Below are 112973 nucleotides of genomic sequence, written 5' to 3'. Positions count from 1 at the left end.
GCACGTCTTCGCCCCCTACTTCGAGGCGTGGACCGGGGAGAGCCCCGCCGCCCTCAGCGCCCAGTCGGGCGCCAAGCACCTGACGATGGCGTTCCTCCAGACCGCCGCGAAGGGCTCCTGCACCGCGTACTGGAACGGCGACACCTCCACCCCCGTCGCCGCGTCCTCCTTCGGCGCCGACATCAAGACCATCCAGTCGCGCGGCGGCGACGTCATCCCGTCCTTCGGCGGGTACACGGCCGACACCACCGGCACCGAGATCGCCGACAGCTGCACCGACGTCGACCAGATCGCCGCCGTCTACCAGAAGGTGATCACCACCTACGACGTCACCCGGCTGGACATGGACATCGAGGTCGACTCCCTCGACAACGCCGCCGGTGTCGACCGCCGCAACAAGGCCATCAAGGTCCTCCAGGACTGGGCCGCCGCCAACGGGCGCCGGATCGAGATCTCGTACACCCTGCCGACGACCACCCGGGGCCTCGCCGCGAGCGGACTCGCCGTGCTCAAGAACGCCGTCGCCAACGGCGCCCGCGTCGACGTCGTCAACATGATGACCTTCGACTACTACGACAACGCCGCCCACGACATGGCCGCCGACACCAAGACGGCCGCGCAGGGCCTGTACGACCAGCTCGCCAAGCTCTACCCGGGCAGGACGCCCGCCCAGCTCTGGGGCATGGTCGGCATCACCGAGATGATCGGCGTGGACGACTTCGGCCCGGCCGAGACGTTCACCCTCGCCAACGCCCGCACGGTCTACGACTGGGCCGTCTCCAAGGGCATCAACACCCTCTCGTTCTGGGCGCTCCAGCGCGACAACGGCGGCTGCCCCGGCGGCGCGGCCGCCGACAACTGCTCGGGCATCCAGCAGAACACCTGGGACTTCTCCCGGATCTTCGCGCCCTTCACCAGCGGGACGACCGCCCCGGCCGACGACTTCTCGGTGACCGCCACCCCGGCCTCCGCCACCGTCGCCGCCGGCTCCTCCACCAGCACCACGGTGAAGACCGCCGTCACCGCCGGCACGGCGCAGACGGTGAACCTCTCGGTGAGCGGGCTGCCCGCCGGCGTCACCGCCACCCTCAGCCCCGCCTCCGTGACGGCCGGCGGCTCCTCGACGCTCACCCTGAGCACCACGACGGCCGCGGTCTCCGGCACGTACCGGATCGCGGTCGACGGGGCGAGCCCGTCGGCCGGTCACTCGGCGGTCTTCTCCCTGACCGTCACCGGCGGCGCCACCCCGTGCACGGCCGCCCCGTGGGCCGGGGCCACCGTCTACACCGGCGGCCGGCAGGTCTCCCACAAGGGCCACACCTGGAAGGCCAAGTGGTGGACGACCGGCGAGGAGCCCGGCACCACCGGCGAGTGGGGGGTGTGGCAGGACCTCGGCGCCTGCTGATCCGTACCCGCGTCAGCTCGGCGCCTGCTGATCCGTACCCGCGTCAGCTCGGCGCCTGCTGATCCGTACCCGCGTCAGCTCGGCGCCTGCTGATCCGTACCCGGGCCGTCCCGGCTCCGCGGATCCGTATCCGGGCCGCCCCGGCGCCCGCCGCTCCGTGGCCGCGTGCGCCACGGGCCGGGGCCCGTCCGGCGTCGGACGGGCCCCGGCCCCGTTTCCCGCGTGCGCCGCCTCAGGCGTCGGCCGCCCTGAAGCCCCGCAGCCGCAGGCTGTTGCCGACCACGAAGACCGAGGAGAAGGCCATGGCGGCGCCCGCGATCATCGGGTTGAGCAGACCGGCCGCGGCGAGCGGCAGGGCCGCCACGTTGTAGGCGAAGGCCCAGAAGAGGTTCGAGCGGATCGTGCCGAGCGTCCTGCGGGAGAGCCGGATGGCGTCGGCCGCCGTCCGCAGGTCGCCCCGGACCAGGGTCAGGTCGCCGGCCTCGATCGCGGCGTCCGTGCCGGTGCCCATCGCCAGGCCCAGATCGGCCTGGGCGAGCGCGGCGGCGTCGTTCACGCCGTCGCCGACCATGGCGACCGAACGGCCCTCTCCCTGGAGGCGCTTGACGACGTCGACCTTGTCCTGCGGCATGACCTCCGCGATCACCTCGTCGATGCCGACCTCGGCGGCGACGGCCTCCGCGACCGCCCGGTTGTCGCCGGTGAGCAGGATCGGGGTGAGGCCGAGCCCGCGCAGTCGCCGGATCGCCTCGGCGCTGGTCTCCTTCACGGCGTCGGCGACCTCCAGGACCGCGCGGGCCTTGCCGTCCCAGGCGACCGCGATGGCCGTCTTGCCGGCCTTCTCGGCCTCGTCCTTGGCGGACTTGAGGCCGGCGGGCAGCTCCATCGCCCACTCCTCGAGCAGCTTCTCGCGGCCGACGAGGACGGCGTGGCCCTCGACGACGCCCTGGACGCCGAGGCCGGGGACGTTGGCGAAGTCCTCGGGGGCGGGCAGGGTGCCGACCCTGGCGGCGGCGCCGGTGGCGACGGCCCGTGCGATGGGGTGCTCGGAGGAGTGCTCCAGGGCGCCGGCCAGGCGCAGGACGTCGGTCTCGTCGGTGTCCCCGGCGGTGTGGACCTTGATGAGGGTCATGCGGCCGGTGGTGACGGTGCCGGTCTTGTCGAGAACGATCGTGTCGACCTTGCGGGTGGTCTCCAGGACCTCGGGGCCCTTGATGAGGATGCCGAGCTGGGCGCCGCGGCCGGTGCCGACCATGAGGGCGGTCGGGGTGGCCAGGCCGAGGGCGCAGGGGCAGGCGATGATCAGGACGGCGACGGCGGCGGTGAACGCGGCGGTGAGGCCCTGTCCGGTGCCGAGCCAGAAGCCGAGGGTGCCGAGGGCGAGCGCGATGACGACCGGCACGAAGACGGCCGAGATCCGGTCCGCGAGGCGCTGGGCGGCGGCCTTGCCGTTCTGCGCGTCCTCGACCAGCTTCGCCATCCGGGCGAGCTGGGTGTCGGCGCCGACGCGGGTGGCCTCGACGACGAGCCGGCCGCCGGCGTTCAGGGTGGCGCCGGTGACGGCGTCCCCGACGTTGACCTCGACCGGGACGGACTCGCCGGTGAGCATGGAGGCGTCCACGGCGGACGAGCCCTCGACCACGGTGCCGTCGGTGGCGATCTTCTCGCCGGGGCGGACCAGGAAGCGGTCCCCGACGCGGAGCCCGGCGGTCGGTACGGTGACCTCCCGGCCGTCCTTCAGGACGGTGACCTCCTTGGCCCCGAGCTGCATCAGGGCCTTGAGCGCGGCGCCCGCCTTCCGCTTGGAGCGGGCCTCGAAGTACCGGCCCGCCAGGATGAAGGCGGTGACGCCGGCGGCGGCCTCCAGGTAGATGTTCCCGGCGCCGTCGGAGCGGGCGATCGTGAACTCGAAGGGGTGCGTCATGCCGGGCGTGCCGGCGGTGCCGAAGAACAGCGCCCACAGCGACCACAGGAACGCGGCGGTCGTACCGACCGAGATCAGGGTGTCCATGGTGGCCGCGCCGTGCTTCGCGTTGGTCCAGGCGGCCTTGTGGAAGGGCCAGGCGGCGTAGACGACGACCGGCGCGGCGAGCGTGAGGCTCAGCCACTGCCAGTACGTGAACTGGAGGGCCGGGACCATCGCCATGGCGATGACGGGAACGGCGAGCACGACGGCGGTCACGAGCCGCTGTCTGAGGGGCCGCAGCTCCTCGTCGGCCCTCTCCTCGTCGGAGGGGCCCGCGCCGGCGGTCTCGTCCTCCGGGGGTTCGGGCTCGGCGGCGGTGTAACCGGTGGCCTCGACGGTGGCGATGAGGTCGGCGACGCCGATGCCCGCGTCCGCGTCGAAGGTGACCTTCGCCTTCTCGGTGGCGTAGTTGACGGTGGCCTCGACCCCGTCCATGCGGTTGAGCTTCTTCTCGATGCGGGCCGCGCAGGAGGCGCAGGTCATGCCGCCGATGGCGAGCTCGACCCGGGCCGTGCCGGAGGTCGTCGTGGTCATGAGGTCTGCTCCTCGTGGGGTACGGGGCCGGAGGCCGGGGTCCGTCCGGTGCGGTACGGGCGGGCCCCGGTGGCCGGGGGTGGTGCGGTGGGCCCGCCGGGCCCACCGCCGGACCGGTCCCGCCGGAGGACCGGGTCCGGCGGCCCGGTCCGGTGGTGGGCCGGTGACGGATCAGGCCCGTCCGGTCAGTTCGTAGCCCGCCTCGTCGACGGCCGCCGCGACCGCGGCGTCGTCGGGCGCGCCGCCGGTGGTCACGGTCACCCGGCCGCCGGTGACGTCCACGTCCACGGAGAGGACGCCGGGCAGGGCGCCGACGGCCGCCGTGATCGCGGACCCGCAGTGGCCGCAGGTCATGCCGGAGACGGCGTAGACGGTGGTGGCGGTGTCGGCGGTCGCGACGGCGGCCGCCCCGTCCGCGCCGGTCGAGCAGCTGTGGTCGGGGGTGCAGCAGGAGCCCATGGCTTTCTCCTCGGTCGATTCTACGTCCTCGCATACCCTTGGGGGGTATCCGCTCACGACTCCATGTATACCCCCCTGCCGTATGAGGAGCAAGGGGGAGCGCCGACTTGACTTGGTACCCCCCGGGGGTATCGTGACGTGCATGGAAGGGGCCACCGCACGGCGGCCCGCGCCGCCCACGTACGGGAGAGCAGTCATGAACACCGGTGTGAGGATCACTGCCTATGCCGCCGCGCTCGCCGCGACCTTCGGGGCCGCGTACGGGGTCGGCAGGGGCGTCGGCCCCCTCGGCGGGCCGGAACGGGCGGAGCACGGCGCGCACGCGACCGCCCCGGCCCCCTCGAAGGACCCGGCGGCCGGCGGGCACGCGGGCCACGAGGAGGGTGCCGCCGCGGACGCGCCCGGCGGGCTCCAGATCTCGGACGGCGGCTACACCCTCGCCCTGGAGACCCCGACGCCCGCCCCCGGCAGGAGCGTCCTGAGGTTCTCCGTCAGGGACGCGTCCGGCGGGAGGGTCACCGCCTTCGCCACCGAGCACGAGAAGGAGATGCACTTCGTCGTCGCCTCGCGCGACCTCACCGTCTTCCGCCACCTGCACCCGGTGAAGGCCGCCGACGGCACCTGGACCGTGGAGGCCGACCTGCCCGCCCCCGGCGCCTACCGGGCCTTCGCGGACTTCAAGCCCGCCGCGCCGGGCGCCAGGGCCCTCACGCTCGGCGCCGACCTCTCCGTACCGGGCGAGTACGCCCCGAAGCCGCTGCCCGCCGCCGCGCCCACCGCGTCCGTGGACGGCTACCGGGTCCGGCTCGGCGGCACCCTGGACCCGGGAAAGCCAGGCGGGCTGCGGTTCACCGTCACCAGGGCCGGGAAGCCGGTCACCGACCTGGAGCCCTACCTCGGGGCGTACGGACACCTCGTCGCCCTGCGCGACGGCGACCTCGCCTACCTCCACGTCCACCCGAACGAGGGCGGACCCGGCCCGGACGTCTCCTTCACGGCGACGGCGCCCAGCGCGGGCGCGTACCGCCTGTTCCTCGACTTCCGGCACGGGGGCGAGGTGCGGACGGCGGCCTTCACGGTACGGGCGGGCGCGTCCGGAGCGGTTGTTTCCCCGGAGGGTGGCGACGGGCACGATGCGGGGGGCCACCCGCACGGATAGGGTGGACATTGGACTAGACCTGTAGCCGTCATTCATGGAGGAATGGGCTCGATGAGCAACCGTGCAGTCCTTGAGGTGATCGCCCTCGACGAGGAAGACGCGGTCGCCGCCCAGTCCGGCGGCGCCGACCGGCTCGAACTCGTCACCGACATGGCGGCGGACGGGCTCACCCCGTCCGGGGCCGGCTTCGCCGCGATCCGCGCCGCCGTCGACATCCCGCTGCGCGTGATGCTCCGCCTCGCCGACGGGTTCTCGTCCGGCGGCCCGGAGGGCGTCGAGGCCCTCGTGACGCGCGCCGCCGACCTCCGGGAAGCCGGCGCGGACGAGTTCGTCCTCGGCTTCCTCACCCCCGACGGCGAGCCGGACCTGGTGGCCGTCGAGCGGCTGGTCGCCGTCCTCGACGGCTGCCGCTGGACCTTCCACCGGGCGATCGACCGCGCCGCCGACCGCGACCGGCTGCGCAAGGAGCTCGCCGGCCTGCCCGGCCTCGACACCTACCTCACGGCCGGCGCCCCCACCGGCGTGGACGACGGCCTCGCCACCCTCGCGGCCGAGGCCGCCCGCACGGGCGAGCCCGGCTACGAGGCCCGGATCCTCGTCGGCGGCGGCCTGCGCCTCGACCACCTCCCCGGGCTCCGCGCGGCGGGCCTGGACGCCTTCCACATCGGCGGCGCGGCCCGCCCCGGGGGCTGGACGGCCCCCGTGTCGGCGGACGCGGTCCGCACGTGGCGCGAGGCGGTGGACGCGACCCCGGAGCCCTGAGGGACCGGGTAGCGGCGCTTCGCGGTCCCGCCGGACGCGCGCGGGCCGACGGGTCGACGGACCGGCGCGCGGCGCACGGCGCCGCCGCGCGGGACGACCGGCGGAGGGCCGCGAAAACGTGTCGCCGCCTCCCGCGCGGACGGCTAGCCTCGCCCGCGTGACCGCTCCCCGCACCCCTGACGCCGCCCTCGTCGAGCGCCTGATCGCCGCGCAGTTCCCCGCGTGGGCGCACCTGCCCGTGCGGGCCGTGGACTCGGCGGGGACGGACAACGCCATGTTCCGGCTCGGGGACGACCTCGCCGTACGCCTGCCGAAGGCCGAGTGGTCCGGGGAACACGCCGAAAAGGAGCGGTACTGGCTGCCGCGCCTCGCCCCGCACCTGACGCTGCCCGTCCCCGTGCCCGTCGGACACGGCGTGCCGGGGGAGGGGTTCGACCGGCCCTGGTCGGTGTACGGATGGCTCGACGGGGACGACGCGTACCGCGCCCCGGTCACCGATCTCGCCCACGCCGCCGTCGCGTTGGGCCGCTTCGGCGTCTCCCTGCGCGCGGTGGACGCGACCGGCGGCCCGGCGTCCTTCCGGGGCGGCCCGGTCACCGACTGGGAACGGGGCGCCATGAAGCCGGCGACCGAGGCCCTCGGCGCGGACGGCACGCTCGACGCCGCCGCCGTCACGGAGGCGTGGGAGTCGGTCCTGCGCCTCCCGCCGTGGCGGGGCGCCCCCGTCTGGGTCCACGCCGACCTGCTCCCCGGCAACCTCCTCACCAGGAACGGCCGTCTGCACGCCGTCATCGACTTCGGCGGCCTCGGCACGGGGGACCCGGCCTGCGACATGATGGCCGCCTGGAGCCTCCTCACCCCCGGGACCCGCCCCCTCTTCCGGGAGGCGTCCGGGGTCGACGACGCCACCTGGGCGCGCGGCCGGGGCTGGGCCCTGTGCTGGGGCGTGGTGACCGAGTACCACTACGGCGGCGCGCCCGGGCCCGGCACCGCCCCGGTCCCGAACCCCGTCCTGGCCGCCGTCGCCCGCAGGACCTGGACCCAGGCCCTGGCCGAATACGCGTAGCGGGCCGGGGAGGGCGGCTCCGGACCGCCGCCGCCCTCCTCTCGGGGCCGGACCCGTGTCACACCTCCGTGGTACTCCTGTCCCATGAGCCAGTTCCGCGACTTCAACCTCAAGCTGCTCGTCATCGAGGAGCTCATGTACGGCCCCGAGCCGCTCCTCCCGGTCTACGACCTGTTCGCGCGGCTGGCCGCGCGGGGGATCGGCGACCCGGCGTCCCACGTCCTGGAGAACGGCCTCCACGAGGAGGTGCTGCCGGAGTCCCGGGCCCACTTCGAGGCCCTGGAGATCCCGGCCGAGCTGCTCGCCCGCGTCGAGGAGCTGTGCTTCGACGCCGGGGCGGAGGTCTTCCGGCACTGCGCCCCCGCCTGGGACGGCGAGGACGACCTGTTCGACGTCCGCTCGCTCGACGACCTCGCCCTGCTGCCCCACCTGCGGGAGGTCACCTTCGTGGAGGACGGCGTCCTGGCCGTGCCGGACGCGGCCGGGATCTTCGCCGCGCGCGGCATCGAGACCGACTGAGCCCCGGCGCCGGGGCTTGCCGCCTCCGGACCACCCGGGAACCCCTCTTCCCCGCCTCGGACCAGGACGTTTCCCCCGGGCCTCTTCGGTCGGCCCCCCACGGCAGGGTGCCCGGCCGACAGCACGGAACAGCGGCCTTCGTTGCCGGTTCGGGGCAATGACCTCACGCCCTTTCCCCTGTCGGCCTGCGGTCCATGAACGAGGTGGAGCCGGCAAGGGGAAAGAAATGGGCCGCACGGGCGCTGGTTCTCCTGGTCGGAGCGCTCGCCACGCTCTTCACCGCCTTCCTGCCCGTCGGAACCGTGCTGGTGGCACGACGCATCGGACCTTGACCCGAGCTGCCCGGCCACGACCTGAAAGAGGGCCCGACCCGCCACGAACAACACGAAGGGCTGGACCGACAGGTCCAGCCCTTCGTCATGCCGGGGCGGGGCCCCCGGCCGCGACTCGTCGGAGGGACGACGGCGCCGCCGTGTCCCCCACGCCCCTCATCCCGGGTGGTGTCCGGGCGTCAGAGGCATTTTCCGCTCAGCCAGGACTTCAGCTCCTTGGGCCACGTGGTGACCATCGCCTGCGAGGAGACGGGCGTGGCGAACTGGTCCAGCTTCTCCTGCCACGTGGCGTACTGGGCGGAGGCCGGCGGAGCGGGCTCCTCCCAGCCGACCGCCGCCGAGTCGACCCAGCGGGGGTGGCCGGTGGGCGTGGCGCCGAGCCCCGCGGCCGTGAGGCGCTTCGTGAGTTCGGCCTTCAGGTCGGTGTTGTCGGCACCCGTGTAGATCATGATCTTCTGCTTCGCGACGCGCTCGCTGATGGGGGCGATGACCTCGTTCCACGCGGTCTCACGGATGGACGCGTTGGTGTTGAGCAGCGACTGCCCGGCCTCGCCCTTGAGCTCCACGAAGGCGGCCATGTTCTGGGCCCTGGCGCTGTCGAGCCATTCGCGGAAGGTGTACACGGTCTCGCCGGCGTACGGTCCCCGGTCGATCGTGCGGCCCTTCAGCTGGTCGGAGCCGGTGGCCCACCAGATGTCCGTGATCTTGGCATTCGGTCCCGTGAGGCCCCTGGTCGTGCTGTTGTGCCACATCACGCCCTTGGTGCCGTCCTTGGTGAGCTGGAGGTCGGCCTCCACGCCGCCCGCTCCCCAGCTCTTCTGCTCCGCGAGGCCCTTCGGGTGGTTCGGCTGACGGATCTGGTCGCGCTGCCAGGCGTTCTCCCCGGTGGGGTAGCCGCCGTGCCCGTAGACGACCGGGCAGACGGGCAGGGGCGGGGGGGCTGCTGTAGCGCTCGAACATGTGGACCCGGGCGAGGGACCAGCCCTTGGGCTCCGACCAGCTGTGCAGGGCGTCGCCGAGCGTGCCGTCGGCCTTGGCGACGAAGGTGATGGCCTTCGCCCGGGTGTCGCTGTAGCCGTAGAACGTGGCGAGGTCGTCGCGCCCGTCACCGTTGTAGTCGCCGGTGACGGGGCGCATCTGGGACCGCTCGTACCACCCCGGCACGGCGTTCAGGAGCTCACGCCGGTTGCCGAGCTTCCCGGTGGCGTCGAGGGAGAAGCCGATGAGGGCGTCGTGGCCGTCGGCGTAGTCGTACCAGGCGGCGATGTCGTCGCGGCCGTCACCGTTGAAGTCGCCGGCCTCGGCGGTGATGGCGTCGAACGTCCAGTTGCCGGGGGCCACGGCCCAGGAGGCGAAGTGGGCGGCGAAGGTGCCGTCGCCGGTGCCGAGCCAGGTGAGGAGGGAGACCCGTCCGTCGTCGTAACCGTAGAAGGCGGCGACGTCGCCCTTCCCGTCCCCGTTGAAGTCACCGGTGACGCGCTTCATGTGCTCGGCCCAGAAGTTCCCCGCGGGGGACTGCCACGCCCTGTTGGGCGCGGCGAAACCGCCGTCCGCACCGGCGAGGAAGGCACGCATGCCGTCGTCGCCCCCGGCGTAGTCGTACCAGGCGGCCATGTCGCTCCGGCCGTCGCCGTTGTAGTCGTGGCGGGGGCCCCGGGGAACCGCCCGCACGGTGGACACCCCCGTTCCGTCCCGCTGGGCGGCGGCGGATCCGACGTACGGGAAACCGGTCGGTCCGCCGGAGGTGCCGGTGGTGGACGGGGCAGCCGCCGGCACCTCCCCGCCCGCCATCTCGCTCGCGCTGCCGCTGCCCGTCTGCAGGCCGAGCAGGGCGCACAGGGCAGCGGTGCCCACGACGCCAAAACGTTTCTTCATTCGGATGTTCATCACCCACATTCGCCGTGACTTCTCGTCACTGGGCGGGAACGCGTCCGCGGTTCACGGGCGCGCGTCGCTCGGCCGCCCGGAGAAGACGACCCCGGCCGCCGGAGGACCCCCCTCGGCCGGGCAAAGTCGTCGCCGATTAAATCACCGGCACCTCGCCGTGGACAGGCGCCCGCCGTACATGAACGGGGCGGTGAACGACCTCCTCCGTCGCCGTCCCTTCACCCCGGGGCCGTCCGGCGTTCTCCGCAGCGGATGGGCGCCCCGGGGCCCTCACGCCCCCCGGGACGGGGGATCGGCCACCAGTTCCACCTCGAAACCGTCGGCGTTCTCCAGGTACGCCGCGTAGTGCCCCTCGCCGCCCGCGTACGGATGCCGGTCCGCGAAGAGCAACCGCCAGCCGTGCGCGGGGGCCTCGGCGGCCAGGGCGTCGACGGCGGCCCGGTCGCCCGCGTGGAAGGCCAGGTGGTTCAGGCCCGGCCGGAGCCGGTCGTGCACGTCCGACGTCCGGGCCGGGGACGCCTCGACCACCAGGTAGAAGGAGCCGAGCGCCCAGCTCCGGCCGCCCTCCCACCGCTGGAAGGGCACGTACCCGAGCGCGCCGAGCAGCCACCCGAAGTCCGCCTCGGCGCGTTCCAGGTCGCCCACCCACACCTCGACGTGGTGCGGGGCGCCCGCGCTCACAGCTCGCCCAACTGCTCGGGCAGCGGCGCCGCGTGCACCACCGTCAGCCCCGACACCGCACGCGTCAGCGCCACGTACAGCCGCCGCAGGCCCGTGCGTTCGTCGGGTTCGCCGTCCACGACCGCCGCCGGTTCGTCCAGGACCACGTAGTCGTACTCCAGGCCCTTCGCGAGCGACGCCGGCACCAGGGTCAGCCGGGACTCGGCCGTCGTCTCCTCGCCGGGGGAGAGGTGCGGGAGCCCGGCCGCCGTCAGCGCCTCCGCGAGCGGCGCGATCCGCGCGTCGGCGGCGATCAGGCCGGTCGAGCCCTCGTGGCCCAGCGCCTCGGCGCAGGCCGCGACCACGTCCGCGTCCAGGTCCTCCGTGCGCCGGACCACCAGCGAACCCGGGTTGTCCCGGACCGACTCCACCGCCGCGAGCCCCGGCGACATGTGCGGAAGCAGCCGCGAGGCGTACGCGATCACCTCGCGCGGCACGCGGAAACCGGCCGTCAGCTCCTCCACCACCGCCTCCGGCTTCCCCAGGTGCCCGAGCGCCTGCGCCCAGCTCTCCGTCGCCCACGGCGTCGTCCCCTGCGCCAGGTCGCCCAGGACCGTCGCCGAACCGGTCGTGCAGCGGCGGCCCACCGCCCGGTACTGCATGGGGGACAGGTCCTGCGCCTCGTCCAGGACCACGTGCCCGAGCGAGTGCGTCCGCTCCACCAGGTCCTTCACCTCGTCCACGAGCACCGCGTCCGCCGCCGACCACTTCGCCGTCCGCACGCTCCGGGCCGGCTTCTCCCACAGCAGCAGCTTCCGCTCGTCCTCCGTGAGCAGCCCCTCCGCGTGCGCGGCCAGGAACTCCGCGTCGCCAAGGAGCCGCAGCACCAGTTTCGCCGGGTCCACCGGCGGCCAGCACGCCTTCACGAACGCCTTCACCGCCGGATTCCGCGCGACCGCGTTCTGCACCCGGTCGTCCGGCGCCTCGCCCGCCTGCTCCATCCGTACGAGCACGGCGTGCGCGACCCGCTGCGGAAGGGCCTCGCGGGCCGCTCCGTACCGGATGTCGCGGTCCAGCAACTCCCTTACGATCTCCTGCAGTTCGTACGCGGGGACCCGCCAGCGGCGCGAGCCGCGCACCACCGTCAGGGGCTCCTCCGGCAGCGTCACGTGCGAGCGGACCGCCCGCCGCAGCACCTGCGCCATCCGGGCGTCGCCCTTCACGACCGCCGTCGCCGCCGTGTCCGTCCCCCGTACCTCCACGTGCGCCACGAGGTCGTCCACCGTCGCCTGCTTCACCTCCAGCTCGCCCAGCGCGGGGAGCACCTGCTCGATGTAGTGGAGGAAGGAACGGTTCGGCCCGACGACCAGGGTGCCGGTGCGGGCGAGCCGCTCCCGGTGCGCGTAGAGGAGGTACGCGACGCGGTGCAGGCCCACGGCCGTCTTGCCGGTCCCGGGTCCCCCCTGCACGCACACCGAACCCGAGAGGCCGGACCGGACGATCTCGTCCTGCTCGGGCTGGATCGTCGCCACGATGTCCCGCATGGGGCCCACGCGCGGCCGCTCGATCTCCGCCTGGAGCAGCCGGCTCGTCCGCTCCAGCTCCTCCGGGTCGGACAGGTGCTCGTCCTCGTACGCGGTCAGCTCGCCGCCCGTGTACCCGAAGCGGCGCCGCAGCCCCACGTCCTGCGGGTCCTTCCGGGACGCCCGGTAGAACGGCTGCGACACCGGGGCGCGCCAGTCGATCACCATCGGGTCGCCGGCGGCGTCGTGGACGTGCCGCCGCCCGATGTAGACGGTGCCGATCGGGTCGTCTCCGGCGACGGGCTGCCCCTCCCGCGTGGTGTGCAGGTAGTCGAGGCGCCCGAAGAAGAGCGGGGTCCCGGAGAGGTCGGCGAGCGCCTTGATCCGGTCCTCGATCTGCCGCTCCAGGACGGCCGCGTTGACCCAGTTCGCGGTGACGTCCTTGATGTCCAGCGCCTGCACGTCCTCGCGCATCGCGCGCAGGGCGGCGCGGGAGGCGGCCAGATGGGCGCGTTCGCGCGCGAGCGGATCGCCGGCGGACGACTGCTGATCGGGATCGGGATCGAGGTCGGGTGCGGACACGGTGGAGCCTCCGGGGCGGACGCGCGGACACGGCGAAGTGGCCGCCGGTTTCCGACCGGACGGCGGCGCTCCACGGAGGGAGGCGGGGAAGCTGGCGAGTGTAGACCCTGGGGAGGGCCGGGGGCGAACGGCTTTTCCGCCGGTACGGGCGTCCCGTACGGGTTCCGGGTACGGCCCGCGCGAGGTCCGGCGTGTGTCCCTTACGGGTTCCGCGCACGGTTCCGGGCGAGGCCCGGCGCGCGCGTCCCGTAAGGGTCCGGCGTACGGCCCCGCGAGACCTGGCGCACGCGTCCCGTAAGGGCCCGGCGTACATCCCGTAGGGGACGGCGTAGCTCTCACGTCCGACCCCGACCCCTCCCCGGTTCACCCCTCAGGGCGACGTGCGCGGCATGCCCGGATTCCACCATGGAGACATGTCCGCGACCGCCTTCCCCCTCGTGACCGCCGCTTTCCGCACCCGCCGCCCCGGCCTCGCCCTGCGCGCCCTGCGTGCCTTCGGCGGCGCGGCGGCCGGGGTCGTCCTCCTCGGCGACTACGGCCCGCCGGAGGCGGGGGTGCGCGACCCCCGTCCGAGGTACGTGCCCGAACGCGCTTCCGCCTGAGTACGCGCACCGCCCGGCTGAGTACCGCGACGCCTGCCACCGCCCCCGCCCGCCCTGGTGGGATCGGGGCATGACGACGCCGACCCACCCCACCGGCCCGACCGACCCCATCGGCCCGACCGACCCCATCGGCCCGACCGTGCAGACCGGCCCCACCGCGCCCATCGGCCCGACCGCGCCCACCGCGCCCGGCACCCGCGCCCTGCGCGTCCTCGCGCTCTGCGGGTTCCTCCTCCTCGCCGGGTGCCTGGTGCTCACCGCCGCCTTCGGACTCGTCGACGCCGTCGACGGCGACGGCGTGGGCGGCGGGTTCCTCACGGCCGGCTTCTGGGCCCTGGCCCTCGGCTGCCTCGCGGGCGCGGCGGCCCTCGCCGCACCCCGCCGCGCCCTCGTCGCCGCCCAGTACGCCCTGGCACTCGCCGGCCCGGTCCTCGCGGCTCTGGACTAGAACGCGGTCCGGCGGGCCTCCGCCGCCGCCGGCGGGCTCGTACGCGTGCGGTTCGTCGGAGAGCGGCCCTCCGGCGGCGCCGTCGAGGAGCGCGCGCCTGGCACCCCCGTGCGCCCCGCCGGCCCCCGCGCCCCTTCCGGGACGCTACGGCGCCAGCAGCTCGTCCGCGTCCACGATCCGGTACGCGTAGCCCTGCTCCGCCAGGAACCGCTGCCGGTGCGCCGCGAAGTCCTGGTCGATGGTGTCCCGGGCGACCACCGAGTAGAAGTGCGCCTGGTGGCCGTCGGCCTTCGGCCGCAGCACCCGGCCGAGGCGCTGCGCCTCCTCCTGCCGGGACCCGAAGGTGCCCGACACCTGGATGGCGACCGTCGCCTCCGGCAGGTCGATCGAGAAGTTCGCGACCTTCGACACCACGAGCACGCTGATCTCGCCGGTGCGGAACGCGTCGAAGAGCCGCTCCCGCTCCTTGTTCGGCGTCTCGCCCTTGATGACCGGCGCGTCGAGGTGCTCGCCCAGCTCGTCGAGCTGGTCGATGTACTGGCCGATGACGAGGATCTGCTGCCCGGCGAACTTCCGCACCAGCGCCTCCGTCACCTTCCGCTTCGTCGCCGTCGTCGCGCAGAAGCGGTACTTCTCCTCCGGTTCGGCCGTCGCGTACGCGAGCCGTTCCGAGTCGGTCAGGTTCACCCGGACCTCGACGCAGTCGGCGGGCGCGATGTACCCCTGCGCCTCGATCTCCTTCCACGGCGCGTCGAACCGCTTCGGCCCGATCAGCGAGAACACGTCCGACTCGCGCCCGTCCTCGCGCACGAGGGTCGCGGTCAGCCCGAGCCGCCGCCGGGCCTGGAGGTCGGCGGTGAACTTGAAGACGGGCGCGGGCAGCAGGTGCACCTCGTCGTAGACGATGAGGCCCCAGTCCCGCGAGTCGAACAGCTCCAGGTGCGGGTAGACGCCCTTCCGGCGGGTCGTGAGCACCTGGTACGTGGCGATGGTGACCGGCCGGATCTCCTTCCTCGTACCGGAGTACTCGCCGATCTCGTCCTCGGTCAGCGAGGTCCGCTTCACCAGCTCGTGCTTCCACTGGCGGGCGGAGACGGTGTTCGTCACCAGGATCAGCGTCGTGGCCTTCGCCTCCGCCATCGCCCCGGCGCCGACCAGCGTCTTGCCCGCGCCGCACGGCAGCACGACGACCCCGGAACCGCCGTGCCAGAAGCCCTCCACGGCCTGCTTCTGGTACGGGCGCAGGCTCCAGCCGTCCTCGGCGAGGTCGATCCGGTGCGCCTCCCCGTCCACGTACCCGGCGAGGTCCTCGGCCGGCCAGCCCAGCTTCAGGAGGGTCTGCTTGATCTGCCCGCGCTCGGAGGGGTGCACGGCCACGGTGTCCGGGTCGATCCGCTCCCCGACCAGCGGCTGCACCTTCTTGGACCGGAGGATCTCCTCCAGGACGGGCCGGTCGGTGGTGGTCAGCACCAGCCCGTGGGTGGGGTGCTTGGAGAGGGTGAGCCGCCCGTACCGGTCCATGGTCTCGGCCACGTCCACCAGCAGGGCGTGCGGCACGGGGTAGCGCGAGTACTCCACGAGCGCGTCCACGACCTGCTCGGCGTCGTGCCCGGCGGCCCGCGCGTTCCACAGCCCGAGCGGCGTCACCCGGTACGTGTGGATGTGCTCGGGCGCCCGCTCCAGCTCCGCGAAGGGCGCGATGGCCCGGCGGCAGGCGTCGGCCAGCTCGTGGTCGACCTCCAGGAGCAGCGTCTTGTCACTCTGGACGATGAGCGGTCCGTTCACGCGTGATCAGGTCCTTCCCGGGCCGCTCCGGCGACGGCCAATCCTCCAGTCTGCCTGATGCGGGGCCTTTGCCGGCAGGGGCTGCCGCACCGGGGGCACCGGTTTCCGCGCGAGGGAGGTGACGGGAGACGAGCGTGGCCCACGATCCGCATTACGGGCCCCGGACGGTAGAAGAGGTACTGGCTCTGGGGGAGGACCGTGGTGGGCGTCGCGAATCGACGGGGGAAGCACCCTTGACGTCACCGGCTCCGGGATTCACGCACCAGCGGGCGTCGTCCCGGCTGTGGAGTCTGCTCGACTCCGCCGTCCAGGCGGCCGGCGTCTCCGCCGAGGTGCCGGAATCCGTCAACGCCGTCCTGCCCGACGGGCTCTTCATCCCCGACCTCGTCGTCGTGGAGGCCGCGGCCGCCGCCGAGAACCCGGTGACGTGCGACGCCGACGCCGTGTTCCTCGTCGTCGAGATCGTCTCGCCGTCGTCCTCAGGCCGCCGCACGGACCGGTTGCCCAAGCCGCCGTACTACGCGGAGGACGGCATCGAGCACCCGTGGCGCCTCGAACGGGAGCCCGTGCCCGCCCTCGTCGTCCCCGAGCCGCGGGACGGTCACTACGTGGAGCGCCTCGTCGCCGAGGCCGGGCGCGAGACGGCCGTGGAGGGGCCTTTCCCGCTGAAGCTCGACCCCGGCGCGCTGGTGGCCCCGCGCCGCTGACGCCCGCCCCGCTCGCCCCGGGGCCGGGCCGCCCCGGTCCCGTCCGCCCCGGCCCGGGCCGCCCCCGGCCCCGCTCACACCTGGTCGTCCGCCAGTTCCGCCACGCCCGTGATCCGGTGCAGGGGGTACGTGCGCACCTCGTCGGCCGTGTGGTCGTAGCCCGTCACGAAACCGCCCTCCACGCGGACCGGGGCGATCACGCGCTGGCTCGCCGCGCCGTCCGCGTTGACGTAGCCGATCCAGACCGCCGAGCCGGTCATCACGGCGGCCTGGACGGTCGCCAGGGTCTCGGCGGCGGAGGTGCGGGGGAGGGACCCGGCGGGCGCCGGGGCCGCCGGACCCCCGCGCACCGCCGTCGCCGCCCGGTCACCGGCCCGGATCGCGCGCACCGCCGCGCCCAGGAGCGCGTCGTCGGGGGCGGGCGGGCCGTCCGGCACGGGCACGGGGGCCGTCCGGGCGGGCGTGCGGTAGGCGTCGGCGCGGGTCACCAGGACGTCGCCCTCGGCGGACTCGGCCGCCGGGGCGTACCCCATCGACCGCAGCCCGTCGAGCAGCGTCGCCGGGTCCGTCCGCGCGGCGAGCACGGTCGGCGCGAGGCGCCGCAGGCCCAGGGCGGCGGAGCGCCGGTCGGCCAGGATCTCGCCCAGCACGGTGTCGTCGTCGCAGCGCACGTACGCGGTCGCCGCCCCCACCCGCAGGTGCCCGTGGCGCCGGGCCACGTCGTCCACCAGGTACGCGAGCGGCTGCGGCACCGGCGTGCGGGAGTGCGCGGCGAGGAAGGCGTGCAGGTCGGACGCGGTCTGCCCGGCGTCGAGCGCCCGCCGTACGGAACCGGGGGTGAACCGGTAGACCGTCGCGCCGCCCTTCGACTCCACGTCCGCGAGGACCGCGAGCGCCTCGGCCAGCGGCCGCCGCAGCGGGCCGGGCGCGACGGCCGTCAGGTCGGCCTGGAGCAGGACGTGGTCGACGGCCTCGGGCAGCAGCGGCGCGAGCAGCTCCGCCGCCCGCTCGGCGGCCACCGCCTCCTCGACCCCGCCGCCCGGGGCGGTGGGCGACGCGGCCCCGGTCAGCGGCAGGTTGAGCAGGGCGCGGGCCGGTCCCGCCAGGGCTCCCCGGCCGGTGATCCCGAGGAGTTCGGCCTCGGCGAGCGTCCAGCGCGCGAGCCGGGACCGCAGGTCGCCGGGGAGGCCGGCCTCCGGCCCGGTCGCGGGCCCCCGCGCTCCCGACCGCGCCGCCCCGCCCCGGGACGGGTGCTCCCAGCGGAGCCGGGCGAACAGCGTCTCCGGGTCGGCGGCGGCCCCCGGCGGAAGCGTCGCCAGGAGGTGGAGGACCCGGTGCCGCACCTCGGGCGCGGCCGTCCGGTCCAGGTCCGGGCCGAGCGCGGCGAGCGTACGGCCCTTGGCGTCCTGCCCGCCCACCAGCCCCGGTGTGCGGGTCGCGGCGAGCCAGGGCGTGACGAGCCGGGTCCAGCGCTCGGCGGGCGGCAGGTCCAGCCAGTGGTCGTAGGCGGGCGTCGGCGCGTACCGCTCGTCCGCCTCGCCGTCCGACGCGAGCAGCCCCGCCCCGTGGGCGAGCTCCAGCCAGAACGCCGCGGCCTGCTCCGTCACGTCCAGGGCGGCGGCCGTCCGCCGCAGGTCCCGCACCGAGAGGCCGCCCGCCCGCAGCACCTGCGGGCCGCCCCCGTCCCAGGACTTCAGCAGCTCCTCGACGGTCGCGAGCGCCGCGTGCGCCTGTCCGGCGGCCGCGCCGTCCACCGCCTCGGGGCGGTGCTCGCGCAGGACGCGCACCTCGGGCGCCACCGGCTCCGGGGTCCGGTGCGCCCGCCCGCCCCGCAGGTGCAGCGCCACCTCGCGCGGCAGCACCAGCGTCCGCTCCGACACCGGGAGCAGCAGGCCCCGGTCGCGCAGCCAGCGCACCGGGGGGGTCGGGTTCGCCGTCACCTCGCCGTACGGCGGGCCCCACACGAGCCGGTCCAGGACGGCCAGCGCCTCCGGCGACGCCTCGTCGAGGAGCGCGCCCATCCGGTCCCGGTCGGTGAAGAGCCCGGTCAGCGCCGCCACCGCCGACACCGGGTCGTGCGTCGGGGCGAGCCCGGCCGCCGTCAGGATCTCCTGCACCCGGCCCGGCGACATCCCGGCCGTCGCCTCGCCCACCGTGGGCCCGAGCCCGGTCGGCGACGGGTGCTGCGGCGACGGCGCCAGCAGCTCCCGCGCGGTCCGTACGAGCCGCAGCCGGTCGTCCTCGCCCCACACCAGGGCCTGTTCGCGCAGCAGCGCCACCGCGTCCGGCAGCGCCGCCTCGATCACCGGGTCGCCCTCGTCGCCGGTGAGCAGGGCCAGGAGCACGGGGTACGGGGCCGGGTCCGGTGCGACGGCGAGCGCCTCGGCGGTCTGGAGGGCGAACCGGTCGAGCCGCTCCAGGGCCCGCACCACCGACCCCCGCGTCCCGGCCCGGGTCGCCAGCTGCGTCAGGTCGTTCGGTACGGGATTCAGCAGGTCGGGGCGGGCGCGCAGCAGTGCGGCGAGCCCTTCGTCGCCCCGCGCGCGCAGCGCCTCCGCGAGCGTGCGGGGCGCCGTGACGGCACCAGTTCCCTCGGGCACGTGCGCCTCCCGGTCGTGCTCACCGATCCCCATCCGCCCCACGTTAGCCGCTGTTCAGGCGCTAACGTCGGGCCGTACCGGGCGAACCGGCCGTGGAGGGACACCGTGGGGATCGAGAGCGACCGGTTGGTCGACGACTATCTGAGCCGGGTCGGCGATCTGGCACAGCGACGGCAACTGCCGGCGGGCGACCGCGCGCGGCTGGTGTCGACGCTCCGGAACGAGATCGACCGGCGGCGCGCCACCCGCGGCGAGGAGGACCCGGCGGCGGTGCGCGGCATCCTCGGCGACCTGGGCAGCCCGGACGAGGTGGTGGACCGGGCGGCCCCGGAGCGGGGAGGCGTCCGGGGAAGCGGGGGGAACCCGGGGGCGGCGCGGGACCCGGAGGACGTACGGGGGCCGGCGCCGGGGCCCCGTACGGGGAAGCCGTCCCGCAGGGGGGAGAGGGGCCGTGGGGGAAGCTCCGGCGGTGCCCCGCCCGGCACCGGCGCCCGGGACGGCTCCGGGGCGGGCGGCCCGGCCGGGTCCGGTCCCGGAAGGCCCGGAATCCCGGCACCGCGCCCCGGCGCGTCGGACCCCGGCGGCCCCCTGTTCCACGGGGGCGTGGCCGGAGCCGCCTTCGACGGGCCGGGGGAGCCCGACTGGTGGCGGGCGGAGGAGGAGGCCGCGGGCGTCCCCGGCTTCGTCGGCGGGGTCGAGCGTCCGGACCTCTTCAGGCCGCCCGAGCCCCCGGAGGACGAGGACGAGGAGGAGGCCGGGGACCCGGCCCCGGGGAAGCGCCGCCCGTTCGCCCGGCTGCTCCGCCGGCGCCGGGCCGGGACCCCGGAACCCGCCCCGGCGGCGGAGCCGGCGGCCCCGTCCCGCCCCCGCTTCGCCGGCTCTTTCGTGCTGCTGGCCGCGCTGCTCCTCCTCGGGGGCGCCGTCTTCGGCTCGCTCGTCGCCCTGGCCGCGGGCTGGCTCCTCGCCCACGCCTCCCGCCGGCTGACCCCCGGCGAGGCGAAGGCGGCCGTCCTGGTGATCCCCGGTCTCTCCGCCGCGTCCGGGATCGTCTGGCTGTGGGGCCGCGTCGAGGGGCGCTGGGGAGCCCCGGTGGGCGCGGGCGGAGAGGCGATGGGCGCGGCGGTCTCCGAGACCTGGCCGTGGGTCCTGAGGGGCGCGGCGGTCGCCTCGGCCCTGTTCCTGCTGTGGCGCGCCCGCAGACCCCGCAGGCACTGAGCCCGCCCCCGAGGCGCCCGCCCGACCCGTACGGACGATCCCGACCCGCTCCGGCCCGTACGGGTACGGGCGACCCCGACCCGCCCGACCCGTGCGCTCCGGGAACCCCGGCCCGGCGCGCGGTCCCGTCCACCCGACCCGTCCGCCCGCTCGCGCACCCGCCGAGAATGGGGACATGACCTCCCCGAACACCGCCCGTACCCCCGGCGGCCCCGACGCGCCCCTCACCGTCGGGTTCGACCTCGACCTGACCCTCCTCGACACCCGGCCCGGCATCAAGGCCACCTACGAGGCGTTCGCGGCCGAGGTCGGCGTCGCGATCGACGCCGACCTCGCCGTGACCCGCCTCGGGCCGCCGCTCGAACACGAGCTGGCGTACTGGTTCCCCCAGGAGCGCGTCCCGGAGATGGCGGCCCGCTACCGGTCGCTCTACCCGCGCCACGCGATCGGGCCCACGGTCCCGATGCCGGGCGCCAGGGACGCGCTCCGGGCCGTCCACGAGACGGGCGGCCGGACGCTCGTCGTCACCGCGAAGAACGGCCCGCACGCCGCGCTGCACATGAAGCACCTCGGCATGGAGCCCGACGAGCTCGTCGGCGGTCTGTGGGCCGAGGGCAAGGCGGAGGCCCTGCGCGCCCACGGCGCCCGCGTGTACGTGGGGGACCACACCGGCGACGTCCGGGGCGCCGCGGCGGCGGGCGCCCTCTCGGTGGCCGTGGCGACCGGACCCTGCTCCGCCGAGGAGCTGCGGGAGGCCGGCGCGGACGTGGTCCTGACGGACCTGACGGACTTCCGTGCCTGGTGGGAGGGCTACCGGGCCTGAGCGGGGGCGTCCGCGCCGGCCCTGTCACGGCGGCGCTGGGCCGCGATCGACCGCATCAGTCCGGCGCCCGCGACGAGGAAACCGACCCCCATCAGCATGGAGACGGTGTACGCGACGGTGGGGAACGGGTCCGTCCCGAGGAACAGCGGGGCCACGGTGACCAGCGTCGCGACCGCGCCGATCGCGAAGAGGATCACACCGGCCTTGACGAGACCGTCACCGGGAACGCTGTCGTCCACCGGCGCGGCGGGGGTTTCACTGCGCATCCGGCCAGGGTAGTTCCCGGGCCGGAGGAACACACCGGCGACGTCTTGTCACCGGCCCCCGGAGCATTAGCCTTGGTGGCGGCGGGTCGGTCGGCCCGCCGTTTGCCATCCCCATCGACGAGGACGAGGACGGACGTGCCTACCGGCAAGGTGAAATGGTTCAACAGCGAGAAGGGCTTCGGCTTCCTCTCCCGCGACGACGGCGGTGACGTCTTCGTCCACTCGTCGGTGCTCCCTGCCGGGACCGAGGAGCTGAAGCCGGGGCAGCGGGTCGAGTTCGGCGTCGTCGCGGGCCAGCGCGGCGACCAGGCGCTGTCCGTCGTGGTCCTCGACCCCACCCCGTCCGTCGCCGCCGCGCAGCGCCGCAAGCCCGACGAACTCGCGTCCATCGTGCAGGACCTGACGACGCTCCTGGAGAACATCACGCCGATGCTGGAGCGGGGCCGCTACCCGGAGAAGACCCAGGGCAAGAAGATCGCCGGGCTGCTGCGGGCGGTCGCGGACCAGCTCGACGTGTAGCCGGACCGGACGCGCGGCCCCGGATCAGGGGAACGACAGCGCGTCCGGGCCGAGGGGCGGTACGAGCCCCTCGGCCGCGGCGCGGGTGAGCAGCCCGCGGACCGCCGCGTAACCGTGCTCGCCGAGGTCGGCGGTGAACTCGTTCACGTAGAGCCCGATGTGCTGGTCCGCCACCTTCGGGTCCATCTCCTGCGCGTGCTCCAGGACGTACGGCCGGGACGCCTCCGGGTCGTCCCAGGCCATCCGCACGGACGCGCGGGCCGCGTCGGCGATCCGCCGGAGGGCGTCCGCGCCGAGCGAGCGGCGGGCGACGATCGCGCCGAGCGGGATCGGGAGCCCGGTCGTGGCCTCCCAGTGCTCGCCCATGTCCGCGAGGCGGTACAGCCCGTACTCCTGGTACGTGAAGCGGGCCTCGTGGATGACGAGCCCCGCGTCCACCCGGCCGTCGCGGACGGCGGGCATGATCTCGTGGAACGGCATGACGACGATCTCACCGACCCCGCCGGGCACGGCCTCCGCCGCCCACAGCCGGAACAGCAGGTACGCGGTCGACCGCTCGCTCGGCACCGCGACCCGCTTCCCCGCCAGGTCGGCCCCGGTGGCCGCCGACCGGGTCAGGACGAGCGGCCCGCAGCCCCGGCCGAGGGCGCCGCCGCAGGGCAGCAGGGCGTACTCGTCGAGGATCCAGGGCAGCACGGCGTACGACACCTTCAGGACGTCGTGCGCGTCGGTGCCGCTCTCGGCCCAGCCGTTGGTGACGTCGATGTCCGCGAAGGTCACGTCGAGCCGGGGGGCGTCCGGGACGCGGCCGTGGGCCCAGGCGTCGAAGACGAAGGTGTCGTTCGGGCAGGGCGAGTAGGCGATCTTCAGTTTCACGGCGCCTCCACGAAGACGGTGCGGCTGAGGAGCTGGGCGGTGTGCCGGAGCGCCTCCAGGGCGTCTCCGATGCGCCAGGCGGCGCGGTCGCGCGGGCCGACGGCGTTCGACACGGTCCGGAGTTCGACGACGGGCACCCCGTACGCGGCGGCGGCCTCGGCGACCCCGAAGCCCTCCATCGCCTCGGCGGCGGCCCCGGGGTGCCGTTCCGCAAGCTCGGCGGCGCGCCGGGCGGTGCCGGTGACGGTGGAGACGGTGAGGACGGGCGCGACGGCGCACGGCAGGCCCCCGGCGGCCAGGACGCCGGCGATGCGGCCGGTCAGCGCCGCGGGTACGGGGTGCGCGGAGCGCCCGAAGCCGAGCTCCTCGACGGAGAGGTACCCGTCGGGGGTCTCCGCCCCGAGGTCGGCGGCGACGATCGCGGACGAGACGACGACGGAACCGGGCGGGGCCGACGGCTGGAACCCGCCGGCGATCCCGGCGGAGACGACGAGATCGTACGGGCGGTCGCGGTCGCGGTCGCGACCACCGGCCGCCGGGTCCGTGAGCGAGGCGTGGGCCAGGGCCGTTCCCGTCGCGGCGGCGACGGCCGCGGGGCCGACCCCGCCGACGAGGACGTCGACGCGCGCGCCGGTCCCGTCCGCGTGACGGCGCAGGACGAGGCCCCCCGGCAGCGGAACGGGCCGCGGGGCGGCGGATCCGAGGCCGGCGGTGACGGAGTCCGCCTCCGCCGCCACGGCCGTCACGATCAGGATCCGGTGGACCACCGGCGGATCAGGAGTCCTTCTTCAGCTGGAAGTGCCAGACACCGGTGAGCTTCTTGCCGGTGTTCTCGACGATGGTCACCTGGGCGTTGTCGGTGGCCTCGCCGGTCTGGCTGGTGAAGAAGGCGCTGGCCGGGATGGTCCGGTACGTCTTCTTGTAGGGCTCGGGCTCGGCCTGCTGGCCGCCGAGGAAGATCGTCCAGCCGTGGTCCGCGACCTCCGGGTCCACGCCGAAGCGGATCTTGTCGTCCATCGCCACGGCGATGGACTTGTCGGCCTTCTTGTTGAGGCACTGCTGGATCTGCGACTCCTTGAGGGCGTCGCCGTTGTTGTAGCAGGCGGCCTCGGAGTGGACCGAGTCGGTCCCGACCGTCAGGGTCGCGAGCGGAGTCGGCTTGTCGCAGGCGGAGAGGACGAGGAGCCCGGCGGAGACGGCCCCGAGGGCGACGGCGGCCCGGCGGCGCGAGCCGGAGAAGAACGCAACGGTCATGAGCCGAAGGCTATCGGGCCGCCGCTTCCGTGCCACGCGGGGGTACGGCGTGCCGCCTTCCGGCGGGCGGCGGGCTGGGCCATCCGTACCCCTGGGGCCGTGCCCGGAGACCCGGGGGGACCGTGTCCGGAGCACCGGAGGGCCCCTGCCCGGAGCCCCCGAGGGGCCTGCCCCGAGCCTTTGAGGGACCCGGCCCCGAGCACCTGAGGGATCCTGCCCCGAGCCCTTGAGGGACCTTGCCCCGCGCACCTGAGGGACCTTGCTTCGATCCCCCTGAGGAATGTGGATCGGGCCCTGGGGGCCCTGCCCGGGCCCCGGAGGGAGCCCCGCCGCCCTGGACGCCGGTCCGTACCGCCGGGTCGCCGGTCCGTACCGCCGGGCTATGCCACCCGGGTCTTCGGGCGCTTCTCGGGGTTCGGCCGCCGACGGGCCTCCGTGAGGAGGCCGCGGACGGCGAGGAGGGCGCCCAGGGCCAGGATCGCGGCCGCCACGGACATGCCGAGGGTGCCGTTCAGGGGGAGCGCGATGCCGATCGCGCCGCCCACCACCCATGCCATCTGGAGGGCCGTCTCGGAGCGCGCGAACGCCGAGGTCCGCACCGCTTCGGGCACGTCCCGCTGGATCAGCGCGTCCAGGGACAGCTTGGACAGGGCCTGGGTGGTGCCCGCGACCGCGCCCAGGACGGCGACCATCACGCCGCCGAAGAAGACCGCCGTGCAGATCGCGGTGCCGAGCACCGCGCTGATCATCGTGGCGATGATCACCTCGGGGCCGTGGCCCCGGTCCCGGAGCAGCGAGCCGGCCGCCGTGCCGCACGCGTTGCCCACGCCGGCCGCCACGCCCACGATGCCGAGGGAGACGGCGGCGCTCTGTCCCGAGAGCGGGTGCTCGCGCAGCAGGAACGCCAGGAAGAAGATGAGGAAGCCCGACAGCATGCGCTGGGCCGCGTTCGCCGCCAGGCCGTGCAGGACGGACGGCCCGACCGTCCGCAGGCCCGGCTTCCGCGCGCCGCGCGTCCTCCCGCGCCCCCCGCCGGACGCGCGACCGCGGGCGCGGGGCTCCTCCGGGGGTTCGTCGTGCGCCAGCAGATGGGCCCGCCGCTCGCCCTTCGCGGAGTCCACCTTGGGCGGCATGCGCAGCGCCCAGAACACCCCGAGCAGGAACAGCGCGCACGCCCCGTACAGCGGCCAGCCCGGCCCGATCGTCTGGAGCCCCGCCCCGACGGGCGCGGCGATCCCGGTGGCCAGGAGCCCGGCCAGGGTGACTCGGGAGTTCGCCTTCACGAGCGAGAAGTCCGGTGGCAGCAGCCGGGGCACGACCGCGCTGCGCACCACCCCGTACGCCTTCGAGGCCACGAGCACGCCGAGCGCGGCCGGGTACAGCTCGATGCCGCCGGTGGCGACCGCCCCGGACATCATGATCGCCAGGACCGCGCGGGTCCCCATCGCGCCCGCCATCGCCGCCCGCCTGCCGTGCGGGACGCGGTCCAGGAGCGGACCGATCACGGGGGCGAGCAGGGTGAACGGGGCCATGGTGATGGCGAGGTAGAGGGCGACGCGGCCGCGCGCCTCGTCGGTCGGCACGGAGAAGAAGACGGTGGAGGCGAGGGCGACGGTGATCATGACGTCCCCGGCGCCGTTCACGGCGTGCAGCTCGATCAGCTTGCCGAGCCCCGACTCGCCCGCCCCGTGCGCGTGGGTGGCCTTCCGGATGCCCCTCGCGGTGCCGGTGAACGGCAGGTGCAGGGCACGGCCGACCGCCCGGCCCGCTCTCCGGAGCGGCCCGGCGTGATCCTCGGATCGTACGGGGGACCGTGCGGCTGCCACCCCGTCATAGTGCCCCAAGGCCGGGATGTGAATCGTGGCGTGACGCGGAAGACGATCAGGGACGTCCGCGGCCCGGCCCGTACGGGCAGGTCCCGGAGGGGTGCCGGCGCACGGCCCGGGCGACCGCCCGCCCCGGGCGTGTCGCCCGCCGGGAGGGTGGCGGGGCCGGGGTCGGGTCCGGGTCCGGGGTCCGGGTTCGGGGTTCGGGGTGTCAAGTTCGGGGTCCGGGTTCGGGTCCGGGACGGATGCCGGAGCGGGTCGGCGGGCGCGTCCCCGGAGCCGGTGGACGGGCCTCTTGGGACCGGCAGGTGGGCGGAGGGGCGCGGACGGGGTAGCGTGCGTAGCGCGTCACCGGCGGAAGCTCTCGGCCGCGCGCCTCTTCGGCATCCCGCAGAATGGATGGCGGTAGGTGTGCCCGAGACGCGCGAGACACGTCGGGCGCGGACGTCGATGCGGCCCCCCGGTCCGCTCCGCCCGCCGCCCGTTGCTTCGCTCCCGCCTCCCGGCCGGCGCACCTGTGAGACGGCGTAGGAGAGAAGCGATACCTGTGAGTGCTGCGACGACGCGAAGCGGTACCCCGCGTGCCCCGCGAGCCACGCGTACCCCCGACCGCCTGTGCGCCGAGGCGGTGGACCTCGCGCGGGAGGCCGCCGAGGAGGCGGCCGCCCCGGGGATCGTGGGCGCGCACGTCGAGGTCGTCGCGGAGGGCGACCGCGTCGTCACGCACCTCTTCGAGTCCAAGGAGCCCGGCTACCGGGGCTGGCGCTGGGCGGTGACCGTCACGCGGGCCTCCCGCGCCAAGAACGTCACGCTCGACGAAACCGTCCTGCTGCCCGGCCCCGACTCCCTCCTCGCCCCCGAGTGGGTGCCGTGGAGCGAGCGGCTGCGCCCCGGCGACATGGGCCCGGGGGACCTGCTGCCGACCGAGCAGGACGACCCGCGCCTCGAACCGGGGTACACGGGCGAGGACGTGCCGCCGCCGAACTCCGCCGTCTCGGAGGAGCTGGCGGACCACCTCGACGTCGAGGACGCCGAGATCGTGGCCCGCATCCCCTCGCGGGGTTCGATCGCCTCGGTCGCGGAGGAGCTGGGCCTGCGGCGGGCCCGGGTCCTCTCCCGCTACGGCCTGCGCGTGGCCGCGGACCGCTGGGACGACGCCTTCGGCGCCAACACGCCCATGGCGCAGGCGGCCCCGGCGACCTGCGCGTCCTGCGCCTTCCTGATGCCGCTCTCCGGCTCCCTGAAGCAGGCGTTCGGCGTGTGCGCCAACGAGTTCTCCCCGGCGGACGGCCGGGTCGTCTCCCTCGCGTACGGCTGCGGGGGGCACTCGGAGGCCGCCGTCATGCCGAAGCCGCCCCGCCCCGCGCTCCCGGTCTTCGACTCGACGGCCGTCGACGCCTTCCCCCTCCGCCCGGCCGGGGACTCCGGCTCCACGACGGAACCGGACGCGGCGTCGGAGGACCTGGGGCACTCCTAGGGCACTCCCCGGGCGCGTCCCGGGGCCACCCGGACGCCGGTCGCGTGCCGCCCCGCGCGGGCGGGCCCGGGGGTACGGGGGGCCGTTCGCGCTCCGTCGGCCGGGGGTCTCCGGGCGCGGTACCTTCGGGCCCCGGGGTCACCGGCCCCGGGACGTGACGCCGCCGCGCGGTGCCACGCCGCGGCAACCGCCCCGCGCGGAACCGCTCCCCGCAGAACCGCCCTCAGAACCGCAGAGTGGAGTCAGACGTGAGCGTCAGCGTCCGGACGACGACCGACGGAACCGACCCCTTCGGCACCGCACGGCTGCGGCGCGGGGTGCTCGACGCCTGGGGCGCCTCCCCCGCCCGCTTCCGCGAGGACGCCAACGCCGAGGAGGACCTCGCCCTCGGCGGCTACCGCGACCGGCTCGTGGTCGAGCTGGCCCAGAACGCCGCCGACGCCGCCCGCCGCGCCGGCGTCACCGGCCGCCTCCGCCTGACCCTGCACCCGGCGGACCGCGAGGGTCCCGCCGTCCTGGCCGCCGCCAACACCGGTGCCCCGCTGGACGCCGCCGGCGCCGAGTCGCTGTCCACCCTCCGCGCCTCCGCCAAGCGCGAGCAGGGCGGCGGCCCGCACGGACCGGGCGCGGTCGGCCGGTTCGGCGTCGGTTTCGCCGCCGTCCTCGCCGTCACCGACGAGCCCGCCGTCCTGAGCCGCCACGGGGGCGTCCGCTGGTCCCTCGCGGAGGCCCGCGACCTGGCCGCCGAGGCCGCCCGGTACAGCCCGGGCCTCGGCGACGAGCTGCGCCGCCGCGACGGCCACGTCCCCCTCCTGCGCCTCCCGCTGCCCGCCGAGGGCACCGCCCCCGAGGGCTACGACACCGTCGTGGTCCTGCCGCTGCGCGACGCCGCCGCCCGGGACCTCACCGAACGGCTCCTCTCCTCGGTCGACGACGCCCTGCTCCTCACCCTGCCCGGCCTCGCCGAGGTCGTGGTCGAGACGCCCGAGGGGGTACGGACCCTCCGCCGCTCCGAGGAGGGCGGCCACGTCCGCGTCGAGGACAGCGCCACCGGCTCCCACCGCTGGCGGACCGTCACCCACGGCGGCCCGATCGAACCCGAGCTCCTCAAGGACCGTCCGGTCGAGGAGCGCCTCCGCCCCCACTGGTCCGTCACCTGGGCCGTGCCCGTGGACGACGCGGGCGCCCCGCGCTACCCGCGCACCACCCCCGTCGTGCACGCCCCCACCCCCACGGACGAGCCCCTGGGGATCCCCGCCCTCCTCATCGCGACCCTGCCGCTCGACACCGCCCGCCGCCACCCGGCGCCCGGTCCGCTCACCGACTTCCTGGTGCGGCGGGCGGCCGACGCGTACGCGGAACTCCTCGCCGACTGGCGGCCGGTGACGCCCTCCGCGCTCGACCTCGTCCCCGGGCCGCTCGGCAAGGGCCCGCTCGACGGGGCGCTGCGCGAGGCGATCCTCGACCGGCTGCCGCGCGTCGCGTTCCTGGCGCCCGCCGTCCCCACCGAGGAGCTGCCCGCGCTCCGCCCCGTCGAGGCGGAGGTCGTGGAGGGCGCGGGCGCGGACACCGTGAACGTGCTCGCGGAGGTCTTCCCGACGCTCCTCCCGGCGGGCCTGGAGCGCCGGCCGGAGCTGCGCACGCTCGGCGTCGGCCGCGTGCCCCTGACCGAGGCGATCGACCGCCTGGCCGGGGTGGACCGGGACCCCTCCTGGTGGTGGCGGCTCTACGACTCGCTGGCCGGGGTGGACCCGGACCGGCTGACGGGGCTCCCGGTGCCGTTGACGGAGGAGGTCGAGGGCGCCCGGGGCCGTACGGCGATCGGCCCCCGCCAGGTCCTCCTCCCGCAGGAGGAGACCCCCGCCGAACTGGCCCGGCTCGGTCTGAAGGTGGCCCACCCGGAGGCGGCCCACCCGCTCCTGGAGAAGCTGGGCGCCCTGCCCGCCACGCCCCGGGCGATCCTGCGGACCCACCAGGTGCGGCTCGCGGTCGCGGCCTCCCTGGACGTGGGCGACATCTGGGACGAGGACGTGAACGCCCTGGACGCCGAGGAGCTGGCCGAGACGGTCCTCGGCCTGGTCAGGGACGCGGGCCTCGAACCGGGCGAGGAGCCGTGGCTGGGCGCGCTCGCCCTCCCCGACGAGGACGGCGAACTCTCCCCCGCGGGCGAACTCGTCATGCCCGGGTCGCCCTTCGCCGCCGTCATGCGGGAGGGTGAACTCGCCTTCGTCGACGCCGACCTCGCCGCTCGTTGGGGTGAACGTCCGCTCGCCGCCTGCGGGGTGCTCGCCACGTTCGGGTTGGTCCGTACGAGTGATCTCGTCCTCGACCCGGACGAGGTCGAGCCCCGCGACGGCGACTACCCCGAGCCGGACGACGCCGGACTCCTCGACGCGATCGACGTGTGGTGCGAGGACGTCCTCGACCGGCTGCCGCCGTCGCCGGTGCCGCCGGTGGCGACGGAGATCGTGGCCGTACGGGACCTGGACCTGGTGGACGACGACGCCTGGCCCCGGGCGCTCGCCCTGCTGGCCGTCCCGCCCCTGAGGGACGCCCTGATCCAGCCCGTACGGGTCCTCCTCCCGGACGGCACCACCGAGACGGTCCGCTCGTACACGGCCTGGTGGCTCCGGGACCACCCCGTACTGGACGGCCGCCGCCCGGCCGGACTGCGCGCGGCGGGCACCGACCCCCTCCTGATCGGCCTGTACGACCCCGCCGACGCGACCGGCTTCGAGGACGAGCAGGTCCTGCGCGCCCTCGGCGTCCGCACCTCGGTCGCGGCGCTCCTGGACGAGCCGGGCGGCGCGGCGGAGCTGCTGGCCCGGCTGGCCGACCCGGACCGCGAGGTGACGGCCGACCGGCTCCACGCCCTCTACACGGCCCTCGCGGACCTGGACCCGGAGCAGGTGACCCTCCCGGAGGAGCTGCGGGCGGTCGTGGACGGCACCCCGACGGTGGTGGACGCGGCGGAGGCCGTGGTGGCGGACGCCCCCGACCTCCTCCCGCTGACGGCGGGCCTGCCCCTCCTCCCCGTGTCCCCGTCCCGCGCGGCGGACCTGGCGGAGCTGCTCCAGGTGCGGCGCCTGAGCGAGACGGTGGAGGCGGAGGTCACGACGGCCGGCGAGGAGCACGAGGTCCCGGCCGCCGTGGCCGCCCTCCTCGGCCCCTCGGCCCCGGCCACGTACGTCGAGCACGAGGAGCTGCGCGCGGGCGGCGTCGAACTCGACTGGCGCCGCACCCCCGACGGCACCGTCCACGCCGCGACCCTGGAGGGCGTGGCCGCCGGCCTGGCCTGGGCCGCCGGCCAGTGGCCCCGCCGCTTCGAGGTCGCGGCCCTCCTGGAGGACCCGACCCGCACGGAGGAGCTGGCGCGGGACCGCTGGTTCGACTGACACCCACCGGTACTCACCGGCGCCCACCGGCGCCCGGGACGCCGCCGGGGCCCCGCGCCCCGGCGGGCCCCTGCGCCGGGAACCTCCTCCCCACCCACCGCCACGCGCATTCGAGCAGCGCCGCCCCCGCCGCCGCGATCACGACCGCCGCCCACGGCATCGTCGTGCCGACCAGCCGCAGGGCGAAGAAGTCCTGGAGCCAGGGCACGGCGAGGACCAGGAGGAACGCGGCGGCCATGGCGGCGACCAGGGCGAGCCGCCACCAGGTGTAGGGGCGGGCGACGATCGCGAGGACCCAGAGGGAGACCAGGAAGAGGGTCAGGGTCGCCGCGCTGGTCTCGGCCCCCAGGGCGTCCGCGCCGCTGTAGTGGTGGCGGGCCAGGAGGTACGTGGTGAAGGTGGCCGCCGCCGCGACGACGCCGCCGGGGATCGCGTACCGCATGACCCGGCGGACGAAGTGCGGTGCGGCCCGTTCCCTGTTCGGGGCCAGGGCCAGGAAGAAGGCCGGGACGCCGATGGTCAGGGTGGAGAGCAGGGTCAGGTGGCGGGGGAGGAAGGGGTACTCGACCTGGGAGCAGACCACCAGGACCGCCAGGAGCACGGAGTAGACCGTCTTCGTCAGGAAGAGCGTCGCCACGCGCGTGATGTTGCCGATGACCCGGCGGCCCTCCGCGACCACCGACGGCAGCGTCGCGAAGGAGTCGTTCAGGAGGACGATCTGCGCGACCGCCCGGGTCGCCTCCGAGCCCGAGCCCATCGACACGCCGATGTCGGCGTCCTTGAGGGCCAGCACGTCGTTCACCCCGTCGCCGGTCATGGCGACCGTGTGGCCGCGCGACTGGAGCGCGGCCACCATGTCCCGTTTCTGCCGGGGGGAGACCCGGCCGAAGACCGTGTTCTCGTCGAGGACCCGGCCCATCTTCTCCCGGTCGTCGGGGAGCGTGCGGGCGTCCACCGCGTGCTCCGCGCCGGCCAGGTCCAGCTTTCCGGCCACCGCGCCCACCGAGACCGCGTTGTCGCCGGAGATGACCTTGGTGGCGACGTTCTGGTCGGCGAAGTACGCGAGGGTGTCGGACGCGTCCGGGCGCAGCCGCTGCTCCAGGACCACCAGGGCGGCCGGGCGGGCGGCCTCCGCCGCCCCGGGGGAGCCGGGCTCCCCGTCCGTACGGGCGAGGAGGAGGACCCGGAGGCCCCGCTCGTTGAGGCGGTCCGTCTCGGCCAGGGCCGGGTCCCCGTCCCCCAGGAGGACGTCGGGGGCGCCGAGCAGCCACGACGTGGTCCCGCCGGAATCCTCCTCGAATACCGCGCCGCTGTACTTGCGGGCCGAGGAGAACGGCAGCGTCCCCGTGCACGTCCACCCCTCCGGGGCCGGGTACGCGTCGACGACCGCCCGGAGGGAGGCGTTCGGATGCGGGTCGGACGCGCCGAACGCCCCCAGGACCTTCCGCGCGTACGCCTCGTCGCAGCCGTTCAGCGGGCGCAGCCCGGTCACGTCCATGCCGCCCTCGGTGAGCGTGCCGGTCTTGTCGAGGCAGACGACGTCGACCCGCGCCAGGCCCTCGATGGCCGGCAGCTCCTGCACGAGGCACTGCTTCCGGCCCAGGCGGACCACGCCGATCGCGAAGGCCACGGAGGTCAGCAGGACGAGGCCCTCGGGGATCATCGGGACGATGCCGCCGACGGTGCGGGCGATCGATTCCTTGAGATCGGTGTTCTTGACGACCAGCTGGCTGATGATCAGGCCGATCGCGGTCGGGACCATCATCCACGTCACGTACGTGAGGATGGTCGAGATGCCGCTGCGCAGCTCGGAGTGGACCAGCGTGAAGCGGGACGCCTCCTCCGCGAGCTGCGCCGCGTACGCCTCGCGGCCGACCTTCGTGGCGGTGAAGGCGCCGCCGCCCGCGACCACGAAGGAGCCCGACATCACCGGGTCGCCGGGCTTCTTCACCACCGGGTCGGCCTCGCCGGTGAGCAGCGATTCGTCGACCTCCAGGCTGTCGGCCTCCGCGACCACCCCGTCCACCACGACCTTGTCCCCGGGTCTCAGCTCGATCAGGTCGCCGAGGACGATCTCGGAGGTGGACAGCGGGGTGGCGGTCCCGTCGCGCCGGACGGCCGGTTTCGCCTCTCCGACGACCGCGAGCCCGTCGAGGGTCTTCTTGGCGCGCAGCTCCTGCACGATGCCGATCCCGGTGTTCGCGATGATCACGAAGCCGAACAGGCCGTCCTGGACCGGCGCGACGAAGAGCATGATCACCCACAGCACGCCGATGATCGCGTTGAAGCGGGTGAAGACGTTGGCGCGGACGATGTCGGCGAGCGAGCGGGAACTGCGTACGGGGACGTCGTTGACCTCGCCGCGCGCGACCCGCTCCGCGACCTCGGCGGACGTGAGCCCGGCCGGGCGGTGCTCGACGGGCGGCCCGTCCTCCGCCGCCCCGCCGTCGTCCGTGTCGATCTTCGCCCGCTGCGTCATGCTTTCGACGGTACGACCGGAACGGACCGTTCACCTGCCGGGAGGGCGGTGCGGGGACGGGGCGGCCCCGCTCGGGCGCGGCACCCGCGCCGGGGAGGCCGGCGCCGTCCTTCCGGCCGTACGGGTCAGGGCCGGGGCCCGGGAGCGGAGTCCCGCGCGTTCTCCGCCGCGTGCCGCTTGAGCGCCGCGTCCCGCTTCCGCACGTACCAGATGCCGATCAGTCCGAGGCCCGCGCCGGCCAGGCAGGTCCACACCCACCAGGTCAGGTCCCGGTCGTCGAACCAGCCGTAGAAGGGGAGCTGGACGAGGAAGAGGACGAACCAGAGGACCGTTCCGCCGGTGATGGTGGCGACGACGGGCCCCTCCAGGGGCTCGGGTGCCTCGTGTTTCGGTGTCCACTTCGCCATGGGGCCAGTCTAGGCGGCCGGATTTCTTGTCTACGCGCGGAGATGGACGCTCGCTCGTTCATGTGTTCATACTGAAACGGTTTGCCTGTGGCGGGTTTCCTTCGTACGAACCGCCAAACGGATACCGCTTACGAGGACTCCCATGAGCACCACGGCCGCCGCCAAGGCCCCGTCCCCCGAGCCGTCCGGTTCCCCCGAACCGGTCTCCGGACTCGACCGTTTCTTCAAGATCTCCGAGCGCGGCTCGACCGTCGCCCGCGAGGTCCGCGGTGGCTTCGCCACCTTCTTCGCGATGGCCTACATCATCGTGCTGAACCCGATCATCCTCGGCAGCGCCAAGGACATGTACGGGCACCAGCTCGACGGCGGCCAGCTCGTCACCGCCACCGTCCTGACGGCGGCGTTCTCGACCCTCCTCATGGGCGTCATCGGCAACGTGCCGATCGCCCTCGCCGCCGGTCTCGGCGTCAACACGGTCGTCGCGCTCCAGCTCGCGCCGAAGATGTCCTGGCCGGACGCCATGGGCATGGTCGTCCTCGCCGGCGTCGTCGTGATGCTGCTCGTCGCGACCGGTCTGCGCGAGCGCGTGATGAACGCCGTCCCGGTCGGCCTCCGCAAGGGCATCGCGATCGGCATCGGCCTCTTCATCATGCTGATCGGCCTGGTCGACTCGGGCTTCGTCTCCCGCGTCCCCGACGCCGCGCACACCACCGTCCCGCTCCAGCTCGGCACCGGCGGGCACCTCACCGGCTGGCCGGTCCTCGTCTTCGCCCTCGGCGCGCTGCTCACCCTCGCGCTGATGGTCCGCAAGGTGCCCGGCGCCATCCTCATCTCGATCGTCGTCATGACGGTCGTGGCCATGGTGATCAACGCGGTGGCGGACGTCCCGTCCTGGGGCCTGACCACCCCGGAGTGGCCGGGCAACCCGGTCGCGTCGCCCGACTTCGGCCTGATCGGGCAGGTCAGCCTCTTCGGCGGCTTCCAGAAGGTCGGCGTCCTGACCGGCGTCCTCTTCGTCTTCACCGTGCTGCTGTCCTGCTTCTTCGACGCCATGGGCACGATCCTCGGCGTCGGCGACGAGGCCGAGCTGATGGACGAGGACGGCAACTTCCCCGGCATCAACAAGGTCCTCCTGGTCGACGGCCTGGCCGTCGCCGCCGGCGGCGCGTCCTCCTCCTCGGCCACCACCTGCTTCGTGGAGTCCACGGCGGGCGTCGGCGAGGGGGCCCGCACCGGTCTCGCCTCGGTGGTGACCGGCGGCCTCTTCTCGGTGGCGCTGTTCCTCACGCCGCTCGCGACCATGGTTCCGTCGCAGGCGGCCACCCCCGCGCTGCTCGCGGTCGGCTTCCTGATCCTGGCCGGTTCGGTCAGGGACATCGACTGGAGCGACTTCACCATCGCGGTGCCGGCGTTCCTGGCCATGCTGATGATGCCGTTCACGTACTCGATCACGAACGGCATCGGCATCGGCTTCATCGCCTTCAGCGTGCTGCGGCTCGCGGCCGGCCGGGGGCGTGAGGTCCCCGCCGCCATGTACGCGGTGTCGGCCGTGTTCGTCTTCTACTACGCGATGCCGGCGCTCGGCCTCACGTGATCCCGGGGCGGGCCGGGTGCCCCCGGTTCCGCCCCGGGCCCCGGCCCCTCCCCGTCCCCGTAGAACTTCTCCGTCTCGTCGACGGCGGTCTTGAACCGCTCGTCGAAATCCTCGCGAATGAGCGTCCGGACCACGTAGTCCTGGACGCTCATTCCCCTTTTCGCGGCGTGGCTCCTGAGCCGGTCGAGCAGCTCACCGTCGATGCGCAGGCTGAGCACTGTCGATCCCATGCCGTCAGGTTCGGGGGCGCCGGGGCTCCTTTGCGTCACTTTCCGGATCCGACTCACTCGTTCGGGTGATACATGGATGCGGGAGCGTGATCCGGGGCCGTACGTGTTGTCGCGGGCGGGCGCGGGTACGCGCGCGCGTGGGACGGCGTGCCGGACGGAACGCGCGAGGACGCGGCGCGGTGCGCGAGGACGCGGCGCGGCGCGTGCGGCGGCGCGGGAGGCGCCCGGCCGGGCTCCGGTGTGATCCGTGCGACGCGGGGTCGTTCCCGTTGGTATTTAGACAGAGTAATGAGTTAGGCTAAGGAACATGCCTGACCTGTCCCACGGCGCCGTAGACGACGTCGCGGCCGTGAACGCGCTCCGCTCCTCCGTCATGCGGCTGGGCCGACGCCTCAAGCACCAGCGCGTCGACGAGTCGCTGAGCCCCACCGAGATGTCGGTGCTCGGCACCCTGTCGCTCTGCGGCTCCGCGACCCCCGGCGAGCTGGCCCGCAAGGAGCACGTCCAGCCGCCCTCGATGACCCGCATCGTCGCGCTGCTCGAAGCCAAGGGACTGGTCCGGCTGGAGCCGCACCCCGACGACCGCCGGCAGAAGGTGGTCAGCCAGACCGAGCAGGCCGAGGCCATGCTCGAGGAGTCCCGCCGCAAGCGGAACGCCTGGCTGGCCGCGCTCGCCGAGGGACTGGACGAGGACGAATGGGCCAAGCTGCGCGCGGCCGCCCCCGTCCTGGAGAAGCTCGCCCATCTGTAGACCCGAGCCGAGGAGGCGACGCACTTTGAGTACGGGAACCGGAGCAGACTCCGCCCCCGTCCATCATTCCGATACCCACACCCGCCGCGGGGGGACCTTCTCCTCGCTCTCGATCCGGAACTACCGGCTGTTCTTCACCGGAGCGATCGTCTCCAACACCGGTACGTGGATGGCCCGGATCACCCAGGACTGGCTGGTCCTGAGCCTCACCGGCTCGGCCGCCGCCGTCGGCGTCACGACGGCCCTCCAGTTCCTGCCGATGCTGCTCTTCGGCCTGTACGGCGGAGTGATCGCCGACCGCTACCCGAAGCGGCGGCTGCTGCTCTTCAGCCAGGCCGCCCTCGGCCTGTGCGGCCTCGCGCTCGCCGTCCTCACCCTCTCCGGGCAGGTCCAGGTCTGGCACGTCTACCTGATCGCCTTCCTGCTCGGCATGGTGACGGTGGTCGACAACCCGGCCCGGCAGACCTTCGTCTCCGAGATGGTCGGCCCCGACCGGCTGCGCAACGCCGTCTCCCTGAACTCGGCGAACTTCCAGACCGCGCGGCTCGTCGGCCCCGCCGTCGCCGGCGTCCTCATCGCCGGGGTGGGCAGCGGCTGGGCCTTCCTGCTCAACGGCCTCTCCTTCCTGGCGCCCCTCGTGAGCCTCCTGCTCATGCGGACGGGCGAACTCCACAAGGTGGAGCGCGCCCCGCGCGGCAAGGGACAGCTCAGGGAGGGCCTGCGGTACGTGGCCGGACGGCCCGACCTGATCTGGCCGATCGTGCTGGTCGGCTTCATCGGCACCTTCGGGTTCAACTTCCCGATCTGGCTCACCGCCTTCTCCGACGGGGTCTTCCACGTCGGCGCCGGCACGTACGGCTTCCTCAACACCCTGATGGCGGCCGGTTCGCTCGCGGGCGCCCTCGCGGCGGCCCGGCGCGGCTCGACCCGGCTGCGGATGCTGGTGGTCGCCGCCGGCGTCTTCGGCGCCCTGGAGATCGCGGCGGCCCTGTCGCCGGCGTTCTGGCTGTTCGCCCTGCTGCTCGTGCCGATCGGCATGATCGGCCTCACGGTCAACATCACCGCGAACTCGGCCGTCCAGATGGCCACCGACCCCGCGATGCGGGGCCGGGTGATGAGCCTCTACATGATGGTCTTCGCCGGGGGCACGCCGATCGGCGCGCCGCTCCTCGGCTGGGTCACCGACGCCTACGGCGCCCGGGTCGGGTTCGCCACGGGCGGTGTGATCTCGCTGCTCGCGGCCGTCGTGGTCGGCCTGGTCCTGGCCCGGATCGGCGGACTCAGGGTCGCCCTGGGATGGGGACGGGGGCACCCGCGGGTGCGCTTCGTGCCGCGTACGGCACCGGAGCGCCTGACCACGGCGGCGTAGCCCCGGAACGACGGCCGGAGGGGGCCGGGGGCCGACCCCGGCCCCCTCCGGCCGTCGCCGTCAGAAGCGCCGTTCCAGGATCTGGCCCGGCCAGTCGCCCACCGCGAAGGTGCCGGCCCGGGTGAAGCCCTGACCCTCGTAGTACGCGATCAGGCGGCCCCCGCCGCCCGCGTAGCAGTCCACCCGGAGGAGCGAGACGTTCCGGCGCCGGGTCTCCGCCGCCGCGTGCGCCAGGAGCGCCGCCCCCACCCCGTGGCCGTGGAAACGGGCGTCGGTCGCCAGGAGGCGCACGTACACCTCCGGCTCCGCCGCGCGCGGCACGTGCTTGCCGGGATGCGGAGTCAGGGTCATCGTGCCCGCCGGTACGCCGTCGACCTCCGCGATCCACACGTCGCCCTCGGCGGCCGTCTCCTCGACCTGCCGCACGGCGGCGGGGCGCGCCGTGAACGGTTCGGTGCCCCACTGGGCGGTGATTCCCCTGCCGTTGAGCCACACCACGGCGCTGTCCAGGACGGCGAGCATCACGGGCACGTCGTCGGCCCCACCCCTGCGGATCTTCATGCGCACGAGGCTAGTCGCACAACTTTCCGGTGAACACGCGAGTCAGTAAGGGTGTTTGCAGGAATAGGGGAGGGAACGCACCGTGCGTACTGCTTTGTCTCGTTGCCGTGCAGTGGTCTCGACGGGGGTCGTCCTGGCGGTGGTGGGGACCGTGCCCCTCCTCGCTCCGGCGGCCACGGCGGCACCCGCGAACACCACGGCCACGGCGGCGCCCGCCGCCACGACCGCCGCTCCGATCCCGGTGCCGTTCCTGAGGGCGGGCGGTTCCCTGGCCGGCGCCGGGACCACCGGATTCCTGTCCAGGGACGAAGACTGGGTCTTCCGCTGGACGCGGTACGCGGACGGCGTCTCCACCGTGATCGAGAAGGGTGACTACGAGTACGCCGCCGGTTCCGCCTCGGACGTCGTGGCCGTCGTCGAAACGACGTTCAGCCGGCCCTACGACAGGAAGGTGAAGTTCTACGACATGGCCACCGGCGCGGCCCCCGCCACCATCGACCTGCTGACGGCGGAGACGGGCGGAAAGGTCGAGGAGATCGAGGGGTCCACCCTCGTGGTGAACGACGCGCTCTACGGCGGCTCGGGTTCCGCCAAGCTGGTCTCCCTGCAGGGCACCGAACCCGTCGTGCGCAGGGTGGCGGACCCACGCGGCGGCGACACCAGCTCCTTCGAGGCCGGTGACACCCTCCCGGGCATCGCCTTCGGCGGCCACTACTCCACCGGCTTCACCGTGCCGGAGCGGAAGGACAAAGTGGTCCTCGACCTCGCGACCGGTCACACCGTCGAGCGGTACGAGGCCGCTCTGAAGAAGGACACCTCCGTCGACCTCGCGCTCATCTCGCCGAAGCGCGTCGCCTGGACCGAGCGGGTCGACGGGAAGGTCCTGCTGGCGTCCGCCGTACGGGGCGAGAAGCAGGTCACGAGGGTTCCGCTGGGCTACGACGTCAAGGCGAACCTCGCCGGCGGCATGCTCGGCGACTGGTTCATGTCGAACGCCACCTCGGCCGGCGCCACCGCCCAGGACCAGACGTTCACGGCCCGCTCGCTGGCGGACGGCACCACCTTCCCCCTCCTCACCCACGCCCGCAGCGTCACGAAGGCGGCCGACGGCACCCTGCTGGCCCTCGGGACCACCGCGGGCGGCGGAAACGGTGTCTACCGGATCGCGCTCGGAACCGGCGGAAGGCCCGAGGCCACGCTGATCGCGTCCGCCGAGTCACCGGACGGGAACACCACGCCCCTCCGGTACGTCGGCACCACCGTCCCGGCCGTCGTCTCCCTGGACGGCGGCGCCAAGGCCCGCCTGGCCTGGAAGTTCTCCACGACCAAGGTGGACCTCGCCATCGAGTTCCGGTACAAGGAATCGTCGAGGTACTTCCGGCAGACCGTCCGTCCCGGCTCGGCGGGCGCCGTGGTCCTCCCGGACGGCTCGATCGGCATCGACTGGGCCGGGGTGTTCGGTCCGTATCCGCACCCGACCCAGGAGAACGCTCCCAACGGCGCCTATGAATGGCGGGTGACGGCCAAGCCCTGGAACGGCATGTCGCCGGTCACCGTTTCCGGCGAGTTCAAGCTGGCTCGTACGCCGAAGATGCACGACTACACCGACGACGGTTCGCCCGATCTTCTGCTGCGCGAGCAGAACGGTTTCCTCGACAAGGACGTCACCTTCTGGGACGACGAGACCAAGCGGCTCCTTCCCAGCGCTTCCGTCTGGGGCGGACGGGTGGACCTGGGGAACTGGAACCTCTACGACCGCACCGAGTCCGTCGGCGACGTGGCGGGTTCCCACGCCCCCGACATCATCAGCCGGGACAAGGACGGCGTGCTGTGGGCACACCTGGGGGACGGGCGGGGAGAGATCGGCAACCCCCTGCGGGTCGGCGGCGGCTGGGGCGTCTACGACCTCCTCGCGGGCGGCAGCGACCTGACCGGTGACGGGCGGGCCGACCTGACCGCGATCGACAAGGCGGGCGACCTGTACCTGTACCAGGGCACCGGCGACGTGGCCGCGCCGTACAAGGCGCGGAAGAAGATCGGGGTCGGCTGGGGCATCTACAACGACCTGGTCGCCGTGGGCAACGTCGCGGGCGCTCCCGCGGGCGACCTCGTGGCCCGGGACAAGGCCGGTCTGCTCTGGCTGTACCTGGGCAAGGGCGACGGCACGTACGCGCCCCGCATCCAGGTCGGCGGCGGCTGGGGCGTGTACGGCGACCTCGTCGGGATGGGCGACGCGAACAAGGACGGCCGTCCCGACCTGTACGCCCGGACCGCGACGGGCGAGGCGTACTTCTACGCCGGCACGGGCAGCTGGGGGGCTCCCTTCGCGCCCCGGGCCGACACGACGGTCGGCGTCCCCCAGGACGACACGTCCTACGACCGGGTCTTCTGACGGACGGAACGCCGGCCCGGGACCACCGGTCCCGGGCCGGCGGCCCGCCCCGCTCCTCCCGCGAGGCTTTTCGCCGCCGTCCCGCCGCCCCCGGAGCGGCCGGCCGAGCTCGGGCGGGCCGTGGACCGGCCGCGCCGGCTGCCCGGGGCCGACGGGGTGCGCCGGACCTCGCGGGACGGACGGCACCTCACGCTCTCCTCCGTGGGAGCGGCCCCGGTGCGAGGAGGCCGGGCGCCGGCCGCTCGGGGGAGAGGGGCCCGAGGGGGACGCGGGACCGGCCGGGTTAACCTCGACGGGTGGACCCGAAGACCCGTAACCGGATCATGGCCGGTGTGCTCGTACTGATGTTCGTGATCGTCGCGGTGGCGTCGGTGGCCGGCCAGTAGCCCCGGCGCGACGCGCGCCCGCTTCGCGACGGGCGCTTGCTTCGAGCGCGCTCCAGGGCGTTGGCTTGTGACCATGGAGTACACGCAGCTCGGACGCACCGGACTCAAGGTCAGCCGACTCGTCCTCGGCACGATGAACTTCGGACCCCAGACGGACGAAGCCACCAGCCACGCCATCATGGACACGGCGCTGGACGCGGGGCTCAACTTCTTCGACACGGCCAACGTGTACGGATGGGGCGAGAACAAGGGGCGGACGGAGGAGATCCTCGGCTCCTGGTTCGCCCAGGGCGACGGCCGCCGCGACAGGACCGTCCTCGCCACCAAGGTCTACGGGAACATGGGGTCCGACGGCGAGGCGTGGCCCAATCACGACAAGCTCTCGGCGCTCAACATCCGCCGCGCGGTCGAGGGCAGCCTCAGGCGCCTCGGCACCGACCACATCGATCTCTACCAGTTCCACCACGTCGACCGCGCCACTCCCTTCGAGGAGATCTGGCAGGCGGTCGACGTCCTGATCCAGCAGGGGAAGATCCTCTACGCGGGCTCGTCCAACTTCCCCGGCTACAAGATCGCCCAGGCCAACGAGGCGGCCGCCCGGCGCGGGACGGTCGGGCTCGTCAGCGAGCAGTGCCTCTACAACCTCTTCGAGCGGCGCGCCGAGATGGAGGTGATCCCGGCCGCCCAGGAGTACGGCCTCGGGGTCATCCCCTGGTCCCCGCTGCACGGCGGCCTCCTCGGCGGGGTCCTGCGGAAGGAGGCCGAGGGCAAGCGGCGCACGGAGGGGCGCGCGGCGGCCACGCTGGCCGACCCGGCGGCGCGGGCGCGGTTCCAGGCGTACGAGGACCTGCTCGACAAGCACGGACTCGCGCCCGGCGAGACCGGTCTGGCCTGGCTGCTCACCCGCCCCGGCGTGACGGGCCCGATCGTCGGGCCCCGCACCCCGGAGCAGCTGGCCGGCGCGCTGCGCGCCCTGGAGGTGGAGCTGAGCGAGGAGGTACTGGCCGGGCTCGACGAGATCTTCCCCGGGCCGGGCCCGTCCCCGGAGGCGTTCGCCTGGTGATGCCGGAAGGGGCCGCCGGTGGCGACGACCCGCCGGGCGGAACCGCCGGCGGACGGCTTCCCGCTCCCGCAGCGCGTCCCGTGGACCGCCTCAGCCGAGCGGCCCGGCCCCCCGGGGCGCGTACGGGCCGCCCAGCTCCCACGCCCGGTGCATCGCGTCCGCGAAGGCGGCGGCCAGTTTGTGCTCGCCGGTGGGGCCCGGGTGGGTGCCGTCGTAGGTGTCGGCCGGGAGGGCGTACGACTCCGGGACCGACGCGAGGAGGAGGGGGGAGGCGGCCGTGTCCAGGTCGGCGACCGCCTTCGCGAGGAGGTCGTTGAAGCGGACGCACTCGGCGGCGAAGGGGGCGTCGTACGTGGCGCGGACGTTCGGGATGACCGGGAGGAGGACCGCCCGGACGCGCGGGTTCGCGGCGCGGGCGGCCCCGACGAAGGCCCGCACGTTCTCGTCGGTCTGGTCGCTGTTCGTGTAGAAGCCCAGGTCGATCAGGCCGAGCGAGACCAGCAGCACGTCCGCCCCGGTCGCCGCGACCGCCTCCCCGATCAGGGGTGCCATGTGCAGCCAGCCCTCGCCCCAGCCGGCCAGGTGGCGGCGGGCGGGGGCGGGGAAGTCCGGCGCGGCGTACGCCTCGCCGTCGTGGGGGCCGTCCGGATTCGCCGGGTCGTACAGGCCCCTGCGCGGGCCGACGATCTCGTACCCGCCCGGAAGGGTCGCCTCCAGGTGCTGCCACATCCGGTAGCGCCAGGTCCAGTCGCCGGCGCGTCCGATGGTCATGCTGTCGCCGACGAACAGAAAACGCATGGTCACATCATCGCGGACCGGGTGCCGGGGTCCGGTGTGATCCGGGACACCGGGGGCCTCCGCTCCAGGAAGGCGTCCACCGTCGCGGTGAAGCGTTCCGGGTCGTCGTGCCACGGGAAGTGGCCCGCCCCGGGCAGGACGGCCGGCTCCGCCGCCGGGAACAGGTCCGCGTACGCGGCGGCCGTCGGCACCGGGGTGTTCACGTCCCCCTCGCCGGCCACGACCAGGACCGGACGGTCGAACCCCGCGAACACCGCGCGCGTGGCGGCCGGTTCGAAGGCGCCCCCGCCCGTGTGGAGCGCCGCCGCCGCGTCGTTCCGCCGCCGGTCGTTCTCGGCGTGCCGCTCCCGCGCGGCCCGGTCCCAGGTCCCGTGGAAGAACGGCGCGACCGCCGCGAACGCCTCCGCCGTGCCCCGCCCCGCCGTGACCTCCCGGAGGGCCGCATGCGCCGGGCCGAACCACGGTTCCCCGCTGCGCAGCCGGGCCGCCGCCAGCCGTTCCTCCGGGGCCGTGGCGAGCGCCACCGCCGCCGTGCCCGGCGTGACGAGCACGAGCCGGGCGACGCGGGCGGGGTACCGGGTCACGTACAGCGCGGCCAGGTTCGCGCCCGCCGAGTGGCCCAGCAGGTCGACGGCGTCGATCCCGAGGTGCGCGCGCAGCGCCTCCACGTCCTCCACCATCCGGTCGCAGCGGTACGAGGCGGGGTCCTCCGGCACGGCGGAGGCGCCGGTGCCCCGGGGGTCGAGCCGGACCAGCCGCCGGCGTGCCGCCAGGCCGCCGAGGTCACCCAGATAGGCGGAGTCCTGCATCGGGCCGCCGGGGAGGCAGAGGAGCGGTGCGCCGGAAGCGCCGGGGGCGGAGTCGTGGTACGCGAGCCGGGTGCCGTCGGGGGCGGGGAAGGAGGGCATGCACGTGACCATGGCAGGGGCGCCCGTACCGGGCAACCGGGTTGCCGCGGCCCCGTGGCAGGCTTGGGGGCATGCGATCTGCTCTGTGCGCCCTCGGCGCGGCGGCGGCCCTGGTGCTGCTCCCGGCCGGTCCCGTCCGTGCCGAAGGGCAGGAGCCCGACCGGGACTTCACGATCCAGGACACCCGGATCACCGAGTCCAGCGGGCTCGCCGCGAGCCGCGCCCACCCCGGGATCTACTGGACGCACAACGACCAGGACGCGCCCCTGATCTACGGCGTCGACTCCCGTACGGGAAAGACGGTCGCGACCCTGACGATGCGCGGGGTCGGCACCCCCCGTGACATGGAGGCGATCTCCGTCGGCCCGGACGGCGCCGTCTACGTCGGTGACGTCGGGGACAACCTCGACGGCTCCTGGGACCACGTCTGGATCTACCGCTTCCCCGAACCGGCGGTCCTGAAGGACCAGGAGGTGAGGGCGGAGCAGTACGTCGTGAAGTACGCCGACGGACCGCGCAACGCCGAGGCCCTGATGGTCCACCCGAAGACCGGCCGGGTGTACATCGCGAGCAAGCGGGAGGACGGCGGCGGCCTGTACGCCGGTCCCGAGCGGCTCTCCCGGTCCGGGACGAACGTCTTCCGGCGCGTGGCCGAAGTGCCGTGGGTGACGGACGGCGCCTTCTCGCCGGACGGCGGCCGGCTCGTCCTGCGCGGTTACTTCACCGCCGTGGAGTACGCCTGGAAGGACGGGCGGCCCGTGGGCGGGGGCACCCCCGTGGGGGCTCCCTTCCAGGGGCAGGCGGAGTCGGTGACGTACACGCGGGACGGTTCGGCCCTCATGTTCGGCTCGGAGGGGAGGAACAGCCGCGTCCTGCGCGTGGAACCGCCCTCGGGCGGACGGACGGACCCGAAGACCCCGGGCGGCGCCCCGGCCTCCCCGGGGGCCTCCGCGCCGCCGTCCGCGTCCCCGGAGGGGGAGGGCGGGGGGAACGTCACCACCGGCTTCCTCGTCCTCGCCGGCGCCACGCTCCTCGTGGTGGCGGGGAAGCGGCTCGTGCGCCGGAGGTGACGGACGACGGCGGAGGGCCCGGCACCGCGTGCGCGCGGTGCCGGGCCCTCCGTACGGGAAAGGGGCGTTACAGCTTCTCGATCACGTAGTCCACGCAGGCCGTCAGCGCCCGCACGTCCGCCGGGTCGACCGCCGGGAACATCGCGATCCGCAGCTGGTTGCGGCCCAGCTTGCGGTACGGCTCGGTGTCCACGATCCCGTTGGCGCGCAGCACCTTCGCGACCGCCGCCGCGTCGATCTCGTCCGCGAAGTCGATCGTGCCGATGACCTGCGAGCGCTTCGCCGGGTCCGTCACGAACGGCGAGGCGTGCTTCGACTCCTCGGCCCACGTGTACAGCGCGTCGGACGACTCCTTCGTCCGGGCCACGGCCCAGTCCAGACCGCCCTGGCCGTTGATCCACCTGAGCTGCTCGTTGAGCAGGAAGAGGGTCGCGAGCGCCGGGGTGTTGTACGTCTGGTTCTTCAGCGAGTTGTCGATCGCGGTCGGCAGCGAGAAGAACTCCGGGACGTGCCGGCCGGACGCGTGGACCTTCCGCGCGCGCTCCAGGGCGGCGGGCGAGAACGCCGCCAGCCACAGGCCGCCGTCGGCCGCGAAGGACTTCTGCGGGGCGAAGTAGTAGACGTCCGACTCGGTGACGTCGACGGGCAGGCCGCCCGCGCCGGAGGTCGCGTCCACCAGGACGAGCGCGCCCTCGTCGGCGCCCGCGACCCGCTCGACCGGGGCGGCGACACCGGTGGAGGTCTCGTTGTGGGTGTACGCGTAGACGTCGACGCCCGCCTCGGCCACCGGCTCCGGGTGGGTGCCCGGGTCGGAGGAGATCACGCTCGGGTCGGCCAGCCAGGGGGCCAGCTTCGCGGCCTTCGCGAACTTGGAGGAGAACTCGCCGAAGACGAGGTGCTGGGACCTGTTCTCGATCAGTCCGTGGGTCGCGACGTCCCAGAAGGCGGTGGAGCCGCCGTTGCCCAGGATCACCTCGTAGCCCTCGGGCAGCGAGAAGAGGTCACGGACGCCGGCGCGCACCTCGCCGACCAGGTTCTTGACCGGGGCCTGGCGGTGGGACGTACCGAGGAGGGAGGTGCCGGTGGCGGCCAGGGCGTCCAGCGCCTCCGTACGCACCTTGGAGGGGCCCGCGCCGAAACGGCCGTCGGCGGGCTTGATGTCAGCGGGAATCTGGATATCGGCCACGAGGCGGAGCGTATCGGGTCGGGGAGGGGGCGGTCGCGGGATGTCCGCCCGATGAGACGAGGAACGCGCCATCCTGGACTTGTGGGAAGACACCAGGAACATCCGTCCGCACTCGCCGGGGCCCTCCGTTCCGCCGTCGCGGGAGAAGTCGACCTCTCCTCCACGGCAAGGGCTCTGACCAGCATGGACGCCTCCAACTACCGGCGGGTCCCGGTCGGTGTGGTCGCCCCGCGCGACGCGGCCGACGTGGCGGCGGTCCTGGAGGTCTGCCGGGCGCACGGCACGCCGGTGGTCGCCCGGGGCGGCGGCACGTCCACCGGCGGACAGGCCACGGGCACGGGCATCGTGCTCGACCTGACCCGGCACATGGGCGGGATCGTCTCCCTGGACCCCGGGGCGCGGACGGCGGTCGTCCGGCCGGGGACCGTCCTCGACCGGCTGCGGGCGGCGGCCCGCCCGTACGGGCTGACCTTCGGCCCCGACCCGTCCACCCACGGCCGCTGCACCCTCGGCGGCATGATCGGCAACAACGCCTGCGGGGCGCACTCGGTCGCCTGGGGCACCACGGCGGACAACGTGCGCTCGCTGGACGTGGTGACCTACCGGGGCGCGGAGCTGACGCTCGGGCGGGAGGGGCGGGGCGCGCCGCCCGGCCTGCGGGAACTGGTGGGGCGGCACCTCGCCCTGCTGCGGACCGGCTACCCGGAGGGCCTTCCGCGCCGGATCTCCGGGTACGCCCTCGACGCGCTGCTCCCGGAGCGGGGCGTGGACGTGGCCCGCTCCTTCTGCGGCAGCGAGGGCACGCTCGGGGTGGTGACGGAGGCGACCGTACGGCTCGTCCCGCTGCCCGCCGAACCCGTCCTGGTGGTGCTCGGGTACCCCGACGAGGGCGCGGCGGCGGACGCGGCGCCGGGGCTCCTGCCGTACCGGCCGCTGACGGTGGAGGGGATGGCGGCGGACCTCGTGCCGGACGCCGCCGGGCTGCCCCGGGGCGGCGCGTGGCTGTTCGTCGAGGTGGACGGTCCCGGGGCGGCCCGGGAGGTCGTCCGGGCGGCGGACGCCCTCGACGCGGCCGTCGTACGGGACCCGGCCGGGCAGCGGGCGCTGTGGCGGATCAGGGAGGACGCGGCGGGGACGGCGACCCGGACGCCCGGCGGGGGCGAGGCGTGGCCGGGGTGGGAGGACTGCGCGGTGCCCCCGGCCCGCCTGGGCGCGTACCTCAGGGAGTTCCGCGCCCTGCTGGCCGATTTCGGTCTCAGGGGCGTCCCTTACGGGCACTTCGGGGACGGCTGCGTCCACGTCCGCATCGACTTCGACCTGTGGACGGAGAGGGGGGTCCGGGACTTCCGGCGCTTCTCGGAGGCGGTGGCCGGCCTGGTGGTCGCCCACGGCGGTTCGCTCTCCGGCGAGCACGGCGACGGGCGGGCGCGGGCCGAACTGCTGCCGAAGATGTACGGGGCGGAGCTGGTCGGCCTCTTCGGCGCGGTCAAGGACGTGTGGGACCCGGACGGGGGACTCAACCCGGGGATGCTGGTCCGGCCGGAGCCGCTGGACGAGGGGCTGCGGTTCACGGGCCTCCCGGTGGTGGGCCTGGGACGGGCCGCCGCCCGGTGCGTGGGAGTCGCCAAGTGCCGTACGGAGGGCGGGAGTCGGGGAGAGGACGTGATGTGCCCCTCGTACCGCGCGACGGGGGAGGAGCGGCACTCCACGCGGGGGCGGGCGCGGCTGCTGCACGAGATGGCGCTCGGGGAGGTGATCACCGGCGGCCGGCGCTCGGAGGAGGTCCGTGAGGCCCTCGACCTGTGCCTGTCCTGCAAGGGGTGCCGCAGCGACTGCCCGGTGGGCGTCGACATGGCCGCCTACAAGGCGGAGTTCCTGGACGGGTATTACGCGGGCCCCGGCGGCCTCCTGCGCCGGCCGCGCTCGCACTGGACGATGGGACGGCTCCCGCACTGGCTGGACCTGTTCGGGCGGGGCCTGAACGCGGGGCTCCGGCTGCCGTTCGCGGCGCGGCTCGCGGGGGTGACGCCGGAGCGGACGATGCCGAGGGTGGCGGAACGGTCCTTCGCGTACTGGTTCGCCCAGCGCGCCTCGAACCGCCCGCCGGTCCTCACCCTGTGGCCGGACACCTTCACGAACCACCTGGCGCCCGGGGTCGGCGAGGCGGCCGTCCGCGTCCTGGAGGACGCGGGCCTGGGGGTGGACCTGCCGCCGGGCCGGGTCTGCTGCGGGCTGACGTACGTGTCGACGGGGCAGCTGGGGGCGGCGCGGAAGGTGATGCGGCGGACGCTGGACGTGATGGAGGAGGTGGCGGGGCCGGTGGTCGTCCTGGAACCCTCCTGCGCGGCGGCCCTCCGCACCGACCTGCCCGAGCTGATGGGGGACGACCCCCGCGCGGCGCGCCTCGCCGCCTCCGTCCGCACCTTCGCGGAGGCCCTGGAGGAGCTGGCGCCCGACTGGGCCCCGCCCCGTCTGGACCGACCGGTCGCCGGCCAGACCCACTGCCACCAGCACGCCGTCCTGGGCGACGCGGCGGACCGCCGCCTCCGGGAGCGGGCGGGCCTGACGGGCGACCTCGTGGGCGGCTGCTGCGGCCTGGCGGGCGACTTCGGCTTCGCACCGGGCCATTACGAGGTCTCGGTGGCGTGCGCGGAGGACCGGCTCCTGCCGGCGCTGCGGGCCGCCGGGGACGCGACGGTCCTGGCGGACGGCTTCTCGTGCAGGACCCAGATCGGCGACCTGACGGACCTGCGGGGGCGGCACCTGGCGGAGGTGCTGGCGGAGGGGCTGGACGAGGAGCTGGGCGAGGGATCGGACGAGGGGCCGGGCCGGGACCCGGGAGGACGGGGATGAGCGGGGGTGGGCGGGGACGGCGCCTCGTGCCCCGTCGTGGGTGGGCGGGCGAACGGGGCGGGCGGGGGCTGAGCGGGTGGTGTGTGGCGTGCGTGGCGGGACCCGGAGCCCCTGCCGCGCGTCGGGCGGTACGGCGTGCCGGGCTGTGGTGCGTCAGGCCGCGGCGAGCCGGTCCACCAGGAGCTCCGTCCTCCGTTCGGCGTCCTCCGGCGGGAGCCGTCGCGCCCGGGTCAGGGTGGCCAGCCCGTGCAGGGACGCCCAGAACACCTCGGTGAAAAGCGCCGGGTGGACACCTTCCCCGGCGGCCTCGCCGAGGTTCTCCAGCAGGGCGGCGAAGGCGTCCTTCAGGGGCTCGGGGGTGTCCTCACGAGCGAACGCCAGACCGCCGTCGAGCTGGAACATGGCGTCGTAGACCGCCGGGTTGCGTGCGGCGAAGTCGAGGTAGGCGCGGGCGAGGGCGGCGGCCCGCGCGCGCGGACCGTCCGCGGCGGACGCCGCGGCCCGCAGCAGTACGGCCATCTCGCCCGCGCCTTCGAGGGCGACGGCGCCGATGATCTCGCGCTTGCCCCGGAAGTGGCTGTAGAGGACGGGCTGGCTGTACTCGATGCGTTCGGCGAGCCGGCGGGTGGTGACCGCGTCCCAGCCCTGCCGCTCGGCGAGTTCGCGGGCCGTGGCCACGATGAGGCGCTCGCGGTCCGCCCGTTCGCGTTCCTTGCGTTCCTGTACCGACATGATGTGATCCTAGCGCCGCTAGGCAATCGAGCGACAGTAGGTCTAGCGTTGCGCCATCACCTAGCGGCGCTAGATCCCGGGAGGGTCCGTCATGCTCGACGCACTTGAGGTCTTCACCACCGTGGCCGTCGGTCTGATGGTCGGGGTGGAGTTCTCCGTCGCCTTCGTCGTCAACCCGATCCTCACCGCGCTCCCCGACGACAGCGATCAGCTCGGCCGTGCCCACGGGGGCCGGATGCTCGGCGCCGTGATGCCGTTCTGGTACATCGGCTCGCTCGTCCTGACCGCGGTGTGGGCCGTGGCCGGCCGGCACCGTCCCGGCGCCGGCCTCGTCGTCGTCGCCGGCGGGCTGCTGATCCTGAGCGTGGTCATGTCGATCCTGCTGCTCGTCCCGATCAACAACCGGAGCACGTCGTGGACCCCCGGGAACAGGCCCGCCGACTGGAAGGAGCAGATGAACCGCTGGGACCGCTACCACTACGTCCGCGTCGCCGTCATCGTCGCCGCCTTCGCCCTGCTGGTCACCGCCCTGGTCTGAGCGTGCGGCCCGGTGCGGCGGCGGACTCGTACGAGGAGCCGGCCGCACCGGGTTATGCATGTCCGGAGCCTGCGCGTCCGGGTCCTGCCCATCCGGGTCCCGCACGTCCGGCGTTGCCTCCGGCGGGGACGCCGTGGACGCGGCCGGGGCGGGTCACCTCCCGCCGACGATCTCCCGCGCCATCGCCACCAGCGCCTCCGTCGCCGGGTGCGGGAAGGCGTCCCGCCAGGCGAGGAGCACCGGGAGCGGGGGTGCGTCGGGGAGCGGGCGGTAGGTGACGCCCGGGTGGGGGTGGAGGGCCGCCGTGGAGGCGGAGGAGACGCCGACGCCCCGGCCGGCGGCGATCGCCGTGAGCCAGTCGTCGGTGTTGGCGACGGTGAGGGCGGCCGTCGGGCGGGCGTCGGGGGGCCAGAGCGCGAGGGTGGTCGCGCCCGAGACGGTGTTGAGGACGACCGTCTCGCCCGCGAGGTCGTCGAGGGCGAGCCGGGGACGGTCCGCGAGCGGGCTGTCGGCGGGCAGCGCGGCCACCCGCCCCTCGGTCGTGAGTTCCGCCGTGACCAGGCCGGACGCCTCCACGGTCCCGCGCAGCAGCGCCGCGTCCACCTCGCCCCGGACGAGACCGGCGGTGCGGTCGTCCACGCGGAGGAGTTCGAGCGGGGTGTCGGGGTGGGCGCGCTGCCAGCGCCGGAGCAGGGGAGTGGTGTACGGGCCGAACGCCGACCAGGCGTGCCCGAGGCGCAGGGGGCGGTGGCGGAGACGGGCCGGGTCCACGGCGGCGTCGAAGGCGGCGAGCGCGGCGGCGGCCCGGACCCGGAAGTCGTGTCCCTCGGCGGTGAGGGCGAGGTGGTGGGTGGAGCGGTCCACCAGCCGGGTGCCGAGGTGGCGTTCCAGGGCGGCGAGCGTGCGGGAGACGGCGGGCTGCGTGAGGTGGAGCCGGGCGGCCGCCCCGGTGAGGCTGGACTCCCCGGCGATGGCGAGGAAGCAGCGGAGGTGGCGCAGCTCGATGCTCATGCGTCCGGAGCATAACCGCAGCGCAATCGGCATTTCCGGTGGCGCGTACGGGCCCGTAGCGTGAGGGGGTGGTTCCGGCGGCGGTACGCCGGGACGGTTCCGACAGCGGTACGCCGGGACGCACGGCGCGGAACCGGACGTCCGGTCCCGCGGACCTCGGTGGCGCGCGGACGCGCGTGTGGGTGTGGAGGAGCAGCAGGTGAACGGTCCGGTCAAGGGCGTGATCCCGGCCGGTACGGTCGGCGCGGTCGGTGCGGGGGCCGGGGGTCCTGCGGGGGCGGCAGGGGCCGTAGGTCCCGTAGGAGCCCTAGGTCCCGTAGGTCCCGCAAGGCCCGTAGGTCCCGCAAGGCCCGTAGGACCCGGGGCTCCCGCAGGGCCCGTAGGGCACACGGATTCCGTGGGGCCCGGGGCTCCCGCAGGGACCGGGGAAGCCGTGGGGTCCGTGGGGGACAAGGCGGCGGTCCGCCGGTTCGGGCCGGTCGCGCTCGTCGTCGCGAGCGGGCTCTCCGTCCAGTTCGGTTCGTCCCTCGCCGTCCTCCTGATGCCGCGCGCCGGGGCCCTCGGGGTCGTCACCCTGCGGCTCGTGCTCGCCGCGGCCGTGCTCCTGGCCGTCTGCCGGCCCGCGGTCCGGGGGTACGGACGTGCCGACTGGGGCACGATCGCCGCCTTCGGCACCGCCCTGGCGGGGATGAACACCCTCTTCTACCAGGCCGCCGACCGGATTCCGCTGGGCGCGGCCGTCACCCTGGAGGTCCTCGGCCCGCTGATCCTCTCCGTGGTGGCCTCGCGCCGGTGGACGAACCTGCTGTGGGCCGGGATCGCCCTCGCCGGGGTCGTCCTCCTCGGCGGCGGGGGCTTCGAACGGCTCGACCCGGCGGGCGCCGCCTTCGCGCTCGCGGCGGGCGGCATGTGGGCCGCGTACATCGTCTTCGGCGCCCGCACCGGCCGTCGCTTCCCGCACGTGGACGGGCTGGCGCTCGCGATGGCCTTCGGCGCCGTCCTCAGCCTGCCGCTCGGCCTCGCGGAGGCGGGCGGCGGGCTCCTCGTGCCGTCGACGCTCGGCCTGGGCCTCGCGGTCGCGCTGCTGTCGTCGGTCCTGCCGTACACCATGGAACTCCTCGCCCTGCGCCGCATGCCCGCGCCCACCTTCGCGATCCTGATGAGCCTGGAACCGGCCATCGCGGCGGCGGCCGGCTTCCTCGTCCTCGGCCAGGTCCTGTCCGTCACCGACGCCCTCGCCATCGCCCTCGTCATCGGGGCGAGCATGGGCGCGGTCCGCACCCGTACGGGTCCCTCCCGCAGGGAACCGTCCCGTACGGAGCCCTCCCGGAGACCCGCGCGGAAGGTCCCGTAAGGGACGCGCCGGGGCGGGCGCGAGAGAGGCGCCCCCGGCGGCCCGCGCGCGGCCCCGTCCGCCCCCTGCCGCGCGGGGGCCCTACGCGCCGAGCACGCCCCGTTCCGCGAGCGCCTTGCGCAGGGCCCGCACGGCGTAGAAGGCGCGGCTCTTGACGGTGCCGGGCGGGATGCCGAGGTGTTCGGCGGCCTGGGCCACGCTGCACTCCAGGTAGTACATGAGCTGGATGACGGTCCGCTGCTGCTCGTTCAGTTCCCGGAGCGCCTCGCGCACCACGTGGGAAGTGAGGGCGGAGTCCGTGTCGTCCCGGCCGGCGTCCGGTGCCGTGGCGGACATCGGGTCCAGGGGACGGATCCGGCGGGCCCGGTGGTGGTCGATGACCAGGTTCCTGACCACGGTGAACAGCCACGGCCGGACGTGCTCGCGGCGGTCGCCCAGGAACCCGGAGTGCTTCCAGGCGCGGGCCGCCGTCTCCTGGACGATGTCCTCCGCCTTGTGCCAGTCGCCGTCCAGCAGGCGCGCGGCGTACCGGAGGAGCATGGGCCGGTACTGGCCGTAGAGGTCGTCGACGACGGCGTCGCGGCCGTCGTGCGGCGCGGTGGGCCGGGCATGCGCCCGCGTCGGGGCGAGGGGGGTGATCCCCGCCTCCAGGGTCCCGTTCATGGTGACGTTCTGTCCTGTTCGCGTGTGCCGTGAGACGTCTCCCGCGAGGACGGGAACGCGGGACCCACCCTGCGCGGGATGCCTTGACCAAACCTTTTCGTCTCCTTGTCGCGCCGGCGCGCCCTTCCCGCCGCCGTCCTCCGGCACCGGACGCCGTCACGGAAAGACATCAGGGGGACACGGGTGAACCGGACCCGGTCCTCGTGCGTAGGACGGGGAGAAGACGCCGCCACGGCCGGACCGGAACACCGTCCCGCCCGCCCCGCGGCGACCGCGGCGTCTCCTCCCGGTGGCCCCACCCGCCTCGTCACCGCCCCCGCCGGGGCCGGCATCCCAAGAAAATCCCAAGAAAATCCCAAGAAAAAGGACGTTCACCATGCGCATCCCCCGCCCGAGCCGCCGGCTCGCCCTGCTCGGGGCCACCGCGGCCGCGGCCCTGTCCGTCACGGCCGTCACCCTTCCCGGCGTGGCCGGCGCCGCGCCCCACCCGCAGCAGCGGCCGACGATCGTGCTGGAGCACGGGGCGTTCGCCGACGCCTCCAGCTGGGACGGGGTCGTCGAGCGGCTGCGGCACGCCGGCTACCCGGTGGTGGCCGCCGCCAACCCGCTGCGTGGCCCGGCGTACGACGCCGCCCACCTGCGCGGCGTCATCGACCGCGTCGACGGGCCCGTGGTCCTGGTCGGCCACTCCTACGGCGGCACCGTCATCAGCCGGGCGGCCGTCGGGATGGAGGACAAGGTCAAGGCGCTCGTCTACATCGCGGCGTTCCTGCCCGACTCCGGCGAGAGTTCGCTCGGACTGACGAACAAGCTCCCCGGCAGCACCCTCGGCGAGGCGGTCGAACCCGTGGAGTACACGCTGCCGGGCGGCGTCCGGGGCACCGACCTCTCCATCGAGCCGGACAAGTTCCACCGGCAGTTCGCCGCGGACGTGCCGGCGGACAAGGCGCGGCTCATGGCCGCGGGGCAGCGCCCGATCGCCGCCGCCGCGCTGGAGGAGAAGTCCACGGGGGCCGCCTGGAAGACGATTCCCTCCTGGTCCCTGGTCACCACCGGGGACCGCAACATCCCCGTCGCCGTCCAGCGCTTCATGTCGGCCCGGGCGCACGCGCACACGACCGAGGTCGACGCGTCGCACGCGGTGTCCGTCTCACGCCCCGACGCCGTCGTCCGCATCGTGGAGAAGGCCGCCCGGACGGCCCGCTGACGGCGGGCCCCGCCCCCACTCCCCGTTCACCGCACGACCTCGTCGCACGACCTCACCGCACCCCTTCACGAAAGGCACCGAGCACCATGGCGTTCATCACCGTCGGCCAGGAGAACTCCACCCCCGTCGAGCTTTACTACGAGGACCACGGCACCGGGCAGCCGGTCGTGCTGATCCACGGCTACCCGCTCGACGGCCAGTCCTGGGAGAAGCAGTCCGCCGCCCTGCTGAAGGCCGGTTACCGGGTCATCACCTACGACCGGCGTGGTTTCGGCCGCTCGGGCCGCCCCACCACCGGCTACGACTACGACACCTTCGCCGCCGACCTGAACACCCTCCTGGAGACCCTCGACCTGAACGACGCCGTCCTCGTCGGCTTCTCCATGGGCACCGGCGAGGTCGGCCGCTACCTGGGCACCTACGGTTCCGCCCGGATCGCCAAGGCCGCCTTCCTGGCCTCCCTGGAGCCGTTCCTGCTCAAGACCGACGACAACCCCGAGGGGGTCGACGGGAGCGTCTTCGAGGGCATCGAGGAGGCCGTCACCGCCGACCGGTACGCCTACTTCACCGCGTTCTACCAGGACTTCTACAACCTGGACGAGAACCTCGGCACCCGCATCGGCGAGGAGGCCGTCCGCAACAGCTGGAACGTCGCCGCCGGCGCCTCCTGGTACGCCTCGCTGGCCTGCGTCGCGACCTGGACCACCGACTTCCGCGCCGACGTGGCCAAGATCGACGTGCCGGCGCTGATCCTGCACGGCACCGCCGACCGCATCCTGCCGATCGAGGCCACCGCCGAGCCGTTCCACCGGGCGCTCCCGCAGGCCGAGTACGTCGTCGTCGAGGGCGCCCCGCACGGCCTGCTGTGGACCCACGCCCAGGAGGTCACCGACGCCCTGCTCGCCTTCCTGGCCGAGTGACCGGCGACGGCCGCGCCGGGCCGGACGGGCACGCGTGTCCGTCCGGCCGTCCCGCTCACCCGGTGCGGCCGTCCTCGCCGTCCCGTCCCGCGCCGGTCTCCGCCGGGGCGTGGCCGTACGGGAGAACGCCGCCCGGCGGGTCCGGCACGCGATGGCCGCCGACGGCCCTCTCCGGCGCGGCGGGCACGGGCCCCGCTCCGCCGTCCAGGGCGGCGAGCCGGTCCCGGGCCTCCTGGGCGCTGCGGGACAGGGCGTGCTGTTCGGCGTCGGCGAGGGCGCGGAGCCAGTCGGCCCGGGCGCCCTCCCGGTCGCCCGCGGCCAGCCGGGTGTCGCCCAGCCGCATCAGCGTGCCGACGGCGTTCCTGCGGTCCCCCAGTTCCCCGAACGCCTCCGTCGCCCGCCGGTAGGTGGCGGCCGACTCCTCGTACCGGCCGAGTCGGCGCAGGATGTGGCCCAGGACGTCCCAGCCCTGGGCCTGCTGCCAGGGGGCGTCCAGGCGCCCGAACAGGGCCTGGGCCTCCTCGCTGAGCGCGAGGCCCTTCTCCGGCTGCCCCAGGTTGGCGTGGAACCAGGCGAGTTCGACGAGGCACTCGGCCGTCCACAGCTCGTCCCCCGTCTCCCGGGACAGCGCGAGCCCCCGTTCGGAGAACGCCACGGCCTCCGGGATCCGGCCGAACAGGTACAGCGCGCACGCCGTGCTGTAGTGGGCGCGGGCCTGTTCGCCCACCGCGCCGAGCTCTTCGAAGATCGCGGTGGCCCGGCGCAGGTGGCGCAGGGCCTCTTCCTGGTGGCCGAGGTAGCCCTGGACGCCGCCGATGTGGCGGAGGCAGCGGCCCTCCTCGACGCGGTCGCCCCGGCGCCGGGCCGCCTCCAGGACGGGGAGCAGCGCCGTGATGGCCTCCGGCCAGTACTCCTGGCGGTTCAGGTACTCCTTCAGGGACCAGGCCAGTCCGGTGACGTGGCGGTCGAGTCCCCGGCCGACGGCGGTGTGCAGCAGGGCGTCCAGCACCCGGCGCTCGGCGGTGAACCACCGGTTGGCCTGTTCGACGGTGGCGAGGTTTTCTGGGGTGACGCCCGCGTCCGGGGAGCCGAGGTCGAGTTCGGGCAGCGACTCCTGCTTGAACAGCCGGTTGCCCTCGTAGGCCGTGAACATGTAGTGGTCCAGGACCCGGAGGGTGGCGCGGTGCCGCTCGTCGGCGTCGTCGTGGGCACCGGTGAGTTCGGCGGCGTAGCCGCGCAGCAGGTCGTGGAGGGCGAACCGGCCGGGCAGGGGCTGTTCGACGAGGCAGGAACGGGTCAGTCCCGCGAGCAGGTGGCGGGTCCGGGCGAGGGGGAGCCCGGCGAGGCCGGCGGCGGCCGGGACGGTGATGTCGGGGCCGGGGTGCAGGGCGAGGAGCCGGAAGAGGCGCGCGGAGGGCTCGTCCAGGGACCGGTAGGACCAGGAGAACACCGCCCGGACGTCCGTGGTGGCGTCGAAGCCGGTGAACGCGTCCAGACCGCCGTGGGCGTGCCGCAGGTCGTCGGCGACGGCGTGCAGGGGGAAGTCCGGGTCGAGTTCGGCGCGGGCGGCCACCACGGCCAGGGCCAGGGGCAGCCGTCCGCACAGCCGGACGATGTGGGCCGCGGCCTCGGGCTCGGCGGCCAGGCGCTCCGGCCCCAGGCGCCGGGCCAGCGTCTCGTGGGCCTCCGCCCGCGAGGGCAGCGCGAGGGTGAGGGGCCTGGCCCCGTCGGTCGCGATCAGCCCCGGGAGCCGGTTGCGGCTGGTGACCAGGGTGAGGCAGCCGCCGCTCGCGGGCAGCAGGGGGCGGACCTGCTGTTCGTCGCGGGCGTTGTCCAGGACGACCAGGACCCGCAGGCCGGCCAGGAGGCTGCGGAACAGCGTGCTGCGGCCTTCGGTGTCCTCGGGTATGCGCGGGGCGGGGACCCCGAGGGCGACGAGGAAGCCGTGCAGGGCGTCGCCCGGCTCCACGGCGGGGGCGTGCGGATGGAACCCGCACAGGTTGACGAAGAGCTGTCCGTCGGGGAACGAGGAGGCGATCCGGTGGGCGTGGTGCACGGCGAAGGTGGTCTTGCCGACGCCGGGGGCGCCGCCGATGACGACGACGGGCGCGCCGGCCGGTCCCGGCCGGCCGGGCGCGCCGCTCGCGCCGGACAGCCAGGCGCCTTCGGCCTCGCGCCCGGCGAACACCGGCAGGTCGCCCGGGAGCTGTGCCGGGCGCACGAGGGGGGAGGGGGCGTCGTCACGGGGACTCCCGGTGTTTCCGGTGTTCTCGGTGCTCCCGGTGCTCCCGGTGTTCTCGGTGTTTCCGGCCGGGCGGTCGTCCGTGCCGGAGGGGTTCGCGGGACCGGTGGACTCCCCGGCGGCCGTACCGGACGGTCCCGTCGTACCGGCGTCCGCGCCGGACGGCGCCGTACCCGCGGTCGTCCCGCCGGACGCGGCACCGCCGGACGCGGCGGGACCCGCGTCGGCGGGCGCGGTTCCGTCCCGGTCCCCGGACCGGCCCTCCGGCCCCCGGGGCCCGGCCGGACGGCCCGGACCGCGTCCGCCCCCGGTGCCGCCCGCCGCGTCCGCCGTTCCCGGCGGGGCCAGTGGCGGCAGGTCGTGGCGGAGGATGCCGTCGTGCAGGGCGCGCAGACCGGGGCCGGGTTCGAGGCCGAGTTCGCCGGCGAGGCGCCCGCGCAGGTCCGCGTAGCACCGCAGCGCCTCGGGGTGCCGGCCGGCCAGGTAGAGGGCGCGCAGCAGCAGCGCCCAGCCGGTCTCCCGCAGCGGGTCCTCCGCCGTCAGTTCCCGCGCCGCTTCCACGGCCCCGGGCACGTGCCCGCCCAGGAGCAGGGCGGTGGTGCGGATCTCGCGGGCGGTCTGCCGCAGTTCCTCCAGGCGCGCGACCTCGTGGGCGGCGAACAGGTGGTCCGCCGCGTCGGCGAGCGCGGCACCGCGCCACATGTCCAGGGCCCGCCCGGCCTCCCGGAGGACCTCCTCGGGCCGCCCCTGGTCCAGCAGCCGGTGCGCCCGGTCGACGGCCCGCTCGAAGCGCACGGTGTCCCGGCTCCCGGGCGGGACGCGCAGGGCGTAGCCGGCGGGCTCGGTGACCAGCACCTCGCACGTCCCCCGCACGCGCAGGTGCTGGGGCTCCAGGACCGCGCGGACCTTGCTGACGTGGGCGTGCAGGGAGGCCACCGCCCCGGCCGGCGCCCGGCCCGGCCACAGCTCCTCGCACAGCGTCCCGGGAGCGACCGCGCAGCCGTCCGCGAGCAGCAGTCGCACCAGCAGCAGCCGCTGCTTGCGCCGCCCCGGGTCGAGCGCCGTGCCCGCCCGCCGTACCACCAGCGGTCCCAGCAGCCCGAAGTCGAACTCCTGCCCCACGGTCGTCGTCTCCACCGGATACCCCCCTCGACGGTGTCACCATCCGTACACGCGCGTCCCACCGGTACGCGGGCGCCCCGCTCCGGCCGTGGGCCGGGCCGGCCCGCCCGGTACGGGGAACGGTCGCGCCGGAGGCGTGGCGGCGGACGCCGTGCGGACGCCCCGCCGGGACGTCCGTACGCCCCGGTCCCGTCGCGACGGTCTGTCCGCGTCCGGGGCGGAAGGCGGCTCGGGCGGAGGGGGGCGGTGAGACCCCGTGGCCCGCCTCCGCACACCGGGGCGACCCTAGCAGGGCATCACCCAGCGTGAGGATTCCGCGGGTGGTGGGGTCCGCCGCCGCGGAGGGGCCGGGCGCGGGGGAACGTCCCGGTTCATGTCCTTCCGGACCGGACGGCGGTGAACCGGGACGCCGGTCGTCCCGTTGGGTGGGCGAATGCCGTCCACAGTGGGGAAGACCATGGTCACCGTCGAAGGAACAAGCACCGCCCGCTTCGAGCCGGTCCGGGCAGCGCTGGCAGCGCACCTGGAATCCGGTGAGGAACTGGGGGCGTCGATCGCCGTCGACGTCGACGGCGTCATGGAGGTCGACCTGTGGGGCGGGCACGCCGACGCGGCGCGGACCGCCCCGTGGCACCGGGACACGCTGGTCGGCCTGTGGTCGACCACCAAGACCCTCAGCAGCCTGGCGGCCCTCGTCCTCGTCGACCGGGGAGCGCTGGACCTCCACCGCCCGGTCGCGCACTACTGGCCCGAGTTCGCCGCCGGGGGCAAGGGGGACGTCGAGGTGCGGCACGTCCTGGCGCACACGTCGGGGCTCTCCGGCTGGCAGCGGCCCTTCACCATGGACGACCTGTACGACTGGCCGACGGCGAGCGCCCGGCTGGCGGCACAGGAGCCCTGGTGGAAGCCGGGAACCGCCTCCGGCTACCACATGCAGACCCAGGGGCAGCTCGTCGGAGAGTTCGTCCGGCGGGTCACCGGCCGCACCCTGACGGAGTTCGTCGAGACCGAGATCGCCGGACCGCTGGAGGCCGACGTCCAGATCGGCGCGCGGGAGGCCGACTGGCCGCGCGTCGCCGCGCTGGTGCCGTCGGGAGGGGCGCCCGACGTCCCGCCGGGGCTCGATCCCGCGTCGGTCTTCGTCAGGACGCTGCTCGGAAGCCCCGCCCGGGACGAGCACGTCGACACCCCGAGGTGGCGCCGCGCCGAACTCGGGGCCGTCAACGGACACGGCAACGCGCGGGGCCTGGCGCGCGCCCTCTCCGTGATCTCACGGCGCGGCGAGGCGAACGGCCTGCGGCTGCTCTCCCCGGACACCGTGGAGAAGATCTTCGACGTACAGGCCGACGGGGTCGACCTCTTCCTGGGCGTTCCCGTGCGCTGGGGCCTCGGCTACGCGCTCGCCGACCGCAGGACGATGCCCGGCATGCCCACCGGAACGATCTGCTTCTGGGCCGGCTGGGGCGGTTCGGCCGTCGTGATGGACCTCGACCGGCGCGTCACGTTCGCGTACACGATGAACCGGCTGGGCGCCGGAATCCTCGGCTCGGAGCGCACGCACGACTACATCGGACACGTCTACGAGGCCCTCGGCACCGCGAACTGAGATTTGCTCCGGTGGTCCGCCCGCCCTTGCCGGTCAATCGGTCGATCGCGCACCGGCCGCTGGGGGAAAGGGCTTTGGCGGTGGGGGGTCCCGGAGCCCTCGGACGTGCCCACGGTTTTCGGAAGACGTGCGTCGGGGCGCGCATGGGCGGGGAGTTCGGGGGCAGGCGGAGGACTGAGCGCATGGGACCGCTCTCATGCCGGGCCCGGGGTTCTTCCCCCGTACCCCGGGCCCGGCGAAGCAGGACGCGCGGTCCGCACCAGGCAGGGATGCGGACCGCGCCCCCTCCGCTCCCCTCTCCCTTCCCCTCCGCGACCGCCTTCCGGTGCCCCGCGCGTTTCGGCCGGCACCGCGTACGCCGTAGGGGGCGGGCCGTAGGGGTGGCCGGCCTGGACGTATCGGTGGACTCGAACCTCCGCGCGCTGTGGGCCGTGACTCCGTCGTCACGTCTGGTCCGAGCCCGGAAGCGGAGGCGTGTGCCCGCGCGCCCGGCCGTAAGGGCGGTAGGCGTCCCCCGGGCCGGCGTTTTCCGGACCGTCCCGACGTCCCCCGGGCCGGCCGGCCGGTGCGGCCTGCGGTCATGGCCGAGGCGGCGGGCGTAGTTCCTCACGGGGGTCTATGCACTGCATGTATAGACGGTGCGTATAGTCGGGCGTCATGGCACCGACCTCACCCACCCCGCCCGGCCCCCGCCTGCTCAAGGCGCTGGTCGTCTCGCTGATCGGCGTCGCGGCGTCCCACCTGATCCTGTCCGACACCCTCTACCTGTCGTTCAGCGCCCAGGCCGCCTCGACGCTGGGCACCGGCACCGGGTACTCCTCCGACCAGGCGTTCACCTCGGCGCTCATGAACACGTTCCTGCTGATGCCGCTGGTCCTGTGGATCGGCATGCGGATCACGGGGGAGCGGGGGGTCGGCCCGATGGTGGCGGTGGGGACCGCCGGCTGGATCACCGCCGTCGGGAACGGCATCGGCGCGATCGACGACGCCCCCGGCGCCCTCCTCCCCCTCGTGAACCTCGCCCTCGTCGTCGCCGCCGCCACCGCCGCCTCGCTGGTGCGGCGGCCCCGCCGGGCGTAGGCGCGGGTCGGCGCCGCGTGCCCTGCGGGGCTCCCGGGCCGCTCCGGAACGGGCGTTTTCCGGAACTAAAGCAAGCACGCTTGATTGTTTCTGGTGTCGCTGCCATGCTCCTCGGCGAAGGCCCGTGACCGTGACCGCCCGTCCCCCGAGGGGAGCGCACCGTGTCCGACCCCGTCGTCGTCCTCGACGACCTGCGCGACGAGAGCGAAGAACTCGACCGTCTCGTGGCGGAGTTGAGTCAGGAGCAGTGGGGTGTCCCCACTCCCGCCCCCGGCTGGACGATCGCCCACCAGATCGCGCACCTCGCCTGGACCGACCGCGCCGCCCTCCTCGCCGCCACCGACGCCGAGGCGTTCGCGGCCGAGACGGAGAAGGCGATCGCCGCTCCCGAGCGCTTCGTGGACGAGGGTGCGGAGGAGGGCGCGAAGCTGCCGCCCGCCGACCTCCTCGCCCGCTGGCGCGAGGGCCGCGAACGGCTCCAGGAGGCCCTGCGCGCGGTCCCGCCCGGTGCGCGTTTCCCCTGGTACGGCCCGCCGATGAGCGCCCCCGCCATGGCCACCGCCCGGCTGATGGAGACCTGGGCGCACGGCCAGGACGTCGCCGACGCCCTCGGTGTCGTCCGGCCGCCGACCGCCCGCCTCCGGCACGTCGCCTGGATCGGGCACCGCGCCCGCGACTACGCGTACCTCGTCCGGGGCGAGCGGCCCCCGGCCGAACCCTTCCGGGTCGAACTCGTCGCTCCGGACGGCGAGTCGTGGACGTACGGACCCGAGGACGCCGCTCAGAAGGTCACCGGCACCGCCCTCGACTTCTGCCTCCTCGTCACCCAGCGCGTCCACCGCGACGACACCGCCCTCACCGCCCACGGCCCCGACGCCGCGCACTGGCTGACCATCGCCCAGGCGTTCGCGGGCCCGGCGGGCACGGGCCGGGAGGCCGGTGCCACCTCCGGACCCCCCGCCCCCGGAGCCCCCGACTCCGCCCCCGGCGCCCCCGCCCCCGCGACTCCCACCCCCGGGACGCCCTGATGGTCCTCCGCGTCGGCAACGCCTCCGGCTTCTACGGCGACCGGTTCGACGCCGTCCGCGAGATGCTCACCGGGGGAGAGCTGGACGTCCTGACCGGCGACTACCTCGCCGAGCTGACCATGCTCATCCTCGGCCGCGACCAGCTCAAGGACCCGGCCGCCGGGTACGCGAAGACCTTCCTGCGCCAGATGGAGGAGGGCCTCGGCCTCGCCCACGAGCGCGGGGTCCGGATCGTCACCAACGCGGGCGGCCTGAACCCCGCCGGGCTGGCCGGTGCCCTGCGCGCGCTCGCCGACCGGCTCGGCCTGCCCGTACGGGTCGCGCACGTCGAGGGCGACCGCCTGCCCGCCCGGGACGGCGCCCTCGCCGCCAACGCCTACCTCGGCGGCGCCGGCATCGCCGCCTGCCTGACGGCCGGGGCCGACGTCGTCGTCACCGGCCGGGTCACCGACGCCGCCCTCGTCACCGGACCCGCGCAGTGGCACTTCGGCTGGGGCCCGGAGGAGTACGACCGGCTCGCGGGCGCCGTCGTCGCCGGGCACGTCCTGGAGTGCGGCACCCAGGCCACCGGCGGCAACTACGCCTTCTTCCGCGAGCACGACCCGCGCCTCTTCCGCCGCCCCGGCTTCCCCGTCGCCGAACTCCACGAGGACGGCTCCTCCGTCATCACCAAGCACCCCGGCACCGGTGGCCTGGTCGACGTCGGCACGGTCACGGCCCAGCTCCTCTACGAGACGGCGGGCGCCCGGTACGCGGGGCCCGACGTGACCGCGCGCCTCGACACCGTACGGCTCACGCGGGAGGCCCCCGACCGGGTCAGGGTCGAGGGGGTCCGGGGCGAGGCCCCGCCGCCCACCCTCAAGGCCGGTCTCAGCCGGCTCGGCGGCTTCCGCAACGAGGTCGTCTTCGTCCTCACCGGCCTCGACGTCGAGGCCAAGGCCGCGCTCGTGCGGGACCAGATCGAGGACGCCCTCGCGCGGGGCGGGTCCCGCCCGGCCGAGGTGCGCTGGGAGCTGGCCCGCACCGACCGGCCCGACGCGGGTACCGAGGAGACCGCGAGCGCCCTGCTGCGGCTCGTCGTCCGCGACCCCGGCCCCGACGCCGTCGGCCGAGCCCTTACGGGCGCCGCCATCGAACTGGCCCTCGCCAGCTACCCCGGCTTCCACGTCACCGCCCCGCCCGGCAGGGGCGCCCCCTACGGGGTCTTCGAGACGGCGTACGTGGACGCCGCCGAGGTCCCGCACACGGCCGTGCTCCCCGACGGGACCCGGCAGGGGATTCCCGTACCGGCCCGCACCCGCGCCCTTGAACCCGTACCCGAGCCCGAGCTTCCGGAGCCACCGGCGGAGGGGCCCGTCCGTCGCGTCCCCCTCGGCCGGATCGCCGGGGCCCGCAGCGGCGACAAGGGCGGCGACGCCAACGTGGGCGTCTGGGTCCGTACGGACGAGGAGTGGCGCTGGCTCGTCCACGCCCTCACCGTCGACCGGTTCCGCGCGCTGCTGCCCGAGACGGCGGACCTGCCCGTCACCCGGCACGTCCTGCCGAACCTGAGGGCCCTCAACTTCACCGTCGCCGGAATCCTCGGCGAGGGCGTCGCCTCCCAGGCCCGCTTCGACCCCCAGGCCAAGGCCCTCGGCGAGTGGCTCCGCTCCCGCCACGTGGACGTACCGGAGGAGCTGCTGTGACCGGCGCCCGAGGCCCCCGGAAGCTTGTCACCGCCCGAGGCCCCCGGAACGCCCTCACCGCCCGGGGCCCCCACCGGGCCGTCACCGCAGGCTCCCGCCAGGCACCCCGAGAGGAATCCCCGTGACCGTCCTCGCCTCCGCCCTCGACACCGGCGGACCCGACTACGCGGACGCCCGCGCCGCCATGCTCGACAAGCTCGCCGCCCTCGACGCCGAGCACGCCAAGGCCCTCGCGGGCGGCGGCGAGAAGTACACGGCCCGGCACCGGAAGCGCGGCAAGATGCTCGCCCGGGAGCGGATCGAACTGCTCCTCGACCCCGACAGCCCGTTCCTGGAGCTGTCGCCGCTCGCCGCCTGGGGCAGCGACTACGCCGTAGGGGCCTCCCTGATCACCGGCATCGGGGTCATCGAGGGCGTCGAGTGCCTGGTCACCGCCAACGACCCGACCGTGCGCGGCGGAGCCTCCAACCCGTGGACGCTGAAGAAGGCCCTGCGCGCCAACGAGATCGCGTACGCCAACCGCCTCCCCGTCGTCTCGCTCGTCGAGTCCGGCGGCGCCGACCTCCCCTCCCAGAAGGAGATCTTCATCCCGGGCGGGGCGCTCTTCCGCGACCTCACCCGTCTCTCCGCCGCCGGCGTCCCCACGATCGCGGTCGTCTTCGGCAACTCGACGGCCGGCGGCGCGTACGTCCCCGGCATGTCCGACCACGCCGTGATGATCAGGGAGCGGTCCAAGGTCTTCCTCGGCGGGCCGCCGCTCGTGAAGATGGCGACGGGGGAGGAGAGCGACGACGAGTCGCTGGGCGGCGCCGAGATGCACGCCCGGACCTCCGGCCTCGCCGACCACTACGCCGTGGACGAGGCCGACGCCCTGGGCCAGGCCCGCCGGATCGTCGCCCGGCTCAACCACCGCAAGGCGCACGCCGATCCGGACCCGGCCTTCGTCGAGCCGCCCCGGTACGACGAGGACGAACTCCTCGGGATCGTCCCCGGCGACCTCAAGACCCCGTTCGACCCGCGCGAGGTGATCGCCCGGATCGTGGACGGCTCGGACTTCGACGAGTTCAAACCGCTGTACGGGCCGAGCCTGGTCACCGGCTGGGCGTCCCTGCACGGCTACCCGGTCGGCGTCCTCGCCAACGCGCGGGGCGTCCTGTTCGGCCCCGAGTCGCAGAAGGCCGCGCAGTTCATCCAGCTCGCCAACCAGCGGGACATCCCGCTCGTCTTCCTCCACAACACCACCGGCTACATGGTCGGCAAGGAGTACGAGCAGAGCGGCATCATCAAGCACGGCGCGATGATGATCAACGCCGTCTCGAACTCGAAGGTCCCGCACCTGTCGGTGCTGATGGGCGCGAGCTACGGCGCCGGGCACTACGGCATGTGCGGCCGGGCCTACGACCCCCGCTTCCTCTTCGCCTGGCCCAGCGCCAAGTCCGCCGTCATGGGCCCGCAGCAGCTCGCGGGCGTCCTGTCGATCGTCGCCCGCGCGTCGGCCGCCGCCAAGGGGCAGCCGTACGACGACGAGGCCGACGCCGGTCTGCGGGCGCTCGTGGAGGCGCAGATCGAGTCCGAGTCGCTGCCGATGTTCCTCTCCGGCCGCCTCTACGACGACGGGGTCATCGACCCCCGCGACACCCGCACGGTCCTCGGACTGTGCCTTTCCGCGATCCACACGGCACCGGTCGAGGGCGCGCGCGGCGGCTTCGGCGTCTTCCGGATGTGAGGCCCCAGATGAGCTCGACGACCACCTCCACGGGCGGGGCGTTCCGCCCGATCGGCTCCGTCCTCGTCGCGAACCGGGGCGAGATCGCCTGCCGGATCTTCCGCACCTGCCGCGACCTCGGCGTCTCCACCGTCGCCGTGTACTCCGACGCGGACGCCGGCGCCCTGCACGTACGGGAGGCCGACGCGGCGGTACGGCTGCCGGGGGCGGCGCCCTCGGAGACGTACCTGCGCGGCGACCTGATCGTGGCGGCGGCGCGCGCCGCGGGCGCGGACGCCGTCCACCCCGGCTACGGCTTCCTCTCCGAGAACGCCGACTTCGCACGGGCCGTGACGGACGCCGGCCTGGTCTGGATCGGCCCGCCCCCGGCGGCGATCGAGGCGATGGCGTCGAAGACCCGCGCCAAGGAACTCCTCGGCGTCGAGCCCCTGGACCCGGCCGGGGTGACGGAGGCCGACCTGCCGGTCCTGGTGAAGGCGGCGGCGGGCGGCGGCGGCCGGGGCATGCGGATCGTACGCGAACTGGCTTCTCTGTCCGGCGCGTTGCTCTCCGCCTCGGCGGAGGCGGAGAGCGCCTTCGGGGACGGCGAGGTCTTCGTCGAGCCGTACGTGGAGAACGGGCGCCACGTCGAGGTGCAGCTCCTCTGCGACGCCCACGGCACGGCCTGGGCGCTCGGCACCCGGGACTGCTCCCTCCAGCGCCGCCACCAGAAGGTGATCGAGGAGGCCCCGGCGCCCGGCCTGTCCGCCGCCCTGGAGGCATCCCTCCTGGACACGGCCGTCCGCGCCGCCAAGGCGGTCGGCTACGTCGGCGCGGGCACCGTCGAGTTCCTCGTCGCGGACGGCCGCGCGCACTTCCTGGAGATGAACACCCGCCTCCAGGTCGAACACCCGGTGACGGAGGAGGTGTACGGGATCGACCTCGTCGCCCTCCAACTCGCCGTCGCGCAGGGGGAGAAGCTGCCGCCGGAGCCCCCGGCCCCGCGCGGCCACGCGGTCGAGGCCCGCCTCTACGCGGAGGACCCGGCCCGCGACTGGGCCCCGCAGACGGGCGTCCTGCACCGCTTCGAGGTCCCGCGCGACGGCCGGGTCCGGCTCGACACCGGATACGTCTCGGGGGACCCGGTCGGCGTCCACTACGACCCGATGCTCGCCAAGGTGACCGTCCACGCGCCCACCCGCGCCGAGGCCGTCCGCAAGCTCGCCCACACCCTGGAGCGGACCCGCGTCCACGGCCCCGTCACCAACCGGGAACTCCTCGTCGCGTCCCTGCGCCACCCGGAGTACGCGACCGCCGACGGCCTCGACACCGGCTTCTACGGCCGGAACCTGCCCGCCCTCACCACCGCCCCCGCCGGCGAGGAGCACGCGGCCGTCGCCGCCGCCCTCGCCGCCGCGTCCGCCCGCCGGGGCCGCTTCGGCGGCGGCTGGCGGAACGTCCGCTCGCAGGACGAGACGCGGACGTACGGCGACCACGAGGTCCGCTACCGGCCGACGCGGGACGGCGGGTACGAGGTCACGGCACCGGAAGGGGTACGGGTCGTGTCGGCCGCGCCGGACCGGGTGAGCCTGGAGGTGTCCGGTGTGGTCAGGCACTTCGAGGTCGCGGCGTACGGGGACGGAACGGTCCACGCGGGCCCGCACCGCCTCGCCGCCCGCCCCCGCTTCACCGGCCCCGGAGAACAGGCCGCCCCCGGCTCCCTGCTCGCCCCCATGCCCGGCACCGTCGTCCGGATCGCGGACGGCCTGGCCGCCGGCGACCGGGTCGCCGCGGGACAGCCGCTCCTCTGGCTGGAGGCCATGAAGATGGAACACCGCGTCGTCGCCCCCGCCTCCGGCACGCTCACCGCGCTCCACGCCGCCCCCGGCCGTCAGGTCGAGGTCGGCGCCCTGCTCGCCGTCGTACAGACCGAAGCACAGGAGGACCAGTCCGCATGACCAGCATGATCGAGTCCGAAGAGCTGACCGCGCTCCGCACCGCCGTCTCCGCGCTCGGCCGCCGCCACGGCCCCGGCTTCGACCGGGCCACGCTGTGGGCGGAGGCCGGGAAGCTCGGCTACCTGGGCGTGAACCTTCCCGAGGAGTACGGCGGCGGGGGCGGCGGCATCACCGAGCTGTCGGTCGTCCTGGAGGAGGCGGGCGCGTCCGGCGCGCCGCTCCTGATGATGATCGTCTCGCCCGCGATCTGCGGCACGGTCATCTCCCGCTTCGGCACGGAGGAGCAGAAGCGGGCATGGCTGCCGGGGCTCGCCGACGGCACGAGGACGATGGCCTTCGGGATCACGGAGCCCGACGCCGGATCGAACTCGCACCGCATCACCACCACGGCGACCCGCACGGAGGACGGCTGGACCCTCAACGGCCGCAAGGTCTTCGTCTCGGGCGTGGACATCGCGGACGCGACCCTCATCGTGGGCCGCACGTCGGACGCCCGCACGGGCCGGCTGAAGCCGTGCCTCTTCATCGTCCCGCGCGACGCGCCCGGCTTCGGCCGCCGTCACATAGAGATGGAACTCGCCGCGAGCGAGAAGCAGTTCGAACTGACCCTGGACGACGTGCGGCTGCCCGCCGACGCCCTGGTGGGCGACGAGGACGCGGGCCTGCTCCAGCTCTTCGCGGGGCTCAACCCGGAGCGGATCATGACGGCGGCGTTCGCGATCGGCATGGGCCGGTACGCGCTCGCGCAGGCCGTGACGTACGCGAAGGAGCGCCAGGTCTGGAAGGACCCGATCGGCGCCCACCAGGCCGTCGCGCACCCGCTGGCGCAGGCGCACATCGAGCTGGAGCTGGCCCGCCTGATGATGGCGAAGGCGGCGCAGCTCTACGACGCGGGCGACGACCTCGGTGCGGGCGAGGCCGCGAACATGGCCAAGTACGCCGCCGCCGAGGCGTGCGTGAAGGCCGTCGACCAGGCGGTCCACACCCTCGGCGGCAACGGCCTGACCAAGGAGTTCGGCCTCGCCCGCCTGATCACGGCGGCCCGGGTGGCCCGGATCGCCCCCGTCAGCCGGGAGATGATCCTCAACTACGTGTCCCACCAGACGCTGGGGCTGCCGAAGTCGTACTGAGGCACCGGCGGTCGGCCCCCGGCGGTGTCACGCCGTTCGCACACCGTCTTCGAGGCGGCGTGCGAACGGCGTGCTTCCCGGGGCGCGTTGCCGCATCGGACGTACCGGTGCCGGTGGGCTCCTTCCGTACCCCTCCCCGGGCGACCGGTGCCCGCGTCCCACTTTTCGGCAAGCGGGAGTCCGAACGTGAACATCCTGTGTACGATCTCGGCACTTCGTACACGCGGAGTTCACGCTTCCCGGGAGAGACGTACGTGTACCCACCGCCGCACACCCAGCCGTACGTCCCCGTACCCCCGCCCCCGCCGCTCCGGCGCCGGTGGCAGCACCCCGCCCTGATCGTCGTCCTGCTGGTGATCTTCCCGCCCGCGGGCATCGCCCTCACCTGGACGACCTCCTGGAGGCGGGAGCAGAAGGTCGTGGTGACCGCCCTCTCCGGCCTGTGGTTCCTGCTGCCGTTCCTCGTCCCCTCCGAGGAGAAGCCGAAGGGCGACGCGAAGGCGGAGCGACCGGTGGCCGTGACCACCGCGTCCCCGAGCCCCACCCCCACTCCGACCCCGACGCCGACCCCTTCTCCGACGCCGTCGAAGACCGAGGTCCCGGCCATGCCCTCGCTCGTCGGAGGCCCTTACGCGGGTGCCGAACAGCTCCTCGCCGCCCACCGGGGACGTACCTACGCCGCGTACAAGGACGTGACCCTCCCGGCCGACCGCGCCGCCTGGCTCGTCTGCTTCCAGCGCCCGGACGCCGGTGCGCCGGTGTCGTCCATGGTGCCGGTGGTGTACCTGACGGAACCGGGCGTCCCGTGCCCGGCCTCGCCGAACGCGACGCTCCACGAGCCGACCCCGACCCCGCCTCCGAAGCCCCGGCCCACCCCCCAGGAGCCGACCGTCGCCCCGGAGCCGGTGCGCACCCGTGCCCCGGAGCCGGAACCGGAGCCCACCCGGGACGAGGACGCCTCCTCCGGCGGTGGCGGCAACGTCTCGTACGCCAACTGCGCGGCCGTCCGCGCGGCCGGTGCCGCGCCCATCCGCCGGGGCGACCCCGGTTACAGCAGTCGCCTCGACCGCGACGGGGACGGCGTGGCCTGCGAGAACTGACGCCGTCGGAGCCCGCACGGTGGACCGGCCCCGGGGCCCCGCACCCCGGGGCCGCCGGGGAGGAGCGGGCGCCCGCGCGCACGGTAAGTGACCCCGCCCCCCCCGACCCGGTGGGACGGAGGATTCGTTTCGGTACGGCCCCGCGCTCCGGTGCGGGGCCGTACCGGTTCCCGGGCCACGCCGCTCCCGGGCCACGCCGCTCCCGGGCCCGTGCCGCTCCTGGGCCCGTGCCGCTCCTGGGCCCGTGCCGCTCCTGGGCCCGTGCCGCTCCTGGGCCCGTGCCGCTCCTGGGCCCGTGCCGCTCCCGGGGACCCGCCGGGCCGGGCCTCCCGAAATCATGCATGCGTGCTTGATTGTTCTTCGGGGTACTGACAAGGTCGCCCCAAGTCGCCGCCCCACCCGCGATCCCCGTGCTCACCTTCCACCTCCCCAGGGGGACCACCATGGTGTTCCACAGCGCGTACGAGGACGTTCCGGCCGTCTCGCTCCCCATCCACGACGCGGTCCTCGGCCGCGCCGCCCAGTACGGCGACACCCCGGCCCTCGTCGACGGGAGCGGCGGCGAGGGCGCGCTCACCCTCACGTACGCCCAGGTCGACGCCTTCCACCGGCGCGTCGCCGCCGGGCTCGCCGAAGCGGGGGTCCGCAAGGGCGACGTGCTCGCGCTGCACAGCCCCAACACCGTGCTCTTCCCCGTCGCCTTCTACGCCGCCACCCGCGCCGGGGCGGCCGTCACCACGGTCCACCCGCTCGCCACCCCCGAGGAGTTCGCCAAGCAGCTCCGCGACTCCTCCGCCCGCTGGATCGTCACCGTCTCGCCCCTGCTCCCCACCGCCCGCGCGGCGGCCGAACTCGCGGGCGGCGTACAGGAGATCCTCCTCTGCGACCAGCCGCCGGCGGGGGACGCGACCCGCTCGCTCCAGGCGTTCCTCGGCTCCACCGGGCCCGTCCCCGAGGTCGCGATCGACCCCGACGAGGACGTCGCGGCCCTCCCGTACTCCTCCGGCACCACCGGCGCCCCCAAGGGGGTGATGCTCACGCACGCCTCGATCGCCACCAACCTCGCCCAACTCGAACCCTTCATCCCGATGGGCCCCGGCGACCGGATTCTGGCGGTACTTCCCTTCTTCCACATCTACGGCCTCACGGCGCTGATGAACGCGCCCCTCCGCCAGGGCGCCACCGTCGTCGTCCAGCCCCGCTTCGAACTGGACGCCTTCCTCCGCGCCATCCAGGAGCACCGCGTCAACGGCCTGTACGTGGCCCCGCCGATCGTGCTCGCCCTCGCCAAGCACCCGACCGTCGCCGACTACGACCTGTCCTCCCTGGAGTACGTCGTCAGCGCCGCCGCCCCGCTCGACGCCGCCCTCGCCGAGGCGTGCTCGAAGCGGCTCGGCCTGCCGCCGGTCCGCCAGGCGTACGGCATGACCGAGCTGTCCCCCGGCACCCACGTCGTCCCGCTCGACGCCGTATCGCCCCCGCCCGGCACCGTCGGCAGGCTGCTGCCCTCCACCGAGATGCGCGTCCTCTCCCTGGACGACCCCGCGCGGGACGCCGCACCCGGCGAGGAGGGCGAGATCGCCATCCGGGGGCCGCAGGTCATGAAGGGCTACCTCGGCCGGCCCGACGCCACCGCCGCCATGATCGACGCCGACGGCTGGGTCCACACCGGGGACGTCGGCCGCGTGGACGAGGCCGGCTGGCTCTTCGTCGTGGACCGGGTGAAGGAACTCATCAAGTACAAGGGCTTCCAGGTCGCCCCCGCCGAACTGGAGGCGGTGCTCCTCACCCACGACGGCATCGCCGACGCCGCCGTCATCGGCGTCACCGACGCCGACGGCACCGAGATCCCCAAGGCGTTCGTCGTCCGCCGGCCCTCCGCGCCCGGCCTCACCGCCGAGGAGGTCGTCGCACACGTCGCCGCGCGCGTCTCCCCGTACAAGAAGGTCCGCGCCGTGGAGTTCATCGAGACCGTACCCCGGGCAGCGTCCGGGAAGATCCTCCGAAGGGAACTGAGGGACCGCACATGACCACACGCGTGACCACGACCGGGGAACGGGGCATCACCACCCTCACCCTGGACTCGCCCGCCACCCGCAACGCCCTCTCCGCGCCCCTCGTCGCCGAACTCTCCGACGCGCTCGCCGCCTGCGGCAAGGACCCGGCCGTACGGGCCGTCGTCCTCGCCCACTCCGGCACCACCTTCAGCGCGGGCGCGGACCTGAAGGCGCCCCCCAGCCCGTACGACTTCGTCGCCCTGCTCCGGCAGATCGTGGAGCTGCCCAAGCCCGTCGTCGGCCACGTCACCGGCCACGCGCGCGCGGGCGGCCTCGGCCTGCTCGGCGCCTGTGACGTGGTGGTGGCGGGGAAGGACGCGGACTTCGCCCTCACGGAGGTGCGGATCGGGGTCGCGCCCGCCGTCGTCTCCCTCACCCTCCTCCCGAAGCTGGAACCGCGCGCGGCGGCCCGGTACTACCTGACGGGGGAGCGGTTCGGCGTCCCCGAGGCGATCGCCATGGGCCTGGTGACGGCGGGGGACGACGCCCTCGACGGCATCCTCGACGCCCTGCGCGCGGCCTCCCCGCAGGGCCTGCGCGAGTCGAAACTGCTGGTCACCGCTAGAGTCCTGGAGACCTTCGAACGCGACGCGGAGGACCTGGTGCGCAGGTCGGCCACGCTCTTCGTCTCCGCCGAGGCGCGCGAAGGGATGACGGCCTTCCTCGAACGACGGGACCCTCCATGGCGGCTCTGACCGCGCCCAAGCAGGACAGGAGCCGCGCCACCCGGCAGCGGCTCCTGGAAGCCGCCGTGTCCTGCCTGGCCGAGCACGGCTGGGCGGGTTCGACGGTCTCGGTCGTCGCGGAACGGGCGGGCGTCTCCCGGGGCGCCGCCCAGCACCACTTCCCCACCCGCGAGGACCTCTTCACGGCCGCCGTCGAGTACGTCGCCGAGGAACGCTCCCACGCCCTGCGGGCGCTCCCCGCCGGCGACCGGGGCGCGGCCGTCGCCGCCCTCGTCGACCTCTACACCGGCCCCCTCTTCCGCGCGGCCCTCCACCTCTGGGTCGCCGCCACCGGCGAGGACCAGCTCCGCGCCCGCGTCACCGAGCTGGAGGCCCGCGTCGGCCGCGAGGCGCACCGCATCGCCGTCGAGGTGCTGGACGCCGACGAGTCGGTCCCCGGCGTCCGCGAGACCGTCCAGGGCCTCCTGGACATGGCCCGGGGCCTGGGCCTCGCGACCCTCCTCACGGACGACCGCGCCCGCCGGGAACGGGTGGTGGCCCAGTGGGCGCGGCTGCTGGACGAGGCGCTGGGCGGCTGAGACCACCGCCCGAGGGGCCGGACTCCCGGCCCTCCGGCCCTTCGGCTTTCCGGCCCCCGGCCCCTCGGCCTTCCGGCTCCCCGGCTCTCCGGCCCCCGGCCCCTCGGCCTTCCGGCTCCCCGGCTCTCCGGAATCAGACCCCGGCTCCCCGGCCCCGACGCTCCGGAACCAGACCCCCGGGATCAGCCCCCGGATCAAACCCCCGGGATCTCCCGGGCGCGGAAGGCGGCCCGCACGGCGTCTGCCGCGCCCTTCCCGTACATCCGCTCCGCCGTCGCGACCGTCGTCCGCGCCGCCGCCTCGAAGCTGGTGTCGGGCGCGAAGCCGAACTGCGCGTTCACGATGATCCGGTCGGCGGTGCGGGCGCCGAGCGCCCGCCGGACGTCGAAGAGGGCCCGGGACCAGATCTCCCCGTCGGCGTGGACCTCCCCCTCCCGGTCCGCGTACGTCTTCGTGCCGTCGAGACGGCGCAGGCAGTGCGGCGCCGCGCTGTACCCGGTGGAGTCCCAGTCGCCGACGCACGCCGGGTCGGCCTTCATCGGCCAGCCGTACTTCTGGATCGCGTGCGTGCCGACGGCCACGGCCAGGTAGTCGCCGAACGCCTCGCCGATGGCGCCGGACTCCGGGGTGGAGCCGAAGCCGGGGACCTGCGCGTGGTGCACGGCGTGGCCGTACTCGTGGACGACGACCTCGGCGTCCTCGGCGTCGTCCACCCCGCCCTTGCCGAAGCGGATCTCGGCCTTCTTGTCGGTGAAGAAGGAGTTGTCGGCGCCCCACTGGTTGAGCCGGACCGGCTGCACGCGGTCGTTGGCCCCGGGCAGCTCGGTGCCGAAGCCGAGGCCCTGGAGGTACTCCTGCGCCTCGTTGATCCAGAAGTACGCCATGACCTGCTCGAACCGGTCGTCGGAGCGGTCGTACGAGGCGGCGCCGGCGGCCTTCGCGGGCGCGCCGGTCTCGGACCGCACGCTCACCCACTTCCCGGACAGGGCGCCGCTCGCGTCGAGGTTGCGGAGGGGCGCGAGGGCGTACGCGGAGGCGGGGACGTCGCCCGCCGCGTCCTTGTGGTCGGTGAGGGTCTGGTCGCCGGTGGACTGGACGGGGTTCACCATGAAGACGCGCGCCTGGAGCGGGGTGGCGGCGGTGGCACCGGTGGTGGGCAGCAGGGCTGCGGCGGCCAGGGCGACGGCGACGGCGGCCGCCGGTCCGCGGGGCGTGCGGCGGTTCATGGACATCCTCCTGCGGGGGACTGCTGCGACGGGACGTTCGTCATGCACTCGACATGCGAGGCGGTGATCCTCGCGCACCGCCCGCCGTCCTGAACAGATCTCCGCGCCCCCGTTCCGCTGTGACGCGGACCACACGCGACGGCCGCCCGTCGCAGTACCCTGTCCCCATGCCTCCGCTCGTACGCCGCCGCCACGTGGACTTCGTCCGCGTCACGAGCATGAGCTGTCGGCGCTCCGCCTGACCTTCCGGGGTGCCGCTCCACGCCCCGGGGTCCCGCCACCGAGCCCCCAGCAGACCGGCACCCGAGGCCCCCGCCCCACCCCCGGCGGCCGCCCCGGGCACCCGTAGACCCCGTGGACACCTCATGAACAGCTCGTACTCCTCGCAGCTCCCCGTCGTGGATCTCTCCGCCGCCGACCGCGGCCCGCAGGCCCGGAGGCTGCTCCACGCCCAACTCCACTCCGCCGCCCACGACGTGGGCTTCTTCCAGCTCGTCGGGCACGGCGTGACCGAGGCCGAGACGCGGGCCCTCACCTCCGCCGTACGCGCCTTCTTCGCGCTGCCCGAGGCCGACCGGCTCGCCCTCGACATCAACGGATCGCCGCACTTCCGCGGCTACACCCGCGTCGGCGACGAACGCACCCGGGGCGCCCGCGACTGGCGCGAGCAGCTCGACATCGGTGCCGAGCGCCCCGCGCGCGCCCCCGCGCCCTGGGAGGCCCCGTACCGGTGGCTCGAAGGGCCCAACCAGTGGCCCGGGGCCCTGCCGGAGCTGCGCACCGCCGCCCTGCGCTGGATCGACCGCCTCGGCGGCGTCGCCGAGCGCCTGCTCCACGAACTGCTCGCCTCCATCGGCGCGCCCCTGGACTTCTACGACGACGCCTTCGGCCCGGACGCCCACCCGCAGCTCAAGCTGGTGCGCTACCCGGGCGGAGGGAACGACGAGGGCGACGGACAGGGCGTCGGCGCCCACAAGGACTACGGCTTCCTCACCCTGCTGCTCCAGGACCGGGTGGGCGGGCTCCAGGTCCAGCGCGAGGACGGGGAGTTCCACGACGTGCCGCCGCTGCCCGGCGCCTTCGTCGTCAACCTGGGCGAGCTGCTCGAAGTGGCCACCAACGGCTACCTGATCGCCACCAACCACCGCGTGGTCTCGCCGCCCGGGGCGACCGAACGGTTCTCCGTGCCGTTCTTCTACAACCCGCGTCTCGACGCCCGCATCGCCCCGCTGGACTTCCCGTACGCCTCCACCGCCCCCGGCGTCACGACCGACCCGGCGAACCCGCTGTTCGCGGAATACGGACAGAACGCCCTGAAGGGGAAGCTCCGCGCCCACCCGACGGTGGCGGCCCGCCACCACGCGGAGCTCCTGTCGCGCTCCGGAGGTCAGCCGGTGATGTCGGCGTAACCCTCGATGTCGCGCGGGTCCCGCCGGCCGGGACCCGTGTAGCGGGCCGAGGGACGGACCAGGCGGCCGGTGCGCTTCTGCTCCAGGATGTGCGCCGACCAGCCCGCCGTACGGGCACAGCTGAACATCGACGTGAACATGTGCGCCGGGACCTCCGCGAAGTCCAGGACGATGGCCGCCCAGAACTCGACGTTCGTCGCGAGGACGCGGTCCGGACGCCGGTTGTGCAGCTCCTCCAGGGCGGCCTTCTCCAGGGCCTCCGCGACCTCGAAGCGCGGCGCGGCCAGCTCCTTCGCGGTACGGCGGAGCACGCGCGCGCGGGGGTCCTCGGCGCGGTAGACGCGGTGGCCGAAGCCCATCAGGCGCTCGCCCTTGTCGAGGGCCTGCTTGACGTACGCCGTGGCGTCGCCCGTCCGCTCGATCTCCTCGATCATGCCGAGGACGCGGGAGGGCGCGCCGCCGTGCAGCGGGCCGGACATGGCGCCGACCGCGCCGGAGAGCGCGGCGGCCACGTCGGCGCCGGTGGAGGCGATGACGCGGGCGGTGAACGTGGAGGCGTTCATGCCGTGCTCGGCGGCCGAGGTCCAGTACGCGTCGACGGCCTTGACGTGCTTCGGGTCGGGCTCGCCGCGCCAGCGGATCATGAACCGCTCCACGATCGACTGCGCCTTGTCGATCTCGCTCTGCGGGACCATGGGCAGGCCCTGGCCGCGCGCGGACTGCGCGACGTAGGAGAGGGCCATGACGGCGGCGCGGGCGAGGTCGTCGCGGGCCTGCTCGGGCGAGATGTCGAGGAGCGGTTTGAGGCCCCAGACGGGGGCGAGCATGGCGAGCGCGGACTGCACGTCGACGCGGATGTCGCCGGAGTGGACCGGGATCGGGAACGGCTCGGCGGCGGGCAGGCCGGGGTTGAAGGCGCCGTCGACGAGCAGCCCCCACACGTTGCCGAACGAGACGTGGCCGACGAGGTCCTCGATGTCGACGCCTCGGTAGCGGAGCGCGCCGCCCTCCTTGTCGGGTTCGGCGATCTCCGTCTCGAACGCGACGACTCCCTCGAGTCCGGGTACGAAGTCGGACATCAGGCGGCTCCTCAATCGATGATCGATCAACCGAGTTGGTCGATGGCGGAAATCAACAGTCGTCCAGCCGAAGAGTCTGTCCGGTTCCCACGATGCGGGGAAGCGTGACGTCCGGCACACTCCACCGATCCGCCGGGAGAGGATTGGAACCCTCCCGAGCGGGGCAGACTGGGCCACTGACGCAGAATGGGCCCGTGACCGACGCCGTGCCCGATCCCGCGACCGTGACTCCCGATTCCGTGACCGTGACCCCCGACCTCGCGTCCGACGCCCCGGACCCCGCGACCGCGACGCCCGATCCCGGTTCCGCGGCCGGCCCCGCCTCCGCGAGCGCCTCCGCGACCGGCGCCCCGGACCCCGCCGCCATGCGCGAGCAGTACCGCACCGTGGAGCTTTCCGCGGCCGACCTCGCGCCCGGCCCGGTCGAGCAGTTCGCCCGCTGGTTCAAGGAGGCCGTGGAGAGCCCGGCGGTCCACGAGCCGAACGCGATGGTCGTCTCCACCGCGACCCCCGACGGCCGCCCGTCCTCCCGGACGGTCCTGCTGAAGCAGTACGACGGGTCCGGCTTCGTCTTCTTCACCAACTACGACTCCCGCAAGGGCCGGGAGCTGGCGGCCAATCCGTACGTCTCGCTGCTCTTCCCCTGGCACCCGATGGCCCGCCAGATCGTCGTCACGGGTCGCGCGGTCCGCGTCGGGCGCGACGAGACGGCCGCGTACTTCCGCACCCGCCCGCACGGCTCGCAGCTCGGCGCCTGGGCCAGCCCCCAGTCCTCGGTGATCGGCTCCCGCGCCGAACTGCTCGCCCGCTACGAGGAACTGGCCGCCCGCCACCCGGAGGGCGAGCGGGTCCCGGTCCCGCCGCACTGGGGCGGCGTCAGGGTCGTCCCCGACACGGTCGAGTTCTGGCAGGGCCACGAGAACCGCCTCCACGACCGCCTGCGCTACGTCCGCGAGGACGACGACACGTGGCGGGTGGAGCGCCTGGCCCCGTAGGGGAGGCGCGGGGGCCCGGAAGCTCCGTAGGGGCCCGGAAACGCGGACGACCCGTGAGCCTTGGTCCCGTCCGCCTAGGTTCGGACAGGAGCCGGCCGGACTGACCGGCGACTCACGGGTCGGGTGACTGCGTTGGTGTGCGGCAGGGAGCCTGCCGGGGTGCACAGAGTGCGACGGCAGGCGTCAGCCCGCAGTCACCTCGCTGGTCCGGTAAGAAATCACTTCCGGATCACCTCCTTTCATGCGTGACTCCTACGGTACGAACTCCGCCCGGGGTGCTCAACCGATTTATTCGGCGGCTTCTTTCCCCGTGGTTCCGGGTTCGCGCCGCCAGGCGTACGCGAACCCGTCGGCCTTCTGGAGCAGGCGCAGGTTCTCGTACGAGACGTTGAACCGGCCGAGCGGTGTGGTGACGCCGTGCCGCCCCGTACTGCGGACCGAGACGCGACCGGTATGGACACCTGCCCACCGGCCCTTCGGGACGGCGGCCCGCACGAGGTCTCCGCTCGCGAAACCCCGGTGGCGCTTCTGCCGGGGGCGCAGCAGACGCGGGAAGCCGTGGCGGTCGGGGGTGGTGCGGGCGTAGGAGCCCCGGCCGGTGGCCGTGAAGACGTACGCGCGGTCCGGGTGGCGGACCACGGCGTCACCGGCGCCGGGGCCCAGCGGCCCCACCAAGAGGGCGTCGAGCGTGTGGGTCTTCGGCAGGACCATGGCGGTGCGGTTGGCCGAGGTCAGGGTCCCCGGCCAGGTAAGCACCGGCAGGCCCGTGCCGGTGAGCAGCGCGGTGAACTGTGCCCGCGTCGTGTTCATGGCGGCCGCGTCGCCCAGGAAGGGCCGTAGCCCGCCGAGGACGCGGGCCAGGACCTCGGGTCGGCCGGCCAGGAACTCTTCGACGGGGCGAGCTGCTTTGGCCTGGTTGCAGGGGACGCAGGCGGGGAGGAGGTTGGCGGGCCGGTCGGTGCCGCCTCGGGCCCGCGCCCGGATGTGGTCGACGGTCAGCGGGACACCGGCGGCACCGCAGTACGCGCACCTCTTGTCCGGGCGGTTACGGCGGAGATCGCCGGCCGTGCGCGTCGCTTTGCTCAGGGCGGGGATGTCGAAGTGGTTCTCCTCGACGTGGATCTCGACGACGGGAGCGCAACGGCGGAGTCGGGCGACGGTCGAGCCGACCGAATCGACCCGGTGCCGCAGCGACGGGGCGAGCCAATCGGGCCGACGGGCCCGGTTGGCGAAGCGGGGAGGGCGGTACCGGAGGGCGGACCGGCGTCTGCGCCGGTATCCGGCGCGGCGCGTCATCGCCCGGTGAATCTGAGGCCCCCGGTGCCGGAGTTCGACGGCCACGAGGCCCCGGCGAACCGTGACGGTACGACCGTCCGGCGCTGTCTGCCGCCGTGTCTCGGTGAGGGCGAGTCCGGTGCCCCGGGAGCCGGGATCGATCCGCAGTTCGACGCCGGTGACCTCGGCGTCGGCGCGCAGGCGGTCCTTCAGCCGGATGGTGAAGGGAGTGTGCCGCGCCACTGCGGCCCGCCCCCGGGCCAGCAGGGCGCGGGCACGCGCGGGATGGCACGGCATGAGGGGCAACCCGTCCCGGGAGAGGACGAAGACGCGGTGACTGCCGCTCCTGACGCATGCCGGTGGGGTCTGTGTCCGTGGGGCGTCACCGCCCCTGTTCTCTGCCTGTTCGGCGTGACGCCGGCGAGCCCGGGTGCCGGGCTCACCGGGCTCCCCTCGCCCATGTTCCCGACCGGTTTCCCGCGCGGACGCGAGAGGTCCGCGAGCCGTTTCGTCCCTGCTCCCAGGGGTGTCTGCACTCGCGGATTCCAGAGCAGGCTGCTGAGGAAGCACAGCCTGGTGGGTCTTCCGGCCTGCCGGGAACGTAGTCATCGAAGGCACCCGCTTCCGATCCGACGATCATGATGACTGGGGCTGGTCACTCCGATTCCACGGGGGAGTCCGGCATGCGCCGGGGAGCGAGTGACCTCACGAGTCCGTGTGATCAGGTTAGGGACGGATCTCTGCCGGGCTGTCTCCGGGAAGAGTCGGAGTGATGTGGGCCACTCTTCTTCGGAGTGCCCGGGCGAGGTCCTCCGGGCCCGCCTCCGTCCGTTTCCGGGAGGGGCACTTCGGCCGAAGCCGGTGTGTCCCGCGTCACGTTCCAGTTGAATGGACACAAGAGGGGAGAGTGCCGGGTGAGTGCTTTCACGGGGTCCGCGAGCGGCACCGCTTCCGTCTCCGGGGCCGGGGCCGATCTGCTGGCCGCGCTGCTCGACGGGATGGACGCGGCGCTCTGCGCCTTCGACGCCGACGGGACGGTCACCCACTGGAACCGGGAGGCCGAGCGGATGCTCGGCTGGTCCGCCGGGGAGGCGGTCGGGCGGCACGGGTTCGGGGGGTGGGCGGCGCGCAGCGCGGACGCCGCGGAGACCCTCGGGCGCCTGATGGACACCATGAAGGGGACCGGGCGGCAGGTCCACGAGTTCGTCCTGCTCCGCAAGGACGGCGGGCGGGTGCTGGTGCGCAGCCAGGCGGCCGGGGTGCGCGGCGCGGACGGCGCGCCCGCCGGGGTGTACTGCGCGTTCAGCGAGGTCCACGTCCAGCTCGACCTGGAGCGTTCGGTCGCCCTGAGCGAGGCCCTGTTCGACGACGCCTCCTGGGGGGTCGTCCTGGTCGACGCCGATCTGCGCCCCGCCCTGGTCAACGCCCACGCGGCCCGTGCCTTCGGGGCCGGGCGCGCGACCCTGCTCGGGCGCCCGCTGGGCGAGGTCGTCGCGCACGGGGCCGAGGAGCTGGAGGCCGCGTTCCAGCACGTCCTGGCCGAGGGCGCGGCGCCCGCGTCCGCCGGGACGTGCGAGGTGTGGGTGACGCTGCGGACGCCCTCGGGGGAGCGGCGGCGGTGCTGGCGCAGCGGTTTCCTGCCCCTGTCCTCGCCGATGGCGGAGGCGGGGGCGGCGGCGCCGCTGGGCGTGGCCTGGCTGTTCCAGGACGTGACGGAGGAGCGGCTCGCGACGCGGGAGGCGGACCGGTTGCGGTTCCGGTGGAGCCAGCTGCACCGGGCGGGCGCGGCGGCGGCCGAGTGCGAGGACCCGGCGGAGGCGGCGGCGGTCCTGCTCGAATTCGCCCTGGCCGGGTTCGCGGACCACGCCCTGGTCGACCGGGTGCTGGGCGACCGGCGCCTGACCCGCGCCCTGGCCGTCCCGGCCACCGCCCCGGGGCCCGCTTCCCCGCCCGTGGGCGGCGGCATTCCGCTGCGGTACGGGCCGAGGCACCCGGCGTTCCAGGCGTGGGACCGCACGGGCGCGGTCCGGACGAGCGCCGGCCGTACCGCCGAGGTGTGGGCGGAGGCCCACCAGTGGCCGGGCGACGCGGCCCACGCCCTCTGCGTGGTCCTGCGCTCCCGGGGCCGGACCCTGGGCGTCCTCACCTTCCTGCGCGCCGCCTGCCGGCCGGCCTTCGAGCGGGAGGACGTGGTCTTCGCGGAGTCGGTGGCGACGGGGGTGGCGTCGGCCCTGGACCTCCGGGGCGCGGCCTGAGGACGGGCGGTACCGGCCGGGGTCCGCCGCGCCACGGGACGGGTCACCGCGGCCTCACGGGGAAGAGGCCCCCCATGAAACCGATGGACGAAGTGCCGGGCAGGAGCGTGCGGGGCGAGCGGCTGCGGCGGTACGGCGTGACCGCGGTGGCCGTGGCGGCGGCGGCCGCCGCCGGTGCCGCCGCCGTCGATCCGGACACCGCCTGGTACCGGGCGCTGCGCAAGCCCGCGTGGCAGCCGCCGCCGTGGACGTTCGGGGCGGTGTGGACGCCGCTGTACGCCTCCCTCGCGGTCGCCGGCGGGCACGCGCTGGGCCGGACGCGCGGACGCGAGCGGCGGCGGCTCGCCACGGGCCTGGGGGCGAACCTGGTCCTGAACGCCGGCTGGAACTGGCTGTTCTTCCGCCTGCGCAGCCCACGGGCCGCGCTGGCCGGAACGGCCCTGCTCGACCTCTCCAACGCCGACCTGATCCGCCGTACCGCCCGCGCCGACCCGGGGGCCGCCCGCGCCCTGGCGCCGTACGCCGCCTGGTGCGCCTTCGCCACCGCGCTCAACGCGTCCCTCGTCCGCCGCAACCCGTGACGGCGCCGGGCCCCGGGCGGGCGCACCGCCCCGGCGGGCCCCGGCGTCGGAGGCGGGTCCGGTCAGTGCCGGTAGAAGATCCGGTCCCCGTACTCCGTCATCACGCGCCCGTTCCACTCGTGGCCCCCGTCCACGTTCCCGGAGCGCAGCAGCGGCGGCTCGATGCCGCGCCGGACCAGCTCCTCGGCGGCGGCGGCCATCGTGGCCTGCATCAGGGCGCTGGTGACGACGGTGGACGCGGGCGCGAAGGGGGCTTCGATGCCGTCGTGGGCCAGCTCCGCGTCCCCGACCGCGATCCGGGAGTCGAGGACGACGTCGCAGTGGTCCTTGAGGTACGACCCCGACACGTGGCGGGACTTCGTCTCCGTCGCGTACGCCACCGACGTGACGCCGATGACGGTGAGGCCGAGCGCGCGGGCGTTCATCGCCATCTCGACGGGCAGCGCGTTGCGCCCGGAGAGGGAGATGATGATCAGGACGTCCCCGGGCCCGACGGGGGAGGAGTCGAGGACGGCGCCCGCGAGGCCGTCGACCCGCTCCAGGGCGGAGCCCAGCGTGGCCGGCATGACGTCCACGCCGACGGTGCCCGGTACGGCGAGCAGGTTCATGAGCGCCAGGCCGCCGGCCCGGTAGACGACGTCCTGCGCGGCGAGGGAGGAATGGCCCGCGCCGAACGCGAAGAGCCGGTTGCCGTTCGCGACGGCCTCCGCGATCGCGGCCCCGGCGGCGGCGATCTCGGCGGAGTCCCCGTCGCGCACCTCCTGGAGCAGGCCGATCGCGGCGTCGAAGAACTGTCCGGCCAGCTTGCTCTCGCCCATCGCGGCGGCTCCTTCTCGTCGTGGTCGCCGATCACGGTGCGGTCTGGACCATTGGTCTGTCAATACCGCCGTACCCGGCGCGGTCCGGTTGTCGGTCCGATGCGTCAGAATTGGGGCAGGGCCAGCGCACGACTCATCGAGAGGCACGTATGTCCGGACTGATCGACACAACGGAGATGTATCTCCGCACCATCCTCGAGCTCGAGGAGGAAGGTGTGGTCCCCATGCGTGCCCGGATCGCCGAGCGGCTCGACCAGAGCGGCCCCACGGTGAGCCAGACGGTGGCCAGGATGGAGCGCGACGGCCTGGTGGCCGTGGCGAGCGACCGCCACCTGGAGCTGACGGACGAGGGCCGCCGCCTCGCCACCCGCGTCATGCGCAAGCACCGGCTCGCGGAGTGCCTGCTCGTGGACGTGATCGGCCTGGAGTGGGAGCAGGTCCACGCCGAGGCGTGCCGCTGGGAGCACGTCATGAGCGAGGCCGTGGAGCGGCGGGTCCTGGAGCTGCTGCGGCACCCGACCGAGTCCCCGTACGGGAACCCGATCCCGGGCCTGGAGGAGCTGGGGGAGAAGGCGGAGGCGGAGGCGTTCCTGGACGACTCCATGGTGTCCCTCGCGGACCTGGACGCGAGCGGGGGCAAGACGGTGGTCGTGCGCCGGATCGGCGAGCCGATCCAGACGGACGCCCAGCTGATGTACACGCTGCGGCGGGCGGGCGTGCAGCCCGGTTCCGTGGTCTCGGTGACCGAGTCCCCGGGCGGTGTCCTGGTGGGCAGCAGCGGCGAGGCCGCCGAGCTGGGCGCGGAGGTCGCGGCGCACGTGTTCGTCGCGAAGCGCTAGGCCGCGGCGAGCGGCGAGCGGTACGGAGCCGTGTGAGGGGCGTCCCGCCGACCGGCGGGGCGCCCCTCTTCCCGGTTTCGGGGACAACGGCCCTCGTGCGTCCCGGTTTACGCCGGAATGGCCCCGCGCGTGCCCTTGCCGTGCCACGCTGGGCGGAGCGGCGGGAAACCGGAAAGCCGGGCAGCCGGGCAGCCGGGCAACCGGAAAGGGGTGGGGCCGTGCGGCGGACGCGTTCCGTGGTCCGCCCGCCCACCGCTCCGGCGGGCGGGCGGAGCCGGACGACAGAAGGCCCCGGCGCCTTCCGGCGCCGGGGCCTGTCCTCCCCGGTGTCGACCTGGAGCCCCGAGCTCTCAAGGTCGTTCCCGTCGGACCGTTTTTCCCCGAGCGGTCCGCCTCCCGCTCAAGATCTCCCCTCGGCGGCGGGCGTCAACCCTTGAAGGCTGTCACTCGAACGAGGGGTGTTGGGTGGCAGAAGAGTGTTTTCGAATGCGCGTTCGATATCGTGGTGGGGTTCGACGGAAAGAGGGGGGTGCCGGGGACATGGCGCGACGACTCGACGTCACCGGGGCCGACGGCGTCCGGCTGACGGCCTGGGACCACACGGCCGGACCCGCGGACCGGGCCGGGAAGCGGAACCGGAACCGGGACCGGGGCCGGAGCCGGGGGCGGAACCAGGAGCACGCCCCCGCCTCCGCTCCCGCCGTGCTCCTCCTCCACGGCCTGATGGGCCACGCGGCCCACTGGGCGGGCGCCGCGAGCCGCCTCACCGGCGGGCACCGGATCGTCGCCCTCGACCAGCGCGGGCACGGCGCCGGCGAGAAGCCCGCCGACGGCCCCTTCACGCGCGAGGCGTACGTGGCGGACGCGGCCGCCGTGGTCGAGCGGCTGGGCCTCGGCCCCGTCACCCTGGTCGGACACTCCATGGGCGCCCTGACGGCCTGGCAGCTCGCCGCCGACCGCCCGGACCTCGTCCGCGCCCTCGTCATCTGCGACATGCGGGCCTCGGCGCTCGGGGCGGCCTCGCAGCGGGCCTGGCAGGACTGGTTCCGGAGCTGGCCCGTGCCCTTCCCGTCCCTGGACGCCGCACGCCGCTGGTTCGGCGACGAGGACCCCTGGGTGGAGACCCCGAACCCGGCCCGGGGCGCCTTCTTCGCCGAGGTGATGGCCGAGCACGCGGACGGCTGGCGGCCGGTCTTCGACCCGGAACAGATGCTGGCCTCCCGCGCGACCTGGGTGTACGACGCCCACTGGGACTCGCTCGCCCGGGTCCGCTGCCCGACCCTCGTCGTCCGGGGCCTGGACGGCGAACTGGGCCGCGCCGAGGCCCAGGAGATGGTCCGGGTCCTCCCGCACGGGCAGTACGCGGAGGTCCCCGACGCCGGCCACCTCCTCCACTACGAGCACCCGGACGCGTGGTGCGAGGCCGTGGAACCGTTCCTGAACGGGGTCCTGACCCCGTAGCCCCGCACCGCCGGCGACTCCGCACCGCACGGCCCGGGGCACCGCCCCCGTCCGCGAGGCCGCCGGGTTCGTCCCCCGCCTCGGTCCGGGCGGCATCGCCGGGGTGCCGCCCCGCTGTGACCCGCCCCGGGCGATCCGCATGCGGTCGAACAGAGAGGGGAATAGCCCAGGTACGTACGTTCGCAGAGTGAGCGATTCCGGGGGGAACCATGACGGATGACCTTCCCGATGCGGCCGACCCGGCTCGCCGCACCCGGCGCCAGAAGGCAAGGGCTCGGCTGAGGCTCCATCCGATAACGATCGCCATATGGGGCTTCTTGCTGCTGGTGGTGGTGCTCGGCGTGATCGTCGGGCGCACCCACCACGACACCGGCGAGCCGTGCCCGCCCGCCAAGGTCTGTGGTTTCGTCCGTTGAACCCGCCGAACCGGCCGAGCTCCCACGGACGTCGTCCGGGTCGGGCGTCCGTGCCTCGTTGATCCGCGCTCCCGCGTCGCCCGCCGACTCCACCGGCTTCTCCGGCGCGCCCGCGAACAGGTCCCCGGACAGCCCGAGCCGACGAACCCGCTCCGGCTTGCCGATCACCGCGAACAGGCTGTCCGGCCCCGGCGCTCCCGGGTGGCCCCAAGGCCGGCGAAGAACGTCCGTTCCCCGCCCGCCGAAGCCTCCGACGCCCCGTCACCACCCTGCTCGCCGCCCGCGAGGTCCTGCGTCACGATGCGGTGTGGCTCGGCCCGTGATCGGGCGGGTAAAGCGGTGGTCGTCCGACGGGTTTCCCTGCCACGATCCGGGTGTGACCACATTGTTCCTGATGGTCGGCCTGCCGGGGGCCGGAAAGACCACGCGGGCCCGGCAGCTCGCGGCGGAGCACGGCGCGCTGCGCCTGACGCCCGACGACTGGATGATTCCCCTGTTCGGCGAGGCGGAGGCGGAGGGGAAGCGCGACGTGCTGGAGGGGCGCATGCTCTGGCTCGCCCTGGAGGCGGTCAGGCTGGGCACCAGTGTCGTCGTGGACTTCGGCTGCTGGTCACGGGACGAACGGTCCGCGATCCGTTGGCTGGTGGAGGCCGAGGAGGCGTGCTTCCGCATGGTCTACCTGCCGGTGGACGACGAGACCCAACGCGCCCGTATCGCCCGTCGCCGGGCGACCGCCCCGGAAGGGACGTTGCCGGTGTCCGAGGCCGACATCCTGTACGGGCGGGCGCACTTCGAGGAGCCCGACGCGGCGGAGCTGGAGGGTCGCAGGGCCGTCGGCCCGCCGCCCGGCCGGGCGGGCTGGCGGGAGTGGGCCGCCGACCGGTGGCCGTCGTTCGCGTGACCACCGCGGCCCAGGGCGACCCGGCCGTACCGGACGCGCCCGCACCAGACCGAAACGATCCGCCGGACACGCCCTAGTAGAAGCGGTGTCCCACGGCTTCGAGCAGGGCGACGGCGCCGACGTTGGCCAGGGCCGCCGCGAGGAGGTACCCGACGGGCGCCCGGACCCCGGTGCCGGACGGTGAGGCCAGGGTGTCGGTCGTGCTGGTCCGCCACCACACGAAGGCCGCGAGCAGGACGCCGGCGACCGGAAGCAGGACGGCCATGCCCGTGAAGTGCGGAACGGCCCCGCCGATCGCGATGATCCCGCAGACACCGAACAGCACCCCGCGCCCGTCGAAGCGGACGCCGGTACGGCCCGGCCGGTCGTGCACCAGGGTCGCCACTCCGACCAGGGCGATCACCGCGAAGGGGATTCCGGCGAACAGGCACCCCCGCCAGCCCACGTCCACCGGGAACAGCCAGAACGCCAGCAGGCCGAGCGCCGGACCGCCGCCCGCGATCGCGACGTAGGTCCCGAACGCCGTGCGGCGTTCCCCCGGGTCGGTGAAGGAGGCGGACACCAGGACCGGCGCGGACGACGAGACCAGCGCGGCGAAGGCGCCCTGCAGGGCACGGCCCGTGGTCCACACGCCGGACGAGGGCGCCAGGCCGCCGAGGACGGCGGCCGCCGCGAACCCCGCCAGACCGACCACCAGCGTTCTCCTGCCGCCCAGGAGGCTCGTGACGCGGGCGCCGAACAGCAGCAGGACGACGAAGGCCAGCGTGTAGGCGAGGGGCATGACCTGCAGGTGGACGGTGGAGGACACCTTCATGCCGTAGCGGGGGAGCGCCAGGTCGTTGTCGGCTCCCCTCCACATCATCGCCGTGTTGGAGAACGCCGCGTCGAACAGCACGACCAGCTGGGCCAGCGCGAGGGCCACCAGGCCCCACCAGCGCCGGGGAAGGGGGGCCTCCGGGTCCGGGCCGGGGAGGTGGGCGGGGGCCGTCGGGACGTACGCGGGCGGCGGGGGTGCCGTCCGGACGGGCCGGCCTCGGTCGGCCGGCCGCGCGGTGACGGCCTCGGCGGGCGTGGCGACGGCGTCGGCGGGCGCGGTGGGGGCGGGTACGGCGGGGGCGTAGTCCAGCAGGTGGGCGGCGCGGCGGCCCAGCTGGGCCAGTACCGTCCCCGGCAGCCACTCGCCGTCCTGGTCGCCCTCCGTGTACGCGGCCACCTCCCGGGGGGTGGGCCGCTCGGCCGGGTTCTTGCGCAGGCACGCGCGGACGAGTTCGACGAGCGAGTCCGGTACGCCGGTCAGGTCCGCCTCCTCCTCGGCGATCCGGAAGAGGTGCGCGTTCAGGCCGCTGTCCGTGGCGCCGAAGAGGAGGCGGCCGGTGGCGGCGTAGACGAGGAGGGCGCCCAGGCAGAACACGTCGGACGCCGGGGTGAGTTCGAGGCCGCGCACCTGTTCCGGCGACATGAAGCCGGGCGACCCGATCAGCATGCCGGTACGGGTGTGCAGACTGTCCCCGGCCAGGCTGTCCATCGCCCGCGCGATGCCGAAGTCGATGACGCGGGGGCCGTCCACGGTGACCAGCACGTTGGACGGCTTGAGGTCACGGTGGATCAGCCCCGCCCCGTGCACGGCCTCCAGGGCGAGGGCGAGGCGGTTGGCGAGGGTGCGGACGGACCGCTCGGGCAGCGGCCCGAAGTCCCGTGCCACGACGGTGGTCAGGTCGGGCCCGGGGATGTACTGGGTCGCCACCCACGGCACGGCGGCCTCGGTGTCGGCGTCCAGGACGTCCGCCGTCCAGGCCCCGCCCACCCGCCGGGCGGCGGCCACCTCGCGGGCGAACCGCCTGCGGAACTCCGGGTGCTGGGCGTGTTCGGCCTGGACGACCTTGACCGCGACCGTACGCCCCAGGTCGGAACGGCCCAGGTAGACCAGGCCCATCCCGCCCGCGCCGAGGCGTGCGATCAGGCGGTACGGACCTATGGACGAGGGGTCTTCCCCTGTCAGCTGTTCCACTGCGCTGTTCCCCCTGGATGGCTGCGGAGGCCCCACGGTAGAACAGGGGCCGATGCCACCGGAACGGATTGCCGGGGAGAAGCGGGCGGGTCGGGCCGGCCCGGCGGCGGTCCCGCCGGGCCGGCCCGCCGTCACACTCCCGAGACGAACGCGGCCCAGGCCGCCGGGGAGACCTCGAAGGAGGGGAGGCCGGTGTCCTTGGAATCGCGCACGTGGACGGTGTGGGGGCAGGTGGCGACCTCGACGCAGTTGCCGCCCTGCTCGCTGCTGTACGAGGACTTCACCCAGGTGACGGCGACCTCGACGCAGGCACCGCCTTGTTCGCTGCTGTAGGAGGACTTGATCCAGTGGAGATCGGTGCTCATAGCTCTCGTGCCACCTGTTCGATGCGTCGTGCGGATTCCTCCGGAGTGTAGGCCTGTGCCCGCAACGCGCTGTAGCGGGCGAAGACGTCTCCCACGTCCGGCTGCTCGCTGAGAAAGTACCTTCCGCCCTGTCCTTCGACGTAGACGAGTTGACTCCGGCGCCCCTCAGTTTCGAGGAGGATGAAGGGGCCGCTGAGCCCGGCATGGGTCTTCGGTCTCTCCGGCATCACCTGGATCTCGACGTTGCGCAGACCGGTCATGTCGAGAATGCGGAGGAGGTTCTTCCGGAGGACGTCCTCCCCGCCGAGCGGCTTGGTCAGTGCGGCCTGTTCCAGGACGAAGGTGACCAGCGGCTGGGGTTTGCGGAAGAACAGTTCCTGCCGATTGAGCCGTGCGGCGACACCCGCCTCTATCTCCTCGTCCTCCAGCGGCGGGACCGCCGAGTTGAAGACGGCCCGCGCGTAGTCACTCGTCTGGAGAAGCCCGGGAATCAGATGGTTCTCGTACCAGTGGATGCCCGCAGCCCTCGCCTCCTCCCACAAGTAGTCCTCGAACCACGCCGCGACACCGCTCGCCGTCACCTCCTCCGCCACCGCCAGAAGTGCACCTTGTGCACGCGTCATCTCGTCGGCGATGACGACGAAGTTGCCCTTCGCGCGGCGCTCTCCGCGCTCGATCATCGCCACCTGTGACTTGGAATATCCGGTCTCCCGGCCCAGTGCCTCCTGCGAGACGCCCGCGCGCTCGCGGTGGAAGCGCAGGAGGGCGCCGAACGCCTTCGAGGCTCCCGGGGCCTTCTTCTTCTCGTGGTTCACACCCGACCTCCCGAGTGCACAGTCCCGCACAACCCGACTGTGTCGCTGGTCACAGGAGACCACGGCCGGAAGGCTGGTCGCATGAATCTGCGCAAGACGCTTGACATCAAGCCCACTTGGGTCCCCCTGAATGGGCACGCCCTCCGGCACGCGGGTGTGCACTTCGACGCCGTGCGGATCGGCGGGTTCCTCGGTGAGGACGTGGCGTACCGCCTGATGGCGTTCACGGACTTCCGGGCGGGGCCGATCGTCCGGGAGGCGAAGGGGGCGCGGAACCTGTACTTCCTGGTTCCGCCGCGCACGGCGGCGGAGTACGCGTGGCCGGCGCCGGTGCGGGCGCTCGGCGGTGGCGGCGGGAGCGAGGCGTACGTGGGGATTCCGGCGCTGCACGGGGCGACGTGGCCGCTGGACTGGCGTTCACGGCCGACGCTCGAAGATCCGTTCGTGGAAACGGAGTTGTTGCATCAACTGGTGAAAAGTGCTGTACGGTAATCGCATCGTCACGCTCTGTGAAAAGAGCGACCCCCGAGGGTGCTGGCACACGCCTCGGGGGCCTTCACTTCTGGCCCCCATAGAAAGACCAGAAATGTTTCGTCATGTTATCGCTCCTGTCCGTTCGTACACCAAGGCCGCGAACGAAGTCGTACGCCACCGGCGCCTGAACAGCGACGCCAAGGTCCTCCTCCTCTACGTGCAGGGCCTCCCCGAGGCCGAGGCGGACAAGTCGCTCGGGGAACACGCGGACGACCTGGGGATGCGGCCCCGGGAGTACCAGCGGGCGAAGAAGGCGCTGGCGGCCGGCGGGTACCTGTACGAGTGGAAGACGCAGGACCACCGGGGCCACTGGAGCACCTCCCAGTTCCTCTCCAACATCACCCTCACGCGTGAAGAGGCGGCGGCGCTCCGGAACGGCGTACCGGCACGGGAGGGGGAGGGGACCGGCGGACCGAGTGGTGCGAACCCGGCGGTCGGTTCCCCGAGGGCGCGGTCGGTCGGTGGCCTTCCTCCAGGAGACGAAGACTGGGGGAAGACCTTCTCCCACCCACCCACCGAAGAGCCGTCGGCCGAAGAGCCGTCGGCCGAAGAGCCGCCGATCGAGGAGCCGTCGGCCGAAGAGCCACCGGTCGAGAAGCCACCGGTCGAGAAGCCGTCGGTCGAGGAGCCGTCGGTCGAGGAGCCGTCGGTCGAGGAGCCGTCGGCCGGGCCCGAAGTGGAAACAGCGGAGCGCCTGTTGCTCTCCCTCCGGCACGAGAGCCGGGAGCTGCTGCTCGGCGTCCGGGAGGCCCGGGGGCTCGCCGGGGCGGCGGCGGAGTGGCTGCGGCGCGGCGTCTCCGTGGCGGAGCTGCGCCACGCCCTGACGGCCCATCTGCCCGCCGGGGGCGTCCGGTCGGCGGCGGGATTCCTGCGCCACCGCCTGACGGAGAAGCTTCCGGCCCCGGTGCCCCGCCCCGAGCGGCCGGAAGGGACGCCCGCCGCTTCCGCCACGGTCCGCGTCCGGAGTGAGATCGTCCTCTGCGAGGGGCCGGGCAGCGACCACACCTTCCGCCGGGTCGGCGACGAGACCCACTGCGGCCCCTGCCGCCGGGAGGCGGCCCGGCGGCAGTACGCCCACCGCCACCCGGAACCGGACGGCAAGCCGGTGTCCTGGCGCGACCGCTTCGGGGAGTACGCCCGTGGGGCCGTCTCCTGAACCGCGCGCCGTCCGCGCCCCGGGACCGTCGGGACCGGCGCCGAGTCGGGGGACCGTCAGGAGCCCCGCAGGGCCCCCGCCCGGCGCACGGCCACGAATCGGTCACGACTCCCGGGGCCCGTACGGGACGTGTGCCTCCGCACCGCAGGATGAACGGCATGCGCCGTGACCCCGCCCGTACCGCCGCCACCGCCGCCGTCCTCCTGCTCGCCGTCCTCCTCGGCGGCTGCGCCGACCCCGCCGACGACCCGCGCGTCTCCGGCGGGCCGCGTGCCTCCGGTACGCCCGGTGGCGGGGGCATGCGGTACTGCCCGGGCCCCGAGGAGCCGCCGCTCCCCACGCCCGTGCCGTGCGTCTCCCAGGACCCCGCCCAGAAGTACGCGGAGAACCACGCCTACCGGCGCGAACAGGAGCTCACCGCCGAGGAGCGGGCCGGGGCGCGGGAGAAGGCGGACGCGCTCGGCAGGGCCCTGAAGGGTCTGGTGGGGAAGCCGGGCGGGGAGGCCGACGTGCGTGCCGCCGCCGCTGCCGCGCTCGGACTCGCGCCTGGGGACCTCGAGTACCGGCAGGGCGCCTCCGGCAAGGTCCTCCGGAACGTCCTCGTCGGTGGCGGCCGCGGCAAGGTCTGCGTCAACGGCGGCATCGGTGACACGGGCGACGTCACCGCGGAGGTCGCCGGCCGCACCATGGACGGCACCTGCCTGCCGGGGCTGGGCGGCCACTGACCGCACGCGGTACGGCGGCCCGCCCCCGGAGGGACGGACCGCCGCCACGCGCGTACGGACGGGGTTACCCCTTGCTCACCGCCGTCAGGATCTCCGGCAGCCGGTCCGCCGCGCGCGGGGCCGCCAGTTTGAGGCCCGCCCGGACCAGGAAGGCGCCGTAGAGGACGCCGGCCGGGAGCAGGAGCCAGAGGAGGGAGTGCCGGTCGGTGAGGTGGCAGTACAGCGCCGCGCCGATCAGCGGGGCGCACAGCAGCGCGGCCGCGAACATGCCGCCGAAGATCGAGATCCAGGCCAGCCCCGCCTGCCCCGGAGCCACGTTCTTGTAGCCGCTGTCCTGGGGGATCGTGTACGGGAAGAGCGCCGAGGCCACCGCGCCCGTCCCCAGCATCGCGCCGAGCAGCCCGAGCGCCAGGCCCAGCGCCTCCGGCAGGCGCGACCAGTCGCCCAGGAAGGCGGTCGTCAGGACCGTGGCGAGGATCGAGTACGGCAGGGTGACGGCGAGCATCGCGAGCGCCCGCGCCCGGAGTTCGGCGTAGGCGTCGGCCTTCGTCGAGATCGTCTGCGCCACCATCCAGAACGCCGACGAGTCCTGGCCGAACTGGTTGTACATCAGCGAGCCGAGCATGCCGGAGGCGAAGCAGGCCCAGTAGATCGAGCCCGCTCCCTGGACCGCGTTGAAGACCGGCACGATCAGGCCGAGGGCCAGCGAGGTCACCCAGGCCGCCTTCGTCTTCGGGTCCCGCCACGCGTACCGCAGGGTGCGCTCCATGGCCGCGCCCGTGCGGCCCGCCGGCAGGACCCGGCCGAGGAACCCCGTACCGCCGTCCTCGCGCCCGGCCGACGGGGCCGCGCCGATCGTGGAGCCGTCCGGCTCGACCATCAGCCGCTCCAGGCTCCGCCGCCACCAGTGCACGAGCGCCGCGAGGCCCGCCGCCGTGATCAGCAGCCGGGCCGCCGCCACCGCGTACGAGCCCTCGCTCGCCGCCTCCACCGCGCCGATCGCCGAGGCGGGCGGCAGCCAGCCGACGACGGACACGGCCGGCGCGATCGAGTCGAGGCCGCCGGGCTGCCCGAGGCGCTGGGCGGCGAAGTTCACGACCTGCATGCCGACCGCGATGACCAGGCCGCTCAGCAGTGCCAGATCGCGCCCCTTGCGGGAGGTGAGGAGGCGGATGTTGGCGGCGGCCACGGCCCGCGACAGCGCCACGCACGCGACCGTCACCAGCGGTACGGCGATCACGGCGGCGACCGTTCCGGCCGCGCCGTGCGCCACGGACAGCGCCGCCCCGAACACCACGAAGAGGGTCAGCACGGGGCCGATGCCCACCAGCGAGGCCACCAGCAGGGCCCGGATCAGCGGGCGCGGCAGGAGGGGCAGCATCACCAGGCGCGACGGGTCCAGGGTCTCGTCGCCACTCGGCACGAACAGCGGCACCATCGCCCACGCGAGCGCGAAGATCCCGGTGAGGAGCACCGCGACCGTGCCGGCGGCGGTGCTGCCCCGGAGCGCGACGAAGGCGAGCACGATCCCCGCCGCGAGGAGCAGGGCGAAGACGCCGGAGGCGACGTACGCGGTGGTCCGGCCGCCCGACTGCCGCAGCCCGTTGCGCAGGAGGGAGAGCTTGAGCCGTACGAAGACGGAGGTGAGGGAGGGGGCGTCCCCGGAGGGCGCGGCGGGGACGGGAGCGGGGGCGGGGGACGTCGGGGTGGTGGGGGCGCTCATCACCGGGCCCCGTCCGTCGTGTCCGTGTCCGTACCCGTACCTGTAGCCGTACCCCTAGTCGTACTCGCGCCCGCGCCCGCGCCCGCGCCCGTGCCCGTGCCCGTACTCGCGCCCGCGTCCGCCGTGCCCGTGCCGTCCCCGGTGCTTCCCGTACGGCCGCCACCGCTGCCGCCGCCACCACCCAGCCAGTCCAGGGAGTCCCCCGCCGCGTCGCGCCCGTTCGCGCCCACCAGTTCCAGGAACGCCGCCTGGAGCGAGGGCGCGGTGCCGCGCACCTCGGCCAGGGGGCCCTGGGCCCGGATGCGGCCCGCCGCCATCACGGCGACCCAGTCGCAGAGCGACTCGACCAGCTCCATGACGTGACTGGAGAAGACGACGGTCGCGCCGGACGCGGTGTAGCGCTCCAGGACGCCCCGGATGGTCTGCGCGGAGACCGGGTCGACGCCCTCGAAGGGCTCGTCGAGGAAGAGGACCTCGGGGTTGTGCAGGAGCGCCGCCGCGAGCCCGATCTTCTTCCGCATGCCGGTCGAGTAGTCCACCACCAGCTTGTGCTGCGAGCCGGACAGGCCGAGCACGTCCAGGAGCTGGGCGGCGCGCTTGTCCACCTCGGCGCCCGGAAGCCCCCGCAGGCGGCCGGTGTAGGCGAGGAGTTCGCGGCCCGACAGGCGCTCGAAGAGCCGCAGGCCCTCCGGGAGGATGCCGATGCGGGCCTTGACCCGGGCCACCGATTCGGGACCGGCCCACACGTCGTGCCCGGCGACCAGGACGCGTCCCGTGTCGGGCCGCAGCAGGCCGGTGATCATGGAGAGGGTGGTGGTCTTCCCCGCCCCGTTGGGGCCCACGAGCCCGATGAACTTCCCGGCGGGCAGGACGAGATCGATCCCGTGCACCGCCACCTGCTCGCCGAAGCGCTTCCACAGCCCCTCGACGCGCACCGCGGGCTCCCCGCCGTCCCCCCGCGCGGTGTCCGCCGTCCCGAACGCTTTCCCGGATGCCTGGTCGGGCATGTTCCGTCAACCCCTCGTTCGTCCCCGTGACTTACGGGCCCCACCCTAAGGGCGGCCCTTCCGGGGGCCTCGGGGGCCTCGGGGGCCTCGGGATCTCGGGATCTCGGGATCTCGTAGGCTCCGGGAACTTCGGGGACTCCGGAGGCCGGACGGCCCCGGACCCGGGACCGAAAAACGGTCTCTCCCGTTCCTCTTCCCTTGCGGGGCAAGGAAGTTGGAGGATGCGCCCATGAGTGAACCTGCGGCCGAGCCGCCCGCCGACGCGGCGATCGCGTACCTCACGGCGCTCCAGGGGAGACTGGCGGCCGACGGCTGCACGGTGATCCCGACGCGCTGGAACGGACGCCAGGTGGTCACCGGCTTCCGTGCCGACCGCAAGGCCCGCTGGTTCGGGACGAAGGCCGAGCTGTCCGTCTTCGCGGCCGCCGTCCCCGTGATCGACGCGGCCGTCCTGGCGGAGTTCACCGAGTGGTCCATGCGCTACGCCAAGAGCCTGCGCGGAGGCATACCCGGTGCCCGCAACGCGGCCCTGGTGCTCCCCGCCCTGGTGAGCGCGCGGGTCCGGCCCGAGGCGGCCCGGTGGGCCGCCCAGGACGCCCGGCTCCTCGACGCGACGCTGATCGGCCGCCCCCTCGCGGTCGAGACCGCCCCCGACGCCGTACGGACCACGATGTACCGGGGCCGGACCGCCTGGGGCGGCATGTTCACGGGCCACGTGCTGGAGAAGGCCGCCCTGTACTTCCCGTGAGGCCCCGGCGGGCCCCCGGGGCGGGGCCGGCCGGCGGGGGCGCGCCGACCGGCGGACCCGCCCGGGTCCGGGACCGGGTTCGGGTCCGGGTTGGGGACCGGGTCCGGGTTGGGGACCGGGTCCGAGACCGGGCGGCCCCCGGGTCACCGCGTGCGGGACCTCGTCTCCGCCGCCTCCCGCCCGCACGCGTACGCGAGGGCGCTGATCAGCTCCTCCGCGTCGGGCAGCCAGCGGTTCGCCGGGGTGGGGCGGTGCGCCCACTGCACGGCGCCCCGGCCGCCCACCCGGGTGGGCGGGGCCGCCACGTAGTGCCCCTCGCCGCGCGTGGTGAGGTCGAGGGAGGCCGGGACCCAGCCAAGCCCGCGGACCAGGTCCGGGACCTTGGCGGCGGCACCGGGCAGGACGAAGAAGTACATCCGGCGGTCCGGGGAGCGGGTCACCGGACCGAGCCCCAGCTCCATGCGCTCCATGCGGGCGAGCGCGAGGAAGCCCGCCGACTCGGGGACCTCGATCGCGTCGAAGGAGCGGCCCGTCGGCAGCAGGATCGCGGCCCCGGGGTGCTTCGACCACATCCGCCGGGCGCCCGCGCCGCTGCCGGTCGCCAGGGTCGACCAGTCGGGCCGGACCGCGTGGGCGCCGGGCAGGGCGCAGTCGTCCGCGCCGCACGAGCAGCGCTCCCGGCCCTCGGCGGCCTCCAGCCAGGTGCCGGGGAACACGTCCCAGTGCCTCTCTTCCGCGTACCGCACGGCACTGTCCAGCAGCGTCTCGCCGCGCTGCTGGGGGATCTGGGGGGCCTGTACGGCTTCCGTGACTCCGAAGGTCTTTTCCACGATGAACACAACTTCTCCCGCCATCCGGGGTTACGGGCGCGGCGGAGGAGCGGGGCGGGGCGACGGCTCCGCACACGGGGCGCACCGGTGCACGGGCGGGGGCGCGCGGAGGGGGCGGAGAGGCGGGGCGGGTACGCACCGGTGGGGGCGTCGGAGAGGGCCCGTGGCCGGCGTGTCCGGTTTCGCGTGTTCGCATCGGCATTGACCGGATATTCGCCGGGCAGTGATCCCTTCTCATCGATCGCCGCACGGCTTCAGGGAGTACTCATGGCAGCCAGGCCACTCATTCCGCGCCAGGTCAACGAACGGCTCCAGGCGCTCATCCAGGAGGCGGGCTGCTCCAACGCCGGCCTCGCCCGCAGGGTCAACACGGTCGGCGCGGAGCGCGGCCTCGACCTGCGGTACGACAAGACGTCCGTGGCGCGCTGGCTGCGCGGGCAGCAGCCACGCGGCCGGGCGCCCGGGATCGTCGCGGAGGCGCTCAGCCGCAAGCTGGGACGCACGGTCACGGTCGACGAGGTCGGCATGGCCGGCGGCCGGAACCTCGCGGCGGGCGTGGGCCTCCGGTTCGCGCCGACCGTGCCCGGGGCGATCGAGCAGGTCTGCGAACTGTGGCGCAGCGACGTGGGGAACCGGGACTTCCTGTCCGGCTCGGCGGTGGTCTCCTCCGCCCTGGTCGAACCGAGCCGGGACTGGCTGATCACCGGCCCGGACAGCCACGTCGCCCGCACCGCGGGCGCCCGCGTCGGCGTCTCGGACGTGGCGGCGGTGCGGGAGACGACGGCCTCCCTGGTGGACCTCGACCGGCGCTTCGGCAGCGGGCACGTGCGCCCGGTGGTGGTCCACTACCTGGACAGCGTGGTGGCGGGGATGCTGTCCGGCTCGTACCGGGAGGCGGTGGGAAGACAGCTCTTCGGGGCGGCCGCCCGGCTGACCGAACTCGCCGGGTACATGGCGGTGGACACGGGGGAACCGGGCCTCGCCCAGCGGTACTACATCCAGGCGCTGCGGCTCGCGCAGGCGGCCGGGGACCGGGGGTACGGCGGCTACGTGCTCGCCGCCTCGATGAGCCACCTCGCCGCGCAGCTCGGAAACCCCCGGGAGATCGCCCAGTTGGCGCGGGCGGCGCAGGAGGGGGCGCGCGGGAAGGTGCCGCCCCGGGCGGAGGCGATGTTCCTCGCGGCGGAGGCGCGCGGGCACGCGCTGATGGGCGACGTCCGCGCCTTCGAGGCGGCGGCGGGCGGCGCCGCGCGGGCCCTGGAGCGGGCCGACCCGGAGGCGGGGGACGAGCCCGCGTGGATCACCCACTTCGACGGGGCGTACCTGGCCGACGAGATGGCCCACTGCTACCGGGACCTGGGGCGCGCGCGGGAGGCGGCGCGCGCGGCGGAGGAGTCGATCGCCGGGCATCCGGCGACGCGGACGCGGCGGCGGGCGATCGGCCTCGCCCTCCTCGCCTCGGCGCAGGTCCAGCAGCGGGAGGTGGAGCAGGCGTGCCGGACGGGCGCGCGGGCGCTCGAACTCCTGGGGACGCTGCGCTCGTCGAGGGGCGCGGAGTACCTGGAGGACCTGAAGGAGCGCCTGGAACCGTACGCGGCGGAGCCGGCGGTACGGGAGTTCGGGGTGCGGATGGAGCTGTCCGTGGCGTAGGCGGATCGCCCCGGGGGCGGGGTCGCGGCCGGCGGACGGAGCGTCCGCGGCGACGGCCGTGGGGGTGCGGCCGCCGGGGAACTCCCCGCGCCCGCCCCGCCCTCGGGAGACGCTTGCCGAGAACCAATGCGCACAGGTACAGGTCCCCGGTCGGAGGTAACCTTGATGTAGAAGCAACGGGCGACGGCGGCCGCCCCTCCCGAAAAGGCGCCGTGCGGTACGCGTCGGGGGTTCCGGAAATCCCTGACCGCGAAGGGGGCCGGGGGAATCGTGGCCGCCTCGTGGCGTTGGGTCCTTTCTCCAGCCAAGGTGATCTCCATGGCTAACAAAGAGGCGCAGCATCTGCTCGGCCTGCGGCGAAGCCGTGAGTCAGAGCTCGAGTTCCACGAAGGCACGCGTGAGGAACTGACGGACCTCGTCGCCGAGGTCGACGGGGAAACGGCCGCGCGCATGCGTACGGCAGACGAGCGCGTGAGCGCCGTGAGGTCGCTGAGCGACCCGAATGAAATCGTCGAGTACTACAAGGTGCAGGCGGCCAAGGCGTCGGCGGACGAGATCCTCATGCGCGAGCTGTCGAACAAGTCCCCGGAAGAGCAACAGGCCATCGTGGACCGGTGGCACGGCCTGACGGATTTCGGTACGTGCATCATCTACCACGGCTACAGCTTCGCCGGCCGGGGAGTGCCGTTCAGTATCACGTGGCCCAACTTCAACTGGTGGCCGTACGACTGTAATGACGCGGGGTCCTCCGTCAAGGCATGGGGCGTGAACGTTCTCTGGGAACACTCCTACTACAGGGGCAGGTCCGTCACGCTCGCCGGTTTCCCGTACGCCGAATTCCCCGACCTCAGGGACTTCGGCTTCGACAACCTCACCAGCTCCGTCGTGTGCGTGGGGTGACCGGCCGGCGGGCGAACCCGCACGCGTCCGCCGGCTCCGTGAAGCCGCCCGTCCGCCCGCGTGAACCAGTTGTGTAACCGGTCTCACACGTGTGTGCGGAGCTCCAGGCCCACCCGGTAGCGTGAACCGACGATTCCGTAGGTCCATCAGTAGGAGTCCCGGTGACGCAGAACGGACAGGGTCCGGAGCCGCAATACCCGGCGGTGCCCCCCGCGCACGACGGTGCCCCCGGGGGAGCACGGCCGTGGGACGGCGCCTGGGGCTCCGCCGACGGCCGGCCGGGCGGGCAGCCGCTGCCTCCGGAGGCGGCACCGGGCTCCGCCGACATGCAGTCCACCCAGTACCTCCCGCCGGTCCGGGACCCGCAGCCGGGGTACGGCTACCCGCCCCCGGCCGACGCCGACATGCAGGCGACCCAGCACATCGCGCCGGTGCCGGGCGGGATGCCGCCGGTCCAGGGCTCGCGGCCGGGGTACGGCTACCCGCCCCCGGCCGACGCCGACATGCAGGCCACGCAGCACATCGCGCCGGTGCCGCCGCGGCGGGACGGGGGCGACTCGACCCAGTTCCTGGGCACGGGCTCGCTCCCGCACCAGGGCCGGGGCGGTCACGAGGGCCAAGACGGTCACGGCGGTCACGGTCCCGGCGGCCCCGCCGGGGCCTCGGACGCGACCCGGTACATCACCCCCATACCCCCGGCCGAGCCCGGGGAGCGGCAGCCGCCCGCCGAGTTCGACAGCCTGTTCCGTACGGAGGCCCCCCGCGCCCCGCAGGGCCACCAGGCGCCGCCCCCGGCCCCCGCTCCGTACCAGCAGCCCCCGCAGCACCACTACCAGCAGCCTCCGCAGCACCAGCCGCCGCAGCCCCCGCAGCAGTACGGCTACCAGGACGCCTACTACGACGACGAGGAGCCCGCGCCGCGCCGCAAGTCGCCGGTCGCGCTGATCGCCGCCGTCGTCGTCGGCTGCGCGGCCGTGGGCCTCGGCGCCGGGGCGCTGCTCAGCGGCGGGGGCGAGGAGAAGACCTCCGGGACGGGCGGGAAGCCGGTGGCCGGTTCCGTGGCGCCCTCCACCGGGGGGCGGACCGAGAAGTCGGCGGACCCGGCCGACCCGGCGGAGCCGCAGGCGCGGGAGCTGAGCAGGCTGCTCGCGACCAGCAGCGACAGCCGTGACACGGTGATCAGTTCGGTCGAGTCCATCAAGCAGTGCAAGAACCTGGACAAGGCCGCCTCGGACCTCCGGGGCGCCGCCGAGCAGCGCCGGAGCCTGGTCACCAAGCTCCAGTCGCTGTCGGTCGACAAGATCCCGGACAACACCACCCTGACCGCCGCGCTCACCGAGGCGTGGAAGGCGTCGGCCGCCGCCGACGACCACTACGCGGCCTGGGCCGACCAGATGAAGTCGGACAAGGCGTGCAAGGGCGGCAAGGCCCGCTCCACCAACCAGCTCTCCGCGGCGAACGCCAAGAGCGGCGAGGCGACCCGGGCCAAGCGCAGGGCGTCCGGGCTGTGGAACCCGACCGCCGAGAAGTACGGACTGGAGAAGCGGTCCCCCACCCAGCTCTGAGCGCCGCCCCGCCGGTCGGGGCGGAGGCCGGCGGACCGGGACGGGCGGACCGGCTCGTCCGGCTCCGCCCCGGTGCGCCGGGGGTCTCGTCGTGCGGGTCAGGCGAGGGAGGTGAACTTGGTGCCCTCACCGGTGTACAGGGGCGTCGCCTGGCGGGTGAACACCGAGCTCCACACGCCCGTCGAGCGGTAGACGTACGTGCCGGTCGCCCCGTACGCGACCAGGTCGGGGCGGCCGTCGTTGTCGAGGTCGCCCGCGCCGACGAGCTGGGAGAAGGCGTTCCAGCCGCCGCCGACGCGGATGCGGGGGGCGAAGGTGCCGTCGCCCTTGCCGAGGTAGAGCCAGAGGACGCCGTCCTTGTCACGGGCGACGAGGTCGCCCGCGGACGCGCCCGCGATGTCGCCGGTGGCGGTGATCTGGTTGTACGCCCCCCAGCCGCCGCCGACCCTGACGCGGGGCGCGAAGGGCGCGGACCAGTTGCCGGTGCCCTTGTAGAGCCAGAGGACGCCGGCGGTGTCGGTGGCGAGGAGGTCGGACCGGCCGTCGCCGTTCAGGTCGCTGCCGCCGGTGATCTTGTTGTAGGCGCCCCAGCCGCCGCCGATCCGGGTGCGGGGCGCGAAGGTGCCGTCGCCCTTGCCGAGGTAGCTCCAGAGGACGCCGGAGCCGTCGAGGCCGACCAGGTCGCCGTGGACGGCGCCGCCGGTGTTCCCGACGGCCTCGATCTGCTGGTACGCGTTCCAGCCGGAGCCGACCGGGCTCCGCCGGGCCGTCTTGACCTGCCCGTTCACCGGCCGGTCGCGCAGGTCGTCACGCCACAGCACGCCGGCGGCGTCCCGGGCGAGGAGGTCGGTGGAGCCGTTGTTCGTGAAGTCGTGCGGGTTGGGCGTCCGGCCGAGTTCCATGCGCCGGGTGTCCCGGACGGTCTCGCCGATGCCGTCGACCTGCGTGGCCTCCATCGCGACCGTGTACGTGCCGTTCGGCGCGTCGTCGGTGTGGGGTGTGTCGGGTCCGAAGACCTCGCCGGCCCAGTCGAAGGAGAAGCGGGAGGTGCCGTTCGTGACGGGACCGAGGTGCTGGCGGAAGACCTTGCCCGTCGCCGTGTGGGTGAGCGTCACGTCCACGGTGGCGTCGGGGCGCGACAGCGTCCACCCCAGCGCCACCTTTCCGCCGCTCCTGTCGAGGTCGACCGTCGCGGGGACGTGCGACTGCACGACGGCCGGCGGGGCGCCGAGATCCATGTCCGCGATCCTGGTGACGGCCAGGTCGCCGTTCTCCGCGTTCCCCAGCCGGAACAGGCCGCGGGTGCCGTCGGGCCGCTCGCCGCTGACCACGGAAGTGCCGTCGCCCGCGGCCGCCAGACCGGTCGTACCGGACGCGTTGGTGACGGGGCGGCTGTCGCCGGAGGACAGGGAGTAGGCCCTGACGCCCGCCCCCGGGTTCCCGAGGATCAGCCAGTCACCCGCGAGCGCGGTGAGGTCGGTCTCCGCGGAACTGAGGATCTTCGTGGTCCGCGTCGGATTCGGGCCGCGCGAGACCGCCGTGAGGGTGATCGCGGTGCCCTTGCGCTCGTACCAGCCCACGTACGACTCGGAGAACAGCAGGTGGCTGAAGTCGATGCCGCCCTCGAGGGCGCCGTACGTGAGGACGACGGTTCGGGAGGCGAGGTCGATGACGGACCGGCCGCCGGCCGTCGGGTCGCTCTTGCCGGCCATGTGGCCGACGAGGACCTGCCCGTTCACGATCGGCGCGTCGCTCCAGAAGTGCTGGGCGTGGGCGGGCAGGCCGGTCACCGGCTCGGTGTCGAGCGCGGCGCCGTTCCTGGTCACCACGAGCAGCTCCGCCTCGCCGTCACCCTTCTGCACCTGCGCGAGGACGCTCGTCGGGCCGAGGACGGTCACGTAGGAGGCGTTCAGGGAGGAGAGGTCGATGGTCACGCCCGGGGCGGCCGGGTCGGCCATGTTCCGCAGGGTGACCGCGCGCATGTCACGGGCGGACGGCGTGTCGCCGACGACGAGCACGTCGCCGCCGGCCGAGGCCCACCCGCCGTCGGCCGGTACCGTGACCGGGGTCGGCGTCCCGCCGTCGTACGGGGTCCAGAGCAGTGTCGAGGCGTCGGCGCCGGACGGGAACCGGTCGTGCGTGAGGAAGCCCGAGGGACCGGTGGCCAGGACCTGGGCGCCCGTCGGGAAGACGGGCAGGGCACCGGTCTCGGCGGCCGCCCGGACGGCGGGTGCCGCGAAGACCGCCGGTGCCGTCGCCAGGGTGCCCGCGCCGAGGGCCGTGACGGCGAGGACCGCCGTGACGGCCGGGGCGAGACGGGTGCGGGTGGTGCGGAATGGCAAAGTGAACCCCTCTGAGGACGGTGGGCACGGGAGTGCCGCGCCCGATCGGACTCGTGGGCGGGGGGAATGGTTGTGCGAGGATGCGGCTTCTTCCTGAACGCACCTGAACGCACCTGAGCGGGTACCGGCGGTGATCACCGTTCGGTGCGGCGGAAGGCGTCGCGGGGAGTATCCCCGGCCCCCCCCGCGAGACGGGAAGGGAGCTCAGGAGGCGCCGAGGACGGTCGCGCCGACGTCGACGAAGCCGGGCCGCTGCGCCACGAGGCGCCCCTGCCGGACCACCTGGAAGGTCACCTCGTGGTTGACGATCCGGGGGAAGCCCGGGGCGCCGAGCAGGTCCTCGTACTTCCAGCGCAGGGTGGGGGTGAGGCCCCCGGTGTCGATCCGTTCGCCCCGGTCGAGGGCGCGGGAGACGTGCTCGGCCGTGACGCGGTCCCGGTCCAGGCCCTCGACGACCTCCTTGAGGACCGTGTAGGCGATCCAGGTGGTCTGGACGCCCGGGTCGGCCGGATCGACCCGGTTGTCCACGAACGCGTGCTCCTTCACGACCTCGCGCATCGGCGCCCATCTCCGGTCGTCCGCCTCCGGGTACCAGCCGGTGACGAGCGCGCCCTCGAAGGGGCCGCGGGCGCCCCCGGTGCTGTCGATCACGGGCTGGCCGACGCTGCCGAGGATCGAGGAGATCCGCACGTCACCGCCCCTCGCGCGCTCCTCCTCGGGGAGGCGGCGGAAGGAGTCGAAGAAGATCTGGGTGCGTTCGCCGAGCACGGCGGTCACGCAGCCCCTCCCGTCCCCGTCCCCGCCCCCGGCCGCGGCGCGGGCCCGCCCGGCCTGCCGGGTGTACTCGGCGGCGTCCTCGGCGGCCGGGATGTCGACGGCGCCGCGGTGGCGCGCCCCGCGCAGCCCGGCGTCGAGCAGGTCGGGGAACCTGTCCCCGGCGAGGGTGTCGGGCCGGACGAGGGAGACCTTGTCGCAGACCTCCGCCAGCTGCCGGCCGTGTCCCGCGACGAGGGTGGCCTGACCGCCGTTGACGGGGTACGAGAGCGGGCTGGTGAACTCGTCCTCCGTGATGCCGTACCCGCCGATGTACGGGATTCCGGCCGCTTCGAGGGGGGCCATGAAGGCCCGGCCGTTCTGGCTGTACGAGCCGACGACGGCGACCGCGTTCTCGCGGACGGCCCGGCGGGCGCAGGCGGCGGCCCCCGCGGAGGTGTTCTGCTCGTTGCAGGTGAGGACGCGCAGCTCGTGGCCGTCGATGCCGCCGCGGGAGTTGACCCACCGGGCGTACGCCTGCGCCATGGCGGGCATGCCGGGCATGTTGGTCGCCCGGGTCCGGTCGGGGGCCCAGGTCATCACGGTGACGGGCTCCCTGGAGCCCCCCGTGGCGCCGGGGAGCACGCCGCACCCGGTGAGCAGCGACGCCCCGGTCGCCGCGGCCGTGACGTACGCGAGAAGTGGGGTCAGTCGCCTGCCGCTCATGGACGCCCACGCTCCCGTCCCGCCCGTAACGCGGAAGGGGGTGAGGGTTGACGCTGCGTGACGAGGGGGTGAACAGCGGGGCGGGAGGGGGTGCATCCGCCCGGCCGGGAAGGGAACGTACGATCGAACGGTGTCCAGTTCCGTGTCCAGCCCCATCCCCGGCCAGGCAGCCGGTTCCGGCCCCGGTCCGGCCTTCGGTCCCGGTCCGGTTCCCGGTCCCGGTTCGGTGAACCCTTCCCGTCGCGGCCGTCGCTCCTCCACCATGGGCGGCATGCCGTTTAACGACATGCCGTGGTGGCGCTGGCGCAGCAACGTGCGCTCGGCGCTGCACATGCTCTCCGACCCCGCGTTCCACGAGACGGTCTGGCTGGCCGGCCGGGAGGGGTACGGCGACGTCACCGACGCCGTCTACCGCCTGGTCGAGGAGACCTGGCTCGACAACTGGTCCGCCGAGAAGTACGTGGGCTCGATCTTCCGGGACTCCGGCGAGGCCGCCCTCGTCGACGTCGCCGTCCTGCGGGTGCTGCGCATCCTGCACCAGGTCGGACCCGACGCGCCCGTCTCGGCGTACCTGGAGCACCAGGGATGGCCGGAGGCCGTACGGGCGGCCCGCGAGGCCCACGTACGGCTCGCCCTGGCCGACGGCGAGGACCCCGACACGCCGCCGCACTCCCTCGACGCGCTCCGGGCCGCGACCCGGGCGTGAGGCGTTCCGCCTGACGGACGGTGCGCCTCCGCCCCGGCCGGATGTGGCAGGCTGACAGGATGACCGACCAGTACGTCCTCACCCTCTCGTGCCCCGACAAGCAGGGCATCGTGCACGCCGTGTCGAGCTTCCTCTTCGTCACCGGCTGCAACATCGAGGACAGTCAGCAGTTCGGGGACCGGGACACCGGCCTCTTCTTCATGCGGGTCCACTTCTCGGCCGAGGCGCCCGTGGACGTGGAGGAGCTGCGGGCCGGCTTCGCGGCGGTCGGGGACGCGTACGGGATGGAGTGGCGGATCAACCGGGCCGACGAGCGCATGCGGGTCGTGCTCATGGTCTCGAAGTTCGGGCACTGCCTGAACGACCTGCTGTTCCGCTCCCGGATCGGGGCGCTGCCGGTGGAGATCGTCGCCGTCGTCTCCAACCACACGGACTTCGCGGAGCTGGTCGGCTCGTACGGGCTGCCGTTCCGGCACATCCCGGTCACCCGGGACACCAAGGCGGCGGCGGAGGCGGAGCTGCTCGACCTCGTGCGCGAGGAGAACGTCGAGCTGGTCGTCCTCGCCCGCTACATGCAGGTCCTCTCCGACGACCTGTGCAAGCAGCTCTCCGGCCGGATCATCAACATCCACCACTCCTTCCTCCCGAGCTTCAAGGGCGCCAAGCCGTACCACCAGGCGCACGCCCGGGGCGTGAAGCTGATCGGGGCGACCGCCCACTACGTGACGGCGGACCTGGACGAGGGCCCGATCATCGAGCAGGAGGTCGAGCGCGTCGGCCACGAGGTCACCCCCGACCAGCTCGTCGCCATCGGCCGCGACGTGGAGTGCCAGGCCCTCGCCCGCGCCGTCAAGTGGCACGCGGAGCACCGCATCCTCCTGAACGGCCGCCGCACGGTCGTCTTCGCGTAGGGCGCGCGACGGACGTCCCGCCCGCCCTCCGGGCGGACGGCGCCGCTTCCGGCGCGGGCCGGTCCGTCACAGCCGGCTCAGCGACACCGCCGCTCCCAGGACGTCGCGGATCGCCTCGCGGTCGCCGTCCTGGCCGACCGCCGCCTCCTCGGGGGAGACGCGTCCCGCCACGAGCCGGCAGAACTCGACGCCGTCCATCGCGACCTGCGCCACCGCCAGCTCCGGGTCGCCGAGCGCGGCCGGGGAGTCGAGGGCGATGTACCAGTGGCCGCCGCCCGCGCCCTCGATCTCCAGGTGGAGGGAACGGCCGGGGGAGCCCGCCGTGACCAGGCTCCGGGCGGGCGAGGCGAGACCGGTGCGGCGGCGGTCGGCCAGGGCCGCCGGAAGCTGCCGCGCCGCCAGGTCGACCATCCCGTGCAGGTGGGTGCCGCAGGGCGGGTCGTACGGGTACGCCACCGCGTGCGCGATGTCGTCCGCGTGCAGCCAGCACGCGAAGGCCCGCTCCAGGAGCGAGTCCCGCAGCGGCAGCGCGAAGTCCTTGTAGGTGACCGTCAGGTCGGCCACCTCGCGCCCGGCGAACGAGGCCGTGCGGATCAGGGCGTGGCTCTGGTCCCGCCAGGGCTCGCGCAGCGCACGGCCCGGCGGCCGCTCCAGGGCCGACCAGAACGCCTCCGTCCGCTCGGTCGGCGACAGTTCGGGCGTGCCGGCGCCCAGCGGGTCGTCGAGTCCGAGGGCGGTGGACACCAGGCCGTCCACCGCGAAGAGGTGGCCGATCACCCCGGCGACGGTGGACTTCCGCCGGGCCGGCCGGTCCTTCCCGTACCACGCGAGCCGCACCGGCGCGTGCCACTCGGAGTCGCCGATGTCCCGCAGCAGCGCGTCGAGCCGGGCGGTCTCCGCGTCGTACGGCGTGACCCAGCCGGGGATCGGGACGCGGGCGGGGCGGCGCCCCAGGCAGCTCTCCAGGACCCGCGAGCGCAGCAGCGGGTCCAGGTCCAGGTCGCGGTCCTCGTGGAGCAGGCCCACGGCGTCGCGGAGCCGCAGCGCCTCGTCGGCGCACGGGGCGCAGTCGGTGAGGTGGTCCTCGACGGCCCTGGTCTCCCCGGCGGAGCACGCCGAGAGCGCCCAGGCCCCGAGCAGGGACTTGAGCACTCCGTGGGTGAGGACCGGCACCTCCGGCACCTCCCGGCCCGTCGCCGTCTTCCTTTCCGTCGTCGCCCCCGTCGGCTTCGGCTTCGTCTTCGGCTTCGTCTTCGTCATCAGGTCCGTCGCCGGGTCCGCGGGGCCGGCCGCCGGCCGGTGCGGGCCCGGTGCGCGGGGGGCGCGCGCGGCGCCCTCCGCCCCGCTCACGGCATCCGTCCGCAGTCGGGCGGGGAGGTCCCTCCGAACGGCCGGGTGTGCGCCGTGGAGAGGAGCTGGAGGCCGAGCCGGAGGCGCCGGCGGGCCTCGTCCTCGGTGACCCCGAGGTCGGCGGCGGTCTGCCGGTAGTCCCGCCGCCGGAAGTAGGCGAGTTCGAGCGCCTCCCGCAGCGGCGTGGGCATCGACGTCACGATGTAGTCGGCGCGGGCCGCCACCGACACCCGCCGCACCTTCCGCTCCAGCTCCTCGGCGGTGCCGGTCCCGGTCTCGGCATACGCCGTCGCCTCCGTCCGCCGCAGCCGGTGCACGGCCCGCCGCTGGGTCAGCCCGGCCACCCACGAGCGCATGCTCCCCTGCCGGGGGTCGTAGGCGTCGGGGTGCTCCCAGATGTGGCAGAAGACCTCGCGGGTGACCAGGTCGGCCGCGTCGTCGTCGTCGAGGACCCGGTGGGCGAGGCTGTGCACCAGCGAGGCGAACCGGTCGTACAGCTCCCCGAGGGCGGCGGCCTCGCCGCACGCCAGCCGCTGCTGCATCCTGCGGTCCCAGCGCGGTGGTGTGTCCTTCGCCATGCGCTCCTCCGCCCCTGCCGGCCTCCCGGTTCCCTTCCAAAGTAATGCGCCGTGCCGAGAACGCACTCCTGTTTGCCGCAAGTGCGCCCTTGACGCGGGCGTGGATGGTAAGGAAGGCGGCGCCCGTCGCGGGAGGTACTCCGTCCCGGAACCGGCGCGCGGAGCCCCGGACGCGTCCCGGCGGACGGTGACGGAGCGTCGATGCCGTCCGGTTTCCTCCGACCCGGCCGTCACGGCCCGGAGTCGGCCACCGGCTCCGGTACGCTCCGTGGGATGCGAGCGCGCGCCGAACCGGATCGTCCCGGCGCCTCCCCCGGGGCGGCTTCGGAACCGGGGCCGTGCGCCGTTCGCGCCCCCCGGGAGCGCCCCGTGCGCTCCTGTTCGACTTCCCGCGGAGTGCGTCGCACAGTATGGACCACGCGTACTCCTTCGCGCTGGAATATGCCCGAAGCGGTTGTTGCGGTGACTGTACGTCAACCATGCTGTGCCATAAGGGAATCACGTTCCGTAAGGACGTCGATGGCTGTGAGGCGCGAGGCGATGTGTCCGCCGGTTCGGATGGTGTGAACGGTGCAGGTGCTTCAGGTTCAGTTGCAGGTCGGGCCCGACCCGGCGGAGGTGGGGCGGGCCCGGAGGTGGGCCAGGTCGCGGCTCGCCGGTTCGGGCGTGAAGGAGGACGAGCCGCTGGCGGAGGCGCTGGTGCTGATCATCTCGGAGCTCGTGACCAACGCCGTGGTGCACACGGGCTGTCCGGCCGTGCTGCGGATGCTGTTCGCGGCGGAGGGCCGGGTGCGGGTCGAGGTGGCCGACGCGAGCGACCGTCCGCCGCGGCCCCGCCGCGCGGAGGGCGACGACACCAACGGGCGCGGTCTCGAATTGGTGGACGGCCTCGCGGACCGGTGGGGCTGGCAGGCCGAGGGCACCGGCAAGAGCATCTGGTGCGAGGTGGACCGGGCCCCGGTCCCGCCCGTGCCCGTGGTGACGCCGGCGGCCTCGGTGGCGCCCGGCCGGGTGCCCTGTTGACGGTTCATGACGTTTTGCCCACCCTGGGGTGAGTGATCCGTGGCGAGGGGAGTCGAGGGCCGCGCGCCCTCGGCGAGTACGGATCGCGTCCGGGCGGCGGCGGCCGTGCCGTGCTCGGGGCGCGCGCGAGCGCGCCGCCGCCCGGACGCCCACCCTTCCGGGGCGGCCCGGGTCCGTCTCCGCGTCCGGGGCGTGGAACGACCGCACCGGGCCCGACCGTTCACGCGGATCGTCCCGTCTCCGCGCCCGTGGCGCGGAACGTGCGCCGGTAGGACGACGGGGGCACCCCGATCGCGCTCATCAGGTGCGTCCGCAGTGACTGCGCCGTGCCGAAGCCCGCGTCCCGCGCGACCCGTTCGACCGGCAGGTCGGTGGACTCCAGGAGGTGCCGGGCCCGTTCGATCCGCTGCCGGGTGAGCCACTGTCCGGGACTGATGCCCGCCTCCTCGCGGAAGCGGCGGGTGAACGTCCGTACGCTCATCGCCTCGCGCCCGGCCAGGTCCCGCAGCCGGATCGGCTCGTGGAGATGGGCGAGCGCCCACGCCCTGGCCGCCGTCGTGCCGTGCGTCCCGGCCTCCGGCAGGGGCCGCGCGATGTACTGGGCCTGGCCACCGTCCCGGTGCGGCGGAACGACGGTCCTGCGGGCCACGTCGTTGGCGACGGCCGCCCCGTGGTCGCGGCGCACGATGTGCAGGCACAGGTCGATCCCGGCGGCCACGCCCGCCGAGGTGAGGATGTCGCCGTCGTCGACGAAGAGCACGTTCGCGTCCACCCGCACCTTCGGGAAGAGGCGCTGGAAGTGCTCGGCGGAGGCCCAGTGGGTGGTGGCCGGGCGCCCGTCGAGGAAGCCCGCGGCGGCGAGCACGTACCCGCCGGTGCAGATGGAGACGAGCCGGGTGCCGGGCCGGATGTGCGCCAGGACGGTGGCCAGTTCGGGCGGCAGCCTGCCCTCCTCGTGGACCGGCCCCAGCTCGTACGAGGCGGGGACGACGACCGTGTCGGCGGTGGCGAGGGCCTCCGGGCCGTGCTCCACGTGGAGGGAGAAGTCGGCATCGGTACGGACCGGACCGGCGGCCGGGGCGCAGGTCACGACCTCGTACAGGGGCCGCCCGTCCGGGGCCAGGGCGCGGCCGAAGATCCGGTGGGGAATGCCCAGTTCGAAGGGGAGGAGGCCGGGCAGGGCGAGGACGGCGACGCGGTGCGGCGACGGCTGCGGCACGGGTGGTGCTCCCTCCGGAAGCGATGGTGGTACGGGCGGAAAGTGGGGGTGGGACCGGATGAGGAGCGGTGGTGGTGCGAGCGGAAACCGACGGTGGTCCGGACGAAAAGCAGTGGTGGTCCAGACCTGTTGCCGGTAACTGTTCTTGTTTGTGACGGACCTTACGCGCAAGCGCGCGACCCCCGAACGGACTCCCGCACCGGCCGGGCCCCCGCCCCTCTGGAACCGCGACTTCCGGCTCTTCTCCGTCGCCCGGGGCGTCGCCGCCCGTCCGGTGCGTCCCCGTCCGTCCGGTGCGTCCCCGTCCGCTCGGCGCGCCTCCGTCCGCCCGACGCGCTCGTCCGGCGTCCCCCCGGCACCCCCGTGGCCCGATTCCTTGCAAACCTGTCGTCCGGGCCAGTGGTGGCGGCCGGCGGCGGCCCGGGATGCTCGACCGCATGGCCCAGACAACCCAGACCCCCACCCGCACGCCCGGCGACGGACCGGTCCGCACCCCTCGTGTCCACCGCGCCTGGTCCGTCGCGGCGGTCACCTTCGTCACGATCACCGGGGCCGCGGCCTTCGCCTCTTTGCCGGGCCTGCTGATCGAGCCGCTGCACGCCGAATTCGACTGGTCGCGCGGCACGATCGGCCTCGCGGTCTCGGTGAACCTCGCCCTCTACGGGCTGACGGCCCCGTTCGCCGCCGCCCTCATGGACCGCTTCGGCATCCGCCGGGTCGTCGCGGTGGCCCTGGCGGTCATCGCCGCCGGTTCGCTCCTCACGGTCGGCATGACCGCCGCCTGGCAGCTCGTCCTCTACTGGGGCGTCCTCGTCGGCCTCGGCAGCGGCTCCATGGCCCTCGCCTTCGCCGCGACCGTCACCCACCGCTGGTTCACCGCCCGCCGGGGACTGGTGACCGGCGTCCTCACCGCCGCCGGGGCGTCGGGCCAGCTCGTCTTCCTGCCGCTGCTCTCCTGGCTGGTCGAGCACCACGGCTGGCGGCCCGCCGCCGTGACCACGGGGCTCGCCGCGCTCGCCGTCGTCCCGCTCGTCCTGCTGCTGCTCCGCGACCACCCGGCGGACGTCGGCCTCGCCCCGTACGGCGGGGAGTACGCGGACAAGCCCGCCCCCGTCACGGGCGCCGCCCGCCGGACCGTCGCCGTCCTCCTCAAGGCGGCCCGCACCGGCCCCTTCTGGCTCCTCGCCGGGTCCTTCGCGATCTGCGGCGCCTCCACGAACGGCCTCGTCAAGACGCACTTCGTGCCCGCCGCCCACGACCACGGCATGCCGGTGACGGCGGCGGCCGGACTGCTCGCCGTCATCGGCGTCTTCGACGTCGCCGGCACGGTCGCCTCCGGCTGGTTCACCGACCGCTTCCCCGCCCGCAGGCTGCTCGCGGTCTACTACGCGCTGCGCGGGATCTCGCTCTTCTTCCTGCCGGTCCTGCTCGCGCCGTCCGTGCACCCGCCGATGCTGTTCTTCATCGTCTTCTACGGCCTGGACTGGGTGGCCACCGTCCCGCCCACGATCGCCCTGTGCCGCGAGCACTTCGGCGCGGACTCCGCGATCGTCTTCGGCTGGGTCCTCGCCTCCCACCAGGTCGGCGCGGCCGTCGTCGCCTTCACGGCCGGCCTGGCCCGCGACGCCTTCGGCGCCTACGACGTCGTCTGGTACGCGTCGGGCGCCCTGTGCGCGGTGGCGGCCCTGATGGCCCTGGTCATCGGCGGGACCCGGACGGAGACGGTGCTCCCGGCGGGAGCGTGATGTCCCCAGGCCGTGGCGGCGCTGCTCACCCGCCCGGCGCGGCGGGGGTGGTGCGGCCCGCTCCTGGTGTGGGGCGCGCTCGCCGTCGTGAGCGTCTTCACGGCGGCCGGGATCTTCCTGCACGTCACGGAGTGACGTCCCGGTCCGCACGCGCGGTTGCCGCCCCCTCACGCCGTCGGGCCCTCCTCCAGCCAGGCCGGGTCCGCGAGGAGGGTCTGCAGTTCGCTGACGAGCCGGGCCGCGTGGAACCCGTCGGCGGCGGCGTGGTGCACCTGTACCGCCAGGGGGAGCAGGGTCCGGCCGTCCCGCTCGGTGTAGCGGCCGAGCGTGAAGATCGGTGCGAGGTGGTCCCAGCCGTTGCCGCCGATGTTGAGGTTGAACCCGGTGAAGGACGTCCAGGGCAGGCTCGACACGTCGAACGCGTTGGCCGGCGGCGCCCCCCGGGGGAAGAAGTCGGTGGCGCGGGCGTGCTCCGCGAGCAGGGGGGCGGCCACGTCGTGGAACGTGCCGAAGTCGGGGTCGTGGTCGGCCCACACGCACGCGAACGTCTCGCGTTCCGGGTTGAACACCGTGAAGGCGGGGTGCACGACGGGCCAGACGGCCGGTTCGCCCGACGCGGTGAGGCACATCCTGAACTCGTCGTGACGGTTGACGACCGTGGAGAGCGCCCAGACCTGCGCGACGTAGGACTTGCGCCGCGAGCGCCGCAGGGCCGCGGCGAACGCGGTCACGTCCAGCTCCACCGTCATCGAGTACGTGCACGGAACGAGCCGGCGGTAGTGCTCGAAGTGCTGTCGGCGCGGCCACGTGTCGAGGTCGATCGGGAGGGGAACGTCCATCCGGTCATCGTGTCAGCCGCCGGGCGGGACCCCCACCGGATTTGTCGGGCCCGCCCCTTCGGACGGCGGCCCGCTCCGGGCGGCGGTCCGCTTCGTCCGGCGGCCCCCTCCGCCCGGCGGCCCCCTCCGCCCGGCGGCCCCCTCCGCCCGGCGGCCCCCTCCGCCCGGCGGTCACGGCACCGGGGGCCGGGGCGGGCGCCGCCGCGCGAGGCTTCAGGCGCGCCCGGTCCTCGCCGCCCGGCGCGCGATCGCCCGCGCGATCCTCTCCGCGTCGATCGCCAGCTCCCGGAGCATGCCGCTGATCGGGTTGGTGAACCCGGTGAAGTACAGGCCCGGCGCCTCGCGCGGGCAGCGGGCGCCGTGGACCACCGGCCGCCCCCGGTCGTCGAGCACGCCCAGGTGGC

At 74.4% G+C, this 112973-nt stretch carries 96 protein-coding genes (2 of these 96 running past the window's edge); 55 read left to right on the top strand and 41 right to left on the bottom strand.

Features of this window, described 5'->3' with window-relative positions:
* A protein-coding gene (locus ACFYZY_RS01635; protein WP_388688551.1) for a chitinase crosses the window boundary here: on the top strand, nt 1–1405 show its 3' portion. The gene continues 116 nt to the left of window position 1, outside the view; 1405 of the gene's 1521 nt are visible here — the last part of the coding sequence; its start codon lies off the left edge, out of view; its stop codon occupies nt 1403–1405.
* A 232-nt stretch (nt 1406–1637) separates the two neighbouring features.
* Here ACFYZY_RS01635 and ACFYZY_RS01630 read toward each other — a convergent pair whose 3' ends face one another.
* Together ACFYZY_RS01630 and ACFYZY_RS01625 are read right to left on the bottom strand one after the other, a co-directional pair.
* Nucleotides 1638–3905: a heavy metal translocating P-type ATPase gene (locus ACFYZY_RS01630; protein ID WP_388688550.1), complete on the bottom strand. Its 2268-nt coding sequence runs from the start codon at nt 3903–3905 to the stop codon at nt 1638–1640.
* Between the two features lie 171 nt (nt 3906–4076).
* Complete coding sequence (locus ACFYZY_RS01625; RefSeq protein WP_388688548.1) at nt 4077–4364, bottom strand: heavy-metal-associated domain-containing protein; 288 nt, start codon at nt 4362–4364, stop codon at nt 4077–4079.
* Nucleotides 4365–4560: 196 nt separating this feature from the next.
* On the opposite strand from ACFYZY_RS01625, the gene ACFYZY_RS01620 reads away from it, so the two are divergent.
* From ACFYZY_RS01620 to ACFYZY_RS01605, 4 genes are all read left to right on the top strand, one after another.
* Entirely contained in the window at nt 4561–5523 is a 963-nt protein-coding gene (locus ACFYZY_RS01620) for a hypothetical protein (protein ID WP_388688546.1), read from the top strand.
* Nucleotides 5524–5574: 51 nt separating this feature from the next.
* Nucleotides 5575–6285: a copper homeostasis protein CutC gene (locus ACFYZY_RS01615; RefSeq protein WP_388688544.1), complete on the top strand. Its 711-nt coding sequence runs from the start codon at nt 5575–5577 to the stop codon at nt 6283–6285.
* Nucleotides 6286–6442: 157 nt separating this feature from the next.
* A complete protein-coding gene (locus ACFYZY_RS01610; protein ID WP_388688542.1) occupies nt 6443–7351 on the top strand; it encodes an aminoglycoside phosphotransferase family protein in 909 nt (302 codons plus the stop codon).
* A gap of 84 nt (nt 7352–7435) precedes the next feature.
* The gene (locus ACFYZY_RS01605; protein ID WP_388688540.1) at nt 7436–7870 is read left to right on the top strand and encodes a DUF6892 domain-containing protein; all 435 of its coding nucleotides are present in this window, start codon (nt 7436–7438) and stop codon (nt 7868–7870) included.
* Nucleotides 7871–8381: 511 nt separating this feature from the next.
* Here ACFYZY_RS01605 and ACFYZY_RS01600 read toward each other — a convergent pair.
* From ACFYZY_RS01600 to ACFYZY_RS01585, 4 genes are all read right to left on the bottom strand, one after another.
* A complete protein-coding gene (locus ACFYZY_RS01600; protein ID WP_388688539.1) occupies nt 8382–8780 on the bottom strand; it encodes a hypothetical protein in 399 nt (132 codons plus the stop codon).
* Nucleotides 8710–10077, bottom strand: a complete 1368-nt coding sequence (locus tag ACFYZY_RS01595) for an FG-GAP-like repeat-containing protein (protein ID WP_388688537.1) — start codon at nt 10075–10077, stop codon at nt 8710–8712. Before ACFYZY_RS01595 ends, ACFYZY_RS01600 begins: the two co-directional genes overlap by 71 nt.
* Nucleotides 10078–10359: 282 nt before the next feature.
* Entirely contained in the window at nt 10360–10770 is a 411-nt protein-coding gene (locus tag ACFYZY_RS01590; RefSeq protein ID WP_388688535.1) for a VOC family protein, read from the bottom strand.
* A complete protein-coding gene (locus ACFYZY_RS01585; RefSeq protein ID WP_388688532.1) occupies nt 10767–12854 on the bottom strand; it encodes a HelD family protein in 2088 nt (695 codons plus the stop codon). The genes ACFYZY_RS01590 and ACFYZY_RS01585 overlap by 4 nt, the downstream gene beginning before the upstream one ends.
* A 413-nt stretch (nt 12855–13267) precedes the next feature.
* On the opposite strand from ACFYZY_RS01585, the gene ACFYZY_RS01580 reads away from it, so the two are divergent.
* Nucleotides 13268–13456: a hypothetical protein gene (locus ACFYZY_RS01580; protein WP_388688529.1), complete on the top strand. Its 189-nt coding sequence runs from the start codon at nt 13268–13270 to the stop codon at nt 13454–13456.
* Between the two features lie 70 nt (nt 13457–13526).
* Nucleotides 13527–13904, top strand: coding sequence for a hypothetical protein (locus tag ACFYZY_RS01575; protein WP_388688526.1), 378 nt, complete (start codon nt 13527–13529; stop codon nt 13902–13904).
* 144 nt (nt 13905–14048) lie between these two features.
* Here ACFYZY_RS01575 and ACFYZY_RS01570 read toward each other — a convergent pair whose 3' ends face one another.
* A complete protein-coding gene (locus ACFYZY_RS01570; protein ID WP_388688523.1) occupies nt 14049–15689 on the bottom strand; it encodes a DNA repair helicase XPB in 1641 nt (546 codons plus the stop codon).
* Nucleotides 15690–15823: 134 nt separating this feature from the next.
* Between ACFYZY_RS01570 and ACFYZY_RS01565 the strand changes: the two genes are divergently transcribed.
* Nucleotides 15824–16396, top strand: a complete 573-nt coding sequence (locus tag ACFYZY_RS01565) for a Uma2 family endonuclease (protein ID WP_388688520.1) — start codon at nt 15824–15826, stop codon at nt 16394–16396.
* A gap of 74 nt (nt 16397–16470) precedes the next feature.
* Here ACFYZY_RS01565 and ACFYZY_RS01560 read toward each other — a convergent pair whose 3' ends face one another.
* Nucleotides 16471–19029 (bottom strand): helicase-associated domain-containing protein, encoded by a 2559-nt coding sequence (locus tag ACFYZY_RS01560; RefSeq protein WP_388688517.1) that lies wholly within the window; start codon nt 19027–19029, stop codon nt 16471–16473.
* 72 nt (nt 19030–19101) lie between these two features.
* On the opposite strand from ACFYZY_RS01560, the gene ACFYZY_RS01555 reads away from it, so the two are divergent.
* Together ACFYZY_RS01555 and ACFYZY_RS01550 are read left to right on the top strand one after the other, a co-directional pair.
* Complete coding sequence (locus ACFYZY_RS01555) at nt 19102–20211, top strand: hypothetical protein (RefSeq protein WP_388688514.1); 1110 nt, start codon at nt 19102–19104, stop codon at nt 20209–20211.
* A 175-nt stretch (nt 20212–20386) separates the two neighbouring features.
* Entirely contained in the window at nt 20387–21034 is a 648-nt protein-coding gene (locus ACFYZY_RS01550; RefSeq protein ID WP_388688511.1) for an HAD family hydrolase, read from the top strand.
* Here ACFYZY_RS01550 and ACFYZY_RS01545 read toward each other — a convergent pair.
* Nucleotides 21022–21300, bottom strand: coding sequence for a hypothetical protein (locus ACFYZY_RS01545; RefSeq protein WP_388688508.1), 279 nt, complete (start codon nt 21298–21300; stop codon nt 21022–21024). The two genes, ACFYZY_RS01550 and ACFYZY_RS01545, sit on opposite strands and share 13 nt — an antisense overlap.
* Before the next feature lie 135 nt (nt 21301–21435).
* On the opposite strand from ACFYZY_RS01545, the gene ACFYZY_RS01540 reads away from it, so the two are divergent.
* Complete coding sequence (locus tag ACFYZY_RS01540; protein WP_388688506.1) at nt 21436–21819, top strand: cold-shock protein; 384 nt, start codon at nt 21436–21438, stop codon at nt 21817–21819.
* A 24-nt stretch (nt 21820–21843) separates the two neighbouring features.
* On the opposite strand, the gene ACFYZY_RS01535 is transcribed toward ACFYZY_RS01540, so the two are convergent.
* The 4 genes from ACFYZY_RS01535 to ACFYZY_RS01520 all read right to left on the bottom strand — a co-directional run bounded on the left by ACFYZY_RS01535 (nt 21844) and on the right by ACFYZY_RS01520 (nt 25775).
* Nucleotides 21844–22695 carry a 1,4-dihydroxy-6-naphthoate synthase gene (locus ACFYZY_RS01535; protein ID WP_388688503.1) on the bottom strand — a complete coding sequence of 284 codons (852 nt, stop codon included), beginning with the start codon at nt 22693–22695 and terminating at the stop codon, nt 21844–21846.
* Nucleotides 22692–23462, bottom strand: coding sequence for a futalosine hydrolase (locus ACFYZY_RS01530; RefSeq protein WP_388688500.1), 771 nt, complete (start codon nt 23460–23462; stop codon nt 22692–22694). The genes ACFYZY_RS01535 and ACFYZY_RS01530 overlap by 4 nt, the downstream gene beginning before the upstream one ends.
* A gap of 7 nt (nt 23463–23469) precedes the next feature.
* Complete coding sequence (locus ACFYZY_RS01525) at nt 23470–23949, bottom strand: DUF2771 domain-containing protein (RefSeq protein WP_388688499.1); 480 nt, start codon at nt 23947–23949, stop codon at nt 23470–23472.
* A 380-nt stretch (nt 23950–24329) separates the two neighbouring features.
* The gene (locus ACFYZY_RS01520; RefSeq protein WP_388688496.1) at nt 24330–25775 is read right to left on the bottom strand and encodes an MFS transporter; all 1446 of its coding nucleotides are present in this window, start codon (nt 25773–25775) and stop codon (nt 24330–24332) included.
* A gap of 547 nt (nt 25776–26322) precedes the next feature.
* Between ACFYZY_RS01520 and ACFYZY_RS01515 the strand changes: the two genes are divergently transcribed.
* Complete coding sequence (locus tag ACFYZY_RS01515) at nt 26323–27252, top strand: DUF3027 domain-containing protein (RefSeq protein ID WP_388688493.1); 930 nt, start codon at nt 26323–26325, stop codon at nt 27250–27252.
* Nucleotides 27253–27488: 236 nt separating this feature from the next.
* Nucleotides 27489–30647: a sacsin N-terminal ATP-binding-like domain-containing protein gene (locus ACFYZY_RS01510; RefSeq protein ID WP_388688491.1), complete on the top strand. Its 3159-nt coding sequence runs from the start codon at nt 27489–27491 to the stop codon at nt 30645–30647.
* Between the two features lie 13 nt (nt 30648–30660).
* On the opposite strand, the gene ACFYZY_RS01505 is transcribed toward ACFYZY_RS01510, so the two are convergent.
* Together ACFYZY_RS01505 and ACFYZY_RS01500 are read right to left on the bottom strand one after the other, a co-directional pair.
* Nucleotides 30661–33126 carry an HAD-IC family P-type ATPase gene (locus tag ACFYZY_RS01505; RefSeq protein WP_388688488.1) on the bottom strand — a complete coding sequence of 822 codons (2466 nt, stop codon included), beginning with the start codon at nt 33124–33126 and terminating at the stop codon, nt 30661–30663.
* A 125-nt stretch (nt 33127–33251) separates the two neighbouring features.
* Entirely contained in the window at nt 33252–33533 is a 282-nt protein-coding gene (locus ACFYZY_RS01500; protein ID WP_388688485.1) for a DUF2530 domain-containing protein, read from the bottom strand.
* Nucleotides 33534–33675: 142 nt separating this feature from the next.
* Between ACFYZY_RS01500 and ACFYZY_RS01495 the strand changes: the two genes are divergently transcribed.
* A complete protein-coding gene (locus ACFYZY_RS01495; RefSeq protein WP_388688482.1) occupies nt 33676–35127 on the top strand; it encodes an NCS2 family permease in 1452 nt (483 codons plus the stop codon).
* Here the strand turns inward: ACFYZY_RS01495 and ACFYZY_RS01490 are convergent.
* Nucleotides 35097–35357 carry a hypothetical protein gene (locus ACFYZY_RS01490; protein WP_388688479.1) on the bottom strand — a complete coding sequence of 87 codons (261 nt, stop codon included), beginning with the start codon at nt 35355–35357 and terminating at the stop codon, nt 35097–35099. The genes ACFYZY_RS01495 and ACFYZY_RS01490 overlap by 31 nt on opposite strands.
* Nucleotides 35358–35664: 307 nt before the next feature.
* Between ACFYZY_RS01490 and ACFYZY_RS01485 the strand changes: the two genes are divergently transcribed.
* The gene (locus tag ACFYZY_RS01485) at nt 35665–36108 is read left to right on the top strand and encodes a MarR family winged helix-turn-helix transcriptional regulator (protein ID WP_388688477.1); all 444 of its coding nucleotides are present in this window, start codon (nt 35665–35667) and stop codon (nt 36106–36108) included.
* 25 nt (nt 36109–36133) lie between these two features.
* Entirely contained in the window at nt 36134–37477 is a 1344-nt protein-coding gene (locus tag ACFYZY_RS01480; RefSeq protein WP_388688474.1) for an MFS transporter, read from the top strand.
* Nucleotides 37478–37537: 60 nt separating this feature from the next.
* Here the strand turns inward: ACFYZY_RS01480 and ACFYZY_RS01475 are convergent, their stop codons facing one another.
* Nucleotides 37538–38044 (bottom strand): GNAT family N-acetyltransferase, encoded by a 507-nt coding sequence (locus ACFYZY_RS01475; protein WP_388688471.1) that lies wholly within the window; start codon nt 38042–38044, stop codon nt 37538–37540.
* Between the two features lie 76 nt (nt 38045–38120).
* Here ACFYZY_RS01475 and ACFYZY_RS01470 point away from each other — a divergent pair, with 76 nt between their 5' ends.
* Together ACFYZY_RS01470 and ACFYZY_RS01465 are read left to right on the top strand one after the other, a co-directional pair.
* Nucleotides 38121–40430, top strand: coding sequence for an FG-GAP repeat domain-containing protein (locus ACFYZY_RS01470; protein WP_388688468.1), 2310 nt, complete (start codon nt 38121–38123; stop codon nt 40428–40430).
* A gap of 459 nt (nt 40431–40889) precedes the next feature.
* Complete coding sequence (locus ACFYZY_RS01465) at nt 40890–41879, top strand: aldo/keto reductase (protein WP_388688465.1); 990 nt, start codon at nt 40890–40892, stop codon at nt 41877–41879.
* A gap of 90 nt (nt 41880–41969) precedes the next feature.
* Here ACFYZY_RS01465 and ACFYZY_RS01460 read toward each other — a convergent pair whose 3' ends face one another.
* Together ACFYZY_RS01460 and ACFYZY_RS01455 are read right to left on the bottom strand one after the other, a co-directional pair.
* Nucleotides 41970–42677: a GDSL-type esterase/lipase family protein gene (locus tag ACFYZY_RS01460; RefSeq protein WP_388688462.1), complete on the bottom strand. Its 708-nt coding sequence runs from the start codon at nt 42675–42677 to the stop codon at nt 41970–41972.
* Between the two features lie 2 nt (nt 42678–42679).
* Nucleotides 42680–43585, bottom strand: coding sequence for an alpha/beta fold hydrolase (locus ACFYZY_RS01455; RefSeq protein WP_388688459.1), 906 nt, complete (start codon nt 43583–43585; stop codon nt 42680–42682).
* Nucleotides 43586–43656: 71 nt separating this feature from the next.
* Here ACFYZY_RS01455 and ACFYZY_RS01450 point away from each other — a divergent pair, with 71 nt between their 5' ends.
* Nucleotides 43657–44655 (top strand): WD40 repeat domain-containing protein, encoded by a 999-nt coding sequence (locus tag ACFYZY_RS01450; protein WP_388688456.1) that lies wholly within the window; start codon nt 43657–43659, stop codon nt 44653–44655.
* Nucleotides 44656–44722: 67 nt separating this feature from the next.
* On the opposite strand, the gene serC is transcribed toward ACFYZY_RS01450, so the two are convergent.
* Nucleotides 44723–45841, bottom strand: a complete 1119-nt coding sequence (gene serC / locus ACFYZY_RS01445; protein ID WP_388688452.1) for a phosphoserine transaminase — start codon at nt 45839–45841, stop codon at nt 44723–44725.
* 51 nt (nt 45842–45892) lie between these two features.
* Here serC and ACFYZY_RS01440 point away from each other — a divergent pair, with 51 nt between their 5' ends.
* The gene (locus ACFYZY_RS01440) at nt 45893–48694 is read left to right on the top strand and encodes an FAD-binding and (Fe-S)-binding domain-containing protein (RefSeq protein ID WP_388688450.1); all 2802 of its coding nucleotides are present in this window, start codon (nt 45893–45895) and stop codon (nt 48692–48694) included.
* 153 nt (nt 48695–48847) lie between these two features.
* On the opposite strand, the gene ACFYZY_RS01435 is transcribed toward ACFYZY_RS01440, so the two are convergent.
* A complete protein-coding gene (locus ACFYZY_RS01435) occupies nt 48848–49426 on the bottom strand; it encodes a TetR/AcrR family transcriptional regulator (RefSeq protein ID WP_388688447.1) in 579 nt (192 codons plus the stop codon).
* 91 nt (nt 49427–49517) lie between these two features.
* Between ACFYZY_RS01435 and ACFYZY_RS01430 the strand changes: the two genes are divergently transcribed.
* Nucleotides 49518–49964: an anthrone oxygenase family protein gene (locus ACFYZY_RS01430; RefSeq protein ID WP_388688444.1), complete on the top strand. Its 447-nt coding sequence runs from the start codon at nt 49518–49520 to the stop codon at nt 49962–49964.
* Between the two features lie 153 nt (nt 49965–50117).
* On the opposite strand, the gene ACFYZY_RS01425 is transcribed toward ACFYZY_RS01430, so the two are convergent.
* Nucleotides 50118–50975, bottom strand: coding sequence for a LysR family transcriptional regulator (locus tag ACFYZY_RS01425; protein WP_388688441.1), 858 nt, complete (start codon nt 50973–50975; stop codon nt 50118–50120).
* Between the two features lie 433 nt (nt 50976–51408).
* Between ACFYZY_RS01425 and ACFYZY_RS01420 the strand changes: the two genes are divergently transcribed.
* Nucleotides 51409–52329 (top strand): DMT family transporter, encoded by a 921-nt coding sequence (locus ACFYZY_RS01420; protein WP_388688438.1) that lies wholly within the window; start codon nt 51409–51411, stop codon nt 52327–52329.
* Between the two features lie 81 nt (nt 52330–52410).
* On the opposite strand, the gene ACFYZY_RS01415 is transcribed toward ACFYZY_RS01420, so the two are convergent.
* Nucleotides 52411–52992 (bottom strand): sigma-70 family RNA polymerase sigma factor, encoded by a 582-nt coding sequence (locus ACFYZY_RS01415; protein WP_388688436.1) that lies wholly within the window; start codon nt 52990–52992, stop codon nt 52411–52413.
* Nucleotides 52993–53368: 376 nt separating this feature from the next.
* Between ACFYZY_RS01415 and ACFYZY_RS01410 the strand changes: the two genes are divergently transcribed.
* Together ACFYZY_RS01410 and ACFYZY_RS01405 are read left to right on the top strand one after the other, a co-directional pair.
* Nucleotides 53369–54199, top strand: a complete 831-nt coding sequence (locus tag ACFYZY_RS01410; RefSeq protein ID WP_388688433.1) for an alpha/beta fold hydrolase — start codon at nt 53369–53371, stop codon at nt 54197–54199.
* 86 nt (nt 54200–54285) lie between these two features.
* On the top strand, nt 54286–55119 hold the full coding sequence (locus ACFYZY_RS01405) for an alpha/beta fold hydrolase (RefSeq protein ID WP_388688430.1): 834 nt from the start codon (nt 54286–54288) through the stop codon (nt 55117–55119).
* 55 nt (nt 55120–55174) lie between these two features.
* Here ACFYZY_RS01405 and ACFYZY_RS01400 read toward each other — a convergent pair whose 3' ends face one another.
* The gene (locus tag ACFYZY_RS01400) at nt 55175–58498 is read right to left on the bottom strand and encodes a BTAD domain-containing putative transcriptional regulator (protein ID WP_388688427.1); all 3324 of its coding nucleotides are present in this window, start codon (nt 58496–58498) and stop codon (nt 55175–55177) included.
* Nucleotides 58499–58940: 442 nt separating this feature from the next.
* On the opposite strand from ACFYZY_RS01400, the gene ACFYZY_RS01395 reads away from it, so the two are divergent.
* The 11 genes from ACFYZY_RS01395 to ACFYZY_RS01345 all read left to right on the top strand — a co-directional run bounded on the left by ACFYZY_RS01395 (nt 58941) and on the right by ACFYZY_RS01345 (nt 73096).
* The gene (locus tag ACFYZY_RS01395; protein ID WP_388688785.1) at nt 58941–60089 is read left to right on the top strand and encodes a serine hydrolase domain-containing protein; all 1149 of its coding nucleotides are present in this window, start codon (nt 58941–58943) and stop codon (nt 60087–60089) included.
* Between the two features lie 657 nt (nt 60090–60746).
* Nucleotides 60747–61169: a hypothetical protein gene (locus ACFYZY_RS01390; RefSeq protein ID WP_388688424.1), complete on the top strand. Its 423-nt coding sequence runs from the start codon at nt 60747–60749 to the stop codon at nt 61167–61169.
* A 161-nt stretch (nt 61170–61330) separates the two neighbouring features.
* Complete coding sequence (locus tag ACFYZY_RS01385) at nt 61331–62197, top strand: TIGR03084 family metal-binding protein (protein WP_388688422.1); 867 nt, start codon at nt 61331–61333, stop codon at nt 62195–62197.
* On the top strand, nt 62197–63882 hold the full coding sequence (locus ACFYZY_RS01380) for an acyclic terpene utilization AtuA family protein (RefSeq protein WP_388688419.1): 1686 nt from the start codon (nt 62197–62199) through the stop codon (nt 63880–63882). The genes ACFYZY_RS01385 and ACFYZY_RS01380 overlap by 1 nt, the downstream gene beginning before the upstream one ends.
* A gap of 121 nt (nt 63883–64003) precedes the next feature.
* A complete protein-coding gene (locus tag ACFYZY_RS01375; RefSeq protein WP_388688417.1) occupies nt 64004–65608 on the top strand; it encodes an acyl-CoA carboxylase subunit beta in 1605 nt (534 codons plus the stop codon).
* Nucleotides 65609–65616: 8 nt separating this feature from the next.
* Nucleotides 65617–67545, top strand: coding sequence for a biotin carboxylase N-terminal domain-containing protein (locus ACFYZY_RS01370; RefSeq protein ID WP_388688415.1), 1929 nt, complete (start codon nt 65617–65619; stop codon nt 67543–67545).
* Nucleotides 67542–68675, top strand: a complete 1134-nt coding sequence (locus ACFYZY_RS01365; RefSeq protein WP_388688413.1) for an acyl-CoA dehydrogenase family protein — start codon at nt 67542–67544, stop codon at nt 68673–68675. The genes ACFYZY_RS01370 and ACFYZY_RS01365 overlap by 4 nt, the downstream gene beginning before the upstream one ends.
* Before the next feature lie 254 nt (nt 68676–68929).
* Nucleotides 68930–69775, top strand: coding sequence for an excalibur calcium-binding domain-containing protein (locus ACFYZY_RS01360; RefSeq protein ID WP_388688410.1), 846 nt, complete (start codon nt 68930–68932; stop codon nt 69773–69775).
* Between the two features lie 443 nt (nt 69776–70218).
* Entirely contained in the window at nt 70219–71805 is a 1587-nt protein-coding gene (locus ACFYZY_RS01355) for a 4-coumarate--CoA ligase family protein (protein ID WP_388688408.1), read from the top strand.
* On the top strand, nt 71802–72527 hold the full coding sequence (locus ACFYZY_RS01350) for an enoyl-CoA hydratase family protein (RefSeq protein WP_388688405.1): 726 nt from the start codon (nt 71802–71804) through the stop codon (nt 72525–72527). Before ACFYZY_RS01355 ends, ACFYZY_RS01350 begins: the two co-directional genes overlap by 4 nt.
* Nucleotides 72515–73096 (top strand): TetR/AcrR family transcriptional regulator, encoded by a 582-nt coding sequence (locus tag ACFYZY_RS01345; RefSeq protein ID WP_388688402.1) that lies wholly within the window; start codon nt 72515–72517, stop codon nt 73094–73096. Before ACFYZY_RS01350 ends, ACFYZY_RS01345 begins: the two co-directional genes overlap by 13 nt.
* Before the next feature lie 194 nt (nt 73097–73290).
* Here the strand turns inward: ACFYZY_RS01345 and ACFYZY_RS01340 are convergent, their stop codons facing one another.
* Nucleotides 73291–74322, bottom strand: coding sequence for a M4 family metallopeptidase (locus ACFYZY_RS01340; RefSeq protein ID WP_388688400.1), 1032 nt, complete (start codon nt 74320–74322; stop codon nt 73291–73293).
* 365 nt (nt 74323–74687) lie between these two features.
* On the opposite strand from ACFYZY_RS01340, the gene ACFYZY_RS01335 reads away from it, so the two are divergent.
* Nucleotides 74688–75731 (top strand): isopenicillin N synthase family dioxygenase, encoded by a 1044-nt coding sequence (locus ACFYZY_RS01335; protein ID WP_388688397.1) that lies wholly within the window; start codon nt 74688–74690, stop codon nt 75729–75731.
* Here the strand turns inward: ACFYZY_RS01335 and ACFYZY_RS01330 are convergent.
* Nucleotides 75710–76810: a citrate synthase 2 gene (locus ACFYZY_RS01330; protein WP_388688395.1), complete on the bottom strand. Its 1101-nt coding sequence runs from the start codon at nt 76808–76810 to the stop codon at nt 75710–75712. The two genes, ACFYZY_RS01335 and ACFYZY_RS01330, sit on opposite strands and share 22 nt — an antisense overlap.
* 365 nt (nt 76811–77175) lie before the next feature.
* Here ACFYZY_RS01330 and pdxH point away from each other — a divergent pair, with 365 nt between their 5' ends.
* Complete coding sequence (pdxH, locus tag ACFYZY_RS01325; RefSeq protein ID WP_388688783.1) at nt 77176–77805, top strand: pyridoxamine 5'-phosphate oxidase; 630 nt, start codon at nt 77176–77178, stop codon at nt 77803–77805.
* 288 nt (nt 77806–78093) lie between these two features.
* On the opposite strand, the gene iscB is transcribed toward pdxH, so the two are convergent.
* Complete coding sequence (gene iscB, locus ACFYZY_RS01320) at nt 78094–79689, bottom strand: RNA-guided endonuclease IscB (protein WP_388688392.1); 1596 nt, start codon at nt 79687–79689, stop codon at nt 78094–78096.
* Nucleotides 79690–79994: 305 nt separating this feature from the next.
* Here iscB and ACFYZY_RS01315 point away from each other — a divergent pair, with 305 nt between their 5' ends.
* The gene (locus tag ACFYZY_RS01315) at nt 79995–81335 is read left to right on the top strand and encodes a PAS domain-containing protein (RefSeq protein WP_388688390.1); all 1341 of its coding nucleotides are present in this window, start codon (nt 79995–79997) and stop codon (nt 81333–81335) included.
* A gap of 74 nt (nt 81336–81409) precedes the next feature.
* A complete protein-coding gene (locus ACFYZY_RS01310) occupies nt 81410–81916 on the top strand; it encodes a TspO/MBR family protein (protein ID WP_388688387.1) in 507 nt (168 codons plus the stop codon).
* 62 nt (nt 81917–81978) lie between these two features.
* Here ACFYZY_RS01310 and ACFYZY_RS01305 read toward each other — a convergent pair whose 3' ends face one another.
* Nucleotides 81979–82734, bottom strand: coding sequence for an SIS domain-containing protein (locus tag ACFYZY_RS01305; RefSeq protein WP_388688384.1), 756 nt, complete (start codon nt 82732–82734; stop codon nt 81979–81981).
* A 149-nt stretch (nt 82735–82883) separates the two neighbouring features.
* Here ACFYZY_RS01305 and ACFYZY_RS01300 point away from each other — a divergent pair, with 149 nt between their 5' ends.
* The 4 genes from ACFYZY_RS01300 (at nt 82884) to ACFYZY_RS01285 (ending at nt 86351) form a co-directional block, all read left to right on the top strand.
* Complete coding sequence (locus tag ACFYZY_RS01300; RefSeq protein WP_388688382.1) at nt 82884–83573, top strand: metal-dependent transcriptional regulator; 690 nt, start codon at nt 82884–82886, stop codon at nt 83571–83573.
* 540 nt (nt 83574–84113) lie between these two features.
* On the top strand, nt 84114–85034 hold the full coding sequence (locus ACFYZY_RS01295) for an alpha/beta fold hydrolase (protein ID WP_388688379.1): 921 nt from the start codon (nt 84114–84116) through the stop codon (nt 85032–85034).
* Nucleotides 85035–85243: 209 nt separating this feature from the next.
* Nucleotides 85244–85450 (top strand): hypothetical protein, encoded by a 207-nt coding sequence (locus ACFYZY_RS01290; RefSeq protein WP_388688376.1) that lies wholly within the window; start codon nt 85244–85246, stop codon nt 85448–85450.
* A 376-nt stretch (nt 85451–85826) separates the two neighbouring features.
* The gene (locus tag ACFYZY_RS01285; RefSeq protein ID WP_388688373.1) at nt 85827–86351 is read left to right on the top strand and encodes an AAA family ATPase; all 525 of its coding nucleotides are present in this window, start codon (nt 85827–85829) and stop codon (nt 86349–86351) included.
* A 73-nt stretch (nt 86352–86424) separates the two neighbouring features.
* Here the strand turns inward: ACFYZY_RS01285 and ACFYZY_RS01280 are convergent, their stop codons facing one another.
* The 3 genes from ACFYZY_RS01280 to ACFYZY_RS01270 form a co-directional block, all read right to left on the bottom strand.
* Nucleotides 86425–88359, bottom strand: coding sequence for an MFS transporter (locus tag ACFYZY_RS01280; protein WP_388688371.1), 1935 nt, complete (start codon nt 88357–88359; stop codon nt 86425–86427).
* Between the two features lie 131 nt (nt 88360–88490).
* The gene (locus tag ACFYZY_RS01275) at nt 88491–88724 is read right to left on the bottom strand and encodes a DUF397 domain-containing protein (protein WP_388688369.1); all 234 of its coding nucleotides are present in this window, start codon (nt 88722–88724) and stop codon (nt 88491–88493) included.
* Nucleotides 88721–89539, bottom strand: coding sequence for a helix-turn-helix domain-containing protein (locus ACFYZY_RS01270; protein WP_388688366.1), 819 nt, complete (start codon nt 89537–89539; stop codon nt 88721–88723). The genes ACFYZY_RS01275 and ACFYZY_RS01270 overlap by 4 nt, the downstream gene beginning before the upstream one ends.
* Nucleotides 89540–89620: 81 nt before the next feature.
* Between ACFYZY_RS01270 and ACFYZY_RS01265 the strand changes: the two genes are divergently transcribed.
* The 3 genes from ACFYZY_RS01265 to ACFYZY_RS01255 all read left to right on the top strand — a co-directional run bounded on the left by ACFYZY_RS01265 (nt 89621) and on the right by ACFYZY_RS01255 (nt 91954).
* Nucleotides 89621–90031 (top strand): hypothetical protein, encoded by a 411-nt coding sequence (locus ACFYZY_RS01265; protein ID WP_388688363.1) that lies wholly within the window; start codon nt 89621–89623, stop codon nt 90029–90031.
* Nucleotides 90032–90125: 94 nt separating this feature from the next.
* A complete protein-coding gene (locus ACFYZY_RS01260) occupies nt 90126–91229 on the top strand; it encodes a hypothetical protein (protein ID WP_388688360.1) in 1104 nt (367 codons plus the stop codon).
* A 158-nt stretch (nt 91230–91387) separates the two neighbouring features.
* Nucleotides 91388–91954 (top strand): precorrin-3B C(17)-methyltransferase, encoded by a 567-nt coding sequence (locus ACFYZY_RS01255; protein ID WP_388688357.1) that lies wholly within the window; start codon nt 91388–91390, stop codon nt 91952–91954.
* Nucleotides 91955–92018: 64 nt separating this feature from the next.
* Here the strand turns inward: ACFYZY_RS01255 and ACFYZY_RS01250 are convergent, their stop codons facing one another.
* Both ACFYZY_RS01250 and ACFYZY_RS01245 read right to left on the bottom strand, forming a co-directional pair.
* Nucleotides 92019–93677, bottom strand: a complete 1659-nt coding sequence (locus ACFYZY_RS01250) for a transporter (RefSeq protein WP_388688355.1) — start codon at nt 93675–93677, stop codon at nt 92019–92021.
* On the bottom strand, nt 93677–94684 hold the full coding sequence (locus ACFYZY_RS01245; protein WP_388688352.1) for an ABC transporter ATP-binding protein: 1008 nt from the start codon (nt 94682–94684) through the stop codon (nt 93677–93679). The genes ACFYZY_RS01250 and ACFYZY_RS01245 overlap by 1 nt, the downstream gene beginning before the upstream one ends.
* Nucleotides 94685–94913: 229 nt before the next feature.
* Here ACFYZY_RS01245 and ACFYZY_RS01240 point away from each other — a divergent pair, with 229 nt between their 5' ends.
* On the top strand, nt 94914–95432 hold the full coding sequence (locus ACFYZY_RS01240; protein ID WP_388688350.1) for a hypothetical protein: 519 nt from the start codon (nt 94914–94916) through the stop codon (nt 95430–95432).
* Nucleotides 95433–95575: 143 nt separating this feature from the next.
* On the opposite strand, the gene ACFYZY_RS01235 is transcribed toward ACFYZY_RS01240, so the two are convergent.
* On the bottom strand, nt 95576–96286 hold the full coding sequence (locus ACFYZY_RS01235) for a bifunctional DNA primase/polymerase (protein WP_388688347.1): 711 nt from the start codon (nt 96284–96286) through the stop codon (nt 95576–95578).
* 243 nt (nt 96287–96529) lie between these two features.
* Here ACFYZY_RS01235 and ACFYZY_RS01230 point away from each other — a divergent pair, with 243 nt between their 5' ends.
* The 3 genes from ACFYZY_RS01230 to ACFYZY_RS01220 all read left to right on the top strand — a co-directional run bounded on the left by ACFYZY_RS01230 (nt 96530) and on the right by ACFYZY_RS01220 (nt 100377).
* Nucleotides 96530–97912, top strand: a complete 1383-nt coding sequence (locus ACFYZY_RS01230; RefSeq protein WP_388688345.1) for a transcriptional regulator — start codon at nt 96530–96532, stop codon at nt 97910–97912.
* A gap of 318 nt (nt 97913–98230) precedes the next feature.
* The gene (locus ACFYZY_RS01225; RefSeq protein ID WP_388688343.1) at nt 98231–98812 is read left to right on the top strand and encodes a hypothetical protein; all 582 of its coding nucleotides are present in this window, start codon (nt 98231–98233) and stop codon (nt 98810–98812) included.
* Between the two features lie 161 nt (nt 98813–98973).
* Nucleotides 98974–100377 (top strand): hypothetical protein, encoded by a 1404-nt coding sequence (locus ACFYZY_RS01220; RefSeq protein ID WP_388688341.1) that lies wholly within the window; start codon nt 98974–98976, stop codon nt 100375–100377.
* 98 nt (nt 100378–100475) lie between these two features.
* Here the strand turns inward: ACFYZY_RS01220 and ACFYZY_RS01215 are convergent, their stop codons facing one another.
* Nucleotides 100476–102719, bottom strand: a complete 2244-nt coding sequence (locus ACFYZY_RS01215; RefSeq protein ID WP_388688338.1) for an FG-GAP repeat domain-containing protein — start codon at nt 102717–102719, stop codon at nt 100476–100478.
* Nucleotides 102720–102923: 204 nt separating this feature from the next.
* Nucleotides 102924–104198 (bottom strand): ABC transporter substrate-binding protein, encoded by a 1275-nt coding sequence (locus ACFYZY_RS01210; protein ID WP_388688336.1) that lies wholly within the window; start codon nt 104196–104198, stop codon nt 102924–102926.
* A 262-nt stretch (nt 104199–104460) separates the two neighbouring features.
* Here ACFYZY_RS01210 and ACFYZY_RS01205 point away from each other — a divergent pair, with 262 nt between their 5' ends.
* Nucleotides 104461–104904 carry a hypothetical protein gene (locus tag ACFYZY_RS01205; RefSeq protein ID WP_388688781.1) on the top strand — a complete coding sequence of 148 codons (444 nt, stop codon included), beginning with the start codon at nt 104461–104463 and terminating at the stop codon, nt 104902–104904.
* Between the two features lie 59 nt (nt 104905–104963).
* Entirely contained in the window at nt 104964–105815 is an 852-nt protein-coding gene (purU, locus tag ACFYZY_RS01200; RefSeq protein WP_388688333.1) for a formyltetrahydrofolate deformylase, read from the top strand.
* Between the two features lie 66 nt (nt 105816–105881).
* Here purU and ACFYZY_RS01195 read toward each other — a convergent pair whose 3' ends face one another.
* Both ACFYZY_RS01195 and ACFYZY_RS01190 read right to left on the bottom strand, forming a co-directional pair.
* Nucleotides 105882–107075, bottom strand: a complete 1194-nt coding sequence (locus ACFYZY_RS01195; protein WP_388688330.1) for a zf-HC2 domain-containing protein — start codon at nt 107073–107075, stop codon at nt 105882–105884.
* 86 nt (nt 107076–107161) lie between these two features.
* Complete coding sequence (locus tag ACFYZY_RS01190; protein ID WP_388688327.1) at nt 107162–107743, bottom strand: sigma-70 family RNA polymerase sigma factor; 582 nt, start codon at nt 107741–107743, stop codon at nt 107162–107164.
* A 570-nt stretch (nt 107744–108313) separates the two neighbouring features.
* On the opposite strand from ACFYZY_RS01190, the gene ACFYZY_RS01185 reads away from it, so the two are divergent.
* On the top strand, nt 108314–108766 hold the full coding sequence (locus ACFYZY_RS01185) for an ATP-binding protein (RefSeq protein WP_388688325.1): 453 nt from the start codon (nt 108314–108316) through the stop codon (nt 108764–108766).
* A 220-nt stretch (nt 108767–108986) separates the two neighbouring features.
* On the opposite strand, the gene ACFYZY_RS01180 is transcribed toward ACFYZY_RS01185, so the two are convergent.
* Entirely contained in the window at nt 108987–109985 is a 999-nt protein-coding gene (locus ACFYZY_RS01180) for a GlxA family transcriptional regulator (protein ID WP_388688322.1), read from the bottom strand.
* 437 nt (nt 109986–110422) lie between these two features.
* On the opposite strand from ACFYZY_RS01180, the gene ACFYZY_RS01175 reads away from it, so the two are divergent.
* Both ACFYZY_RS01175 and ACFYZY_RS01170 read left to right on the top strand, forming a co-directional pair.
* Nucleotides 110423–111730 carry an MFS transporter gene (locus ACFYZY_RS01175; RefSeq protein WP_388688319.1) on the top strand — a complete coding sequence of 436 codons (1308 nt, stop codon included), beginning with the start codon at nt 110423–110425 and terminating at the stop codon, nt 111728–111730.
* A 12-nt stretch (nt 111731–111742) separates the two neighbouring features.
* Complete coding sequence (locus ACFYZY_RS01170; RefSeq protein ID WP_388688317.1) at nt 111743–111865, top strand: hypothetical protein; 123 nt, start codon at nt 111743–111745, stop codon at nt 111863–111865.
* 32 nt (nt 111866–111897) lie between these two features.
* Here ACFYZY_RS01170 and catA read toward each other — a convergent pair whose 3' ends face one another.
* Entirely contained in the window at nt 111898–112569 is a 672-nt protein-coding gene (gene catA / locus ACFYZY_RS01165) for a type A chloramphenicol O-acetyltransferase (protein ID WP_388688315.1), read from the bottom strand.
* Between the two features lie 213 nt (nt 112570–112782).
* Nucleotides 112783–112973 carry the end of a flavin-containing monooxygenase gene (locus tag ACFYZY_RS01160; RefSeq protein WP_388688313.1) on the bottom strand. 985 nt of this gene lie beyond the right edge of the window, so only the last 191 of its 1176 coding nucleotides appear in the window; its start codon lies off the right edge, out of view; the stop codon is at nt 112783–112785.

This window comes from Streptomyces sp. NPDC001744, assembly GCF_042892575.1.
Taxonomy (GTDB): Bacteria; Actinomycetota; Actinomycetes; order Streptomycetales; family Streptomycetaceae; genus Streptomyces.
This window is presented reverse-complemented; position numbering and strand designations above follow the sequence as displayed.

Excerpts from the sequence above, each read along its gene's own strand:
- ACFYZY_RS01630 (WP_388688550.1), bottom strand. The coding sequence starts at position 3,905 with ATGACCACGACGACCTCCGGCACGGCCCGGGTCGAGCTCGCCATCGGC.
- ACFYZY_RS01625 (WP_388688548.1), bottom strand. The coding sequence starts at position 4,364 with ATGGGCTCCTGCTGCACCCCCGACCACAGCTGCTCGACCGGCGCGGAC.
- ACFYZY_RS01620 (WP_388688546.1), top strand. The coding sequence starts at position 4,561 with ATGAACACCGGTGTGAGGATCACTGCCTATGCCGCCGCGCTCGCCGCG.
- ACFYZY_RS01615 (WP_388688544.1), top strand. The coding sequence starts at position 5,575 with ATGAGCAACCGTGCAGTCCTTGAGGTGATCGCCCTCGACGAGGAAGAC.
- ACFYZY_RS01605 (WP_388688540.1), top strand. The coding sequence starts at position 7,436 with ATGAGCCAGTTCCGCGACTTCAACCTCAAGCTGCTCGTCATCGAGGAG.
- ACFYZY_RS01600 (WP_388688539.1), bottom strand. The coding sequence starts at position 8,780 with ATGGCCGCCTTCGTGGAGCTCAAGGGCGAGGCCGGGCAGTCGCTGCTC.
- ACFYZY_RS01595 (WP_388688537.1), bottom strand. The coding sequence starts at position 10,077 with ATGAAGAAACGTTTTGGCGTCGTGGGCACCGCTGCCCTGTGCGCCCTG.
- ACFYZY_RS01580 (WP_388688529.1), top strand. The coding sequence starts at position 13,268 with ATGTCCGCGACCGCCTTCCCCCTCGTGACCGCCGCTTTCCGCACCCGC.
- ACFYZY_RS01575 (WP_388688526.1), top strand. The coding sequence starts at position 13,527 with ATGACGACGCCGACCCACCCCACCGGCCCGACCGACCCCATCGGCCCG.
- ACFYZY_RS01560 (WP_388688517.1), bottom strand. The coding sequence starts at position 19,029 with ATGGGGATCGGTGAGCACGACCGGGAGGCGCACGTGCCCGAGGGAACT.
- ACFYZY_RS01550 (WP_388688511.1), top strand. The coding sequence starts at position 20,387 with ATGACCTCCCCGAACACCGCCCGTACCCCCGGCGGCCCCGACGCGCCC.
- ACFYZY_RS01545 (WP_388688508.1), bottom strand. The coding sequence starts at position 21,300 with ATGCGCAGTGAAACCCCCGCCGCGCCGGTGGACGACAGCGTTCCCGGT.
- ACFYZY_RS01525 (WP_388688499.1), bottom strand. The coding sequence starts at position 23,949 with ATGACCGTTGCGTTCTTCTCCGGCTCGCGCCGCCGGGCCGCCGTCGCC.
- ACFYZY_RS01505 (WP_388688488.1), bottom strand. The coding sequence starts at position 33,126 with ATGACGCAGCGGGCGAAGATCGACACGGACGACGGCGGGGCGGCGGAG.
- ACFYZY_RS01500 (WP_388688485.1), bottom strand. The coding sequence starts at position 33,533 with ATGGCGAAGTGGACACCGAAACACGAGGCACCCGAGCCCCTGGAGGGG.
- ACFYZY_RS01495 (WP_388688482.1), top strand. The coding sequence starts at position 33,676 with ATGAGCACCACGGCCGCCGCCAAGGCCCCGTCCCCCGAGCCGTCCGGT.
- ACFYZY_RS01490 (WP_388688479.1), bottom strand. The coding sequence starts at position 35,357 with ATGGGATCGACAGTGCTCAGCCTGCGCATCGACGGTGAGCTGCTCGAC.
- ACFYZY_RS01485 (WP_388688477.1), top strand. The coding sequence starts at position 35,665 with ATGCCTGACCTGTCCCACGGCGCCGTAGACGACGTCGCGGCCGTGAAC.
- ACFYZY_RS01465 (WP_388688465.1), top strand. The coding sequence starts at position 40,890 with ATGGAGTACACGCAGCTCGGACGCACCGGACTCAAGGTCAGCCGACTC.
- ACFYZY_RS01460 (WP_388688462.1), bottom strand. The coding sequence starts at position 42,677 with ATGCGTTTTCTGTTCGTCGGCGACAGCATGACCATCGGACGCGCCGGC.
- ACFYZY_RS01455 (WP_388688459.1), bottom strand. The coding sequence starts at position 43,585 with ATGCCCTCCTTCCCCGCCCCCGACGGCACCCGGCTCGCGTACCACGAC.
- ACFYZY_RS01450 (WP_388688456.1), top strand. The coding sequence starts at position 43,657 with ATGCGATCTGCTCTGTGCGCCCTCGGCGCGGCGGCGGCCCTGGTGCTG.
- ACFYZY_RS01440 (WP_388688450.1), top strand. The coding sequence starts at position 45,893 with ATGAGACGAGGAACGCGCCATCCTGGACTTGTGGGAAGACACCAGGAA.
- ACFYZY_RS01435 (WP_388688447.1), bottom strand. The coding sequence starts at position 49,426 with ATGTCGGTACAGGAACGCAAGGAACGCGAACGGGCGGACCGCGAGCGC.
- ACFYZY_RS01430 (WP_388688444.1), top strand. The coding sequence starts at position 49,518 with ATGCTCGACGCACTTGAGGTCTTCACCACCGTGGCCGTCGGTCTGATG.
- ACFYZY_RS01425 (WP_388688441.1), bottom strand. The coding sequence starts at position 50,975 with ATGAGCATCGAGCTGCGCCACCTCCGCTGCTTCCTCGCCATCGCCGGG.
- ACFYZY_RS01415 (WP_388688436.1), bottom strand. The coding sequence starts at position 52,992 with ATGAACGGGACCCTGGAGGCGGGGATCACCCCCCTCGCCCCGACGCGG.
- ACFYZY_RS01410 (WP_388688433.1), top strand. The coding sequence starts at position 53,369 with ATGCGCATCCCCCGCCCGAGCCGCCGGCTCGCCCTGCTCGGGGCCACC.
- ACFYZY_RS01405 (WP_388688430.1), top strand. The coding sequence starts at position 54,286 with ATGGCGTTCATCACCGTCGGCCAGGAGAACTCCACCCCCGTCGAGCTT.
- ACFYZY_RS01395 (WP_388688785.1), top strand. The coding sequence starts at position 58,941 with ATGGTCACCGTCGAAGGAACAAGCACCGCCCGCTTCGAGCCGGTCCGG.
- ACFYZY_RS01390 (WP_388688424.1), top strand. The coding sequence starts at position 60,747 with ATGGCACCGACCTCACCCACCCCGCCCGGCCCCCGCCTGCTCAAGGCG.
- ACFYZY_RS01380 (WP_388688419.1), top strand. The coding sequence starts at position 62,197 with ATGGTCCTCCGCGTCGGCAACGCCTCCGGCTTCTACGGCGACCGGTTC.
- ACFYZY_RS01370 (WP_388688415.1), top strand. The coding sequence starts at position 65,617 with ATGAGCTCGACGACCACCTCCACGGGCGGGGCGTTCCGCCCGATCGGC.
- ACFYZY_RS01365 (WP_388688413.1), top strand. The coding sequence starts at position 67,542 with ATGACCAGCATGATCGAGTCCGAAGAGCTGACCGCGCTCCGCACCGCC.
- ACFYZY_RS01355 (WP_388688408.1), top strand. The coding sequence starts at position 70,219 with ATGGTGTTCCACAGCGCGTACGAGGACGTTCCGGCCGTCTCGCTCCCC.
- ACFYZY_RS01350 (WP_388688405.1), top strand. The coding sequence starts at position 71,802 with ATGACCACACGCGTGACCACGACCGGGGAACGGGGCATCACCACCCTC.
- ACFYZY_RS01345 (WP_388688402.1), top strand. The coding sequence starts at position 72,515 with ATGGCGGCTCTGACCGCGCCCAAGCAGGACAGGAGCCGCGCCACCCGG.
- ACFYZY_RS01340 (WP_388688400.1), bottom strand. The coding sequence starts at position 74,322 with ATGAACCGCCGCACGCCCCGCGGACCGGCGGCCGCCGTCGCCGTCGCC.
- ACFYZY_RS01335 (WP_388688397.1), top strand. The coding sequence starts at position 74,688 with ATGAACAGCTCGTACTCCTCGCAGCTCCCCGTCGTGGATCTCTCCGCC.
- ACFYZY_RS01330 (WP_388688395.1), bottom strand. The coding sequence starts at position 76,810 with ATGTCCGACTTCGTACCCGGACTCGAGGGAGTCGTCGCGTTCGAGACG.
- pdxH (WP_388688783.1), top strand. The coding sequence starts at position 77,176 with ATGCGCGAGCAGTACCGCACCGTGGAGCTTTCCGCGGCCGACCTCGCG.
- iscB (WP_388688392.1), bottom strand. The coding sequence starts at position 79,689 with ATGACTACGTTCCCGGCAGGCCGGAAGACCCACCAGGCTGTGCTTCCT.
- ACFYZY_RS01310 (WP_388688387.1), top strand. The coding sequence starts at position 81,410 with ATGAAACCGATGGACGAAGTGCCGGGCAGGAGCGTGCGGGGCGAGCGG.
- ACFYZY_RS01305 (WP_388688384.1), bottom strand. The coding sequence starts at position 82,734 with ATGGGCGAGAGCAAGCTGGCCGGACAGTTCTTCGACGCCGCGATCGGC.
- ACFYZY_RS01300 (WP_388688382.1), top strand. The coding sequence starts at position 82,884 with ATGTCCGGACTGATCGACACAACGGAGATGTATCTCCGCACCATCCTC.
- ACFYZY_RS01295 (WP_388688379.1), top strand. The coding sequence starts at position 84,114 with ATGGCGCGACGACTCGACGTCACCGGGGCCGACGGCGTCCGGCTGACG.
- ACFYZY_RS01290 (WP_388688376.1), top strand. The coding sequence starts at position 85,244 with ATGACGGATGACCTTCCCGATGCGGCCGACCCGGCTCGCCGCACCCGG.
- ACFYZY_RS01275 (WP_388688369.1), bottom strand. The coding sequence starts at position 88,724 with ATGAGCACCGATCTCCACTGGATCAAGTCCTCCTACAGCAGCGAACAA.
- ACFYZY_RS01265 (WP_388688363.1), top strand. The coding sequence starts at position 89,621 with ATGAATCTGCGCAAGACGCTTGACATCAAGCCCACTTGGGTCCCCCTG.
- ACFYZY_RS01260 (WP_388688360.1), top strand. The coding sequence starts at position 90,126 with ATGTTTCGTCATGTTATCGCTCCTGTCCGTTCGTACACCAAGGCCGCG.
- ACFYZY_RS01255 (WP_388688357.1), top strand. The coding sequence starts at position 91,388 with ATGCGCCGTGACCCCGCCCGTACCGCCGCCACCGCCGCCGTCCTCCTG.
- ACFYZY_RS01250 (WP_388688355.1), bottom strand. The coding sequence starts at position 93,677 with ATGAGCGCCCCCACCACCCCGACGTCCCCCGCCCCCGCTCCCGTCCCC.
- ACFYZY_RS01245 (WP_388688352.1), bottom strand. The coding sequence starts at position 94,684 with ATGCCCGACCAGGCATCCGGGAAAGCGTTCGGGACGGCGGACACCGCG.
- ACFYZY_RS01240 (WP_388688350.1), top strand. The coding sequence starts at position 94,914 with ATGAGTGAACCTGCGGCCGAGCCGCCCGCCGACGCGGCGATCGCGTAC.
- ACFYZY_RS01235 (WP_388688347.1), bottom strand. The coding sequence starts at position 96,286 with ATGGCGGGAGAAGTTGTGTTCATCGTGGAAAAGACCTTCGGAGTCACG.
- ACFYZY_RS01230 (WP_388688345.1), top strand. The coding sequence starts at position 96,530 with ATGGCAGCCAGGCCACTCATTCCGCGCCAGGTCAACGAACGGCTCCAG.
- ACFYZY_RS01225 (WP_388688343.1), top strand. The coding sequence starts at position 98,231 with ATGGCTAACAAAGAGGCGCAGCATCTGCTCGGCCTGCGGCGAAGCCGT.
- ACFYZY_RS01210 (WP_388688336.1), bottom strand. The coding sequence starts at position 104,198 with ATGAGCGGCAGGCGACTGACCCCACTTCTCGCGTACGTCACGGCCGCG.
- ACFYZY_RS01205 (WP_388688781.1), top strand. The coding sequence starts at position 104,461 with ATGGGCGGCATGCCGTTTAACGACATGCCGTGGTGGCGCTGGCGCAGC.
- purU (WP_388688333.1), top strand. The coding sequence starts at position 104,964 with ATGACCGACCAGTACGTCCTCACCCTCTCGTGCCCCGACAAGCAGGGC.
- ACFYZY_RS01195 (WP_388688330.1), bottom strand. The coding sequence starts at position 107,075 with ATGACGAAGACGAAGCCGAAGACGAAGCCGAAGCCGACGGGGGCGACG.
- ACFYZY_RS01190 (WP_388688327.1), bottom strand. The coding sequence starts at position 107,743 with ATGGCGAAGGACACACCACCGCGCTGGGACCGCAGGATGCAGCAGCGG.
- ACFYZY_RS01175 (WP_388688319.1), top strand. The coding sequence starts at position 110,423 with ATGGCCCAGACAACCCAGACCCCCACCCGCACGCCCGGCGACGGACCG.
- catA (WP_388688315.1), bottom strand. The coding sequence starts at position 112,569 with ATGGACGTTCCCCTCCCGATCGACCTCGACACGTGGCCGCGCCGACAG.